At 44.3% G+C, this 115,343-nt stretch carries 83 protein-coding genes (2 of these 83 only partly in view); 34 read left to right on the forward strand and 49 right to left on the reverse strand.

Annotation, left to right across the window (positions count from 1 at the left end; translation table 11 throughout):
- The 3 genes from FDP09_RS19280 to FDP09_RS19290 form a co-directional block, all read right to left on the reverse strand.
- A protein-coding gene (locus FDP09_RS19280) for a DUF1080 domain-containing protein (protein WP_137404217.1) crosses the window boundary here: on the reverse strand, nucleotides 1-324 show its beginning. Its footprint begins 456 nt before the window's first position; 324 of the gene's 780 nt are visible here — the first part of the coding sequence; its start codon is at nucleotides 322-324; the stop codon falls past the left edge of the window.
- Between the two features lie 354 nt (nucleotides 325-678).
- Entirely contained in the window at nucleotides 679-1,446 is a 768-nt protein-coding gene (locus FDP09_RS19285) for an XRE family transcriptional regulator (RefSeq protein ID WP_137404218.1), read from the reverse strand.
- 11 nt (nucleotides 1,447-1,457) lie between these two features.
- Nucleotides 1,458-1,715 (reverse strand): hypothetical protein, encoded by a 258-nt coding sequence (locus tag FDP09_RS19290; RefSeq protein ID WP_137404219.1) that lies wholly within the window; start codon nucleotides 1,713-1,715, stop codon nucleotides 1,458-1,460.
- Between the two features lie 295 nt (nucleotides 1,716-2,010).
- Here FDP09_RS19290 and FDP09_RS19295 point away from each other — a divergent pair, with 295 nt between their 5' ends.
- Nucleotides 2,011-4,338 (forward strand): TonB-dependent receptor family protein, encoded by a 2,328-nt coding sequence (locus FDP09_RS19295; RefSeq protein WP_137404220.1) that lies wholly within the window; start codon nucleotides 2,011-2,013, stop codon nucleotides 4,336-4,338.
- A 698-nt stretch (nucleotides 4,339-5,036) separates the two neighbouring features.
- Here FDP09_RS19295 and FDP09_RS19300 read toward each other — a convergent pair.
- Nucleotides 5,037-5,222 carry a hypothetical protein gene (locus FDP09_RS19300; protein WP_137401110.1) on the reverse strand — a complete coding sequence of 62 codons (186 nt, stop codon included), beginning with the start codon at nucleotides 5,220-5,222 and terminating at the stop codon, nucleotides 5,037-5,039.
- Between the two features lie 342 nt (nucleotides 5,223-5,564).
- On the opposite strand from FDP09_RS19300, the gene FDP09_RS19305 reads away from it, so the two are divergent.
- Entirely contained in the window at nucleotides 5,565-5,852 is a 288-nt protein-coding gene (locus tag FDP09_RS19305; RefSeq protein WP_137404221.1) for a hypothetical protein, read from the forward strand.
- A 165-nt stretch (nucleotides 5,853-6,017) separates the two neighbouring features.
- Here FDP09_RS19305 and FDP09_RS19310 read toward each other — a convergent pair whose 3' ends face one another.
- The gene (locus FDP09_RS19310) at nucleotides 6,018-8,270 is read right to left on the reverse strand and encodes a Tex family protein (protein WP_137404222.1); all 2,253 of its coding nucleotides are present in this window, start codon (nucleotides 8,268-8,270) and stop codon (nucleotides 6,018-6,020) included.
- Nucleotides 8,271-8,459: 189 nt separating this feature from the next.
- On the opposite strand from FDP09_RS19310, the gene FDP09_RS19315 reads away from it, so the two are divergent.
- Nucleotides 8,460-9,065, forward strand: coding sequence for a TlpA family protein disulfide reductase (locus FDP09_RS19315; RefSeq protein ID WP_137404223.1), 606 nt, complete (start codon nucleotides 8,460-8,462; stop codon nucleotides 9,063-9,065).
- A gap of 340 nt (nucleotides 9,066-9,405) precedes the next feature.
- On the opposite strand, the gene FDP09_RS19320 is transcribed toward FDP09_RS19315, so the two are convergent.
- The 11 genes from FDP09_RS19320 to FDP09_RS19370 form a co-directional block, all read right to left on the reverse strand.
- The gene (locus FDP09_RS19320; RefSeq protein ID WP_137404224.1) at nucleotides 9,406-10,317 is read right to left on the reverse strand and encodes a serine hydrolase; all 912 of its coding nucleotides are present in this window, start codon (nucleotides 10,315-10,317) and stop codon (nucleotides 9,406-9,408) included.
- A gap of 54 nt (nucleotides 10,318-10,371) precedes the next feature.
- A complete protein-coding gene (locus FDP09_RS19325; RefSeq protein WP_187328713.1) occupies nucleotides 10,372-10,977 on the reverse strand; it encodes an RNA polymerase sigma factor in 606 nt (201 codons plus the stop codon).
- A 184-nt stretch (nucleotides 10,978-11,161) separates the two neighbouring features.
- Complete coding sequence (locus FDP09_RS19330) at nucleotides 11,162-13,825, reverse strand: alpha-L-rhamnosidase (protein WP_137404226.1); 2,664 nt, start codon at nucleotides 13,823-13,825, stop codon at nucleotides 11,162-11,164.
- 376 nt (nucleotides 13,826-14,201) lie between these two features.
- Entirely contained in the window at nucleotides 14,202-15,080 is an 879-nt protein-coding gene (locus FDP09_RS19335; protein ID WP_137404227.1) for an ROK family protein, read from the reverse strand.
- A gap of 6 nt (nucleotides 15,081-15,086) precedes the next feature.
- Nucleotides 15,087-17,252 (reverse strand): GH92 family glycosyl hydrolase, encoded by a 2,166-nt coding sequence (locus tag FDP09_RS19340; RefSeq protein ID WP_137404228.1) that lies wholly within the window; start codon nucleotides 17,250-17,252, stop codon nucleotides 15,087-15,089.
- Between the two features lie 167 nt (nucleotides 17,253-17,419).
- A complete protein-coding gene (locus FDP09_RS19345) occupies nucleotides 17,420-18,838 on the reverse strand; it encodes a glycoside hydrolase family 125 protein (protein WP_187328714.1) in 1,419 nt (472 codons plus the stop codon).
- Nucleotides 18,839-19,266: 428 nt separating this feature from the next.
- Nucleotides 19,267-20,424: a glycoside hydrolase family 76 protein gene (locus FDP09_RS19350; RefSeq protein WP_137404230.1), complete on the reverse strand. Its 1,158-nt coding sequence runs from the start codon at nucleotides 20,422-20,424 to the stop codon at nucleotides 19,267-19,269.
- Between the two features lie 190 nt (nucleotides 20,425-20,614).
- Nucleotides 20,615-21,742, reverse strand: coding sequence for a SusE domain-containing protein (locus FDP09_RS19355; protein ID WP_137404231.1), 1,128 nt, complete (start codon nucleotides 21,740-21,742; stop codon nucleotides 20,615-20,617).
- Nucleotides 21,743-21,773: 31 nt separating this feature from the next.
- Nucleotides 21,774-23,405, reverse strand: a complete 1,632-nt coding sequence (locus FDP09_RS19360) for a RagB/SusD family nutrient uptake outer membrane protein (protein WP_137404232.1) — start codon at nucleotides 23,403-23,405, stop codon at nucleotides 21,774-21,776.
- A gap of 12 nt (nucleotides 23,406-23,417) precedes the next feature.
- Nucleotides 23,418-26,789 (reverse strand): SusC/RagA family TonB-linked outer membrane protein, encoded by a 3,372-nt coding sequence (locus FDP09_RS19365; RefSeq protein ID WP_137404233.1) that lies wholly within the window; start codon nucleotides 26,787-26,789, stop codon nucleotides 23,418-23,420.
- 43 nt (nucleotides 26,790-26,832) lie between these two features.
- The gene (locus FDP09_RS19370; protein ID WP_137404234.1) at nucleotides 26,833-27,879 is read right to left on the reverse strand and encodes a FecR family protein; all 1,047 of its coding nucleotides are present in this window, start codon (nucleotides 27,877-27,879) and stop codon (nucleotides 26,833-26,835) included.
- A gap of 324 nt (nucleotides 27,880-28,203) precedes the next feature.
- Between FDP09_RS19370 and FDP09_RS19375 the strand changes: the two genes are divergently transcribed.
- From FDP09_RS19375 to FDP09_RS19390, 4 genes are read left to right on the forward strand one after another with little or no spacing between them, the layout of a single operon-like run.
- A complete protein-coding gene (locus tag FDP09_RS19375) occupies nucleotides 28,204-29,628 on the forward strand; it encodes a circularly permuted type 2 ATP-grasp protein (RefSeq protein WP_137404235.1) in 1,425 nt (474 codons plus the stop codon).
- Between the two features lie 17 nt (nucleotides 29,629-29,645).
- Complete coding sequence (locus FDP09_RS19380) at nucleotides 29,646-30,623, forward strand: alpha-E domain-containing protein (RefSeq protein ID WP_137404236.1); 978 nt, start codon at nucleotides 29,646-29,648, stop codon at nucleotides 30,621-30,623.
- Nucleotides 30,623-31,366 carry a peptidase gene (locus FDP09_RS19385; protein ID WP_137404237.1) on the forward strand — a complete coding sequence of 248 codons (744 nt, stop codon included), beginning with the start codon at nucleotides 30,623-30,625 and terminating at the stop codon, nucleotides 31,364-31,366. The genes FDP09_RS19380 and FDP09_RS19385 overlap by 1 nt, the downstream gene beginning before the upstream one ends.
- Nucleotides 31,356-32,219 carry a transglutaminase family protein gene (locus FDP09_RS19390; protein ID WP_137404238.1) on the forward strand — a complete coding sequence of 288 codons (864 nt, stop codon included), beginning with the start codon at nucleotides 31,356-31,358 and terminating at the stop codon, nucleotides 32,217-32,219. Before FDP09_RS19385 ends, FDP09_RS19390 begins: the two co-directional genes overlap by 11 nt.
- A 229-nt stretch (nucleotides 32,220-32,448) precedes the next feature.
- Here FDP09_RS19390 and FDP09_RS19395 read toward each other — a convergent pair whose 3' ends face one another.
- Nucleotides 32,449-33,132, reverse strand: coding sequence for an RNA polymerase sigma factor (locus FDP09_RS19395; protein ID WP_244940517.1), 684 nt, complete (start codon nucleotides 33,130-33,132; stop codon nucleotides 32,449-32,451).
- Nucleotides 33,133-33,435: 303 nt separating this feature from the next.
- Here FDP09_RS19395 and FDP09_RS19400 point away from each other — a divergent pair, with 303 nt between their 5' ends.
- The 5 genes from FDP09_RS19400 (at nucleotide 33,436) to FDP09_RS19420 (ending at nucleotide 41,678) form a co-directional block, all read left to right on the forward strand.
- Complete coding sequence (locus tag FDP09_RS19400) at nucleotides 33,436-33,975, forward strand: RNA polymerase sigma factor (RefSeq protein WP_187328715.1); 540 nt, start codon at nucleotides 33,436-33,438, stop codon at nucleotides 33,973-33,975.
- Nucleotides 33,976-34,249: 274 nt separating this feature from the next.
- Nucleotides 34,250-35,230, forward strand: a complete 981-nt coding sequence (locus tag FDP09_RS19405; protein ID WP_137404241.1) for a FecR family protein — start codon at nucleotides 34,250-34,252, stop codon at nucleotides 35,228-35,230.
- A 117-nt stretch (nucleotides 35,231-35,347) separates the two neighbouring features.
- Complete coding sequence (locus tag FDP09_RS19410) at nucleotides 35,348-38,875, forward strand: SusC/RagA family TonB-linked outer membrane protein (RefSeq protein WP_137404242.1); 3,528 nt, start codon at nucleotides 35,348-35,350, stop codon at nucleotides 38,873-38,875.
- A gap of 16 nt (nucleotides 38,876-38,891) precedes the next feature.
- Nucleotides 38,892-40,670 carry a RagB/SusD family nutrient uptake outer membrane protein gene (locus tag FDP09_RS19415; RefSeq protein ID WP_137404243.1) on the forward strand — a complete coding sequence of 593 codons (1,779 nt, stop codon included), beginning with the start codon at nucleotides 38,892-38,894 and terminating at the stop codon, nucleotides 40,668-40,670.
- A gap of 135 nt (nucleotides 40,671-40,805) precedes the next feature.
- Nucleotides 40,806-41,678: an endonuclease/exonuclease/phosphatase family protein gene (locus tag FDP09_RS19420; protein WP_187328716.1), complete on the forward strand. Its 873-nt coding sequence runs from the start codon at nucleotides 40,806-40,808 to the stop codon at nucleotides 41,676-41,678.
- Between the two features lie 158 nt (nucleotides 41,679-41,836).
- Here FDP09_RS19420 and FDP09_RS19425 read toward each other — a convergent pair whose 3' ends face one another.
- The 4 genes from FDP09_RS19425 to ygiD all read right to left on the reverse strand — a co-directional run bounded on the left by FDP09_RS19425 (nucleotide 41,837) and on the right by ygiD (nucleotide 44,997).
- Entirely contained in the window at nucleotides 41,837-42,109 is a 273-nt protein-coding gene (locus FDP09_RS19425; RefSeq protein ID WP_137404244.1) for a lipocalin-like domain-containing protein, read from the reverse strand.
- Between the two features lie 360 nt (nucleotides 42,110-42,469).
- Nucleotides 42,470-43,045, reverse strand: a complete 576-nt coding sequence (locus FDP09_RS19430) for a hypothetical protein (protein WP_137404245.1) — start codon at nucleotides 43,043-43,045, stop codon at nucleotides 42,470-42,472.
- A gap of 325 nt (nucleotides 43,046-43,370) precedes the next feature.
- Nucleotides 43,371-43,874: a DinB family protein gene (locus tag FDP09_RS19435; RefSeq protein WP_137404246.1), complete on the reverse strand. Its 504-nt coding sequence runs from the start codon at nucleotides 43,872-43,874 to the stop codon at nucleotides 43,371-43,373.
- A 280-nt stretch (nucleotides 43,875-44,154) separates the two neighbouring features.
- Complete coding sequence (ygiD, locus tag FDP09_RS19440; protein ID WP_137404247.1) at nucleotides 44,155-44,997, reverse strand: 4,5-DOPA-extradiol-dioxygenase; 843 nt, start codon at nucleotides 44,995-44,997, stop codon at nucleotides 44,155-44,157.
- 180 nt (nucleotides 44,998-45,177) lie between these two features.
- On the opposite strand from ygiD, the gene FDP09_RS19445 reads away from it, so the two are divergent.
- Nucleotides 45,178-45,870, forward strand: coding sequence for a 2'-5' RNA ligase family protein (locus tag FDP09_RS19445; protein ID WP_137404248.1), 693 nt, complete (start codon nucleotides 45,178-45,180; stop codon nucleotides 45,868-45,870).
- 141 nt (nucleotides 45,871-46,011) lie between these two features.
- Nucleotides 46,012-47,040, forward strand: coding sequence for an endonuclease/exonuclease/phosphatase family protein (locus FDP09_RS19450; protein ID WP_137404249.1), 1,029 nt, complete (start codon nucleotides 46,012-46,014; stop codon nucleotides 47,038-47,040).
- A 132-nt stretch (nucleotides 47,041-47,172) separates the two neighbouring features.
- On the opposite strand, the gene FDP09_RS19455 is transcribed toward FDP09_RS19450, so the two are convergent.
- The 7 genes from FDP09_RS19455 to FDP09_RS19485 all read right to left on the reverse strand — a co-directional run bounded on the left by FDP09_RS19455 (nucleotide 47,173) and on the right by FDP09_RS19485 (nucleotide 55,634).
- Nucleotides 47,173-47,961: a gluconate 5-dehydrogenase gene (locus tag FDP09_RS19455; RefSeq protein WP_137404250.1), complete on the reverse strand. Its 789-nt coding sequence runs from the start codon at nucleotides 47,959-47,961 to the stop codon at nucleotides 47,173-47,175.
- Nucleotides 47,962-48,156: 195 nt separating this feature from the next.
- Complete coding sequence (gene kduI / locus FDP09_RS19460) at nucleotides 48,157-48,996, reverse strand: 5-dehydro-4-deoxy-D-glucuronate isomerase (protein WP_137404251.1); 840 nt, start codon at nucleotides 48,994-48,996, stop codon at nucleotides 48,157-48,159.
- Between the two features lie 596 nt (nucleotides 48,997-49,592).
- On the reverse strand, nucleotides 49,593-50,801 hold the full coding sequence (locus tag FDP09_RS19465; RefSeq protein WP_229683510.1) for a DUF4861 domain-containing protein: 1,209 nt from the start codon (nucleotides 50,799-50,801) through the stop codon (nucleotides 49,593-49,595).
- Nucleotides 50,802-51,020: 219 nt separating this feature from the next.
- Nucleotides 51,021-52,028, reverse strand: a complete 1,008-nt coding sequence (locus tag FDP09_RS19470) for a TQO small subunit DoxD (protein ID WP_229683509.1) — start codon at nucleotides 52,026-52,028, stop codon at nucleotides 51,021-51,023.
- Between the two features lie 12 nt (nucleotides 52,029-52,040).
- Entirely contained in the window at nucleotides 52,041-52,460 is a 420-nt protein-coding gene (locus FDP09_RS19475) for a DsrE family protein (protein WP_137404254.1), read from the reverse strand.
- A gap of 197 nt (nucleotides 52,461-52,657) precedes the next feature.
- A complete protein-coding gene (locus FDP09_RS19480) occupies nucleotides 52,658-53,044 on the reverse strand; it encodes a hypothetical protein (protein WP_137404255.1) in 387 nt (128 codons plus the stop codon).
- A 1,321-nt stretch (nucleotides 53,045-54,365) separates the two neighbouring features.
- Nucleotides 54,366-55,634, reverse strand: a complete 1,269-nt coding sequence (locus FDP09_RS19485) for a chloride channel protein (RefSeq protein WP_112782727.1) — start codon at nucleotides 55,632-55,634, stop codon at nucleotides 54,366-54,368.
- A 199-nt stretch (nucleotides 55,635-55,833) separates the two neighbouring features.
- On the opposite strand from FDP09_RS19485, the gene FDP09_RS19490 reads away from it, so the two are divergent.
- The gene (locus FDP09_RS19490; RefSeq protein ID WP_137404256.1) at nucleotides 55,834-57,201 is read left to right on the forward strand and encodes a Gfo/Idh/MocA family protein; all 1,368 of its coding nucleotides are present in this window, start codon (nucleotides 55,834-55,836) and stop codon (nucleotides 57,199-57,201) included.
- 558 nt (nucleotides 57,202-57,759) lie between these two features.
- Here FDP09_RS19490 and FDP09_RS19495 read toward each other — a convergent pair.
- Nucleotides 57,760-59,130: a sulfatase family protein gene (locus FDP09_RS19495; RefSeq protein WP_137404257.1), complete on the reverse strand. Its 1,371-nt coding sequence runs from the start codon at nucleotides 59,128-59,130 to the stop codon at nucleotides 57,760-57,762.
- A 582-nt stretch (nucleotides 59,131-59,712) separates the two neighbouring features.
- On the opposite strand from FDP09_RS19495, the gene FDP09_RS19500 reads away from it, so the two are divergent.
- The 9 genes from FDP09_RS19500 (at nucleotide 59,713) to FDP09_RS19540 (ending at nucleotide 67,874) form a co-directional block, all read left to right on the forward strand.
- Complete coding sequence (locus tag FDP09_RS19500) at nucleotides 59,713-59,997, forward strand: hypothetical protein (RefSeq protein ID WP_137404258.1); 285 nt, start codon at nucleotides 59,713-59,715, stop codon at nucleotides 59,995-59,997.
- A 264-nt stretch (nucleotides 59,998-60,261) separates the two neighbouring features.
- Entirely contained in the window at nucleotides 60,262-61,611 is a 1,350-nt protein-coding gene (gene hemN / locus FDP09_RS19505; RefSeq protein WP_137404259.1) for an oxygen-independent coproporphyrinogen III oxidase, read from the forward strand.
- 216 nt (nucleotides 61,612-61,827) lie between these two features.
- Entirely contained in the window at nucleotides 61,828-62,220 is a 393-nt protein-coding gene (locus tag FDP09_RS19510; protein ID WP_137404260.1) for a hypothetical protein, read from the forward strand.
- 365 nt (nucleotides 62,221-62,585) lie between these two features.
- Nucleotides 62,586-63,686 carry a cytochrome-c peroxidase gene (locus FDP09_RS19515; protein WP_229683508.1) on the forward strand — a complete coding sequence of 367 codons (1,101 nt, stop codon included), beginning with the start codon at nucleotides 62,586-62,588 and terminating at the stop codon, nucleotides 63,684-63,686.
- A 9-nt stretch (nucleotides 63,687-63,695) separates the two neighbouring features.
- Nucleotides 63,696-64,436, forward strand: coding sequence for an MbnP family protein (locus tag FDP09_RS19520; protein WP_137404262.1), 741 nt, complete (start codon nucleotides 63,696-63,698; stop codon nucleotides 64,434-64,436).
- A gap of 14 nt (nucleotides 64,437-64,450) precedes the next feature.
- Nucleotides 64,451-65,512 (forward strand): cytochrome-c peroxidase, encoded by a 1,062-nt coding sequence (locus FDP09_RS19525; RefSeq protein ID WP_137404263.1) that lies wholly within the window; start codon nucleotides 64,451-64,453, stop codon nucleotides 65,510-65,512.
- A 10-nt stretch (nucleotides 65,513-65,522) separates the two neighbouring features.
- Nucleotides 65,523-66,614, forward strand: a complete 1,092-nt coding sequence (locus FDP09_RS19530; RefSeq protein ID WP_137404264.1) for a transporter family protein — start codon at nucleotides 65,523-65,525, stop codon at nucleotides 66,612-66,614.
- A 24-nt stretch (nucleotides 66,615-66,638) separates the two neighbouring features.
- Nucleotides 66,639-67,013 (forward strand): hypothetical protein, encoded by a 375-nt coding sequence (locus FDP09_RS19535; RefSeq protein ID WP_137404265.1) that lies wholly within the window; start codon nucleotides 66,639-66,641, stop codon nucleotides 67,011-67,013.
- Between the two features lie 60 nt (nucleotides 67,014-67,073).
- The gene (locus FDP09_RS19540; RefSeq protein WP_137404266.1) at nucleotides 67,074-67,874 is read left to right on the forward strand and encodes an MbnP family protein; all 801 of its coding nucleotides are present in this window, start codon (nucleotides 67,074-67,076) and stop codon (nucleotides 67,872-67,874) included.
- Nucleotides 67,875-67,966: 92 nt separating this feature from the next.
- On the opposite strand, the gene FDP09_RS19545 is transcribed toward FDP09_RS19540, so the two are convergent.
- Nucleotides 67,967-69,295, reverse strand: coding sequence for a hypothetical protein (locus tag FDP09_RS19545; protein ID WP_137404267.1), 1,329 nt, complete (start codon nucleotides 69,293-69,295; stop codon nucleotides 67,967-67,969).
- 271 nt (nucleotides 69,296-69,566) lie between these two features.
- On the opposite strand from FDP09_RS19545, the gene FDP09_RS19550 reads away from it, so the two are divergent.
- The 3 genes from FDP09_RS19550 to FDP09_RS19560 all read left to right on the forward strand — a co-directional run bounded on the left by FDP09_RS19550 (nucleotide 69,567) and on the right by FDP09_RS19560 (nucleotide 73,616).
- On the forward strand, nucleotides 69,567-71,933 hold the full coding sequence (locus FDP09_RS19550) for a TonB-dependent receptor (RefSeq protein WP_137404268.1): 2,367 nt from the start codon (nucleotides 69,567-69,569) through the stop codon (nucleotides 71,931-71,933).
- 62 nt (nucleotides 71,934-71,995) lie between these two features.
- Nucleotides 71,996-72,499 carry a thioredoxin family protein gene (locus FDP09_RS19555; RefSeq protein WP_137404269.1) on the forward strand — a complete coding sequence of 168 codons (504 nt, stop codon included), beginning with the start codon at nucleotides 71,996-71,998 and terminating at the stop codon, nucleotides 72,497-72,499.
- A gap of 94 nt (nucleotides 72,500-72,593) precedes the next feature.
- Nucleotides 72,594-73,616 (forward strand): pirin family protein, encoded by a 1,023-nt coding sequence (locus FDP09_RS19560; RefSeq protein WP_137404270.1) that lies wholly within the window; start codon nucleotides 72,594-72,596, stop codon nucleotides 73,614-73,616.
- A 69-nt stretch (nucleotides 73,617-73,685) separates the two neighbouring features.
- Here the strand turns inward: FDP09_RS19560 and FDP09_RS19565 are convergent, their stop codons facing one another.
- The 3 genes from FDP09_RS19565 to FDP09_RS19575 form a co-directional block, all read right to left on the reverse strand.
- Complete coding sequence (locus FDP09_RS19565; RefSeq protein ID WP_137404271.1) at nucleotides 73,686-74,810, reverse strand: glycerate kinase; 1,125 nt, start codon at nucleotides 74,808-74,810, stop codon at nucleotides 73,686-73,688.
- A 195-nt stretch (nucleotides 74,811-75,005) separates the two neighbouring features.
- Nucleotides 75,006-75,230 (reverse strand): DUF4143 domain-containing protein, encoded by a 225-nt coding sequence (locus FDP09_RS24315; protein ID WP_137405100.1) that lies wholly within the window; start codon nucleotides 75,228-75,230, stop codon nucleotides 75,006-75,008.
- 854 nt (nucleotides 75,231-76,084) lie between these two features.
- Entirely contained in the window at nucleotides 76,085-77,443 is a 1,359-nt protein-coding gene (locus FDP09_RS19575; RefSeq protein WP_137404272.1) for an alanine/glycine:cation symporter family protein, read from the reverse strand.
- Nucleotides 77,444-77,954: 511 nt separating this feature from the next.
- Here FDP09_RS19575 and proB point away from each other — a divergent pair.
- Together proB and FDP09_RS19585 are read left to right on the forward strand one after the other, a co-directional pair.
- Nucleotides 77,955-79,043: a glutamate 5-kinase gene (gene proB / locus FDP09_RS19580; RefSeq protein WP_137404273.1), complete on the forward strand. Its 1,089-nt coding sequence runs from the start codon at nucleotides 77,955-77,957 to the stop codon at nucleotides 79,041-79,043.
- A gap of 669 nt (nucleotides 79,044-79,712) precedes the next feature.
- Complete coding sequence (locus FDP09_RS19585) at nucleotides 79,713-80,633, forward strand: hypothetical protein (RefSeq protein WP_137404274.1); 921 nt, start codon at nucleotides 79,713-79,715, stop codon at nucleotides 80,631-80,633.
- 196 nt (nucleotides 80,634-80,829) lie between these two features.
- Here FDP09_RS19585 and FDP09_RS19590 read toward each other — a convergent pair whose 3' ends face one another.
- Nucleotides 80,830-85,314 carry an AAA family ATPase gene (locus FDP09_RS19590; RefSeq protein WP_137404275.1) on the reverse strand — a complete coding sequence of 1,495 codons (4,485 nt, stop codon included), beginning with the start codon at nucleotides 85,312-85,314 and terminating at the stop codon, nucleotides 80,830-80,832.
- 92 nt (nucleotides 85,315-85,406) lie between these two features.
- On the reverse strand, nucleotides 85,407-87,050 hold the full coding sequence (pgi, locus tag FDP09_RS19595) for a glucose-6-phosphate isomerase (RefSeq protein ID WP_137404276.1): 1,644 nt from the start codon (nucleotides 87,048-87,050) through the stop codon (nucleotides 85,407-85,409).
- A 270-nt stretch (nucleotides 87,051-87,320) separates the two neighbouring features.
- On the opposite strand from pgi, the gene FDP09_RS24220 reads away from it, so the two are divergent.
- Nucleotides 87,321-87,455 (forward strand): hypothetical protein, encoded by a 135-nt coding sequence (locus FDP09_RS24220; RefSeq protein ID WP_262710631.1) that lies wholly within the window; start codon nucleotides 87,321-87,323, stop codon nucleotides 87,453-87,455.
- A gap of 431 nt (nucleotides 87,456-87,886) precedes the next feature.
- Here FDP09_RS24220 and FDP09_RS19600 read toward each other — a convergent pair whose 3' ends face one another.
- The 7 genes from FDP09_RS19600 to FDP09_RS23865 all read right to left on the reverse strand — a co-directional run bounded on the left by FDP09_RS19600 (nucleotide 87,887) and on the right by FDP09_RS23865 (nucleotide 95,901).
- A complete protein-coding gene (locus tag FDP09_RS19600) occupies nucleotides 87,887-89,110 on the reverse strand; it encodes an O-antigen ligase family protein (RefSeq protein ID WP_187328717.1) in 1,224 nt (407 codons plus the stop codon).
- Nucleotides 89,111-89,720: 610 nt separating this feature from the next.
- A complete protein-coding gene (locus FDP09_RS19605; RefSeq protein WP_137404278.1) occupies nucleotides 89,721-90,263 on the reverse strand; it encodes a hypothetical protein in 543 nt (180 codons plus the stop codon).
- A gap of 84 nt (nucleotides 90,264-90,347) precedes the next feature.
- The gene (locus FDP09_RS19610; RefSeq protein ID WP_187328718.1) at nucleotides 90,348-91,562 is read right to left on the reverse strand and encodes a 6-bladed beta-propeller; all 1,215 of its coding nucleotides are present in this window, start codon (nucleotides 91,560-91,562) and stop codon (nucleotides 90,348-90,350) included.
- A 58-nt stretch (nucleotides 91,563-91,620) separates the two neighbouring features.
- Entirely contained in the window at nucleotides 91,621-92,835 is a 1,215-nt protein-coding gene (locus FDP09_RS19615; protein ID WP_137404280.1) for a 6-bladed beta-propeller, read from the reverse strand.
- A gap of 64 nt (nucleotides 92,836-92,899) precedes the next feature.
- Nucleotides 92,900-93,292 (reverse strand): hypothetical protein, encoded by a 393-nt coding sequence (locus FDP09_RS19620; protein ID WP_137404281.1) that lies wholly within the window; start codon nucleotides 93,290-93,292, stop codon nucleotides 92,900-92,902.
- A 263-nt stretch (nucleotides 93,293-93,555) separates the two neighbouring features.
- Nucleotides 93,556-95,508, reverse strand: coding sequence for a transglutaminase-like domain-containing protein (locus tag FDP09_RS19625; RefSeq protein WP_137404282.1), 1,953 nt, complete (start codon nucleotides 95,506-95,508; stop codon nucleotides 93,556-93,558).
- A gap of 222 nt (nucleotides 95,509-95,730) precedes the next feature.
- The gene (locus FDP09_RS23865) at nucleotides 95,731-95,901 is read right to left on the reverse strand and encodes a helix-turn-helix domain-containing protein (protein WP_187328719.1); all 171 of its coding nucleotides are present in this window, start codon (nucleotides 95,899-95,901) and stop codon (nucleotides 95,731-95,733) included.
- Nucleotides 95,902-97,636: 1,735 nt separating this feature from the next.
- Between FDP09_RS23865 and FDP09_RS19630 the strand changes: the two genes are divergently transcribed.
- Together FDP09_RS19630 and FDP09_RS19635 are read left to right on the forward strand one after the other, a co-directional pair.
- Nucleotides 97,637-97,918, forward strand: coding sequence for a hypothetical protein (locus FDP09_RS19630; RefSeq protein ID WP_137404283.1), 282 nt, complete (start codon nucleotides 97,637-97,639; stop codon nucleotides 97,916-97,918).
- 198 nt (nucleotides 97,919-98,116) lie between these two features.
- Nucleotides 98,117-100,981 (forward strand): TIM-barrel domain-containing protein, encoded by a 2,865-nt coding sequence (locus FDP09_RS19635; RefSeq protein ID WP_137404284.1) that lies wholly within the window; start codon nucleotides 98,117-98,119, stop codon nucleotides 100,979-100,981.
- A 106-nt stretch (nucleotides 100,982-101,087) separates the two neighbouring features.
- Here FDP09_RS19635 and acnA read toward each other — a convergent pair whose 3' ends face one another.
- Nucleotides 101,088-103,865, reverse strand: a complete 2,778-nt coding sequence (acnA, locus tag FDP09_RS19640; RefSeq protein WP_137404285.1) for an aconitate hydratase AcnA — start codon at nucleotides 103,863-103,865, stop codon at nucleotides 101,088-101,090.
- Nucleotides 103,866-104,026: 161 nt separating this feature from the next.
- Between acnA and FDP09_RS19645 the strand changes: the two genes are divergently transcribed.
- Nucleotides 104,027-105,073: an endonuclease/exonuclease/phosphatase family protein gene (locus tag FDP09_RS19645; RefSeq protein ID WP_137404286.1), complete on the forward strand. Its 1,047-nt coding sequence runs from the start codon at nucleotides 104,027-104,029 to the stop codon at nucleotides 105,071-105,073.
- A 127-nt stretch (nucleotides 105,074-105,200) separates the two neighbouring features.
- Here the strand turns inward: FDP09_RS19645 and FDP09_RS19650 are convergent, their stop codons facing one another.
- From FDP09_RS19650 to FDP09_RS19665, 4 genes are all read right to left on the reverse strand, one after another.
- A complete protein-coding gene (locus FDP09_RS19650; RefSeq protein WP_137404287.1) occupies nucleotides 105,201-106,211 on the reverse strand; it encodes an MlaD family protein in 1,011 nt (336 codons plus the stop codon).
- Nucleotides 106,211-106,960: an ABC transporter ATP-binding protein gene (locus FDP09_RS19655; RefSeq protein ID WP_137404288.1), complete on the reverse strand. Its 750-nt coding sequence runs from the start codon at nucleotides 106,958-106,960 to the stop codon at nucleotides 106,211-106,213. The genes FDP09_RS19650 and FDP09_RS19655 overlap by 1 nt, the downstream gene beginning before the upstream one ends.
- Before the next feature lie 3 nt (nucleotides 106,961-106,963).
- Nucleotides 106,964-107,761, reverse strand: coding sequence for an MlaE family ABC transporter permease (locus tag FDP09_RS19660; RefSeq protein WP_137404289.1), 798 nt, complete (start codon nucleotides 107,759-107,761; stop codon nucleotides 106,964-106,966).
- Nucleotides 107,762-107,830: 69 nt separating this feature from the next.
- On the reverse strand, nucleotides 107,831-109,006 hold the full coding sequence (locus tag FDP09_RS19665; protein ID WP_137404290.1) for a response regulator: 1,176 nt from the start codon (nucleotides 109,004-109,006) through the stop codon (nucleotides 107,831-107,833).
- A 722-nt stretch (nucleotides 109,007-109,728) separates the two neighbouring features.
- On the opposite strand from FDP09_RS19665, the gene FDP09_RS19670 reads away from it, so the two are divergent.
- Nucleotides 109,729-110,181 carry a YciI family protein gene (locus tag FDP09_RS19670; RefSeq protein WP_137404291.1) on the forward strand — a complete coding sequence of 151 codons (453 nt, stop codon included), beginning with the start codon at nucleotides 109,729-109,731 and terminating at the stop codon, nucleotides 110,179-110,181.
- A 663-nt stretch (nucleotides 110,182-110,844) separates the two neighbouring features.
- On the opposite strand, the gene FDP09_RS19675 is transcribed toward FDP09_RS19670, so the two are convergent.
- A complete protein-coding gene (locus FDP09_RS19675) occupies nucleotides 110,845-113,718 on the reverse strand; it encodes a PD-(D/E)XK nuclease family protein (protein ID WP_137404292.1) in 2,874 nt (957 codons plus the stop codon).
- A 283-nt stretch (nucleotides 113,719-114,001) separates the two neighbouring features.
- Nucleotides 114,002-115,343, reverse strand: partial view of a UvrD-helicase domain-containing protein gene (locus FDP09_RS19680; protein WP_137404293.1) — the final stretch only. The gene runs 1,889 nt beyond the window's last position; the window shows 1,342 of its 3,231 coding nt (coding positions 1,890-3,231); its start codon lies off the right edge, out of view; its stop codon occupies nucleotides 114,002-114,004.

The following is a 115,343-nucleotide window of genomic DNA, read 5'->3' on the forward strand; positions in this document are numbered from 1 at the left end:
AAACTCCTCTGTTCCATACACCACATCACCCCCGATATCTCCTCCTTTACCGAGCGCTATAAAATTGCCGTCCTCTATAATCCAGCCAGAAGGTAACTCTTCCGCATTATAACCTCTCCATCCCTCAGCACTCTCGCCATCAAAAAGCAGCTGCCAGCCTTCTGATTTTTCGTCTTGGGTAAGGGTATTGTCCTTAGCTTCAGCGCCTACATCAGAAGCCTTTACCTCGGATACCTCCTGCTCTACAGTGCTATCCTTTTTACTGCTATTGCAAGCGACCATTATGGCCGCCAGTGCAACGATGCTCAGTGTTGTCTTTTTCATTTAAACAGTTTTTATAATTTTATCGGTATTTATATTTTATTCCCACCATTAATATGCTGATTATACTTGCATTTACTATAGCGATACGCGTTCTCTAGAATTAATAGCAAAAGAACTTTATAGTTACATTTTACCGCCTTGCCGCTACTATCAGTTTTTGATTAGCATATTATTCAAAATCCAAGATCATAAATATAATATTTTTATATATATATCCACTCTTTCTTTATTTTTTTTGATAAATAACTATTTGAAAGGAATGGACCATACGACTAAAAATCACAAAGCGCTGGCAGGATTCATACTCAATCTAAAAATCATTCTTCTGAATAAAATAAAAAAAGTCCGACAAACTTAACCGGACTTTTTAATGCTATACTTCAATTCTGAAATCATTTCTGCCAGATCCTCCAAAGTGACAGCCTTGTTTTTATCCTTTGGATTGGGAAAGTCAGTACTGATAAATGCCTTGGCCTCCCATATTTCTTCTACCTCCTCTCCTGGAATCTCATAAGGCTTGTACATTTCATTGTCAGATACTAAAAACAATTTCCCGTTTTCATCCAGATAATTAAAGACCCTTTTATAAACAATACCCTCTGAAGCCGTAACCAAAATATAGGTCTTTCCACTTTTGATTTGGGATGGTTGCTCCACAAATGCACCAATGACCACTGTTCCCGGCACCAAAGGCAACATGCTATCACCGCTGACCTCAAAGGCACGATAAGTGGCGTTTTTTGCCAGGTTTGGCAAATGAAATTGGGGAAGCTGCTGCATATACTCCGGATCAGCATAACCATTAAGGTAACCTGCGGAGGCTTTTTGGGGGACCATGGTGATGTTTTCATTCTCCTCTTGATCCAGTGAAACGGTCAATATCTTAACATCACGCTTTTGAAGGGCCCTCCTGCCCTTATCCTCTATGTCATGGAAAAGCAGCTCATCGATGGAAACAGAAAGAATGTCGCCTATGGTTTTCAGTGTGGACAATTTAGGCTCTGACCTTCCATCTTCATAAGCTGAAATCATTGTCCTCTTAATACCCAATTGATCGGATAGATTTTCTTGGGTCATTTGCTTTTGCTTCCTTAAATATCGAAGATTTTTTCCAAGTAACATTATTAGTGAAATTAGGCACTATAAAGATAAAAATTATGATCGTCCCTCCACTGATTTTTAAATGAAAAACGATTTAAATCCATATTGGATCGCTCCAGCAATTCCATACGTTTCCGGATTTCAGCTATTACATCAGAGACAGCTCGATCACCATGCACCAATAAATATCCATATCGGGGATGAACCTCATCTTCCACGAAGAATTTTACTTGATGGTTTCCTGAAGCAAGGAGTTTACTTACAATTCTGATTTTGGGAGACTTTTCCATATGCTTTAACTATCTATCCATGTTTCATTTTACAAACACTAAGATAGAAATGTTTACAAAACAAACAAAAATTAGTTATCAAAAATAACTATTAAGAGACACAAATTGTCTCAAAAATCACAACACATTGCTTCAAGGTTAATGTCCATCATACTTTACCAAAAAGCCATTGTCCTAAATAACCTATCGCATGGGTACCGCAAATCAGCTCATTTATCCATTGATCTAAAACCTCCCTTAATCCTAAACCCTGCCACCCTAACTTTGGTTAAGAATAATAATAACCTATCAAACCATGAAACCATTTCGTTACATCATTACGTTGTTTTTATGCTTATCACCTTTGATAGCATCTGCCCAATTAACACTTTCCGGACAAATCGTGGACGGCGATAGCGACGAGCCATTGCTATTTGCCCAAGTGGCACTTTTTGAAGCGGGTGGTAATGAAACCATCACTTACACCCAATCTGATGAAAATGGAAATTTTAACTTGGGCACAGAAAGCGGCACCTATGATGTAAAGGTGTTTTTGATCGGTTATGAAAACAAGAAAATCGAAAGCTTGGAAGTGAATCAAGACCGCGACCTTGGGAAAATCACCTTGATCTCGGAAGGCAAGCAGCTAGAAGAAGTGGTCGTACAATCCAACACCATACCCATGCGCACAGATGTCGAAGGGCTGGTCATTACGCCAGAGCAAAACCTGGCCAATGTGGGCGGAACGTTATTGGACATTTTGCGAAACACCCCATCCATCAGTGTTTCGGATGACGGCTCCATTTCTCTGAGGGGCAGTTCGGGAACCAATATCCTGATCAATGGCCGAAATTCCTCCCTCACACAAAACCTTGACCAAATTCCTGCCAGTGCCATAGAGCAAATCAAAGTCGTCAATAACCCAAATGCTCGTTATGATGCTGAAGCGGAAGGTGGTGTCATCAATATTATCCTGAAAAGAGGCGAAGACATGGGCACTCATGGCGGTGCCGAACTCACCTACGGCACCCGTAGCCGTCTTAATACCGGCGCCAGGTTTAACCATACCACTACGAAGTACAATGTGTATGCTGGCTACAACTATAGGGACTGGAAAGGGGTGAGTGAACGATCCACCTTCCGAGAGGTTTACGAAGATAATGAGCTGCTCAACCAACAAGGAAATAATAGCGACAGGAGAAAAAACCATAACCTTAACTACGGTGCTGATTATTACTTTGGTAAAAACATCCTGAGCTATCAAGGGGTATATTTCACCGGGGAAGACTCGGAAAACAATTCCCTGTATTCCAAAATGACCGATAGTGAAACCGATGACCTATTGCTCCAGTACGTGAGGCAAAATAACGAATCTGAAACGGATGACGGATATGACAATGCCTTGATTTATGAGCGGACGTTTGATGATAAGAACCGGGAACTGAAAATCAGTGCAAACAACTCTTATCAGAATCAGTACAAAACCCAAAATATCAATATTTACCGAAATGCTTCAGAAGCTACACCGGAAAACCTCAATGGCCGCGAAAAGGCCTTGACGGATGAAAAACGATACACTTCTGTCATCCAAGCAGATTATATCCATCCTGTAAATGATAGGGTAAAACTGGAAATGGGTTTAAAATCAACCTTTAGAAAATTTGACAACGATTACAAATATTACCAGTTCTCAGAAAGTGAAAACGACTTTGTGGAAAACACCGACATCAGCAACCACTTCCTCTATAAAGATCAAATCCACGCAGCCTATTTCATTTATTCAAGATCGGGGGAAAAGTGGGACATTTCCCTTGGTACCAGGGCAGAGCAAACACACGTGGAAGGCTTACTCTACAATACCAATGAACTGAATGAACAGGACTATCTGAACCTATTTCCTAGTGTCCAGGCACTGTACAAACTGAATGAAGAAAACAGCCTGAAATTCACCTACAGCCGGAGGATCGACAGACCGACCGCCTGGAGGCTCAATCCTTTTCCTGATATCACCGATTCCCTCAGCGTAAGAAGGGGCAATCCCAACCTCCAACCCGAAATGATCAATTCATTGGAAGTGGGGCATATGATTAACATGGAAAAGGCCAGCTTGACCACCAACTTATTCTATAGACATGTCGATGGGGTGTTGGACTATATCACCTTGGTGGAAGACGGGATCTCCTACCAGCAGCCAGCAAACCTGAACACAGGCCAGGCGTATGGGCTGGAATTTATCGGGATGGCCGATCTGACCGATTGGTGGAACATAAACGGCAGTGTCTCTTTGTTCCAAAGTAAAGTGGATGGTTCCAATATCGGTGAAGAATTTGTCAGCAAGGGGTTCTCTTGGAATTCCAAAATCACCACTGATTTTACCCTGCCCTATGCCTTCACCTTGCAGCTGGTGGGCGATTATGAGTCTCCTGAGGTAGAGGCCCAAGGGCGTGATTTTGCCAGATACAGCATGGACGCCACGTTACTGAAAAAATTAATGGACAACAAACTGCAGCTATCGCTCAGTGTCCGAGATGTCTTTAACACCAGAAACTTCGGTGGCTACAACCAATCCAATGATTTCTACCAAGAATTCCGAGCTGAATGGGAAAGCAGAATTGCGCTGTTAAGTGCCAGATATAATTTTTAAACGGTTGTTAATCTTACATGAACCTTGTTTTTGAACCACATAGGGACATAGGTAACACAGGGTGCTTTTGCATCTAAGCCATAGATAATCCCTAAGGCATATTGTATCCATAGCGTAAATAAGTTATTTCAACCCGCTTTCAATGCCGTTTAGTTAGTATGTACTTGGAAATATTGGTTCTATTGTTTTTCTGCTAAATTCCTCGGTGGTTTTCATCTCTTTACCTTTGTCACTTTTTTGCTGCAGGTCAAAGTCGAGTAGGCCTGGGCCCTATGCCCAAGCCTCTCTCAGAACCGTACGTGACAGTCTCCCGTCATACGGCTCTTGACAATCAAATCTGATGTTCCAGATTTTGTTTCAAACAACTCCATCTTCCCTAATTTTAGGTTGTGTAACCATTTAAAACTGATTGCCTCAGTCCCTTCGCTCTTTCTCCGTTTCCAGAGCTTTCAACACTACTACGGACTGATCCGCCCCATCCCTATTAAAGGGGATGGTTCTCCTGTTCCATCCAACCGCCTGCTTCGAACTCCTGCCGCCTTAATGCCGCCTGCCAATAGGCCAACTCTCAGTCTGCGCTGCCTATTTTGTCCCGGAAGTCACTCTAGCCCCCGGTTTTGACAGGAAGTATTTTTCACGACACTTCATCGAACGGTTCACTTTCGTTCAGCTTTTCGAAACACATTCCTTCTGATCGCTCAGTACCACAGCCTTGAAAGCGCAGCACCATCAGGGGAATTTGACTGGTCTGCCTGATCCAGTCCCAGCCGTCGTGCCAAGGGTTGTAACGCCCTATTCGACATCAGTTGGATAGCATGTCCGGTTTCCCGAACTTCAGGACACACAAAGTGACCAAAAAACCCCGCCGCTACGCCACGGCGCACAGGTGTGCAGCTATTGGCCTAAAATTAAAACTCCCCTCATGCAGGCAAACTCCTCCTTTCTAAAGCCAAGCAGGCCTATCTAAAGCCAGGTAAACCTTCTTTAGCTGCCAACATTCTTTTTGGCTAGTATTTCGTCAAACAAGCCTGCCTTCTTGCCCACCCGCTTTTTAATTTCTTAATGCCCAATACCTGCAAGGCGGATCCGATTAATAAGTTTCTTGTGGATAAATTATCATCATTATTCCATGTAGTGGTATATTTTCTTAAGTAACCAAGTTGAGCCGGAACTATAAGCCCCCCCTGAGCCAAAAAAGATATCGCTTCCTTTTGACGGCCCTTGGTATGCCTGTTTTCCAGCCGATGGTGGAGGCCGTTAAGAAAGTGAGTTGGCTCGCGTCGTGGAACAGCGAGAACCACTCGCTTTTAGGCCGTAGCCATCGGTGGAAATTAAAATGGGTGACGGATCCACATCGCAGGGGAAATCCATGTCCCATTTTAAAGGGCAGACCACCGGCCTGGATTTTTTTCTTTCTTTTTTCATCAATCGAAAAAAGGAAAAGGATAAAATCCACCAAAATGGCCAAAACCATACAATTAAAGTCAAATAGAAAAGAAACTCCTAGCAGGTGAAAACAGGGAAATGGCCTTAACTAAACGGCATTAAATCCGGGTTCAACGCATTGGTATAAAATTTAGCTACGCAATTCTACGCAATAAAAAGCCGACTGAACTTCATCAGCCGGCTTTCTTCGATTTATAACAAGTCAAAGATCAGCTCCTTGTCCTTTCCTGCTATCACTTCCCAAACTTCCCTTTCAGCATGGCCAGCTTGGCGGCCAGATCTCCTTCGGGTTCTTTTTCTTTTCTTCTTTCACGCTTGGCTCCGCCGGATTTTCCCTTGCCCCGCTCGGCAAAGGGGTCTGACTTCATGCTCAGGCCGATACGCTTACGATTAAGATCCACCTCCATCACGGTGACTTCTACTTTTTGGTTGACGGTGACCACCTCGTTGGGATCGGAGATATAGCGGTCTGCCAAGTGGCTCAGGTGCACCAAACCATCTTGGTGTACCCCCACGTCCACAAAAGCACCAAAATTGGTGATATTGGTGATAATGCCAGGTAGCTTCATGCCAACCTTGAGGTCTTTCATCTCATTCACCCCTTCTTGGAAGCTGAACACCTCAAAGGTCTCACGTGGATCCCTTCCCGGCTTGGCCAGTTCCTCCATAATGTCCTGCAAAGTGGGCAAACCTACCGTTTCTGTCACGTAATTCTTCAGCACCACCTTAGACCGTAACTCTTCGCTCTTAATTAGTTCGGAAACATTCGACCCCAAATCAGTGGCCATTTTATGCACCAGCTCATAGCGTTCTGGGTGCACGGCACTTCTGTCCAGCGGATCGGGGGCATTTTGGATGCGAAGAAAACCCGCTGCCTGCTCATATGCCTTGTCTCCCAAACGGGGCACTTTGCGAATTTCTTCCCGGCTTTTGAAGGGACCATTTTCATTTCTGAAATTAACGATATTTTGTGCCAAGGCTGGCCCCAATCCAGACACATAGGTCAATAGCTGCTTGGAAGCAGTATTGACTTCCACGCCGACACCGTTTACACAACTCATCACGGTATCATCCAGGGAATTTTTGAGGGCTGACTGATCCACATCGTGCTGATACTGGCCGACACCGATGGATTTCGGGTCGATCTTCACCAACTCCGCCAAAGGATCCATCAGCCTCCGGCCAATGGAAACGGCTCCTCTGATCGTCAGGTCCAAATCAGGAAACTCCTCACGGGCTACATCCGAGGCCGAATAAATGGATGCTCCACTTTCATTCACCATCACGATCAAAACATTACTGGGCAATCCTATGGATTTAAAGAACTGCTCGGTCTCCCTGCTGGCGGTTCCGTTTCCGATGGCAATGGCTTCCACCTGATGCTTTTCCACCAAGTGCTTTACCAAGGCGGCGGATTCAGCAGTTTTTCGCTGTGGCTCATTCGGGTAAATGGCATCATAATGCAATACCTGCCCTTGGGGGCCAAGGCACGCAAGTTTACAGCCCGTTCTAAAACCAGGGTCAATGGCCATCACTGATTTTTCGCCCAAGGGAGCTCCCAGCAGCAATTGCCTCAGGTTTTCAGCAAATACTTTGATAGCATCTTCGTCAGCCTTTCTCTTGGTGTAAAGCCTTACTTCCGTTTCCATGGAAGGCTTCATCAAGCGCTTATAGCAATCCTTGATGGCCAATTTCACCTGCTCGGAGCTGGTATTCTGGGTCGTAAGGGTCATTTTTTCCATCAGTGCAAGCGCATCCAATTCCTCTGGACACGAGTCCAGCATCAGAAAAAGCTCCTTTTCCCCTCTCCGCATCGCCAGGACGCGATGTGATGGGGCTGTTTTGATGGGCTCGGACCATTCAAAATAATCTTTGTACTTGATCGCCTCTTCTTCCTTTCCGGGGATTACCTTGGAGACAAATTTTCCTTCTTCGATAAATAGGTCTCGCATTTTTTTCCTTAGCGCTGCATTTTCGTTGATCCACTCCGCGATGATATCACGCGCTCCCTGCAAGGCCTCTTCAATGCTGGATACTTCTTTTTCTTCATCGATAAAAGTCCTCGCTTCTTCTTCCAGGTCTATGGATGCCTGCTCAAAAATCGTGGTCGCCAGAGGCTCCAGTCCCTTTTCACGGGCAATCGTAGCCTTGGTCCGTCTTTTGGGCTTATAAGGTAGGTAAAGGTCCTCCAAAACGGCCATGGTTTCTGCCTCATTGATCTTCTCTTCCAGCGCTGGAGTTAATTTTTCCTGCTCTTTGATGGATTTTAATATGGCCTCTCTCCTCTTATCCAAATCCCGAAGCTGCTGTACCCTATCCCGAATAGCAGCTACCTGCACCTCGTCCAATGATCCTGTCACTTCTTTTCGATACCGGGAAATAAAGGGTACCGTGGCTCCCTCGTCCAACAACCCAATGGTGTCAGACACTTGTTTCTGCCTGATGTTTAGCTCTTCGGCTATTTTTAGATAATGATTGATATTCATAAACTTATATTACTTATGCCATCCTTAAAAGCTGCAATTTAAAGCTTCTCCAACAGTTTTTTGAGAGGATTTGGTTTTAATTATACTCATGCTTCAATAAAGGCTTGTAAATCAAAACGTAACTTTGCACCTTGCTTCCCGTTAAGCTATAACATCTCAATCATTGGTAATTTTTTTATTCACCCATAAATGAACTGGAAGAAAGAAATCAAAAGCTGGGGCATCATCGTCAGTGTGTTTGCTGTCATTTACTATCTGGGTTGGTACGCACCAATTGTAGGCAAAATCCAATCGATCATCCTCTCCACGGGATTGATCAAGCCAAATATGGAAAAACCCTATGAAGTAGGCAAGGACTTTGACTACAGCCTCAAATTCACCGATCTCGATGGCAATCTCATTGACATGCAGGACTTTAAAAACAAGACGGTTTTCATTAACCTTTGGGCCACGTGGTGTCCTCCTTGCCGGGCTGAAATGCCCCATATCGCTTCCCTATATGGAAAATTAAAAGATGAACAGGATATTGCATTCCTAATGGTAAGCTTGGACAAAGACATCGAAAAGCCCAAGGAGTATATAAAAGACCAAGACTTTGCTTTTCCAGTGGCCCACGCCGGCTATGGACTTAATGCTTCACTGAAACATTCCTCTATCCCTACTACCCTCGTCATCAGCCCTGAAGGAAAAATTCTTTTTAGACAAGAAGGTATGAGTAATTTTGACACCAAAGAATTTAGGGATTTTCTTACTGCAAAAAGGCCAATCATCGAATCTAACAATAAAATTGAATAAGCAAGATGGTGTTTTGCAGGACTTCAAATAGCTCAATGTCCCTTGTTAATCCTGCTGATTTATACGGTTTTAAAAAATCATTTCTTCATATAATCGTTTGAGTATAATTTTGATTTCAATCAATTTAGGATATCTTTGTTAACAACTTTTTATGATACATAAAAAACATTTTAAATATCATAAAAACCAAAACCACTACTAAAAGAATCAACAATAAGTCAGGGGGGACTTAAGGCTTAATCATCCAACTTAACAATTAACTTATCTGCTCTTAGTTTTAAATTGAACCTTTCTTGGACAGAAGGTCCAAATAGGCTTTCAGTCGGATATTTAAGCTAAGTCACCCCTCCTTATTTTTCACAAAGTCATATAGTATTTTACTTACATCGGACATCGCCCGAATCCCTTCCTCAGGATCGTTCAGGTTTTTTGACAATAGTATTAACACATATTTTTCGCCCGACGGCAATTGTACTATCCCAGAATCGTGCCGAACTCCCGTGATGGAACCTGTTTTATGGGCCACCACAACCTCTTCAGGAAGCTGTCCGGGGATAATTTCATTAAAATGTTGGGCTTTCAGCACCTCGAACATTGCCAGTGAAGCTTCTTCACTCACGGCATTTCTTGCCGCAATCGCTTCCATGATCAGCATCAGGTCATACGCTGTGGTGGTATTGCTTAGTCCCCTTTCGTATGCTTTTAGATCTTCCACACCCCTCAATACCTCTATATCCATGGCACCCAATGAGCGCATGGTCTCCGTAATCTTTTTGGCATCCAGCTTATCGATCAGTATATTGGTAGCAAGATTGCTGCTCATCGTGATCATTTCATAATTGAGCTCGCGATAGGTACTGTACTGGCCTATTCTGCTGTAGAGCCCTTCTTGACTATCTACTGAAAGGTCCATACGGTATGGACTTCCATCTACAATGCTCTTAAATTCATTGACGATTTTCACAGAATCGTCCAAAGAGACATTTCCCATAGCCACTTGGTTGTAAAGCGCTATCATTACTGGGGTCTTCATCGTACTTGCGGCATGAAACGTTTCCTTTTCGTTGATCAGAAGCGTCAGAGGATCTTCTCCCATTACCCTAAAAGCTACCGCAAAATCTCCCTCCACCTTATTTAGGCGTGTATTTATGGTCTCGCGAAGTTCACTGGCAGAACTTTCTTCAGAAGGGCGAGAATGGCAAGATACAGCTACCAACAGGAGTAATATCCCTATAAAAACATCCTTGTTCATGACTCGATAGAATTTGTGGCAAATGATAAAACCCTACCAAGATCAAGAATCCTACTAACTTATCAAACCAAGAATCATTAAAATAAGTCCAAATGAAACTTCTTGGGTTCTTTCTACCTGCTTCCTTAAGGATTTAGTGGCCCTGTATATCTGGTTTTCGACTGTCCTTACCGAAAGGTTTAGCTGAGAGGCAATTTCCTCTGCGGTCATGTGGTTGACCGTTTTCATCATAAAAACCTCCCGCTGTTTCACCGGTAAGGTATCGATAGCCTTGGTAGCAAATTCATGTAGGTCCTGATAGATCACCGTATCCTCGGTCACATTAGAAAAAATTTGGTTCATAGGGATCGCATAGTCCCGGTAAGCCGTAAAACGTGCCTGTTTCTGACATCGATTGACCACTAAGCTCCGGACAATCGAAAAAATATAGGCATTGATTGATAAATCTGATTTCAGATCGCTCCGCTTCTTCCAAAGATACAAAAACACATCTTGGATGATCTCCTCAGCGTCATGATGGGCCAATTCCATCTTTCTACTTACATGATAGATCTTCGAAGCATAGCGCTTGTAGAGGTGATAATAGGCCACTTCATCACCTTCCTTGATCTTATCCACTAGATCGGAGTCTGTAATTTCGAGGGTTATTGGGTCATTCATTCTCATCTCAAAAATTAATAAATAAACTAAATCGGTTTAGCTATTTACGCAATAAAAAAGGCTTTGTAGCCTTCTTTGTTTAAAAGAACATAAATGATTTCAAAAAAGCAAGTAACACCACCAATAATTTCTAATTGCAAATAGTACTCGAAATTTTATCCCATCCCTAATCAAAATCACTTACTTATCTTTTGATGATCCATTCGTGCTTTCCTGCGGATACCTTATACGCAACCTTTCCGTCAAGTGGAACATCCTTTATTGCTGGCACTTCTTTTCCGGTAATTTCAGTATTGGCAGGCAATATCAAGGTCGCCGTAGCATTCGCGGGAATTTTCACCTTGTAGTTGACCACTCCACTTTCTACTCTCTTCCATGAGGACACCATCTCGCCATAAGGCCCTTGGTGACTTGCTTCGAAATGTTCCAAATCCTCCACAAAGTGGGGTTCCAAAAGAACATTCTTAAATCCCGGATAGTCAGGATCAGGTTTGATCCCCCCAAGTGCCTTGTAAATCCACGCCCCCACTTCACCAAACATAATATGGTTCATGGAAATATCACGCTCCGAATCGATCTTCCAGTTTTCGTACAGGGTAGTCGCTCCATTGACTATCCACCATCCCCACGAAGGGTATGTTTCCTGCGCTGCTACCTTAAACGCGATATCAGGATAACCATTTTCACTTAATGCATTGAGAATAGCCTTGGTTCCGAGCAGCCCAACATCCAGGTGAAAACCATCTTTTTCTACCCTTTTGGCAAGGTTTTCGGCTACCTGGCCCCGCAGCTCATCGGGCACAATATCCCAATATAAGGCCACACTCAGTTCTGTCTGGAATCCACTTCCATAGCTACCCGTTTCCCTGTTCAGGTACTTCCTATTAATAGCATCACGTATCTTTTTGGCCAACAAGGCATACTTTTCAGCTGCTTCCTCATGGCCGAGCAAACTGGCTGTTTTGGCCAAAATCCTCGCATCGGTAAGGTAATAGGCAGATGAGGTATATTCCACTGGCGACTTGGACTTTACCGGCACCCAATCCCCAAGCCCCCAGGACGTCAACCCATCGGGACTGATTTTGGTAATATGGTCCACATATCGCTTCATGGCATCATAGTTCTCCTCCAATATGCGTGTATCTCCATAAAACAGGTAAACATTCCACGGAATCAAACAAATCGTACTCGTCCAATCAGGGCCATTCCCCCATTCATAGCCCCATCCGGAAGTCGGGATAATGGATGGCAGCACCCCATTTGGCTGCTGCTCGTCCCGGTGGTCATCCAGCCATTTTTCATAGACCTTAATCCCATCAAAGGAATATAATCCCGTCTCAATGGCTATGTGCGCATCCCCTGTCCACCCATTTTTTTCTCGCTGCGGACAGTCTGTAGGATACCCAAAAAGATTGGACAGGTAGGCGTTGTTCGTGGCCCACCAGATGCCGTCAAGGGTTTGGTTTGCCGAACTGATCTTGCCTACTTCCTCCACATCACTGTGCATAAAATAACCTGTCAGGCTCTCCTTGGTCAGGTCAATGGGACGATCAGCGGTGACTTCCACATATTGGAAACCTTTATAATTGAACCGTGCATGAAAGGATTCCTCTCCTGATCCTTTCAGGATATAAATGTCCGTCTGGAAAGGGTCACTGTCATCTGTAGGGCGATAATGAACATCAATATTGGACATATCCACTCGCCCATCCTCATCAAGCCGCTCGCCGTGTTTTAATCTCAAAACAGTTCCCTCTTCTCCCTTTACCTTGATCTCACTGACTCCTGAAATATTTCTGCCCAAGTCAAACACATACGTTGAATCGTTGATTTTTTCCACTGCCTTGGCAGGAATGGTCTTATTGTGGCGAATGGGAGGCATGACCTGTGCAGAAATTTCCTTCGCTGGCGCCGACCGATAAATGACGTCTTTCCAGTCTCGGTCATCAAAACCCGGCTTGTCCCAACCCGGCTGCTCCAATCGGGCATTATAGTGCTCGGCGGTATAAATGCTATTAAAGACTACAGGGCTCAGGGCAGTCTTCCAGCCCTTTTCCGTACGAATGGTTTCCTTGGTCCCGTCTTCATAGGTAATTTGTATGTCCATGCAGAAAGTGGGACGGTTTCGCCAAGGGGCGTTGTGAAAATTCCATACAGCCGTAGATTGGTGATTGTACCAGCCATTTCCCAACAGCACTCCAATGGCATTCTTTCCGTTATGGAGTGCTTCGGTCACATCGTGGGTCACATAGAGCACCCTACGGTCAAATCTCGTGTATGCTGGGTCAAGGCGGTGATCACCGATACGTTTGCCATTGATGCTCAATTCATAAAGCCCACCGACTGCGATATAGGCTCTTGCTTTCTTTACATGCTTGGAAGCAATGAATTCTCTTCGAAAATACGGGGCTGGCTTTACTTCTTTGCCTTGGCCATCCCCTATCCATGCTCCCTGCCAATTGGTCTCCCCCATCATTCCCGTTTCGAAAGTAGCCCTTTCAGAAGCCCCCAGTGAATTCCCTGCCTTATCCCACACTTCCACCGTCCAAAAATAAGTGGTAAATGGCTCCAACATTTCACCGTCATACTCCACTAACTGGCTTTCGCTTGGTACTTTTCCACTGTTCCATACCTCTTCGTTCCCCTCTTTGGTCACAACCACGCGGTAGGCACTTTGGGCTGCCCTTGGCCGGTCATCATCCATCTGCCAGGTCAATCGCGGATACGAAGTATCCAATCCCAACGGATCCACCAAGTATTCGGTTTTGAGTGACTTTTGTGAAAATGCAAGGCTAAAGGTCAGTAGCAACAAAAAAATGGTCAAGGCAGCTTTTGGCAATATCTTCATGGTTGATGGGTTGGAAAATTTGAATCTTGGAAAATTTCTCTGATTATACGCTTTATTGAGAGTAGATTTTATTTCTCACGGAACGCACAGAACCTCCAGAATGAAGCAAGGCTTTTCTTCGATTTCCATGTTTTCTGTGAGCACCTATTTAATTTCCCTGTCATTACTGGTATCATTGCAGATAATCATAAAATTTCTCTTCCTTATTTTACCGAGCAAGCCTGTTTGCGTCAGATAAACCCAAGACAGGAATCGGGAACAGCTTAAATTGAGTCAGAGACTCAATTCTTCACCGTGCTGGGGCAGAGACCCAGCACAACCACAAGTCTCAAGTCTCACTTCTCATATCTCGCTTCTCATATCTCAAGACTAAAACTCACGCTTCATACCAGCAACTCGCCGCTCCGATCAAGGCAGATTCCTCTCCCAAGATACTTTTTTTAATAGGAACCCCTGGTAGCGACCGGGATAATACCTGCTCTGTTTCTGGTAAAAACAATGCTGAGGAGTGCGCGATACTTCCTCCCAGCACGATGATCTCAGCATTTTCCTCGCTGGCAAATTTAACCAAGAACTTTCCTAAGTTTTGGCCAAATTCTTTAAAGATCGCCTGCACCCAACTTTCCTCCTTCATATCCACCAACTCCCTGACCCCGCTGAGTTCTTTTCCTGTTGCTTCTTGGTATTTTTTGGCAAACCATCGTGTCGAAAAGTACTCTTCGGCTATACTATCGCCATACTCTTCTCCCCAACGGGCCGCATCATGGGCTTCTGTGCCGTGGTAATAGGCCGTACCTGCCCCTGTGCCCAAAGTCATTCCAATGGCCCTTTTATATCCTTTTGCGATGCCGGCAAATACCTCGCCTTGCAAAAAACAGGCGGCATCATTCTTAAACCGCACTTGGGCATTGGATACCCCCAGCTTTTTGGCCAATAGGTCCTTTACATTTTTTCGGTATAGCGACTCATATTTATCCTGTGTGCTGTCTATAAAACTAATGCCCGCGTCATAGTCAAAGGGCCCCGGCATCGCAATACCAATTTGGACAGTGGACAAAACCTCATGTTGACAAAAAGGCTCAATGGCTCCTGCCCAAGCCTCTAAGATTTCAGTTAAACTGCCTTTGCTATCTACCGGATGGCGCTCCAGTCGCTTCTGGTCGATGGTACGGCTCACCAAGTCCACCACACCTACGGTAATGTGCGAACCTCCCACGTCCACCCCTAAAGCATATGATTTTTCCTTCTTACCCATGGCTCATTATTCAGTGGTCAATGTAATCGTTCCTCCTTTTTCCAACATGTCATGAGGAACAAAGTAATTATCTATTTTCTTTCCATCCACTTCTATCTCCTTTAATTTTCTTCTTCCTGAGGAGTTTTTAATCACCACTGATTTTCCTGAGGGCATTGTCCATTCCACTTCGTCAAAAACCGGCACAGTCACCAAATACTCTGGATCAGCAGGGCTGAGCGGATAAAGTCCCATTGCACTCCAAGTGTACCAAGAGGACATTTCCCCGGCATCATCCATACCGGAAAGCGCCAGTCCATGTTCACCAATGCCATAGTAATCGGCCAGTAACTTATCGATCACCGCTTGGGATTTTTCAGGCTTGTTGACAAAATAATACGAAAATGGTGCTTCATGGTCCGGCTGGTTGCCTTGGCAGTATTGCCCCATAAACCCACTTACATTTCGGGCAATGTACTCAGGATTCCAAGGTTTGGTAAAAAGTGTATCCAGTTTCTTTTCAAACTGCTCAGCACCACCATAAAGCTCCACTAATCCGGGCATGTCATGGGGCACATAAAAGGACAGTTGCCATGCATTGGCTTCTCGGTACATGTATTCATAATAAGGGTATTCTGGATTAAAAGGACTGATCCAATCCCCATTTACCAGCCTTCCACGCATGAAATTCACCGATGGGTCGAATACATTCCGGTAATTCTGGCCACGCTTGATCAGATCTTGGTAATGCTCCTCATCTCCCATGACCTTGGCAAACTGTGCAAGGGCATAATCATCGTAGGCAAATTCCAAGGTTTTCGAAACGCCAGCCTTGGCCTTGGTTTCTACATGGGGATTTTTCACATCAGGATCCGAAATAAAACCTTTCTCGATGTATTCTTCGATATATGGACGTGTACCGCCCGCTTTGTACGCATTGTTCAGCAAGTATTCATAGGCCTTTTCGACTTCAAAATCCGTAATTCCCCTGCGATACGCTCCCGTAATGAACGGTGCCGCATGATCACCGTGAAAAAATGTAGGGATAAAACCACTGTGACTACCTCTTTCCACCAATGACTGGATCACATCGGCGGTCACCTCCGGCCTCATAATGCTCAACAACACCACTTTGTTTCGGTAAGTGTCCCAGAGCGAAGGCAAGGTATAATAGCGAAACTCCTCCGTTCGGGTTTTTCCCCGCTCGTCCACAAACTGGCCATTCACATCACTTCTCAGTGCAGGCCACTGAAAAGAACGGTAGAGGGATGTGTAAAACAATGTTTTTTCCTTTTCACTTCCGCCTTTCACCTTGATATGCCCCAGAAGCTTGTCCCAGGTTTTCTCTGCAGCATGCCGAACCTCCTCAAAAGATCTATCGGCCACTTCTTCTTTTAAGTTGACCTTGGCATTGGCCTCACTGACATAGGAAAGCCCGATTTTAAGCAATACAGGATCATCATTTCCATTGGCCAAGGCTATTTTGGCATACCCCTCCTTACTGCCTTCCTGAATCACCTCCATGGTCTCCACATCTTGGCTCAGCTCCACATAGAAGTGTACCTTATCACGACCCACCCGCTGAAATCCCTCCAGCGTATTGGCAGTAGGATTGGTAATTTCCCAATCGGACACCCCATTATTGGCCTTGGCCAAATCAAATAGAATCGTGCGGTCATGGTTATCTTCAAAAGTATATTCGTGTACCCCCGCCCGCAATGTACTTGTCAATCTCACCCCCACCTTGTAATCCTCCAGGTAAACTTCATAGAAGCCCGGAGAAGCTGATTCTTTTTTATGGCTAAAAGTGGACTTGAAAGGTGCTTCTGCATCAGAGCTGATCGGCAAAACGGGGATGTTGCAGAGATTCCAGTGCCCCTTATTGGTATGGGTAAATCCGATGATCTCCGTATCCTCATATTCATAGCCAGCACCTGAACCAAACTGGGTGATCGGACTTAACTGCACCATGGCATTGGGAAGGGACGAACCCGGGTAGGTCAAGCCCGCCCACACCCTCCAGCCCTCTGGGGGAGTGTAGCCAATATGCGCTGGATCTGTCAAAGGTGCCGTACCAATAAAAGGATTGACATAGCGGGAAAATCCCGCTTCCTCTTTCGGAACAAGGGCACAGCCCATCAGCTGAAAAGCAAATATGATCAGGATACTACTAAAGCTCAAGGAACGGTTCATAGGTAAGGTTATTTTATAGGTTGATCGTAGTTTATTTCTATTGGAATGGATCTGGTCCTTAGACTTCCCTTGCTTAAAACAACTTAGGTATTTGACCCACTAAAATGCTCGCAGAGCAATGACAGGCCTTAGCCTCCTTAGGGCTCTGCGAAAACGTTGTATGTTCATCAGGCCAGCAAATGCGGCTTTTCCTTGTACAAGGTAAATATCAGTTCGCCAAACAGTGTATTGGCCCATGCAAACCAACTTCTGGTGAAATTATCTGGGTCATCCTTGTGGAATCCTTCATGCATAAATCCTGTCCCCGCATGGGTAGTTTTCAGCCAGTCCAAACACTGCTTGATTTCCGCATCATCGGTCGCTGTCATGGCCTGCAAGGTGATGCTCATGTGCCAGATATAGTCCATTCCCACGTGCGGGCCTCCGATTCCTTTGGCGGCTTTTCCTGAGAAGAAATAAGGATTATCCTCGCTCAGCACGAAATCCCTGGTGTTTTGGTAGATCGGATCGTCAATCTCCAAGCTACCCAAATAGCCCATGCTTAGCAATGACGGCACATTAGAGTCATCCATAAAAAGCTGGTTACCATAACCATCCACTTCAAAAGCATAGATTTTACCATAATCCAAATGCTCTGCCACCGCATATTGATGGAGCGCATCTTCCACCTCTTTGGCCAGGTCCTCGCACTCCTTGGCCGAAGAAATATCCTTTTTCACCTCCTTGTAAATCACTGCCAGCTGTCGCAAAGACTGCACAGCAAACAAATTGGAAGGTACCAGGAACGGAAAAATGGTCGCATCATCCGATGGTCTGAATGCAGAACAGATCAAGCCGACGGGTTTGACGGGATTACCATATCCGTCGCCAGAAAGCGTGTCCGTTGCCCTCGGGGTCGTTCTTTGGAAATGGTAGGGACCGTTATCTTCTTTTCGCTGTTGCTCTTTGAAGGTTTTTACGACCAGCTTCATGGCCTTTTCCCACCGGTCATCGAAAATGCTGGCATCACCAGTTTCCTTCCAGTACCCATTGGCCAAGCGGATTGCATAGCAAAGGGAATCGATCTCCCACTTCCGCTCGTGAAGCTCGGGCTTCATGTCGGTATGGTCACTCTCCCATTCACTTCCGGTTGGGCCATTATTAAAGGCATTGGCATAAGGATCGATGATAATGCATTCATTGTGGCGGTTGATCACCCCCTGAATAAGCTTTTTGAGCTTTTTGTCCTTATTCACCAAGGTCACATATGGCCACACCTGCGCGGAAGAATCACGCAACCACATGGCATGGATATCCCCAGTGATGACAAAGGTATCCGGCTCGCCATTTCCCTCGGAATATTCCACTGTCGTATCCAAGGTATTTGGAAAGCAGTTTTCGAATAGCCATGCCAATTCCTTGTCTTTGATGTTCTTCTTTATTTCATCAATGGTGTTTTCTACTGCCTTACTGGTGAAGTTTCGTTGGGCTTTTGGTGGACGGTTACTTTCCTTTACGGCAAGTCCGGCAGCCATGGACACTCCAGATCCCATGGCCAGTCCAAAAGAGGCCGCAGCACTGGTTTTGATAAAATCCCTTCTGATCATGATTTTAAGGTTATTTCACGCCTTTCTTCAAAAGGAAGAAGCTTAAATTTCAAGTTTATTAATTGAATTTTTGCGTAAATTAATCGATTTAGCGTTATCAAACAAGGTTTTTTACAAGAAGACATGGAAGAAGGGCTAGTTCGGTATTTGTTTGATCATGCTTTCTGGTTGATCAGCAAAATTGGGGACGCTTCACTCTTACCCCCATCCACAATGGTTCAATCATTGTTGGTTTCAAATCGGGACAGCTTTATTGAGTCAGAGATTCAAAGCTTGCCAGTGCTGAAGCAGAGCCCCAGCACAGCTCATGAAAATGCCCTCTAATTTCCTAAAGGGGGAATTTGTCAAATTTAATCCGGTAATTGCTAATTGTCTCAAGTCTCATTTCCCATGTCTCATGTCTCAAGACTCAAGACTAGCGGCTCCTCCTATTCCAACACTCCTTCTTCCTGCAGCAAAGCTGCCGCTTCCATTAACATCATACCGGACAATTGGGTAGAGAGGTCCACTTGGTCACCGGGTAATTGTCTCCAATTGGGGCCACAAAGCATATCTGGCCGACGAAGCCCATTGGCATAGAACGTTTCCGCATTGAATTTAAAGAAGCTGACCAAATCTCCACGAACACCATCAGACACTGCGGGCTCCTGAATCAGTTCCGTAAAGTAACGGACAAAGATCCCTTTGAACAGGCCACCGTCCCCTTGCCCTTCATTTTTGAGGATTCCCTCCGTGGACAATTCCGACCTGTTCATTGCGGACTCCGCTGTCTGAAGGGCATCTGTTAAATAGCCCGTTTCACCAGTGATTTGGAATAACCGCAGTCCTGCGCCTATCCAGGTTCCTGCATTATAGGTAAATATCCAATCCTTTTTTACGGTTGGCACCCCTTCAATCAGCTCGATATGGTCCCAAACCAGCCCGGTTTGGGGATCTACCAAATTGGACTTTTGCCAATCGTAAAGGTCTTTGGCCCAAGTAAGGTATGTTTCCTCTTGGGTGACATGGTACAGTCTCGTGGCCAAAACGATCGTGGGGCCATTGGACACGGCATTTTTTAGGTTTGGCGTGTCCTTTTTCCAGGTAATACCTCCACCAAACACCTCACTGTGACTTTCCAAAATGTCCTCCCAAAGAAATTCCGCTACTTCCAGGTATTCGGCATCATCTGTTTCGAGATAAGCACGAACGCAGGCATTGCCTAACCACAGCATATCATCATTAAATACATTCGAAAAGGTTCCTCCGTTTCTGTCCCTGATCCCGTGCAGCAACTTCTTCATTTTGTCCAAATAGGCACCATCTCCGGTCCGGGTATAAGCGTCCACGTACACATGGAGCGCATGGGCATTTGGCCAGTAGTTTCCATAGGATCCTCCCGGATTAAAATTAAAAACCCCATCTTGGGCAATATACAGGGAATATAGGCTATTCTGCATCGAATCAGCCGTGGCAGCATAATCATACTGCACCACTTCCACTTGGTCAAAATCCTTGCGTAGCGGCCCCAAATCATCCTCTATGCAGGCGGTAAATCCTCCACTTATTGCCAGTATCGATAAGACTACTTTATATGTTTTCATCATTTTGTTTTTCCTTTTTTGGTCAATTACTTTTTATACATTCCGTTTACCCGACATTACTTTTACAAACTGAATATCAGGCTCATTCAACAGCCAACGTCACTGCGACCGCAGCGGTAGCCAATCGCCCTCCATTCTTATCAAGGGACTGCTGCTGATCCCTTGCAGTGACGGGCTGCTGAGCACAGTTTCCTTATTCTACCGTTACGGAATGGGTGTAATTTGACACTTCTGCATTGAAAATTATTTGGATATCAGCAGCAGCATTGTCCACCTCTGTCGCGAATTTGAAGCAGTTGTTCCAGCGGTCATTGGTCACGGGCACCATGTACCAATAAGCCGGGCCAGTGGTTTCATTTGGCCGTTGGTTATCGCCATTGGTACTGCCAAACCATTCTTCCGTGGTATTGCCTTCGGCATCGGTGACCATAAAGCGAAACTTGTACCGCTCGTCCCTGCCCCAGCTTTCTTGTCTAAACTCGATGGGAAAGTCGTCTATCATCCAAGTGCCATTGGAGGCATAAGGCAGCGCCGTGAGAAATTCTCCATTCGGTGCAAACCACAGTTCCACATCCCCAATCTCATGTATTTCAGTGGTTCCATTGGAGAAATCCACACGGATACGGTACACGTTTTCTTCACCTGTATATTCTGTTTCTCCATCTGCACGTAATTTTTCGCCGTCGATGTAGTAAGTATCCGGTTCACCGGAATTTCTTTCGGCAAAGGAATAGGCACCAGCTTTCAAGGAAGTATAGGTCTCAAAGGTATTGGCACTGGTCTTTGTCATCAGGATGGCGTCGCCAAGATCCTCTCCAGCCTCTGTGGCAGAGCCGGTCAGGTACAATTCATCCGGAGCAGGAAATCCAGCAGGCCTTTCCACCTCAATGGTCCTGATATCCATGATCTCCTGGACATTGATCCCTTTTGAGGACTGTACCGACCATTGCAGTTTTCCTACTGCTTCGGGTTGGATTCCCGCCCTTTCGGCAATGCTGTTCAGCTCTGAGAATGGCAATGTCAGTCGCCGCTGCATTCCTCTGCCATCTGAAGGAATAATAAACAATGGATCGGAGAAATCTCCCCCCTCTTCATCAAACACCACATCGTAAAGCACTACCCCGTTATCCGCAGCCTTGGCAGCTTCCCACTCAAATATGGCCGAGCTCTGGGCACCGAGGTTCATAAAGGCATTGTTTTCCGGTGAATATAAGGATTGCACAGGGGTCACTTCCGTATGCATCTCAGTATCTTCCTGACAGCCCCAAAAGGCCACCAGCACCATCAGAAAGGAAAGGAGTTTATAGCTAATATTTTTCATTGTCGTATTGTTTTCAGGTTATTGTATAGGTTTATTCCCAGCCGGGATTTTGGGTCAGATTAGGGTTCAGGTTTCGTTCATCACGAGGGATGGGCCACAGGTAATGCTTGGAAGGATCAAAAGATCTTAGGTTTACCCGCAAGTAGCCATTGTCTTCGGATGGTGGACCAAATTGCGCTCCATGGGCCCAGCCATTGAGCACATCTTCTGCAATGCGCCACCTGCGGATATCAAACACCCGCAAGCCTTCCATGGCCAGCTCCACTCTACGCTCATTCCGGATCACTTCCCGCCAGCCTTCCTGGCCCAGATCAGCATCAAAATCCAATGCCACTGGCGCTTCAAATCCTGCCCTTTCACGAAGTGCTCTGACCGTCTCATTCCAAGTAGTCTGATCCATTTGGTTCAGTTCATTCTTGGCCTCTGCATACATCAGCAGCACATCGGCATAGCGAAAAAGCATCAGATTTAGCCCTGAGGCAAAATCCGTATTGCGCGAGGGATCAAAGTACTTCCTGGTATAATAACCCGTCGTCGTAGATGAAGATCCCGGTACATACTCATCCGCTGCTGATTCGTCCGGATCTGTTCCCGGCTGGATATAGATGGTATGGGTATCGCCATTGTCTTCCCATTCATAGAGGTGGTAAACGATGGTCGCAGTCAACCTCGGATCCCTATTATCATATGGATCACTTTCATCGTAACCAGCATTGGGATCTGTAATGGGCAATCCATTTTCCATCAAATAGCTGTCCACCAACTCTTGGGTAGGTGCCAGGGCATTTAGCCGAGCTCCTGCCGATAAAGGTGCCATGTCAAAGAATTCAGCCCAAGTGCGCAACTGCGGCACATACTGCAGGCTGAGGATGTCTTCTTGGCTGTACTGGTTTTCAGGCATAAACAAGCCTTCATAGGAAGGGAAAAGACCATAACTGCCATATTCATCACCCATAATCAATGGCTCGGTAGTGGCCACCACCTCTTGCCACTGGCCTTCATACAGGTGAACCCGCGCTTTGAGGGCCATGGCTGCACCGCTGGTGATGCGGCCCCGTTCTGCTTCTGGTAATTCCTGCTGGGTGGGCAGTACCTGGCTGGCTGCTTCCAATTCACTCAGGATAAATTCCAGCACTTGGCTTTTTGGTGTCCGGGAGATGGTCTGGGCTTCCTCGATAGAGATGTCATGGTCCAATAAAGGCACATCTCCAAACCAGGTCATCAACTGGAAATGCTGATATGCCCTGATAAAACGTGCTTCGCCTTTGATGCGCTCGCGTTCTGCTTCGTCCATATCCTCCACACGATCGATATTTTCCAAAATGATATTACAGGTCTTGATGGCACTGTAGTTATCATCCCACTGGGACTGTAGGCGTCCGAGGGAAGGATCATAGGTACCTGCAGCCAAGGACGCTGCCCCGGCATTGTCTCCACGGCCATTGTAGGCATTGTCGGAGGCTCCTTCATTGAAAAAGAAGCGATTACTGGTAAACATCTGCGAATATGCCGTATTCAGCATGCTTTCTGCTTTGGCCGCAGAGGTCCAATAAGTCAAATCCGTAAAGGTATTTTCCGGCGCCAAATCCAAGTCCTTGCACCCAGTCCATAGCAGTGTGCAGCACGCCGATAACATGATTGTATAGTTATTGAGTTTTTTCATCGTCTGAGCTCTTTAAAAGGTGATATCCAATCCAAAACCATAATACACCATCGTAGGATAAGCGCGGGCACTATTGGCACCACCACTTCTCATACTGTTGTCAAATTCCGATAATTCCGGATCTACAAAATCCACTTTGGAAAGGGTAAACAGGTTTTGACCAGAGAGATAAGCACGGCAATTTTGCATGCCCAGCTTTTCAGCAACTGACTTTGGCAAGGTGTAGCCTACCTGTACATTTTTGAGCCGTAAGTACGCCGCATCAAACAAATACATGTCCGACCCTCTTCGGAAGTTATTGGTATTTGACTGACTGCCGTTATCGGCCAACCTGGGATAGCGTGCATCAGGATTCTGGGGTGTCCAATAGTCCAGCTGATGCTCATACATGGTCATGCCGTAGTTGTAGTGAAAAGGCTCCACCATCTCTCCACGGATCATCATGGTCCTGCTCCCCACACCTTGGGCAAATACATTCAGGTCAAATCCTTTCACGCGAACATTATAAGTCAATCCAAACGTCATCCTAGGAAAAGGATTGCCAAACACATACTTATCATCGTCATTGATCACGCCATTTCCGTCCACGTCCACATAGCGGTTATCTCCAGGCTGGACATTGAGTCCCTCCGGTTTGGCACCGCTCTCTACTTCATCGATATTTTGGAAATATCCGTCCCTTTTAAGTCCCACATAGGAATTAAAAGGGTAGCCCTCTTTTAGCAAGACCTGAAGCTCTTCCAAACCGGTAAGTCTTTCTTCTCCCTGAAAGTCCAGCACTTTGTTCTTGGAATCGGCCAGATTAAAGGAGAAAGTATGTTCAAACAAGTCGCCTCTGTGACGATAGGTCGTGGTGATTTCCCAACCCTTGTTGCTTACTTTTCCATTGTTAAAGTCTGGCAACGAAGTACCAAACACTCCGGGCACAGCAGGTGGCACCAAAATATCAGAGGTCACTTTATCGAAGTAGTCCAAGCTTAAGGTCAGTGCCCCGTCCAAAAAGTCTAGATCAGCACCGATATTGAACGTGGCCGCCCGCTCCCATTGGATATTGGGATTGGCATAGTTAAAACCTGTACCACCGACCGCGGCATTATTAAAGCCATAGGCATTTTGAAAAGTGAAAAATGTGGTCTGGTATTGGTAATTTCCCACATTCTGGTTTCCTAGTACACCATAAGAAGACCTGATTTTCACCTCCCCAAAACGATCCCGATAATTGCTCATAAAGTCTTCCTCGGAAATTCGGTACCCTACTGATGCGGAGGGGAAAAATCCCCATCGGATGTCTTCGCGGAACTTGGAAGACCCGTCATAGCGGAAACTAAACTCTGCAAAATACTTCTTATCCAAATCATAGGAAACTCTACCAAACAGGGAATTCAGACTGTTTTCTGAGGAGCTTTGGTTGGAATTATAACTGTCCGGATTGATAATGGTCTCCGTGATAGGCGTGCCCAGCTCAGGATCTGTAAATCGTTTGTAGATCCCAACACCCCGATCCGTGTGGTTTTCATTGGATACTCCTATGAGGGCATTCACCTCGTGACGCTCGGAAAACAGCTTGTTATACTGTAGCATCAACTGGGAATTGAGGTCCAGTCCTTTTCTGTTTTCATCTGTGGTATTTCGGTCTCCTCCGTAAATCCCTCTTGGGTAAAAATCCACCTGCAAGGTCCTGGCATACATGTTATTGGAATACATATTAAATCCAAAGACTCCACGCACCTTCAGGTCGCTTGTCAACTTCAGTTCACCACTGATATTGCCAAAGACATTATCATCAATATGCTCTCTAAACCCACCTTTTTCCAGAATCCCCAAAGGATTGAATTGTTGTAAAATATCATTGGTCAGGTATCTTCCCAAGGAATCTTTTTGGTTATAATATAGCGGTACCCTATTGGCATCGGCCATCAATGTTCCGCTGGAAAAGCTGTGATCCTTAATCAGCCTTCTGGTATAGGCCAATCGTGAACTCATCTTGAACCTTCCAAATTCATTGGTCAGGTTCATCCGGAAATTATAGCGTGTATAGCCCTTTTGAGGACCTACAAAGTTGCTGCGCTGATCGGTATAGCCTGCCGACACGAGATAGGTAGAGTTTTCTCCACCTCCAGAGACCGAAAGGTTATGGTTTTGCTGCAGGGCATTTTTGAAAATCTCCTTTGCAAACCACTCCGTATCCCCATTTTCCTGTATTTGACGGATTTCTTCAGGGCTAAACACCGCTTCACTTCTCCCTGCATTGAAAGCAGATTCATTGCGCAGCATGGCATTTTGGTAGCCATGGACTGGCTGGGTAAAAAATTGCGGGGTATTGACGCCCACCAAGCCATTATAGGTTACTGTCGGACGGGAATTTTTCTTTCCTTGCTTGGTCGTGATCAGCACGACGCCATTATTGGCCCTGGATCCATAAATCGCTGCACTACCGGCATCTTTCAGCACAGAGACACTTTCGATGTCCGATGGATTAAGCAGGTTGATGTCACCCCCAATGACCCCGTCGATGACGATCAGGGGACTATTATCACCCAATGTACTGATCCCGCGGATATTCAGGTTGATCCCCGCTCCAGGTTCTGAGTTTCGCTGCTGCACGATCAAGTTGGCCGAAACTCCCTGCAAGGCTTGGCTCATGGTCGCCACAGGCCTTCCTTCCAGCTTTTCTTGGCCCACTTGGTCCACAGCCCCTACTACACTGAGTTTCTTCTGGGTACCATAGCCCACGACCACCACCTCTTCCAGCGAAGAGGTGCTCATGGCCAAGGTCACGTTAATGGTAGATTGCGAGCCCACGACCACCTTCTTGGATTCAAATCCAATATAAGAAAACACCAATGTGGCCCCTTCAGTAGCTTCAATGGAATAGTTACCATCCATGTCGGTCACTGTCCCTTTGCTAGGTTCTCCCTCGATAAGTACCGAAGCACCGGGAAGGGGTTCTCCCGAGTCGTCCAAGACCTTTCCAGTCACCTGAATCAATGCCAATGGTGAAGGACCTTCAGCTTTTTGGAGTTTGGATGAGGCTTTGCTCACATGGATAGTACTGTTGATCTGCTTGAACTTCAGGTGGGTTTTGGAAGAAATATCTTCCAAAACGGATAGTAAAGATTGCTCCTTTACTAAGACGCTCACCAAAGGGGTATTCCTCACTTGATCCAAATCAAAAGCGAACCTAAATTCCGTCTCTTTTTCGATCGCACGAAGTACCTCTTCCACCTGGGCATCCTCCATCGCAAGGCTGACGAAGACATTTTCCAGGTCTTTTTGCTGATTTCCGAAAGCTTGCTGCTGTGCCAATGTCCCTGTCATACAGAGCAAAAGGAACAAACATCTCATCAGCAGCTTCCTCCTGAAAACGAGTAGTTGTTGTTTCATTATTTTGGGATTATTTAGTTAAGGTTATTCGACACTATGTCGCTTATTTATTGTTGATCGTTATTTTTCCATTTTTTATTTCATAATCAAAATCCAATGAGTACTCCATGCCTTTGAGCACATTTTCCAAGCTTTCATTTCTAAACTCCCCACTATATTTTCCAGGAAAGCTCACCCCCTCAGCCATTACAAACTCGACATTGTACCACCTGGACAATCTGTCAAATACCTGCTTATAGGATTCCTTCCGAAACTTAAGGATGCGCTCTTTCCAGCCGATTAGCTGATCGTAATCGTACGCTCCTTTAGTAAGTGACAAATCTCTCAAATCAAAGAAGGTGGCTTCATCAGGAAATAAGGTGGCCGAAACTCCATTGTCCGTGGCGACGTTTACCTTTCCAGTCACTACCGCCACATGAAAGCCAGCATCCTCCGGATATGCCCCAATATCAAAGGAAGTTCCTAGAACGGTGGTTTTCATTTGGCCACTCTGTATTATAAAAGGCTTCTCGGGGTTCTTGACCACCTCAAAAAATGCTTGGCCCTCCAGCTCCACGGTGCGCTCATCTCCGAAGCTGGAGGGAAAGCGGATTTCACTGTCCGAATTGACCGTTACTTGAGAGCCATCTGGGAGCCGAAATACTTTCTTCATTCCCTTCGGAACTTTCCTCACCACCCAATCGGCGACCGGGATAGCCTCACTTGGCTGCGTTTTTCCTAGCTCAAAATAGCTTAACAGAAAAAAACCCATCACCACCACGGCCGCAGCCATAGGTAGCCACCATTTCATCACCCGGTTTGGATACCTGAAATGGCTGCTATCGATTTCCTTATACTGCTCTTGCTTGACGTGATATAGGAGCAGGTTGTCTTTGATCCTGCTGAAGTCCTCCTGGGGCATTTGGTGCTGCTCCTTCCAAGAAAGTGACTTGGCCAAATCCTTGGCCCTTACCAGCATCCCCTTCTTTTCAGGATACTTTTCCACCCAATTATGCCAATAGCTATCCAATTCCGAATTGGAACCGGATACCCACTTCATGAAAAGCGGATGCCTCAAAAAGTCTGTTTCATTTTTTGGGTCAAAGCTCATTGACAGGGATGTTTAGGTTTATTGCGCTTGATCTAATATAAAGGAGACCGCCAACCATAAAGTGACCCCATCAGGGTTCATTTATTTTTTACAAAAAAATAAAAATCCGTTTTCTTCAGTAAACGTTCGCCGCCACTTACCGATCAAGTACAAACCACAAGAATAAAGTAACAACCACCTAAAAACACCAAATAATTGTAATCCTTTCTGAAATAAGAACAGAATTCTTCAATTCCCCCATTACAAAAAACGAAACAAATTTTGCCGTTAATTAAATATTAGTTAAATTATAAATACATTTTTTACCAACTCAAACAAACATGTATGGATTTAAGCAATTACCAGTGCGCGGGGCTTTTTGATGAAATGTTTCAGGAAGACGGCACCTGTAGGGGCCACTATCATCCTTTCGAAAAACTCCTTAAAAGAACACACCCCAAAAAACTCAAGCAGCTTCAGTTTTCGGCCAACAAAAGCCAACTGGCGATGGGCATGACCTTCAATGTTTACCACAATGAAGAAGGGCTGGAAAAGATCCTCCACCTTGACATAATTCCCCGGATCATTCCCAATCCCGAATGGCTAAAACTAGAGGCGGGTCTAAAACAACGGGTCAATGCCCTCAACCATTTTATCCAGGACATTTACAATGAGCAGGAGATTCTCAATGACGGAGTAGTGCCAAGGGACCTGATCGAAAACAGTAAGGACTTCCTAAAGCCCTGTATCGGACTCACTCCTCCCAAGGGCATTTGGTGCCACATTACGGGTACAGACCTCATCCGGGACAAAAACGGTGAGTACTTTGTCCTAGAGGACAATCTACGGTGTCCTTCGGGAGTTTCTTATATGTTGGAAAGTCGTGAAATCATCAAAAAAGCCTTTCCCAATGTACTGAATAAAGCCGGTGTCATGCCCGTATCAAACTATCCCGCCAGACTGCTTAATATGCTGCAGAATCTTAGCGAAAAGGAAAAGCCTGTCGTAGGCGTCCTCACGCCAGGAATCTATAATTCAGCCTACTTCGAACATTCCTATTTGGCCTTGCAGATGGGGGTGGAACTGGTGACGGGTGAAGACCTGATCGTAAAGGACCATAAAGTCTATATGCAGACCACCAAGGGTTTTGAGCCCATCGATGTCATTTATAGACGGATCGATGATACCTTCTTGGATCCGACAGCCTTTAATCCCGATTCCCTCTTGGGAGTCTCCGGCATATTTGATGCCTACAAAGCCGGCACCATAGCGCTGGCCAATGCGCCTGGAACAGGTGTGGCCGATGACAAAGCGGTATATGCCTATGTCCCCGACATCATCAAATATTACCTTAACGAGGACCCCATCCTGAATAATGTACCAACGTACCTCTGTCGTAAACCCGACGAAAGGCAATACGTGCTGGACCACATCGATGAACTGGTCGTCAAAGAAACCAACGCCGCAGGTGGATACGGTATGCTGATAGGCCCTAAAGCCAGCGCTGAGGAACACGAAAAATTCAGGCAACTCATAACGGCCAATCCGACCAATTATATCGCCCAGCCGACACTTTCCCTGTCCACCGTCCCTACCTTGGTGGAAGACAATGTGGAATGCCGCCATGTGGACCTGCGCCCTTATGTTCTGTACGGCGAGGATATCGATGTCATCCCAGGTGCCCTCTCAAGGGTAGCCCTCAAAAAGGGCTCCCTAGTGGTCAACAGCTCTCAAGGCGGTGGCAGTAAAGATACGTGGGTGCTCTATTAATAAAATCTAAATTAGTTATGTTAAGTCGCGTTGCAAATTCTATTTATTGGCTGGGAAGGTACCTGGAACGGGCAGAAAACTACGCCCGGTTTATTGACGTCAATTTTAACCTGATGCTGGACCTTCCCCCTGGCCTCAAAGCCCAATGGGAACCTTTGGTACTGGCCACCGGAGACCTTGAACTCTACCAGCAGACCTACCATGATTTTGACAAACGGTCTGTGATTCACTTTATGGCTTTGGACAAGTCCAATCCAAACTCCATTCTTTCGGCCATCACCTACGCCCGTGAAAACGCCCGGATCGTCCGGGAAAACCTCAGCAAAGAAACGTGGGAAAAGATCAACGAACTCTTTCACCTGCTAAACAAGAGTACGGAAAGAACCATCTGGGGCAAAAAAGACCCAAGAAGCTTTTTTGAAAAAATCCGGTACAGCATCCTTCTGCTTTATGGATTGGCTGACGGTACCGTGGCCAGGACCGAAGCATGGTACTTCCGGTCTCTCGGGATGTACTTGGAAAGGGCTGACAAAACCAGCAGGATCCTTGATGTCAAATACCACATGCTCCTGCCCTCCCCTGAAGAAGTGGGAAGCCCATTGGATTTCCTCCATTGGACGGCCTTACTGAAATCTGTCTCTGCTTTCAATACCTACCGACGGCTCTATGGAAAAATCGAATCTAACGGCCTTTTGGAGTTCCTTGTCTTTAACAGACAATTTCCCCGGTCGATTTACTTCTGCCTGAAAGAAGCCGAAGATTGCCTGCACATGATCTCCGACAGCAGGACCAATGATTTTAACAATAATGCTGAAAAGGAAATCGGTGCGCTGCGATCAAAACTCGCTTTCAGTGACATCAACGACATCATCAAAACAGGCCTGCATGAATCAATTGATGAAATTCAACAAAAAATAAATATTATTTCATCAGAAATTGAGTTAAATTTCTTCCAGATTAGGCACGAACCCTTTACCCAAAACCAATCACAGTAATGACCTTTTGTTTAGGAATAAAGACCAAACACGGCATTGTCGGTTTATCCGATACCAGAATTACATCCGGCAATGAAACCACAACCTCCAAAAAGGTCTTTGTGGTCAACAAGAAGAAACATTCCTTTTTTGTGATGACCTCTGGACTCAGGTCGGTACGGGACAAAGCCATCACATACTTTACGGAGGTCATCCAAAAACAAGATGACCAGTTTGATAAACTCTACAAAACTGTCAATGAACTGGGAAACCAGATCAAACAGGTAGCCAAGGAAGACAAGAAAAACCTCGAAGAAGCAGGACTGGACTTTAACCTACATGCCATCATTGGAGGCCAGCTCCAAGATGACGAGGAACCCAAACTCTATCTCCTGTACCCCCAAGGCAACTGGATAGAAATCCGTAAGGGAACCCCATTTGTGATCATCGGAAACTCAGGATTTGGCAATCCTGTCCTCAGGAGATCGATCACTTATGATGAAACCCTGGATTTTGCGATAAAAAGTGCCTTTTTGGCCTTCGATGCCACTAGGATATCGGCCAATGACGTGGACTTCCCTATTGACACGGTAACGCTGTCAAACAATGCCTTCAAGATCATTGAGCACCGCTTTGAGCAGCAGGAACTGATCCACATTTCTGAATTCTGGAACAGCCGCTTGAAAAACGCCGTGTCTGCCCTTCCGGCCGACACCTTGCAACTGGCATTCCAAACGAATGAATCTCCGATCAATGAACGCTGAAAAACGACTCCAAATTCTCCACAGGACTTGTTATACCTATGATGGAATGGTAAAACTGAGCCCCCAAAAGATACTGCTCTCACCTTCAAACCGGAGATATTTTCAAGTCCACACGGTGCATACCAGTTTTACCCCCGCTCCACAAGGGATCAACCAACGCCTGGACATGGAAGGAAACCTGTTCCAACAAGTGTGGTTTGACAGACTCGTGGATCGGTTTGAGATAGAAACCAATATGGAAATCACCGTTTTTCCAGTGAACCCATTTGAATTTATTATTGACAAAACCTTCGAAAGCAGGAATGAAAAAGGAGAATTAACCTTTCACTATCCAGAAGAAAAAAGGTATTTTCTCTTGCCTTATTTGGATCACGATTCCTCCGAATCGATCAGTGACTTATCCAGTCAATTTAAGGAAGGCAGCAAAAATGCCGTGGATTTTATGGTAAACATTACCGCCCATATCCACGAACTCTGCGACCATATTATCCGAGAGGATCCCGGTATCTGGGCACCCGAAAAGACCCTTCATGAAAAGAGGGGATCCTGCCGGGATCTGGCCTGGTTACTCATCACCATCCTGAGAAGGGAAGGTATCGCCAGTAGGTTTGTGAGTGGCTATGCCTATAATCCTGATTTAGAAGAAAACCACGAGCTCCATGCCTGGGTTGAAGCCTACTGCCCGGGAGCCGGATGGATTGGGCTGGATCCAAGCTTAGGCTTGATGACGGATGCTGGCTATATCCCATTGGCGGCCAGTTATCTTCCACACCTGACCTTACCGGTAGATGGGACCTATGTCGGCAACTATTCTTCGACCCTTGAAAGCAATGTGGAGATCAAAGAAATTTGACTGTGAAAGGTACAGTCTTGCCTAACGGCTAGACCATATCCGGCAGGAAAATACAGATAAATTACCGAAAATTGCATACTTATGTTCTACCTGAGCAATTCAGATAAGGGCTAGGGGGATTTGAAATCCCGAACAGCAAATCAGTGCTGATTTAGCTCGGCGAGACAGGTGACGCAGGTCACTAAGATTTGCAATCCGTAAAACATTCTTCTCGGCTGAGATCCGGCCATTAACCCACCAGTACGAAAAGCATGCGAAGGATATCCTTGTGCTTTTCCAACATGCCATGTAGGCTGTCCAAGGTTCTGTATAGTAATTTTCTGGCGGATTTGACCTGGGAAAACTCCATGATATGGGCAATTTCTTTATACGACAGCCCTTCAAAAAAGTACAAGGACAGAATTTCACGCTGCCTTACGGGGAGCCGATTACAAGCCTCCTCCAGGATTTTACGTTGGTCCACGGTAAATTGGGTACCAATGGAATGGTAATCTGGATCTACATGTAGCCGAAACCCATGTGTTTTCTCAAAATCTTCATCCAATACCACCCGTTTGCGCTGCTTGATCAAGCGCAACAACCGTCGTCTAAAACTACTGAAAAGGTAATACTTTATGGATTGGGCCATTCCTAATTTGTGCTTGCTCCTAATGACCTGGTAAAACACATCTTGGACGGCATCATTGATGATTTCAGTGTCTTTGGTAAACTGTCTCCCATAATTAAAAAGCTTATGGGCATATTGCTCAAAAATCTTTGCCAGTGCAGAATCACTTCCCTGTAGAAATGCCACCCACAGGATAGACTCAGAAGATCTATCCTCCATCGCTCCACCTATTGGATGTTCGTTAGAAGCTGCAGAAGCGTTCTTGATTGGTTTTATGGATTCAGAAAGGGGCATTTTGGGCATCATTGGTCATTTGCGGTAACAGGACATCTTTTCCCTTATTTGCTTTACCACATTCACCAAATATACATGTTCTTTAATTAACAACAAAAAACTAAACCATTTTAGCAATATGCAAAACCAACTTTTTAGAATATATACATTCCAAGCTTTGGTGCTTCCATTTATAAATGAACAGCAAATCATAAGATTAATTAACCTTTTCTTAATTGAAAAAATGAATAACGAGTGCTACTTAGCTCTACTTTTGAAGTAAATACTTTCCCAATGGCAAACAGCAGGTCACGTGATACCGAACTTTTACGATTAATGGCATCACATAATGATCAAAGGGCTTTTAACACCATCTTTGATTATTATTGGGATGAACTATATCATTTGGCTATTGCGAAGACCAAGTGTCCCGATTTGGCGCAGGACTTGGCCCAAGAGGTTTTCATCAATCTTTGGAAATATAGAAAGACCATCAAAATTAAGGCTACATTCAGTGCTTATCTGGCAACCATGCTCAAGTACGGCTTTTTTAAACAGTTGGCAAAACAGGGGAAAGAAAGCGCAAATGGAGATTTTTTGGCAGAACCTTACCATGAAGAAAATGGCTTTTCGATCATGGAGTTTAACGAACTTTATGACAAAATAAGCGAAATCACTACCTCCCTACCTCCACGGTGCAAGGCAATCTTTGAAATGAACAGCTTCCAGCAAATGTCTGTGGAGGAAATAGCCACTAGCTTTAAGATCTCCACTTCTACTGTCCGCAACCAACTGGCAAGAGCCCGTGAGGTATTTAGGGAACAATTGGCCGAAGATGTCTCCATGATTGCCCTACTGACCATCTTTTTTCACTAGTGTCAAGTCCGCTTAAATGTCGGATAAGGCGGTAGTGGGTTTTGGACGAGATCAAGGCACAAAAAACGCTCCTAACCGTAGATAAGAAAGTCTTTTTGCAACGTAGAGATAGGCCAAAAGACGTACCGGATTACTCGTAGGTTTAGGGTTGACTTGACACCATACTTTGTTACCCAAACATTATGCACACTTAGATATCATTAATGATTTCATAACCATTTTCCTGTAGATGCCAAGGCCTTCTTTTGACTCATGTAAGTGAAAAGCAAAAATTATGACCGTTCACCAATACTGGAAAAAACTCATTGATAAACTCTTCAACAAAACCATTGATGCGGATGAACTGCAACAACTGAACCAATGGTATGATGAGAAGGAGCTTAATGCACCTTCCCTGACGGAAACAGAGCAAATAGAGCGAAAACAAAAGGCCTGGAAAAACATCCAGAAAAACACCTATATCAAGAAGCATGTCCCTTCACAGAAGAAGCGCTGGATCACCTGGTCTGGAGGCATAAAAATAGCCGCTAGCTTGTTTGTGGCTACGATCATCGGTTTACAGTATTGGATGCCGGATGAAGAGGTCATTCCCCCAGCCAAAACGATCACGATCAGTAATAAACTGGGACAAGTCAGTAGCTTCACCCTTCCTGACAGTTCTAAGGTTTGGCTAAGTACTGGCTCTAGCTTTTCTTATCCAGAGCGGTTTGATAGCATAAGGAATGTGGAACTGATCGGAGAAGCTTATTTCGAAGTCAAAAGAAATCCCGCCAAACCATTCGCTGTGCAGTCTGCGGGGCTCAAAACCACAGTACTGGGAACCTCTTTTAATATCAGCGCCTACCCAGACGAAAGCCCAAGTATTTCGGTACTCACCGGAAAAGTACAAGTAGTTGAAGACTTTCCGAATGGCCGAAAAATCAATTTGATCAAAAACCAGCAAACCCACTGGGAAAAGGAAAACGGCTTCACTCCGGCCTTACCTTTTAGCCCTGAAGCTGTTTTGAAATGGCAAAAAGGCATTTTGATTTTCGAAAATGCCTCCTTGGAAGAAGTAATCAATGAATTTTCCAAATGGTTCAATACTGACATTAAACTTACAGGTGCCAAGGACAGCACCTGTAAGTTTACAGGTGAATTTAAAAATACTTCCTTAAAAAACGCCCTGGAAATCATCCAGTATGCCTTAAAAATAAACTATACCCTCCATGAAAATGAAGTAATCATCACCGCACATAATTGCATACGGCAATAAAAAACCCGGTGGAATTGGCCCTTCCACCGGATCTAAAAGATCAATTTAGTTATCCCCCGTTGCTTCCATCTTCGACCATGTAGCAGCAAGGGTACAAACCTTTTATTCATCAAAATTATGAAAAAAAAACTACTTCGCATTGTTTTGAAGTCAACAGCGAACTTATTAATCATCGGTACGCTCATGTACTGCCTTAGCAATTTTGCTTTGGCCCATGAGACCAAGGCCCAGCACATGGGCGAAACGCAAATTGAGCTTTCCACCACCAAGATGGAGCTTAGGCAATTCTTCTCACAGGTAGAAGCCCAAAGCACCTTCAGGTTCCACTACAATGCCGTCTTGTCAGAGGTGAAAACCGTCGTATCACTAAATGGCTCGGCAGATCTTGAAACACTTCTTTATGAAGTTGCCAAACAAACTGACCTTAGTTTTAAGCAAGTCAATGAAGACATTGCAGTAAGAAAATTGAAGAAAACCAACCAAAACAAGGCAGTGGTCATCGACATCAACATATCTGGGACTGTCATCGATGCGGATACTGGAGAGCCCATTGTCGGTGCATCGGTATTTATAGAAGGTTCTGGCATTGGAATAGCCACTGACCTGGATGGTAACTGGACCTTGGATATACCGGAAGAGCTCATGGGAAAGACCATCACTGCCAGCTACTTGGGCTATCAGTCGGCCACTGCCACCATCGGCCAAAGACCGATCAATTTCAGCCTAAAGTCCAATGAGCTTGACGAAGTCGTGGTGGTAGGCTATGGCACCCAGAAAAAAATCAACCTTACAGGAGCAGTAGATAATGTAACAGGAGAGGTATTCGAAAACCGTCCTGTTCCCAATATTGCCCAAGGGCTACAGGGAGCAATCCCCAACTTGAACATCAATATCCAAGACGGAAAGCCTACCCAATCACCGTCCTTTAACATCCGTGGGACGACCTCCATCGGCCAGGGCGGCAACGCACTGGTATTGATCGATGGTGTAGAAGGCGACCCTTCCATGATCAATCCCTCGGATATAGAGAGTATTTCGGTGCTTAAGGATGCTTCGGCCTCCTCTATCTATGGAGCCAGAGGTGCTTTTGGTGTGATCTTGATCACCACCAAATCTCCCTCCAAGGACAAAATGTCTCTTTCTTACACCACCAACTGGTCCATCAAGTCCCCTACGGTGGTTCCTGACCTGGTGACCGACGGCTACACTTGGGCCAGCATGTTTAACGAAGCGTGGACAGCATGGAACGATTACTCCCAGACTCCCCAAAACGCCAATAAAACGCTCCCTTTTTCCCAAGATTATTTGGCAGAACTGAAGCGAAGATCGGAAGATCCAAGCTTACCGGATATCGAAGTCGGACCAAATGGTGAATACATTTACTACGGCAGCACGGACTATTATGGAGAATTGTACAAAAAGAGCCTCTTGGCCATGGAACACAACCTTTCCCTTTCTGGTAGCAACGGTAAAACGGGCTATTACATCACAGGAAGGTACTTTGACCAAGAGGGACTTTTCCGGTACAATTCCGATGATTTCAAAATGTACAATTTCAGGGCTAAAGGCTCTTTGGAAATGACAGATTGGCTAACCGTAGAAAACAATACGGAATATTCCTTCAGACAATACCACAATCCTCTCAATGTCGGCGAGGGTGGTAGCATCTGGCGGAATATCGCGGACGAAGGCCATCCCGTGGCCCCAATGTTAAACCCTGACGGCACACTTTCCTATTCGGCCGCCTATACCATTGGGGATTATTATTACGGGAAAAATGGCATTGATACCGAACGAAGCATCATCAAAAATATCACCAGCTTCAATTCCCAGTTCTTTGACAACACCTTCCGTGTTCGGGGAAACTTCACCTTCCAAGATATCCAAAACAATGAACAACGGATTCGTGTACCAGTACCTTACAGCAGAAGTGAAGGGGTCATCGAATATGTCGGAACCAATACCAACGATATCAGAAACCAACGAGCCGAAACGCGCTATATGGCCACCAATCTTTATGCTGAATACGAACCAAAACTGCAAGGACTGCATAGTGTCAAAGGCTTGGTAGGCTACAACTTCGAAACCTCGACTTACAGCAGCCTCACGGCACAAAGAAACGGCCTGATCTTCGAAGACGCACAGGATATCAACCTAGCTCTTGGGCAATCCATTACTACCAATGGTGGCTGGGACAGATGGGACATCCAAGGAGGGTTCTTCAGGGTAAATTATAATTATGCAGGCAAATACCTTCTGGAGGTAAATGGCCGCTATGACGGATCTTCCAAATTTCCCGAAGATCAGCGTTATGCCTTCTTCCCTTCCTTTTCAGCAGGCTGGAGGGTGTCCGATGAATCATTCTTCAACATATCCGAGACCGCCATTTCAGACTTGAAGATCCGTGGTTCCTATGGCTCACTTGGGAATGGCAACATCAATTCATATGCCTTCCAGGAACTGTTTTCTATTACCCAATCCGACAGGGTATTGAACGGCGTGAAGCCTCAATATACCAATCAGCCAGGAGTACTTCCAGATGGCTTGACCTGGGAAACCTCCACTACAGCAAACATTGGTATTGACTTAGGTATGCTGAGTAATCGACTGACTTTTACGGGTGATGCTTACATCCGAAATACTACGGACATGTTTACGGTGGGCAAATCCCTCCCAGCAGTATTCGGTACGGCGGTACCAAAAGGAAATTACGCCGATCTCCGAACAAAAGGCTGGGAATTTGTCCTCGCCTGGCGAGACCAAGTAAGTGTGGCTTCCAAGCCGCTAAACTATAGCGTAAAATTCTTTATGGCGGATTACAATTCTACCATTACCAAATATAATAATGAAAACAAACAGCTCACGGACTATTATGAAGGCATGAAAGTGGGCGAAATCTGGGGCTATGTGACAGAAGGACTTTTTGAATCCATGGAAGACATCAGTTCCCATGCGGATCAAAGCTATATCCAGTCATCCACCAGCAGAACCACTCTACCGGGAGATATAAAATTCCAAGACCTGAACAATGATGGGGTAATCAATAAAGGCCTAAACACCGTGGACAATCCAGGAGATCAAAAAATCATCGGTAATTCCACTCCGCGATATACGTATGGCTTTAACATCGACCTTAGCTATCAAAACTTTTTCCTCAACACCTTCTTCCAAGGTGTTGGTAAAAGAGACTGGTGGCCCGGTGGAGAGGCCGGATTGTTTTGGGGACAGTATAACCGTCCTTATAATGACGTGCCCAAATCCATGCTCGGAAACATCTGGTCAGAAGATAATCCTGATGCTTATTTCCCCAGATACCGCGGCTATACTTCCATTGGCAGTAACCGCTCATTATCATCGGTGCAAACCCGGTATTTGCAGAGCATCGCTTACTTAAGGATGAAAAACATCCAAATCGGATATAACCTCCCTAAGCATATCGCCTCTAAGTATAAAATGGGCGCCGCCAGGCTATATCTCTCAGGAGAGAATTTACTTACTTGGTCACCACTTTATAAGGTGACCAAAAACCTAGACGTGGAAAATACCGGACCGTCTGATCTTGTGCTTACTTCTGGTACTTCGGGTAATGGAAACAACTACCCGATCCTAAAGAGCGTAACCCTGGGACTATCTATTACCTTCTAAAAAACGACCTAAACCAATGAAAAATATACAAAAACTATTCGGATCCATTGCCCTCGTGGGATTCTTGGCTACCGGCTGTGCGGAACTGGATCAATATCCAGAGGCCACCACCTCCAAAAGCGCTGTTTTCAACAGTGAAAATGGGCTAAACCTCTATGCCAATTCCTTCTATAACGGCCTTCCTACGGCCAGGGATATTCACTCGGGCGATGAGATGGCCGATTATGCTGCCAGGACCCAAGTGCCTGATTTTATCAGACCAGGAAATTATAACCCCTCCCAAAGTAGTGGTTGGAACTGGGAAGCCCTTCGAAACATCAATTATTTTCTGGAAAATAATACCAGTGAAGAGGTAAGCCAAGAAACCAAAAATCACTTCAATGCCATTGCGAGGTTCTTTAGGGCCTTCTTCTACTACGAAAAAGTAAAGCGTTTTGGTGATGTTCCCTGGATCAGTTCCCCCATGAACGTGGACGATCCCGCCCTTTATAATGGACGTGATCCACGAACCTTAGTGATGGACTCTGTTTTGGCTGATTTGGACTACGCCATTGCGAATATTCGTGAAGGAGAAGATGAAAGTCGAAGTCTGATTACCAAAAATGTAGTGCTGGGCATTAAGTCTCGAATTTGCCTCTTTGAAGGTACTTTCAGAAAGTACCATGAAGATTACGAACTGACTGGCTCTGTTATAAAATGGCTTAGCGAAGCAGCTTCTGCTGCCAAGCAAGTAATGGATAATGGCGATTTTTCGCTTTACAAAGGTGATGGAGAAGATTTCTCCTATCGATCACTGTTTATCAGCGAAAAACCCGTGACGCAAGAAATCATGCTGGCCGTCGTAATCGACCCTTCCCTAAGTGTATTTCATGACGCCAACTGGTGGTGGACCAGTTCCACTTATGGCGCCAGGGTGAGCTTGACGAGAGATTTTATCCGTACCTATCTAAATGAAAATGGTACGCCATTTACGGAGCTTTCAGGACATGAAACCATGACCTTTATGGAAGAAACCCAAAACAGGGACAAAAGGCTACAACAAACCATTCGAATGGGCGATTACACCCGGACCAATGCCGGCACCGTCGTACCTGCCCCTCCAATATTTTCATACACCTACACGGGGTACCAACCGATCAAATGGACGTTGGACGATATGTATTTTGATGGTGGCAGCAGAAACACCAACAGTGTAAGTATTCTCCGGTATGCTGAAGTGTTGCTAAACTACGCAGAAGCAAGAGCGGAACTGGGCGAATTTACCGAAGCAGACTGGCTGCTTACCATCAGAGCACTTCGCGAAAGGGCTGGAATCACTGGAAATCTCGGCATGCCTACCATGATCGACCCATATCTGCAAGAAACCTATTTTCCTGATATCACGGATCCGGTGCTTTTGGAAATCAGACGGGAACGTGGCATCGAATTGGTCTTCGAAGGATTCCGCTTCTACGACATCGTCAGATGGGATAAGGGGGAATTGATGGAAATGCCTTGGAATGGCTTTTATGTACCAGCACTCGACACTCCCCTGGACCTCAATGAAGATGGGATTTTTGACGTAGCTTTCTACACCCAACTACCAGCCAACCAAGTGGACGGGGTAACCTATATCAACGTCAGCGAAAACATCGATTCGGGTATCAATCCCCAACAACTGGACGAAGGCAATAAGGGAGAGATCCACTGGCTAGACCACCAGCCTCGGGAATGGGAAGAAAAAAACTACCTCTATCCTATTCCTGAAAATGACCTCCTGATGAACCCTGCACTGGGACAAAATCCAGGCTGGTAATTCCAAAAATAACCAGTAAATTGGTCGCAGATAGACCTGGGGATGCGCCAGCCATGTTCCCCAAGGTCTTCTGCGCTCAATTAACCATTCACACTTCTTTTAACATTATCTTTAAAAAACTTAAAGCCTATTAAAGTGACCAAAAACCGATTCAAAACTTATCTGATAGCAGTCTTTGCACTGCTGGGAGCATTTATTTTATCACTTAGGGCCCAGGCACAAAGTGAAGAGCTCACCGTCGCTACATTTAACATCCGCTATGACAATCCTGGTGATGCTCCCAACAACTGGGACAACCGCAAGGAAGTAGTAGTAAACCTGATCCAATTCCATGGCTTCGAAATCTTTGGAATCCAAGAAGGGCTAAAACACCAAGTGGCATACCTCGACGAGCAACTGTCCAGCTTTGGTTATGTTGGCGTGGGTAGGGATGACGGGAAGGAAAAGGGAGAATACTCCGCCATCTTCTATAACAAGGAGAAATTTGCGGTGCTGGAAAGCAATACCTTTTGGCTTTCGACAGACACCACCAAGCCCAACAAAGGTTGGGATGCAGCCCTTCCAAGAATCTGCACCTGGGCAAAAATGGAAGATAAGGCCAGTGGTCAGCAGTTTTATTTCTTCAATACGCACTTTGACCATGTAGGTACAGAAGCGCGCCAAGAAAGTGGCAAGCTGATCCTCAGCAAGATCAAGGAAGCTGATCAAGCAGGCATCCCTGTCATGCTTACGGGGGATTTTAACGTGGACCAAGAAAACCCCGCTTACCTGCTTTTGGAAAATTCCGAAGAACTTAAGGACTGCTATGAAGCCGCAGACCTCCGCTACGCCAACAATGGCACCTTTAACAGCTTCGACAATAGCAAAAGCACGGACAGGCGCATCGACCACGTTTTTGTCAGCGAGTTCCTGAAAGTCAAAAAGTACGGCATTCTTACCGATACCTATCACAACCTTTATCCCTCCGACCATTTCCCAGTGATGGCAGTGATCGAATGGAATTATTAAAATGTATTTAGTAATTAGTACTTAGTATCAAGAAATAGTACAATAGGTCCGAGTCTGGAGACTCGGACCTAAACTTGTAAAATTTAATATCACCCCAGTCTGAGACTGGAAATAGTAATCGTCCAAGTATCCACTACGTTATAAAATTGGACGAGGGTTCATTCCACCTTTGCATATTCAAGAGTACCTTGTTTTTTATTGGAAATGACCCGCTTTTTATCATCCATATATTCGATCACAAAATTCACCTTCATCATCATCACTTTCACAGTGAGCTTTTGATCCTCGTCCGAAAGTTTCCAACTACCTTTTGTTTTTTTATTTCCTACGATGCTCACAAAATCGTTCTCTTCTTCAAAAATCTGATATACTTCATCGGTCTTAAACTTCGAATGGATGTTCTGCTCTTTTCCCTTTTTGGTCCATTTCACAAGCTTTCATTTGCCGATTAGCTGATCAGCACTTTGGGCTTGGACTTGAAAACTGCATACAAAAAAAAGCAGCATAATGGTGGTGAGTACTTTAGTCATGGTTCTGGTGTTATGGTTGATAAACAATACTATATAATCTAAAAATAAACCTATATATTTAAAAACCACCAAAATAGCCTCATTTCTTAAGTAAAAAATACGGATTTCACTTCTCAAACAAGCGGTCAAAATAATCATCCAATCTGGTGCAAGTCTGGAGACTTGCACCTAAACTGAAAAAAGTCTCCAGACTTTTACCCAGTCTAAAGACTGGCCAAAGTATGCGTCCAAGTCACCACTTCGTTAGAAACTCGGTCAATTTCATTTTATATGATATCCAAATCTAAGGGAAATAAACCCAATGGTATCTCCTGAATTTTCGGTATATCCAGCACTTTTATAAAACAAGTATTGGTAACCAATTCCGATTCCCGCCTCAAAATTAAACTGGCTTCCTACATTACGGCGAATGCCCCACATCGGTACCAATCCTATATCAGGAATCACATTCACCCCTGATCCAGCACCTACGGTAAACCAATCTGGATGATGAAATGCCTTTAGGGTTACAAAATTTGCACTGTTCATTGCTGTTCGCTTGAGCCGTCTCGCTCTTTTTCGGATATTATAATACCATCGAGGTTCCAGAGAGAGTTCAGGAAACAAAATGATACCCGATGTATTATACAAGTCATCTTGCCATATTCCTCCGTTTAGACCTACCTCCGTCCTTAGCGCGATGGTATTGGATAGCCTGGTTTCATTATACCCCCAAAAGCCCACCAAACCTGCCTGAACCCCATAAATTGATCGTTCGACACTTGCTGTCTGGGCTTGGAGTAATGCCGTAAACGGCAACAATAGTAGTAGAACAAGTAGTAGTCGCTTTGTTTTCATCTTTTTTAAAATTGATATGACCTCCAACATAAGGTCTTTCTACTAAAAAGAGGTAAACCCCTCCTACTCATCCCTACGCAACATGACAAAAATCACCCTTTCAATACTAGCTGGTTCAAGTCTTCAGACTTGAACCTAAACTGAAAAAAGTCTCCAGACTTTTTTCCCCAGTCTAAAGACTGGCCAAAGTATGCCTCCAAGTCACCACTTCGTTAAAGACTTGGACGATGGCAATAAAGAAAAAATCCACCAGTCGCTTTCTTCTATTAAAAGTGACTGGTGGATTTCCTTCTCCATCATCAATACTGACTACGCCATATTCAGACTATCTTTCCCAGAAGAATGGTGGCTCGATGCCCAAACTCCTCAGATAAACATATCCCTGACCACGGTGATGGATTTCATTGTCCACAAAATACAGCAAGGTGGCGTAATTGCTGTTTTCATATTGGCCAAAGGCTACCTCTACCTTCTGGAAGCGCTCAGAGGTGATGCTAGGCCATGTTTCGTCGATTACCTGCGTCACCTTGTCCCAAAGCTCCAAAAGGCCTTCTTTGGTCGTAGGCATGGACTTGGTATGGTCAAATTCCTCGACTTTTTCCCATTCCCCGGAGGCCAGTCCTTTCACCCCAGGCACAGCGATATCGATCATCTCCATGACCAACTGGGCAAATGGCCGCATCCCCCCAATAGAATAATCAAACAATTTGTCCTCAGGAAATAATTCAATAGTCCTTCTGGTCAAATTCCTGTGTCCTTGCCAATGTGCCAACATGGCTTCTGTGGAAATAAACAATTCTTGACTGGCTGCAACTGATTCGGTTTTCATAACGGTGTTTCTTTAAAAGGTTTAAAATTATATAGTATTACAAATAAAAAACCGAACAGTGACAGCCCTATGTCAGTAGGGTTTGGTAAAATTGAAATTTTTTTAAATTGGAAAATGATAATGCCGTAAAGGATTACAAATCGCATCTGTTTAGGATTTATGATCACTCCTGAGGAATATTTTTGACAAAGGAATATCGCTGCTCCTCTGGTTCACTTTTAAAAGTAAACCAGAGGCAGGAACCAATCAGCCCATCGCATGATTCTTCTACGAAACATCACTATTTATATTCTCCAAAAACTGCCGAAGTCATGGTCAAAGAACCTCCGACCACCTTGTCATTAAAGAATGTTGTCGGTTCAGCTTCACTTTTCAGCCCCAGTGTGTAAAGCAAAGGGAGGTAATGATCGGGAGTGGGAATGGCCAACCGCGCCGCCTTTCCAAACTTATGATAATCCATCAATGCCCGGTGATTGCCATTAATGATCAATTGCTTAAACTGTTCGTTCATCTCTATTGCCCAATCATAACCATACTCCGGCTCGCTTAGTTTGTCCCAGGCGACCATCCGGAGATTATGGACCATATTGCCGCTGCCAATGATCAATACGCCTTTTTGGCGAAGGTCATGAAGTTCCTTGGCCAATTCGTAGTGGTATTGGGGGGACTGTCCATAATCAATGCTCAATTGCAGCACGGGGATAGCCGCATCCGGATACATGTGCCGAACGACCGTCCAAGCACCATGATCCAAGCCCCATTCATGGTCTAATGCCACATTTACTGTAGAAACGCCTTCTTCAATTGCCTTTGCGAGATCCGGGTGTCCAGGAGCCGGATATTGTACCTCAAAGAGTTCTCTTGGAAACCCTCCAAAATCATGAATGGTCCTTGGAAAATCCATGGCCGTAATTCTCGTACCACGGCTCAACCAATGGGCAGAAATCACCAAAACGGCTGTTGGATGGGGAATTTCTTGTCCCAGCTTTTTCCAATAACCTGAAAATACGTTGTCTTCAATTCCATTCATGGGCGAGCCATGCCCCACAAACAGCACTGGCATCTGTACGCCCCCTTCTTTCAAACTACTTGTAAATCGTTTAAAATCTCCTAGGTTGTTCATCGATATTGTTGTTTTAGGCCCTTATTTCAGAGGGAAATCCATTAACCAATAGTATAACAGCATCCAATACTATAAAATTCATGTATATACATGTAACATCAACTTAATTGATTAAATTGGAGCTATTGGAAGCCTTTTATATGTTCATATTTAATCACCAAATCACAGTATCTGTTATCAATGAAGCTAAAATCGCATTACCAATCACTTTTTGACTCTTCTCGTCAACAATTAATCAATGGCAACTATGAAATTGATGAAAAAATAGATCATCCTTTTGATGACAGACGCGGCATCAGTTTACTGGCCCGACCAGACCATCACTGCAAAACCAAGATTGCTGCCTTCCTGGACGAACTTCGGCCACTTGATCCTTCCCAATATTACTATCCTCAATCCGATCTACATATCACGATCATGTCCATCATTTCCTGCTACTCGGGATTTCAACTTGGGCAGATAAGCCCTGAAGAATATAAACAAATAATCCTGCATAGTCTCCGTGGTATTCCCCCAATCATGATCCAAATTGAAGGAGTCACGCTCAGTCCTGCAGGCATATTGCTACAGGGATATCCAGATGGAGAAGCCCTTCAGCACTTGCGGGACCGATTACGCCAAAACTTCAAGGACTCCTTCCTTCAGCAGAGCCTTGACAAGCGCTACACCATCCAAACAGCCCACAGTACCATCATGCGCTATCGGCATCCTTTAAAAAACCTGGACAAGTTCCTCCAAGTAATTAACCACAATAGACATACTGATTTTGGTACATTTACCATAAGCGAACTGGAGTTGGTGTTTAATGACTGGTACCAACGCCAAGAAAACGTACAGATACTACACCGACTCCCACTCCTCGCAGCACACTGATCAACAACAACTTAACACAAAATACCCCAATTACGGTATTTTATCCAAGGTCAAAATATGGTAACTTGCCATCATCAATAAGTGAATAAAAAGAAACTACTACTCCTATTTTAGATTCGTTTTCATCAAACTCACTTAGCCATGCCCAATTTGCGAGCATTCAGTTTGGTTACGTTTAACCTCTATAATCTCAACCTCCCTGGGCATTCCATGTATCGGGACTATGATGGCTGGAGTGACGATCAGTATGAAAACAAGATTATCTGGACGTCCTACATGCTTCACCTGCTACAGCCGGACATTTTTGGCTTTCAGGAGCTATGGCATGAAGATGCTCTCAAAGATGCCTTTACCCGGGCAGGTCTTATGGATTCATATGATATTCTTTGTCCTTCGCACCATGATGGAAACAAGATTATCTGTGCAGGGGCTGTCAAAAAGGGCCTACTGGATGGAACCCCGGAATGGCTGGAAACCTTTCCGGAAAAATTCATCCTGGAAAGTGCCGGTGACGATCCCCAGACACCAGATATTGCTATCCAAATAGCGAGCTTCTCCAGGCCCGTGCTCCATTTTAAGGTAAAACTTCGTGAAGACCGCGATGCGGTATCGGTATTTGTAGCACATTTTAAATCCAAGGCTCCTACAGCCATTTACCGGGAAGGCTGGTACAGGGATGATTACGACTACTATAAAAAGCATTCCGAGACCCTCGGCTATACTCTATCCACTATCAGGAGATCTGCAGAAGCTGCTGCTCTACGCATGATCATCTTGGACAAGTTAAAACATACAGATTTGCCGGTAATTGTCATGGGTGACCTGAACAATTCCCAACTCAGCGATACCTTGAACATCATGACCGGTCAGCCACGCTACCTGCAAGGACGCTCTTCCGGAGGTGGTGATGCGGACCTTTATACGGTGGCGACATTACAGGAATACCGTAGTCTCAGGGATGTTTATTACACCCATATTTATCAAAATATCCGGGAATCCCTTGACCATATTTTGGTGTCACAGGAATTTTATGACAATTCCCGGAAAAGAATCTGGGCATTTGATGGCATGGAAATCTATAACGATCATTTGGCAGATGAGGATCATAAAGCTTCAGGCACCACCGATCACGGGATCGTAAAAGCCACTTTTAAGTTCGCTCCTGCTTAAAAATGAGGAAAAACTCTTCCTACGAGCATTCTCCTTGCTATAAAAACCCCTCAAGTCTCTCATCTTATATACTAAAAAAGCCCTCCCAGAAATATATCCAGGAAGGCTTTTCATCAGTTAATTTTCACATAATTACTCTTCGCCATGCGGCTTGCCGATAGTGGCCAAGATACCACCATCCACATAAACGATTTGTCCATTGACGAAGTTACTGGCCTGACTGGCCAAGAAGACCATCGTGCCCTGAAGGTCCTCTGGATCTCCCCATCTGCCGGCCGGTGTCCTGTTGATGATAAAATCATTGAACGGATGACCGTCCACACGGATCGGTGCAGTTTGCTCAGTGGCAAAATACCCTGGGCCGATGCCATTTACTTGGATATTGTATTTGGCCCATTCGGTGGCGAGGTTTCTGGTCAGCATTTTCAGCCCACCTTTGGCGGCAGCGTATCCAGATACTGTATTACGACCGAGCTCACTCATCATAGAGCAGATATTGATGATCTTGCCTCCACCTTTTTCTTTCATGCCTTTCGCTACACGCTTGGACATCAGGAAAGGAGAAACCAAGTCCATATTCACCACTTTGGCAAAGTCTGCCACTTCCATTTCTAGCGCAGGAGTACGCTGGATCATACCGGCATTGTTTACCAAAATATCGATGGTTCCGAATTTACTTTCTATTTCAGAAAGCTTCTCGTCCACTTCCTTTTCATTGGTTACATCGAACAGGTAACCATATGCTTCGATGCCGTCGGCTTTGTATTCTTCCAAAGCCTTGTCCATCTTGGCTGGGGTATGTCCATTTACGATCAGGGTAGCACCACTCTTGGCAAGAGCCTTGGCCATGGCCATCCCAAGGCCATGGGTGGCTCCTGTTACAAGGGCGACTTTTCCTGAAAGGTCAAATAATTCTTTCATGTTTGGTTTTTGGTTAATTAGTTATTCGGTTTGGGTGCTGTATGTTTGTATGTCCACAGTTTGATACATATTGTCCCACCTCTGTCTATGACAACGAAATGGGGAGCCAGGAGAATCCTGCTCCACATGGATTGTGGCGTCATTGGAACAAACTTGTCAAGCCTCAACAAAAGAGCTATTGCACACAGCCCTTCTTTACTTCATATCGGTAACAGCTACTTTGTCCATGTCGCCATAATCCAAGTTTTCTCCAGCCATTCCCCAGATAAAGGTATAATTGGATGTACCTGAACCTGCATGGATGGACCATGCTGGAGACAATACCGCTTCATGGTTTTTCATCCAGATGTGGCGTGTCTCGTGAGGCTGTCCCATATAGTGACAAACCGCCGCTGATTCGTCCAGATCAAAATAGAAATAGGCTTCCATTCGTCTGTCGTGCGTGTGGGCCGGCATGGTGTTCCAAACACTTCCTGGCTTGAGCTGGGTCATCCCCATCTGCAGCTGGCAGGATTTCACGACACTATTCACGATCAGCTTGTTGATCACTCTGTGATTGGACTCTTCCATAGAACCAAGCTCCACTTTTTCAGCATCTTCCAATCCTACTTTTTTGGTCGGGTAAGAGGTGTGCGCTGGTGCTGAATTAAAGTACAAAAATGCTTGTCCTTCTGTGGATGGATTAAAAATCACTTCTTTCACACCACGTCCTACATAAAGGGCTTCACGGGTGTTCACTTTATGATCGGTACCATCTACGGTAATCAGGGTCGGTGCCCCCACGTTGATCACACCTAGTTCGCGACGTTCCAAAAAATAGTCAGCTTTTAGCTGATCTACAGTTTCCAGTTCCAAAGATTTGTTTACTGGAGCAATCCCGCCAACAATATAGCGGTCAAACATAGAATAAACGCCTGTGATCTTATCGTCCTGAAAGATGTTTTCGATCAAAAAATGATCCCTTAACTTTTGGGTGTCATAGCCTTTGACATCATCAGGATGTGCTCCGTATCTGGTTACGATGTTCGTATGCATGTTAATTGTCTATTTATATAATTAGAAAATAATTTTTTCATTTTAAAACGATCTGTGCAATCGATTACCCAATTGCCCATTCCTCCTCTTTTCATTTTCCTATACCAACTTTCAGTATAACCCTAAAAAGGATAGAGAAACCAGCAATATTGCAATTTATACGCCGTATAGTGCCCTTCTAGCATCTCTGGAAAACAAAACTAACATATTTCACGAGAAATGAAACCCACACAGTATGGTGAGCAGGTGCCCTTTTCCCGAAATTAATGCCGTTTGATTTGACAATCTTGGTAGCACTACCATGAATATGCTTTAAAATCAACCGCTACGTTTTAGAAGAGATTGCTTCACTCCATTACGCTCCGTTCGCAAGAACGTTATCGACACGTTACTGGATGTACTTCCCTGATTAGTGTTGACCGGATTAATATTAGTTTTCATTATCAATTATTGCAATCACTAGTCATTTACTAAAATCCTATTGTGTTTCTCTTGGCTCCAAATAACCCCACCTAACCTCCCCGCCGTGGCGGGGAGGAATGTCTCACCCTTGGCTCTTTGTTCTTGGCTCTTTCCTCTCTTTTATATACTATCCATCACTTTATACTGACTTCCAGTGGTTTTTCCAGTCCTTTGGCAAATTGCTCCAAATAAGCATCCCATTCTGCGGCATTGGCAAATTGCCCGCTCTTCTTCCAGCCGAATCCAGCGTAATACGTAACCTTTCCTCCTGTAGGCTTTGCCATGACCAGTAACTGACTGCCGTCCCGGTAGTCCACACGATGATCCTTTGACTCGAGCACTCTGGCAGGATCGATGACAATGCCTAGGCCAAGCTCACTCTTGTCCATGGGCTCCCAGTAACGGTATATTCCTGCCTCATCGTTAATCGCCACTTCTCCTTCCTTATTGTGCAGCGTAATGCCGATGGTAACATTGGGAACGGCCGTCTCACTTTCCACAGTAGATTCAAAATGGCTCAAGTTACTGCCCAAATCCAAACTAATCCGTTTGGTCTCGGACACCATCTTACCGTTCGCCTCCCAAGGCGCATAGGTCAGTTCAAACATCGTCCTGATCGGCCCAACAGCGATGCGCTCGTAGCTCACAAAATTCCGGGAAGTATAAAGAGAATCATTTTCCCAAATACCAATTCCGCCTATTCCGCGACTGGAACCTACATGATATGGGTCATAGCCTTCTCCGGTATCAACATGGTAAGCACCTTTTTTCTCATCATTTTCCTTATACCATTTATCGATGATGGGATAGTCCACCCTTTTTAGCCAGCAGTCCATACCGCTGGAAAGGGTACCGTCAGGGAGATTTTGCTCTATCCTTCGCTGGGCATCGGGACCATACGTACGGAAAGCCACACGGTCATTTTCCCATGTATAATCATCCGTACGCTCTGGGACAAAGCGGGAAAAGGTCTGCTGTTCGGAAGTAGGCTGCTGCTCTCCCTCCTTTAATGGCCGAACAGTATAGCTTGCGCTTTCACCAGCACCCAAATCAACTTGAAACAACCATTGGTCCATGGTCTTGTCTCCGTCCAGATCCACCCACTGGTTCAGCAGGAGTCCGCCTTGGGCATCCGTAACCACGAGTTTTTTCGTCCCATATTCCTCTATTAACGGTTGTAAATCTGCAGCATTTATTTCCACAGTACTTGAAGTTTTGGCCACTTCAGCTGGGTTTTTCACTTCGATAGTTAACGAATCGGATGGGGTTTGGCAGCTGGCCAGCATCAAGGTCATTCCGCCGAATGCCACCGCTCCTTTTTTGACCAAATTACACTTGGACATAAGGTTAATGGTATTTTTCATGAAGATGAATAAGTCTTTATAATCCCAAAAAAACAGTTTATTCTACTAATGTAACGATGCCACGGTGGCATCTGCAAGCGAAGGCTAAAATATATGCTCCATTAGCAAAAATTAATGATTTCTCCCCTATTTCTCCCAATAAAATTGGCGGCACACGGTAGTGGCGCCGCCAATGGAGCTGAATAGGGTATCTGCCTCCTACTTTTTGACTTGGTATTCCCAGCTGGCTCCGCTGATGTCTGTTATTTTTAAGGTATAGGTACCGTCTGCTAGATTTTTTAATTCAGGAGCCATCAAATTTATAGTTGCCTTGGCTCCCAGTGGCACCACTAAGCTATGCTTACCCGGTTTTACTTTTGCGACATAATGATTCGCTATAGATGCTGGATCCATAGCAGCCAAGGCTTCATTGGAAAGCCCAAAAACCTCATTTCCAGCACTATCTTCTACTTCCATGCCTATGATCCAGGCACCGTAAACATCCACACCTTCCGTCCTGAAGACATCAAAAGCCAGCCCTTTGTCAGTTAGTTCTCCTGCAGAAATTTCCAATTTCGGCTTCACGGATTTATTGTGCAACGGCCCCCAAAGTCCTCCATGAAACACCTGATTGGTCATCAAGGTGATCGCCAAAATGAAGAGTGAACCTCCAAGGACCAACTTGGGGTAGATGGATGCCTTCACGGGCAATTCTCCAGAAGCTAACCAAGGAAACCATTTTTTCTTAGCGATAGCAAAATTTTGTTGTCGGAGATAATGGTCCACGGAATACTTCCCGCTGCCCGTCAAAAAGAGGACAAAACCGGTCGCTATTCCCAACACACCAATCTGCCATTCATCCAGACACGTAGTTCCGATCCATCCTGACCCCAACAAAATCCCCATGGCCAGACCAAAAACACCCACGCTCATCACCCGGGTAAAGGCTCCCAACATGATCATCAAGCCCACGATGCCTTCTACCACCGTAAAGATCACCATGGCCCACCAGAGCAAATCGGGGTTCTCTACCAAGTACTGTATAATGGGCTTGATACCAAGGGCATGGGGCAAGAAATGGTTGAATTTCTCACCGATATAGCCACTGATTTCGGGATCGAGCTTATCGGTCAAGATCGTCCGTCTGTAAAGGGCCGAAAAGTAAGTCCAGCCCACCACTAACCGCAAGGAAAGTGTCATTAGGCCTACATCATTTTTTATCTTCATGTTCATTGTTTCTTAAAGTGTTATGGAATAATATCCTTCTTTTTGTAGTTGCAATCCGTAGAGGATGCCGTTTTCGGTGACACTGATTCCAGGTGGTAATTCATCGGGATTCACGTCAAACTTCTGCAATGAAAAACCACAGGCCAATAAGGTCACCCGTTGTTCTTTGGCTGTTTTGAGCAATGGCTCCATGAGCGCTTTATCCAAGAGGTCTTTTACAGTATTCCCGCAAATAACCACTTGGAATTCACCAAATCTGTCTCCGTCCTCCTTCGCCAACGCCTCTGCAGCCAACAGAATCGGCTTAAGCTGTGCTACATTTCTGGTCAGTACATAATAGTTATACTTTTCCTTATTGCTATGAATTTGTGCACTTGCCTGGCCAGCCAGCAGTAGGGAGACCATGGCAAGCAATGCTATTTTAAGTTTCATTTTTTTATGGAGTTGTTTACAACCCTCGGCGCTTGACGCCAAAAGACTGTTTATCGAAAATTAATATCGCTAAAGCATACGATGGGTAAAAAAGCAAGCAGAGGTAGTGTGCTATTTTACAAAACTTACTAACCTAATTCACCTTCAGTTTAGCCTAAAGCACTTGTAAGGAAAGTGCTAATGCAAAAAAAGAATACCTACAGATAGATCTTAAAGTTCTGATACAAAATATAATAAGGAACCGTGACAGTGGTTCCCAGTTTATCATAAAAAAATATTGGCAGCAGATCCTGCTCATTCCATTCCAATTGGGTAAATGCAGCAATCAAGGCAAGTGCAGGGGCCAGTTCAGCTGTAAAATCCACCACTGCGTGAGCCGCCTTGGTATTGTCAATGGCATAACAGGAATCCGTGGCATGGACAGCCTTGCTCTTATTGAGCACTTGAGTCTGCGTGGCTCCCAAAGCCTCTTGAAGGGAGTTTCTGACGGAGCAAGGAGAGCACAGCAAAAGCACCGTTAGCACCAATACGGCTATTGGATGCCACTTTTGAACCTTGCGCTTATTTCCCGATCTTTTTACCATTTGTATTTACCAAACGACACTGGATAAAAAAAGTTTATTCCATTTCTCATTCTTAAACCCTTTCTATTCAGGGCAAACGCTTTTAGTGTTTTGAAAGGACACAATTTTCGTGTAGGCATAGCTATCATCCGTGCCGCTGGCACTCCTTCGGGAGGTTGAGGAGACCTTAAGCTCCTGCGGATGAATCCGCAGGTTACTAAATTTTTCGTGCCGCTGGGACTTTGCCCCGATTTGTACATTGGAAACCGCAGTAGCCTATCTTGCCGAATGGTGGGATAGGCTGAAAGAATGATGAGTTTATTTGGATCGTACAAGCCGACGCGGCTATCTTTAGCTCCGCATTTGAAATGCGAACTGCTGAGAAAGGCATTTGTAATGCCTCCTTGCAGTAAAGCCCCCAGAAATATGGCTTGGTCCCTGACTATTCTGCCTCATCCGCCTTTGGCGGAGGCTCAGTTGCTAACGCATATTCAGGATTCAATGCCATTTAGTTAAGGGTACTCCCTCCTTTTCATGTACCTAAGAGGTCTTTTTTTGATTGACTTTGGCTGGGGAAACCTGGTCACCTTGGTGGATTTTATCCTTTTCCTTTTTTCCATTGATGAAAAAAGAAAGAAAAAAATCTAGGCCGGTGGTATGCCTTTTAAAATGGAACATGGATTTACCCTGCGACGGGGATCTGTCACCCATTTTAATTTCCACCCGATGGCTACGGCCTAAAAGCGAGTGGGTCTCGCTGTTTCACGACGCGAGCCAACTCCCTTTCTTAACGGCCTCCACCACCGGCTGGAAAACAGGCATACCAAGGGCCGTCATAAGGAAGCGATACCTTTTTGGGACTTATTAACTGAATCCGCCTTGCAGGTATTGGGCGTTAAGAAATTAAAAGCGGGTAGGCAAGAAGGCAGGCTTGTTTGACGAAATGCTGGCCAAAAAAAATGTTGGCAGCTAAAAAGGAGGAGTTTGCCTGCATGAGGGAAGGTTTTAATTTTAGATCAATAGATGCACAGCGGCGGGGTTTTTTGGTTACTTTTTTGACCTGAGGTAAAAAAATAACAAGGTAACTAAGTGAAAGTCATGCTATAATTTGGCATACAAATTATAAGTTACCCACAGGAAATCATATAGAACCTCTTCTATTCCTAAGCACCGCTACAAAATTTCATCATCTAACTCATCAATATTTCAAACAATCACCTCTGCTAAAGACAATAAAACCAGTTGATTAACAGAAACTTCACCGTAACAATTTACAAGCCTAGTGTACGGATCGAGTAAATTTCATAAAGCTAAGCCACAACGTTATGAAAACTGCTCCTTCTTATTCCTTCACCATCTGTGAACCTATAAAAGGTATTTTGGGTGCCAAAAAGTATCCCGTCAAGCTTGCGAAAAATATAGGGATTATATGCCCAAACCCTGTCAAAGTAGCCAATAAAATAGTAGTGCTCATCGGAGTACGGGTCACACAGGCATTGACAGCAGCCATGCAGCTCACAATCGCCAAGGTCAAGTTTATCGTTGGAAATAATTGGTGAATAATTAGCCCCATAGTAGCTCCCACAAAAAACAGGGGAATGATAAATCCTCCACGCCACCCGGAGGTGACGGTTATGGAAATGGCGATAATCTTAAATATCAAAATCCCGAACAGTAATGTCAAAGAAAAATCGCTCGACAACAGTTCGTTTATTTCGTGATGGCCAAAGTACCGCGTAATCGGAAAATAAAATGCAATGATCCCTAATAACAGCCCTCCTATTGCTGTTTTGACATAAATAGCAATCGGTTTCTTCTCAAATAGGGTCTTAAAAAACTTGGTACAAAAAATAAATACCCAACCCAAAACGGCTCCAATGATCGCAAATAGCACCGCATATCCAAAATCAAAAATACCAGCATACTCATAAGCGGACAAATCCCATGTCGGCCCTAGCCCCAGGTGAACGATCAGGGCAAATACCAAATAGCTAAAGCAACTTGCCACAAATGCCGGAATAATGGCTTTGTAATATTCGACGGCATGTTTATGGTGGAGTATTTCAAGGGAAAACAAACTACCTCCCAGCGGAGCCCCAAATAATGCCGTAAACCCTGAAGCCATTCCTGCTATGCTCATCGACCTCAATTCTTCACCTTTCAACCGAAGCATTTTACCAAACCAAGTCCCCGTGGATCCAGTCACCTGTACTAGCGGAGCTTCTGGCCCAAGGCTTCCTCCAGATGCCACACATAATAAAGAGGAAAGCACCATGGAAGGATTGTTTTTGGGGTCGAGCTTGCCTTTATTAAACCGGATATTGTTCACGATAAGATGTATCTCTCCAGGATCCCCGATAAAATGAATGATCAAGCCAGCCAACAGACCACAAATAGTCATCAATGGAATAACCTGCCATCCCGTAAAAAAGGCAAGCTGGTGCATCAAAAATTCAAGGCCTATCCAATAAATGCCAGCGATTACGCCCCCTATCAAGCCCAGAAAAGCCCAAAGCAAAAATGTCCGACTAAAAACAAATGGATTAAACCGGACCGGTCTGTCCAAGATATCCAAATACCTTACTAGTTTTCGTTTTTGCTTTAATTTCATCTTGGCAGTCCTACTTCCTCTCTTTTCTAATATTACCAAAACCCAAAATTAAGAAAAAAGCCTCCCCCTGCTAAAAGGTGTTCCAAATTCTTACTTCAGCCATTTAAATTCAATGAATATCTGTGAAATTAATAGACTATCTATTATTTTCTGCCTTATTTACCATTTGACAATTCCAAAACCTATTAAAACCTAAACCATGATAACCAACAATGCCATTGGCCGCCGTCACTTTATTAAGAGTTCCGCAGCTTCCCTTACGCTCGCCTCTCTTGGTGCCTTTAATCTTAGCTTTGCTAGTAATGCTGATAAAACCTACCGCGTAGCACTGATCGGTACGGGATGGTACGGTAAAAGCGATCTTTTTAAACTGATCCAAGTAGCTCCTGTAGAAGTCATTGCGCTATGTGATGTGGACCGTATCCGGCTCAGGGAAGCCGGTGAGCTGGTCAGTCAGCGGCAACTTTCCGGCAGCACCCCGAAGCTCTACAGTGACTACCAAAAACTACTCGACGAAAACGAACTGGATATCGTCATGATCGGCTCACCGGATCACTGGCATGCCCTACAAGCCATCGCTGCCATCGAAGCAGGTGCCCACCTCTATCTTCAAAAGCCCATCAGTGTGGACGTGCTGGAAGGGGAAGCCATCCTCGCCGCCGCTCGTAAGCATCACCGCACTGTCCAAGTAGGTACCCAGCGAAAAAGTACCCCGCACCTGATCGAAGCCAAAAAAGAAATCGTGGACAAAGGCCTGCTCGGCAAAATCTCCCACGTGGAAATGTGCTGCTACTACCACATGCGCGCTAATGGCAATCCTCCCGTCCAACCTGTTCCTGATTTTTTGGACTATGAAAACTGGACCGGCCCCGCTCCGCTTCGTCCTTATGACAAACTTCCCCATGGCAGCTGGTGGCGGACGTTTATGGAATATGGAAATGGCATCATGGGAGACATGTGTGTGCACATGCTGGATACGGTACGGTGGATGCTTGACTTGGGCTGGCCACAAAAAATCACTTCCACCGGAGGTATTTATGTACAAAAAGACGGTAAGTCTAACATCGCTGACACGCAAACTGCCATCTTCGAATACCCTGAACTCAACTGTGTATGGCAGCACCGCACTTGGGGCAATCCTGATGATCCTGAGTACCCTTGGGCATTCATCCTTCACGGTGAAAAAGGCACCCTTAAAGCCAGCGTAAAACAGTATGACTTTGTCCCCCATGGTGATGGAGATCCCATTCATGGGGATGTGGTCTATGAAAAGGAGGAGTACCCGGAAGACCTTAAGGAAGAACGCATCGAATTACACGCTGCCCCGGCTACCAGAAATCACCTGAAGGATTTCCTCGAAGCAATAGAAAACAAAACCAGACCAGTGGCAGACATCGAAGAAGGCCACATTTCCTCTGCTTCCTGCATCCTTGCCAATCTCTCCATGGAACTGGGCAGAGCCGTTACTTATGATCCCGTCAAAAAAGTCATCACCGACGACCCAGAAGCCACCGCCCTCCTCAAACGAAGTTACAGAGATGGATGGGCGCATCCATGGAATGGGTAATATGGAGTCCGAATTTAACCCGGATCCTAGAAGGTGCAGGTGGTCTCCTGCACCTTCTAGGATCCTCCGCCAAACCCGGCTTAGGAAGAATGCGCAGTTGCTGACTACAAAGTCCATATAATTCTTTAGGTGTATCCACTACATTCCGCGTTATCAAACGTATTACTGTTTATGCTATAATTGGAAGCGTCCAGAAGAAGTGCCTGCGGCATGGATGATCGCTATACCTACACCACAATATGCAAATTACGTTTGCCCTGATAGGCCAACTGTAGAATATACAATCAGCGAAATCTTAATCATCTGCATCCCTAGCGTGCAATCAGCCCCCACCTTTTCTGCTTGATTCAAAATAACCTGAATCATCAAAAACAATAAAGGCGTCCGAAAACGCCTCTAAAATTGGTGCCCAATCTGGCAGTTCGCTAAAGCTGGTTTTGCCTGCATCGCCAGATCAGGACTTAATTCCTTATTTTTGTTTCATTTATGATTATTAAACGCAAGCGGCTTTATAATAGTCTATTTCACTGGTACAAATCACCTATATTTTCACCACGCTCATTCTTCTTCGATCAATTCCTCCATGATCGAAGGTGGCGAGTCAACGCTAGCCAAATGTTCCTCATAAATACGCACGAGTTCACTTACTTTCTCCGGGTACTTTTCATTCAGGTTATACTTTTCGGAAGGATCGTGCTCCAAGTGATATAACAGCGGAACTTCGTGCTTCTTTGCCGGCTCGGAACTGTAAGAAGGCTTGGTGGTAAAATGAGCCTTCCAAGGGCCTTTTCGCACAGCATGCAATTTATTAAGGTGATAATAATACACCACATCCCGAATTTCCTTCTTTTCGCCACTCAAAATAGGTAAAATATCCTCCCCGTCCAAAACTTTGTCATAAGGAACATCTGCCCCTGCCAAGGCCATGAATGTGGGATACAAGTCCATGGATGCCACCAAGGAAGTACTGACCATATTGGCTTGAATAGTACCAGGCCACCAAGCAATGGCTGGCACGCGCATCCCTCCCTCATAGGTAGATGCTTTTCCCTCAAATAGAAGTCCTGCGGATCCCCCTTTTTCTTTTTGGGTAAGCCAAGGGCCATTGTCGCTGGTAAAAATCACCAATGTGTTTTTATCCAGTCCAAGCTCTCTTAACGTTTCCAATAGCTTCCCAACACTCCAATCGAGTTCGGCCACCACATCTCCATAAATCCCTCGCTCACTCTTTCCCACAAAATCCTCGGAAGCATATAATGGCACATGGGGAAAATTATTTGGATAATAAAGAAAAAAAGGTCGGTCCTTGTTTTCCTCTATAAAGTTGATCGCTTCTTTGGTGTAGTTTTTGGTCAACTGGCTTTGATCAATATGCTCATCAATGACCTCTTCATTGCGATAAAGCGGTAAAGGAGGCATTTTATTGTTTCCTCTTGGCAGCATATCATTGGAGTAGGGAATTCCATAATAAAAGTCAAACCCATGGGTCAAGGGCAAATATTCCGGAAGGTGTCCAAGGTGCCATTTGCCAATAATACCGGTTTTGTATCCGACCTTTCTTAAGGCAGTAGCCATCGTTACTTCTGTATGGGGCAGTCCAAGGGAAGAGTCAGGAAACAGCACGCCCCGTCTCTCCCCTGCCATCCCATATCGAATCGGCAACCTACCGGTAAGCAGTGCCGCCCTACTTGGCGTACAGACATCTGCTCCCACATAAAACTGGGTGAAACGCATCCCTTCTTTGGCCATTTGATCTAAAAAGGGTGTTTTAATGGTGGGATGGCCATAACAACCAAGATCACCATAACCCAAGTCATCGGCAAAGATCAGGATAATATTGGGAGGCCTATCAGGGTTTTGGGCTATTAAAAATGTAAAACGTAAAAACAACCCCAAGCATAGCGCTACGCGCCAAAATAAAGTGACCATAGGTATTTTAAGTTTATGTAATATCTTTAAATATACAAAAACAATCTTATACAAACCCCTACTTAAACCATAGAACAGTATAACCGAATTACCTGCGTTTTAGCCGATCAATCCCCGTGTGAGATAGCTGTCAGCTGTAGCGATGGCACTCCTGCTGTTGGCATAAGACAATTTATTCCACCTCTTCCACTTCCCCAAAAAAAACAATGATCAGATGAAGCCAAGTTAACATACCATGCCCATCATAAACAGGAAAAGAATCACTCTGCTTATAACCTCAGCTCGATTATAAAACCGTCACTGGCAGCCTGTCCATAACACTGAAAAAAACACTAGTGTCAAGTCAACGCTTAAATGGCGGGTAAAGCAATATTTTGAGCTAGATCAAGGCAGAAAAAATGCCCCTAGCCGTAGCTAAGGAAGTCTTTTTGTAACACAGAGACCGGCCAAAAGACGCACTGAATTACACGTGGGTTTAGTATTGACCTGACACTAGTTTTTCTCTTCGATTAGTATCCATAGGAAAATAGAATTTCCCACCCGATTTTTTAACTTTGTTTTTCACCACCAAAAAACTCAACCGTGAACCTAGAAGAATTTAAAAACAGCCTGAGCCAAAACCATCCCCCAGCTGGCATCAACACCATGCTGGAATCCCTCTGGTACGACGGAAAAGGAAACTGGGACCGGGCACATGATCTGGTCAATGATTTGACAGACCAGGACGCTGCCTATGTCCATGCCTACCTTCACCGCAAGGAAGGTGATGAATGGAATGCATCCTATTGGTACCGCAATGCTGGAAAAAACAAACCTTCTTGCAGCTTAGACGAAGAATGGGAAAACATTGTCGAATACTTTCTTTGAAGATTATGTAAATCACTAAAGGCTACTTTGGGTATTTTGCAATAACATTTTGTTCTCATGATTGGAAAAAATCTCCAATCAACTTTTAAATTTCACCCCTGAAATAATCTATCAACTTTTACCTGAACTAATAACTTTTAGCAGGTTATAGTCATTATTTACTTTATTTCATCACACCCTGATTTTTATCAGTTTTATAACTGATCCTGGTCAACAGAACTAGGTATAGCATTCGATAATTTTGTCTTACCAATTAAACATCCTATGAAGATTCCTGCTGACCTGATCGAGAAATATGATGTAGCTGTACCAAGGTACACCAGCTACCCCACCGTTCCCCTATGGGAAAACGACATAGATGAGTCCTCCTGGAAAACTAATGTATTGAAAGCTTATCAGGAATTTGGATCCAAAGAGGGGATCAGCCTTTATATCCACCTTCCATATTGCGACAGCCTATGTACGTACTGTGGCTGCAACAAGCACATCACCAAAAATCACGACCATGAAATCCCATACCTGGAGGCCTTACGAAATGAATGGGACAAATACTTGGAACTGCTTCCTTCGCGACCAAATTTGGCTGCTATTCATTTGGGTGGTGGCACACCTACCTTTTTTTCGGCAGATAACCTCCGCTCCCTGATCACGTACATCCGCCAATCGTCGAATGTCCTTCCCAAAGCGGAATTCAGCTTCGAGGGACATCCGAACAACACTACCCTCGAACATTTATTGGCCCTAAAGGAAGTGGGGTTTGAGCGGGTAAGCTATGGCGTCCAAGACCTGGATCATAAGGTACAACAAGCGATCCATCGGATTCAGCCCTTTTCGAAGGTCCAAGAAGCTACTCACTATGCACAACTCGCAGGCTTCCGTCAAATCAACTATGACCTGATTTATGGTCTGCCCCATCAGACCACGCAAACGATCCTCCACACCATGGGGAGAGTCAATCGGTTAAGACCATCAAGGATTGCATTTTACAGTTACGCCCATGTGCCGTCCGTATTTCAAGCGCAAAAGAGCTTTGAGCAATATCTTCCAAAACAAGCCGAGAAGCGGAAGCTATATGAGACTGGAAAAGCGGCTCTTAAGTCCATGGGGTATGAAGAAATCGGTATGGATCACTTTGCCTTGCCCGGTGATGACCTGTTAAAAGCCAAACTAACAGGAAGGCTCCACCGAAACTTCATGGGATATACCAACTTCAGTTCCCATATGCTGATTGGACTGGGAAGCAGTGCGATCAGCGATGTGTACTACGCCTATGCCCAAAACACCAAGGATATTGATCTCTATAAAGAACAGGTCGGCCTTGGCCACTTTTCCCATTCTAAGGGGCATACCATGACGCAGGACGACATCAAAACCAGGAAAACAATCATGGACCTTATCTGTAATGGGACCACAGAAGATGCCAATGTTATTTGGCGAATGGAAAACCTCCAGCTGCTAAATGACCTTCAAAAAGATGGGCTGATCACTATCAGAAACAGTAATATCACGGTGACCCCGCTAGGAAGTGCCTTTGTACGAAATATCTGCTGCGCCTTTGACCATAGAATGAAAAACAAAAATGCTAGAACCTTTGTATTTAGTAAAGCCATTTAATGCTCTTTCAACAACTTGAAAAACTATTTTAAAGACTATAAATGAACTATTCCTCTACCAGCACTATTTTTTACTGGTACCCGGCTCGTTTGCAGGTGAGCCGGGTTTTTATTTTGTTGACGCGATTTCCTTGCTTGATCCATCACCTCCAAACACTGATAGGATTTTTACTTTACGCATCCTATTTTAAAGAAATATAGTTAACTTTGCAGCCAAATGATCAAGTCTTTATTCTACATATGGCTTTCGATGATAATAGTACTGAACAGTATGGTCTTTTCAGTCATCCAGATGGACTACGTCCTCAATAAGGAATATATCGCCGAAAACCTTTGTATCAATAGGGATAAACCAGAGATGAACTGTGACGGAAAGTGTTTCTTGGCAGAGAAGCTTCAAGAAGCCCAAGACCAAAAAGAGCAACAACCCGGCGGCATTGATTTTAGTCGGGACTTTGGTATTTACATTTTGCAAGATAACCATTTTGGATTTCAACAGACCCCAATCCCCCTTAATTTGCCAAAAGCTTTTTATCAAGGGGGAAAATATTTTAACACGACCACAGATATTTTTCACCCACCTAAGGACGCGTTTTCCCATATGGTATAATCCGCTATTGCTTGAGGAATCGTTAAGCGTATAAGCGTAACGACTGACTTTGATACCATTTTAGGTCACCACTTCTATGAGCTGTGGCCATGAGAGTATAATGCATTTTGCGGGTTCAATTGTTTTTTGGCTTTCTCTAAAGAAAAAGGAGTAGCGATCATCTTTGTATAGCCGTAAGCCATAAGCATATTTCTATTTATTATCCATTGTAAATGTCCCCAAATGGGCAATGTGATTGCTGTATTTCCACAGGAAATGGACACCGGCCTACCCAGTAATTTCGCAGTAGGGTTGCACTGATCATGCCTTCAGGGAACATTTACCTTGTATCCAATCTGACCATGCGATACCAAAACCCGTATTTTATGGGAACAGTACTCCTGTGCTTGCTGATGTGGGCCTGTAGTAGGGAAGCGCCCGATGAGCCCTCTACAACAAACCCAGTGATCACCTTGGAGCATCCAGAATACTTTCCTAATGATGTGGCCATGCCACCTGATAATCCATTGACTGAAAAAGGAGTGGAACTCGGCAGGATGTTGTTTTATGAAAAGCAACTTTCCATAGACGGTACAGTGGCCTGTTCCTCTTGCCACCAGCAGGAAAAGGCCTTTACGGATGGCAAAAAAATCAGTACTGGCGTCAATGACACGCCTGGGGATAAAAATGCCATGTCCCTGGCCAACCTCCACTGGACATCCCGCTTCTTCTGGGACGGCAGGGCCGCTACCTTGGAAGAACAGGCTGTCCAACCAATCGCAGATCACCGCGAAATGAACCTGCCACTGGATGAAGCAGTAGCACGCCTTCAGGCAGATAATCAGTACCCCGAGCGGTTTAAAGTAGCATTTGGAACGGAACAAATTACTGAAGAGCTGATCGGTAAAGCCATCGCACAATTCATGCGTACATTGGTTTCTGGGGATTCCAAGTTTGACAAGTGGATCAGGGGCGAGGTGGAATTTTCCGAACAAGAGCAACTTGGTATGGAGCTTTTCTTCACCCATCCAGAGCCTTCCCTGCAGATTCGTGGCGGCAACTGCGGTGACTGTCACCTTGGTTTTCTGACCTCTGGAGACAGAAACAATTTGACGGGATTTCACAACAATGGACTGGACAATGACCAAGACCTCAAAGATGGGCTTGCGGATGTGACCGGTAATGTCAGGGACAAAGGAAAATTCAAAGCCCCTACCCTCCGCAATATTGCGTTGACCGCTCCCTATATGCATGATGGGCGCTTCGAGACCCTGGAAGAAGTACTAGACCATTATGACCAGCACATCCAAATGAACAACACGCTGGACATCCTGATCCTCGAGGCGAGCAATGAGCCGATTATACCCGGTGAAGACATCAAGCTTTACCTTACTGATGGAGAAAAGGAAGCCATTCTCTCTTTCCTCCAGACCCTTACGGATGAAAAATTTATAACCAACCCGAAATTTTCGAATCCATTTAACTAAGCAATTGACATGAAAAAAATAGCAATTATATTATTGACCTTGTGGGCGTTTACGGCCTGCAACGACCAAGAAGAAACCCCTGCCTCTATAGCGGTAGATTTCAGCTTTTCGCACGTAATGGATGGCAATCCCCTGGAATTGGAAAGTACTACATTTACATTGCCTTCAGGAGAACAATTCATTCCACGGAAATTCAAATATTATATTTCCAATATCACCTTTAAGAACAACAGCCAAGGCACTAGCTACACGGTTTCGGACGGCTATTTCCTTATCGATGAAGCAGGCAAGAAAAATTTCAGTGTTGAAGTTCCCGCTGATGAATATGATCAATTGACCTTCTATGTGGGTGTCGATAAGGCACGTAACCACTCCACCGATCAAGTTGGTGACTTGGATCCCAGCAATGATATGGCCTGGAACTGGAATACTGGTTATAAGTTTCTGGTGCTGGAAGGAGAATGGGAATATGAGTCAAATGAACGTCAAGGATTGGTCGTACATATCGGCAACAATGACCCCGAAAGTGAACAAAACTTCAAGGCCATCAATATTGACCTGGAGTCAGCCGGTAAAACATTGGGTACCGAAGCGGTCGTTGACCTTGATTTCCAAGCCGAACTGAACGAACTGTTTTTGGATCCCCATGAACTTGTCCTCCACGAAATGGAAAATACCAGCATCATGGGCGGTGAATGGGCGATCAATATTGCCAATAATTATCAAGAAGGCTTCTTTACACTCCAGTAACAGGTTTCCCCAAGTTGAAAAAAGGAATTATATATCGGCTGCTCCTTCTTCTGTGCCCACACATATTGTTGATTGGCTGTCTTCCGGACGCTGGGGATATCCAAGGGCAATCACCGGAATACTTTAGCCCGGTGGTTTCGTCCAGTCTCCTTCAGGAAGATTTTCCCCAACCAGAGCGGAACCTCATGAGCAAACAAGGAGTACTGCTGGGAAAGACCTTGTTTTATGATCCTGCTTTGTCAGCTAATGGTAAAGTCGATTGTGCCAGCTGTCATTTGCCTCAATTGGCCTTCAGTGACGGTCTCGGCCTTAGTGATCAAGGAGTATCAGGAAAACCACTCCACAGGCACTCCCCTGCCCTTTTCAACATGGCTTGGCACAAAGGGCTGTTTTGGGACGGAGGATCGAATAACCTGGAATCACTGGTCTTTGGTCCACTCACCCATCCGGATGAAATGGCAGCTGACTTGGGTGAAATCATCCATTACTTACGTGGTGACGAGAAGTACCCAGACCTGTTTAAGGCAGCTTTTGAGACGGATACCATCACCAGTGCCTTCATCGGCCGGGCCTTGGCTCAATTTGTCCGAACGCTCATTTCCCAAGACAGTCGGTATGACCAGTGGAAACGGAATGAGGTCCTATTATATGATCAGGAAATCCAAGGATACCAGCTTTACCGGCAGCATTGTAGCAGCTGTCACGAAGAGGGCCTATTTACCGATCTCAAGTACCACAACAATGGACTGGATGCGACCTATCCCGATCCCCATGAGCTGGAAGGGCTACTGCTCGGCCGCTACCGGATCACCTTCGATGACCATGACTTAGGTGCTTATAAAACCCCTTCCCTGAGAAATATCTACCTGACGGCCCCTTACATGCATGACGGAAGGTTCGAAACGCTGGATGAGGTACTCGATCATTATGAAAAGGGTATCCAACATAATGGGAGTTTAGCGCCCCAACTGGAAAAAGGGATCAGTTTAACCAATCAGCAGCGAGAAGACCTATTGGCTTTCCTTGCTACCCTGACCGATTACACATTCATCAACAATAAAGCTTACCAAAAGTAGGCCCAAACCAATGAGAAAAAAGTTAATCATCTTATTCATAACACTAACATTCCCCCTACTGTCAAAGGAAGCAAAAGCCTGCGACAGCTGTAATTTCTTCGAATACAGCCTGCTGCAAAACAGAAGCTACATTGGCTTGTTTTACAGGCACCGACAGTTTGGTGGGTATGATCAATATGGCTACTCCTCCCCCAGTCCAGGTACCGCTGCAGTGCGTGATAACCTAACGGCTGGGTTTGAAAATGGATCTGCTGCCAAATATGCTCCAAATGCCCGCACATCCATCCTTCCTTCCATTGAACAGGACTATATCGTGATGCACGAGCCAGAGGGGACCGGGTTGTATGTCAATAAAACAGACCAAGACTGGGAAACCTATGAAACGGTAGAGCTTAGGGGAAATTTCACCTTAAAAAACAAGTGGAACTTTACTTTTCTCCTTCCCTATGAGTCCAATAGGGTTCATTACCAAAAAATGCTTGACCTGCCAAACCCTGTTCAGGATACCACGTTGAGCGTTCAAGGCTGGGGAGACCTGACCGTGGCAGCGGATTATATCCATTATATCTATAACCCCAAAGTCCGCCATACGTTCCGACCTGGCCTGGCCGTGGTCGCACCTACGGGCCAATCCCGCCGGATGGCTAATAATGGTGACAAGTTTGACCCAATCATCCAGCCGGGAACGGGATCCTGGAGCTATGTGGCTCGGCTAAACTACCAGTTGTTCTTTACCAAAACTGGTCTGAATGCCGGATTCAGCTACAAGCAATCCACCGAAGGCGCCCAAAACTACCAGTTTGGAAATAGCTTCAATGCCTCTGCGATTGGCTTTCATCAAGTATCCCTTAAGGGGGACTGGATGCTGGTTCCCAATGCCGGTGCCTACTATGAGCAGTCGGGAAAAGACACTTGGACAGGAGAAGAACAGCAACTGACCGGAGGAAAAGTGGCCTTCGCCCAAGCTGGATTGGATGTCAACAGGCAAGAGTGGACACTGAGCTTAATGTGGCAGACTCCCATGTACCAAGACCTGAAAGGTAATCAGATCCACCACCAAAACAGGATCAGTGTAGGCATTATCAAAGCCTTTAAACTCTAAATCAAGATATCCCCCGAAACTACCATGAACCTAAAGTTATTTTCTTTAGTGGTTTTGCTTTTGGTCAAGATCTTGGCCGCCCCCATCGTGTATATGGATTTTAAAATCCATCAAGAACGATTGGCAAAAGTGGCCTGTGTAGAACGGAATGCTCCCATTACCATCTGTAGGGCCAATTGCGTCTTGGTGAATAAACTTCAGCTAACAACTGACACACCAGAGGACGAAAAGAGCCTAAAAATAGAAAAACAACAAGAATTGCTCTTTATGTCAGCTCTACCGGTTTTTCTTTTTTGCGGTAATGCTCCTATTCCGAAAATATCAAGTAGTACAGGAAATCCCTGCATTGGTTTTGACCATAGGTTAAAAAAACCACCCAAAAGTCCTTTTTTATGTTAATCAATTCATATCAGGCTAATTACATCCTACATTATTTATTCAACATATAAAGACAGAAAAATGAAAAATACTATAAACATAATTACTGCATTACTTTTAACCATTGGGGGATTGGCTTCATGCACGAATGACACCGATGAAGCGCTAAAAGTAGAAAGCCAATCAACACTTTCCCTCCAGCTGGATCATACGTTTGGAAACGAAGCGTTCGAATTGGAGCAAGCTTTTACTGCGGAAAACGGTAGTACTATAATATTTAACGAATTACGCTACTGGATTTCAAATGTAGAACTAATACATGAAAACGGCACGAAATACCGAGTACCTGAATCGTATTACTTGGTTCAGCACATGAAAGAGCAGCTGGTACAGGACACATTTGTACTACCAGACTCTGTTCGCGAAACGATTATACTGAAAAATATCCCTGAAGGCAGCTATACGGGAATCAATTTTGCCGTGGGAATCGATCCCGAGTATAATGACGACCTTACCCGTACTGCGGGGGAATTGAACGCCCTTCAGAACATGGCCTACTCCTCATGGATGTGGTTTACTAGCTATATTTTCTCCAAAACCAAAGGGACGGTAGGTGAAGGAGAGGAAGCCATGGAATTTTCCTTTGAAACTGGTTCAAACGATTGCTTTAGAACAGTTTCACTTAACCTTAGTTCCCCTATTACGGTAAGTTCTGATGGCATAAACACCCTTTCGGTAAAAAATGATGTAAAGGTGCTATTTGCAGATATCGCATTTGACGATGAATTAATGTCTGGTTCCAAGTACGTGATCGGTGCCACTACCCCTGATCTCATGATGCGGCTTTCGAATAATTACCAAGCTGCTTTTTCCGTTGAATGATCCATTCTAAAATAGACAGCAATAAAAAAGGGGAAAGCCAGTAGCTTTCCCCTTTTCAACTTTTACATTAACCCTTATATAAATACTAATCATCACAAAGCGATCTGAAATTGCATCACGGCCATGCCTTTGCGTTCATCCGTGATATAATTCCCCTCAGCATTTGTCGCAAAAATAGGCCTGCTCTGATAACTCATTGATAGCTTCACCCGATTACCATCGATCAGCCAATTGATCCCCCCATCATACATGGCCATGGGATCATCCAGCAGGTCAAAACTGGAATATTGACTGCTGATGTAAGGCTGTAAGGTGCCTGCTTTTCCAAGCAAATCCCTTCTGAACAAATACCCAAACTGTGCATAAAAGGTGCTTCCAGTGCCTATGGTCGGAAAAGCACTTCCAGGCCCATTGAGCGTTCCTTCTGCATTCACGCCTGTGGCAGGATTCATGGCACCAATATTCCTGATGTAATTTTTCCCATAATCGCTATAGGTGTACGCAGCATAAGCTGTAATGGCGCTTCCTTTTCCGGCATCTAGCGGCCTGTCATAAAATGCATCAATAGCAAATATGGCCAGATTGGTCCTGACCGTATCGGTAGTATTTTCAGCATAATGCCACATGGCGTCCTTCTGGGCCATGAAGCCAAGCCCAATATTGAATATGTCTTTCGTTCCCAAATAAGAACCAGCTTGGTAAGGCGTGGTGTTGGATTCTTTGTCCAAAAACATGTATTTGAAATAACCATGGTACTGAGCATAGCCAATCTCTGAAGAAACCAAGGAGTTTTCATCAATTATCGGTCCCTGGACTGCGGACTGTTCGATGGACATCGGCTTGGAGACTGCAAACCGGTAATCCAACTGCCCCAGCTGCCCTTTGGCATAAACACTCAGTTTTCGCACAAACTGGTCATTGACATCATTGGTTGCCTGCTGGTAAAGTGGCGCATCCAATGAGAGAATAGTGCCAATAGAAGGGCTTGCATATCGTGACACCCCATTCCACCCGGTCAGTCCAGCGCCCAATGACAGCTTTTCTTCTGCCACTTTATATTCTCCAATAGCATCCAAGAAGAAAATACCTTGTTTTCGTGGTGAGCGGTAGGACAAATTATTTTGGCCAAATTGGGTATAAAAAAACACTTTGTCCGTCAATTGACCATATACCTGGATTCGGGTTCTTCTAAGACCGATGTCCATAATCTGATCATCTGGAGTGCCATAAACCTCCGAACCTGGATTGGCCAAAGTATAACGCAGCCAAATTTGATTGAGAAAGGTTCCTTTTACATAATGGCTTCCATCCTCATTAAGGTTAAATCGTAGTTCTTTTTTCTTTGGAGTAGCTGAAGTTTGTGCCTTGGCAGTCATGGAAAAGGTGATGAATAAGACGAAACAAACACTAAAATACTTCATGGTAAATAAAGAAAATTAAATTGGGATACTGTTAAGCCTATACCTACGGGAAAATTGCCTGTTCATCCATCATTTGCTTATTTTTTATGTAATAGGACAATTTACCGTATAAACGGTCATCACATTATAAAATATCTTTCTACCACCTACCTTTTCTAGTCTATATTAGAAAATGCATATATTTAGATTAATCTAATATTTTTTTTCTGCTTATATAATTTTTAATTTCGCTAATAGTAAATAATATTTTAGTATCCTTACAAATTCAACAATGAAACAGTTAATTACGAGCATATTAATCTTACACCTACTGACGGCCCACAGCCAAGCCCAAGACACTGGAGAAATTTCCGGTACCGTAACGGCTGTTGGACATTCCCCCGTTTATGCCACCCTTCAAATAATGGGTACCGACCTGGGTGCAGCCACTAAGGAAGATGGATCCTACGTCATCCAGCATGTCCCAGCGGGTAGTGCTACCATCAAAGTAAAACTCATGGGCTATCAAACGGCTCAAAAAACCGTCACCGTAGTCCAGGGACAAAGTACAAAAGTAGATTTTGAGCTAAAGGAAGATAACTTAAACCTCAATGAAGTAGTCATCAGTGCCACTCGATATGAATTGGACCGCAAGGAGGCACCGGTGGTGGTCAATGTCCTTAACCCCAAACTCTTCAATGCCACCCAATCAGTAGCCCTTTCCGAAGGCCTTAACTATCAACCCGGCGTACGAGTAGAGACCAACTGCCAAAACTGTGGCTTTACCCAAGTAAGACTGAACGGCCTTGAAGGAGCCTATTCCCAAATCCTGATCAATAGCAGATCGGTCTTCAGTGCGCTTAACAGCGTCTATGGACTAGACCAGATTCCTACCAATATCATCGAGCGTGTAGAGGTGGTCCGTGGCGGCGGGTCTGCACTCTACGGCTCCAATGCCATCGGGGGCACCATTAATATAATTACCAAAGAGCCTGTAGAAAATACGTGGCAAATCGGATCCAACTTCTCCCTCATCGATGGCACTACTCCTGACAATTCACTGAACTTCAACGGATCGCTCACCAGCGAAGACCTCCAATCGGGAGTAACCTTTCACGGCCTATACCGCCAGCGTGGCAGCTATGATGCAAATGGAGATGGCTTTACCGAAATCACCCGATTGGAAAACAATACCTTTGGAATGAAGACATTTTTAAAACCAAGTGAGCACAGCAAGATCAGTTTCGACTTCAGTGCCATCAAGGAATACCGAAGAGGTGGTGACAAACTGGACCTGCCCCCTCACTTTACTGACATTACCGAAGAGCTTACTCACAATACGCTGATAGGCGGATTGACTTATGAGCAGTTTAGCAAGGATGGCAGGAATAATTTTTCCGTCTATCTATCTGGCCAAAAGACCCAGCGTGACAGTTACTATGGAGGACTGGGAGGTGGCCGTACCGCGGCTGACAGTGTCTTGGCTGCAAATGCCTATGGCAAAACAAATGATCTATCGCTAGTGGCAGGAAGCCAATTCTCCAGAAATTTCAGCAACAATGATGTCATTATATTCGGTGCAGAATACCAATTGAGCGATGTAGAAGATGAAATCATCGGCTACCAACGGCTGATCGACCAATCTGTCAATACTATAGGTATTTATGGACAATACGAATGGCGACCAAATGAGCGCATGACCTTACTTGCCGGTGGGCGCTACGACCATACCGTGGTAGATGGTCATTATGGACTAGCGGACGTCACCCGGACTTCGGACATCTCCACAGGTGTATTTAGTCCAAGGACAAACCTGCTTTATGACCTTCGGCAAAACCTTCAGCTACGCCTAGGTTATGCGCGCGGTTTCAGGGCCCCGCAAGCCTTCAATGAAGACTTACATATCTCTTCAGTAGGTGGTGAGCCCACTTTTGTGATCCTGTCCGATGAGCTGAAGACAGAACTTTCCGATGCGTACACAGCTTCCCTGAACGTAACTGAAGCCATTGGCGATTGGCAGTTCAGTTTTTTGGCGGAGGGGTTTTATACCGTGCTCAAGCGGCCATTTACGACAGTCAGCACGGGGGCCACACTGCCTAATGGATCTATACTGGAAGAAGTCCGAAATGGATCCGGAGCAGAAGTCAGGGGTGGAAATTTCGAACTGAACCTTTCGCCTTCATCCCAACTGGCCATACAGGCAGGTGGTACCCTTCAGCGATCTACCTATAAGGATCCACAAGTACTGTTCGAACCCGAAGTAGCCAGTGAGGAAGAGCCAACCGTGACGACCGACCGGTTTCTCCGTGCCCCCAATGCCTACGGATATCTCTCTACCAATTGGTCATTGACAGAGCACTTAGGGCTGGACCTTACAGGAGCCTATACAGGAACTATGATGGTACCACATGTGATCAGTGAATCAGGTTTTATCGAACTAGTGGATACGCAGCAGTTTTTTGATGCCAACATCAAACTGGCCTATCATTTCGACCTTGCCAAAGGCTTCCACATGGAGCTTTCAGGGGGTGTCCAAAATGCATTCAACAGTTACCAAAATGATTTTGATACAGGGGCTTTACGGGATTCCAATTATATTTATGGGCCTGCGAGACCAAGAACGTTTTTCTTTGGTGTGAAAATTGGTGATTTCCATTGAGAATAGAAGGTTGAAATGATCGAAGGTTATAAGTATTGGTAAAACGATAGACTACCTAAATTATGAAATCAATATTGCTCCCACTCATGGTGATGACAGGCTTATTGACCTGTCATCACGTTATCGGACAGGAGAAAATCCGATGGCTGACTTTTGAGCAATTGGAGGACTCGCTGGAAAAATCTCCAAAGAAAGTATTTATCGATTTTTATACTGATTGGTGTACCTATTGCAAAAAGATGGACAAAATGGTTTTTACCAACCCTGAGGTGATCGCGCTGTTGAACCGTGAATACTATCCTGTCAGGATGAATGCCGAAACGCGGGACACCATTCACTTTGACGGCCTTACATTGGCAAACCACCAAGCTACGGACAAGCGTCCGGGAATTCACGATTTGGCGATGTTATTGGGCAGCAGAGATGAGAAGTTCATCCCTCCTGCCCTGATCCTCCTGGACAAACAATTCAAAGTAATCGATCGAAAGTTTGAATACATTCCCAGTAAAAAATTACTAAAGTGGCTACTAGCACCTCCCTCAAACACTGCTAAACCTAGCAACTGATTTTTTTTGAGGAAAAATGAAACTTTTCAGCCCTATTATATGTATATACATTAGATTCATTTACATATAATTTAAACCGTCTTAGGAGGACATTATGAAAGATACAGCAATCAAAAAAATCAGACAACTTGGCTTTCAATGGCAAACACAAGATCCCTTTTTGTTTTGCGCATACCACTTGGATGAATTTCCGGCGGGAAATGATGAGCTTGGGCCAACAGCGTCATTGGAAGGCCGGAATATCGGCCAGGATTTCACCATAAAAGATGGATGGAGAATGTACCATGGCAGTAAAGTTCCTGGCTTTCCCGCCCATCCCCATAAAGGTTTTGAGACCGTAACCTTGGTAGAACGCGGCTTTGCGGACCATTCGGATTCATTGGGGGCAGCAGGAAGATTTGGACAAGGTGATGTCCAATGGATGACAGCCGGTAAAGGTGTCATGCACAGCGAAATGTTCCCTTTGCTCAAAAAGGATGAAAAAAATCCATTACTCTTGTTTCAGCTTTGGCTGAACTTACCAAAAGCAAAGAAGAATGTACCCCCTCATTTTAAAATGCTTTGGGGCGAGACCATTCCAGTGCATACGGAGAAAGATGAGAATGGAAACCAGATCAGCATAAAAATTATCGCTGGACAATATGGTGACCAAAAAGCACCTTCCCCAAACCCTGATTCTTGGGCAGCAGATCCTGAAAACCATGTGGCCATATGGACCATAAAATTGGCACCAAATGCCAAGTGGACCTTGCCGTCCACTGCAAAGGACATCAATCGCTCCCTATTCTTCTACCAAGGAGAAAAACTGAACGTAGAAGGGTTTGAGGTACCGGAAGGACACTCCTTGGATCTATTTTCTGAGAAGGAAATAACCTTCGTCAATGGTGACCAACCAGCGGAGTTGCTTTTCCTCCAGGGCAAACCGATCGATGAACCGGTGGTGCAGCATGGACCGTTCGTCATGAACAGTACCCAAGAAATCCATCAGGCCATGACGGAATTCCAACAAACCCAGTTTGGAGGGTGGCCATGGCCAAACCATGAGCCTACGCATCCAAAAGAAAAAGGACGATTTGCCATCCATGCGGATGGACGCGAAGAAGTAAAAGACCAATAATAATCAACATTCCGGTGACTGGGATTCATCCTTAAAAAATTCAGGAGATCCCCTTCGCCGGAATGTCTTTTACTCCTTTTCTTTAAAAGCACCATTCCTGATAAATTTTTCCAAACTGGTTTTTAGGTACTTCTCAGCAAGATCACTTATGTTTTTTTGGCCAAGGTCCAATTCAGGCAAATTAATGACTTCATCAAAGCCACTCCTAATGCCTTCCTCTTCTCCTCCAGAAGTGATAAGAATGGTCCTTTTATGGTGTTTTCGAGCCAGTTGTAATAGCTCGTAGCTTCCCTTCCCTCCTGCTGACTGCCGGTCAAATCTCCCTTCTCCCGTAATCACCCAATCCGCCCAAGCTACCTTTTCACCCATCCCGACGCTTTGGAAGAAGTAGCGCGCTCCTTGTGTAATCTCCACTGGAAAAAAAGCACTGAGTCCTAGGGCAATCCCACCTGCTGCTCCAAAGCCCGGCTGATCTTCCAATCCACTGTTTCCTTTGGCTTTCATCAGATCAAAGACTCTCTCCGCCGCTTGCTCAAATGCCGATTGGTCTGTAGCTTTCAAGCCCTTTTGCGGGCCAAATACCGGAATGGCCCCTTCCTTTCCGAAAAAAGTATTGTCCACATCACACAAACAGGTAAACCGGATCCTATGCCTCACTGCTGGTCGCTGGATATAAGCAACTCTTGATAGAAAACCAGGGCTAAACATTGGGATTTCCCTTCCTTTTTCATCCAAAAACAAAAAACCCAAGGCCCTCAAAATTCCTGTCCCCATATCCACCGTAGCACTCCCTCCAAGTCCAAGGACAATATGATCGGCGCCTTTCCTAATGGCTTCTAAAATCAACAAACCTGTTCCATACGTACTGGTAAGCTTGGCATCCACTCCGTACCCTTTTACCCCATCCAAGCCACTCAATGTAGCTACATCGACAAAAGCCTTTTTTTGACTATAATTTAAATATATTAAACCCTGTTTAATATATCCTGATGCATTAAGCCCAACCACAGGCACCTCGCTTAATCCCAACTGATTACCAAGTAAAACGCAGGTCCCATCTCCCCCGTCAGCAATGGGGCACAGTTGAAATTCAGCTTGTTTAAAATGTGGGGCCAGCACTTCTTTGATCAGGGCTGTAGCGCGATCTGCTGGAATCGTTCCTTTAAATGCATTTGGGGCAATAAGGATTTTCATAGGTCGGATATTAGGTTATTCATAAACAATCAACCAGCTTAACTCAAACAGGTTTAAATTGATCTATTGCATCTTTAGTCCTTCATCAGAAATCTTTCAAAATTCCCTTGGTGGATTATTTGAAACGTACTTTCAGGATATGCTTTTAAGAAACAGTTCGATCGTTTCACCTTAGCATTAGGGTTCCACTTGAATTCATAAGCCTGTATTTTTCTCTCCTGATTCTTCAATAAAATTAATTTCCTTTTGGTCCTTGGTCCCCCAATACCAATGATTCACCCATCTTTCAGAATAGTGCAAAAATTTAATTCGTTCTGAAACTAAGAAATTTTTCCAAAGAGCTCCCACATCATTGCGTTTTTTTGGCTGGTTAAGGTTTGCGATGAGGCCATTTCGGATGCCATTATCATAAAAATAGATCTATTTTCTACTTTTGGGTGGAAATTAAAATGGGTGACGGATCCACGTCGCAGGGTAAATCCATGTTCCATTTTAAAAGGCATACCAACGGCCTAGATTTTTTTCTTTCTTTTTTCATCAATGGAAAAAAGGACTTTTAGGTATATGAAAAGAAGGAAATCCCCTTAACTAAACGGCATTGAAAGCGGGTTTAACCCGCTTTATGCATTAGGAATCGTTATGAGAGCTGAAAATACAAGAAAATCAGGCTGTTTGGAGATTGAATCATAGCATCGCTATGGTGAAATCGAAAACAGCAGCGAAGCGATTGATTTTGTCCGCCGCGGCGGATCAGGTTGCAATAGATAGGCTAATGCAAAATGCGGGTTTAAACATGATGTAGCCTGGTGGTCGAAACATTGGAAAAAAGCTGTTGGATGTCAAGTTCATCACCACTTATCCACAATCTTACCCTTGACCTTTAAATATACCCCGGAGCAAAGTGGTCTTTTCTACTTGTCTAGCCCGATTATTATTACCGCTTTTCCTTTATAGAGTTGTTTAAAATGGCTTTTTCAAGGATACGATGCACTGTCGTCCGATTAAATTTCATTACGCTGAAAACGTAGCTTTAAATGAAAACAGATAAGATTTACTTGATTTCGTAAAACTACCCGTTCTTAGAATGGAAAATAGGAAAGTCCCCTTTAGGGGATTTAGGAGCAGGTTTGGACGACTTTTTTCAATTCTAAAACCTTTACTCGGACGACAATAGATACGATGTAACGTTGAGGATTTTTCCATAACCTTAAATTATTGACTTTTTTGGATTTCATTCCGAAAAAACCGGATAAGCAATCTTCCCTCCGCAAGTATTATAACATCCCCTTTTCTTTCATCCTTCTAAAATAATCCTTGGTGGCTGCCCTTACTTTTGGAGAAAGATAAATGGCAGAAATCATGGTAGGAAAGGCCATCACGGCATACATGCCATCCACAAAACTCATCACCACCTTTAGCGAGACGACCGCCCCTGCAACAATGGTCAGCAAATAGAAATAGTTATAATAATCCGCCTTATCCGCGCCGAAAAGGTAATTAAAGCACTTGTGGCCATAGTAGCTGTAGGTAAACATAGTGGACAGCGCAAATACCAGTACAGCAGCCATTAAGAAATATTTGCCCACCACCGGAATCCCGCTTTGAAAAGCCGAGAGGGTCATCAGCACGCCATCCTTTTCGCCCGTTTCCCATACGCCAGTGACCATAATGGTCATCGCAGTCAAGGTACAAACTACAATGGTATCGATAAAAGGCCCCAGCATCGCAATCAAGCCTTCACGAACAGGCTCTTCGTTTTTGGAAGCTCCATGCACCATGGGCGCTGTACCGATCCCTGCTTCATTACTGAAGGCAGCTCTTCTGGCTCCCGTAATGATCACCGCCCCTATCGAACCGCCCAAAACGGCTTTTCCTGAGAAGGCATCGTCTAGGATATACCAAAAAGAAGGCAATATCTGATCACTAAACCGGAAAAGAATAATCAACACACTCAAGAAATAGAGGGTCACCATAAAAGGCACTAATTTGGAGGCTACCGAGGCAATACGCTTGATACCTCCCAAAATGACTGTGGCGACCAACAACATCATCGATATGCCCAAAATCCACCTCGTAGATACGCCATAGTCCAAACCAAATGGTTTCAGAAGTACAACACGGATAACATCGGTCAGTTGATTGGCCTGGAAGATGGCCAAAAGCCCCATGATTCCTGCAACACAGAAGATGATGGAGAGAAATCGCCATTTCTTGCCCATTCCCTCTTCGATCACGTACATGGGACCTCCTTGGATATGACCAGAGCTGTCCTTACCACGGTACATGATGGCCAGTGTACACGTAAAATACTTGGTCGCCATGCCGACAAATGCCGACACCCACATCCAGAATATCGCTCCTGGACCGCCTGTCCCGATGGCCAAGGCCACTCCACTGATATTGCCCAAGCCCACTGTTGCTGCAATGGCCGAAGTAAGGGCTTGAAAGGATGTTATATCCCCTTTGGCATTGGGATCATCGTATTTGCCACTTACCACTTTCATCGCATGGGCAAAGCCACTGAAAGGGATTATGCCAGAATATAAAAACAATAGGGTCCCTCCTCCCAAGAGCAGGTACAATAATGGCCATCCCCAAATCCAATTACTAAAATCAATGATCAGTTGCCCCATAGCTAACGTTATATTTTACCCAATTCAATCTTCAGTTTTTCCTAAAAGCAAAACTAAAAACTGAATATTACCACCATTTTCCTACTTATCCAAAAATGAATTTTATAATCTAACAGTTATTTTTGCTCATGGAAATCACGAAATACGCAGAATTCAAGGAAAAATTAATTAATAATTCTAATGATACTTTCTCTGTCGATTAAAAATGAAGGTGTTATATGATTTACTATGGGTAACTTTTATTTTGTTTGCCAAATTATAGCGTGACTATCACTTTGTTACTTTTTTGCTTCAGGTCAAAAAAGTAACCAAAAGTACTTTATTCGTACAGAATTCCAGTAACATTCCCCTCCTTAATCACCTGGTACATTCTGTGTACTCTGTGCATTCCGTGAGCACCATAAAAGTTCCTGTGTAATCCGCGGGAAATCCCCACAATAAACATCCGGTCAATCCGAGGGAAATATCCAGAAACCTTGCTATTTTTGGAGGTGCTTTACAAATTACACGTATGATCCACCGAAAGGCCAACACCATCGTCATCAAAATTGGCTCTAATGTACTTACCCAGGCCGATGGCACTCCTGACACCAACCGCATGAAAGCCTTGGTGCGCCAGATGGTTTATCTGCGCGAGCAAGGCCAAGAAATCATACTGATCACCTCGGGAGCTGTAGCTTATGGTCGTAAATCCACCGTTTTCGAAGAAAAGACCGATCCCATCATCCAAAAACAAATTTTTGCCGCAATAGGGCAAATTGAACTGATCGGATACTACAGGCAGCTTTTTCTGGAGCATAATGCACCGATCGCCCAGATCATGGTGACCAAAAGCGATTTCAGGGACAGAAAGCATTACCTGAACATGAAAAATTGCCTGGAAGGGCTACTCAAAAACAATATCATTCCGGTGATCAATGAAAATGACACCGTATCGGTTACGGAGCTAATGTTTACCGATAATGATGAATTAGCCGGATTGGTGGCCGCTATGCTGGATGCCAAAAATCTAATCATTCTCAGCAATGTAGCAGGAATCTTCAAAGGCCATCCAAATGATCCCGGTGCCGAACTGATCGAAAAAGTCGATGCAGATACCCCATCCATGGCCAACTTCATTTCAAGTTCCAGGAGTTCCTTTGGACGAGGTGGAATGCTCACCAAAATGAACATGGCCAAAAAATCCGCTGATCTGGGCATCGGTGTTACCATTGCCAATGGCAAGCGGGAGGATGTGCTCATTGATTACTTCCATAACAGGCTGCGCTGCACCTACTTCGAACCATCCAAAGCCAAACAAAGTCCAAAAAAGTGGATCGCTCACAGCGAGCACTACTCCACGGGGGAAGCCATTATCAACGCCGGGGCTGAAAACGCCCTGAGATCCGACAAAATCACCAGCTTGCTGCCCATCGGTGTTCTTAAAATCCATGGAAACTTTTCCAAAGGTGACATTATCCGCATCCTCTCAGAAGATGGACGGAAGATCGGTTTGGGCAAAGCGGCTTATGGTGCCAAGGTAGCAACCGAAAAACAGGGCTTGGCCAACCAAAAACCCCTTATCCACTATGATTACCTATACCTCCATCAGGAAGGATAGGTGTCTTAGCTGCATACAGCATCACACCAAGAGCTGATCGTACTTAAAAATCAGCATTTAATAAACTGCGGTACGGATAAACTATTGCTTATTCCATGTTTAAGTGTATTTTTGACTTTTGTGAAGCCATTTAACCCGTTTTATCAATGTCGTTTAGTTAAAGAGATTTTCCAATACGGATCGTCCATTGAGAAAATTATGGTTTTAATCCATGGCCTTTTTATAACATGTATAAAATGGATCCGCCTTGCAGGTATTGGGCGTTAAGAAATTAAAAAGCGGGCGGGCAAAAAGTCAGGCTTGTTTAACGAAATACTAGCCAAAAAGAATATTGGCACCTAGGAAAGGAGGAGTTTGCCTGCATGAGGAAAGGTTTTAATTTTAGGCCAATAGATGCACACCTGTGCGCCGTGGCGTAGCGGCGGGGTTTTTGGTTACTTTTTTGACATGAAGCAAAAAAGTAACAATGGTAAAGAGATGAAAACCATCTTGGAATTTAACAAGAATAATAATTAAACCAATATTTCCAGATACACGCTAACTAAACGACATTGCCCTGAATATGCATTAGGAATCGTAATAGATAGGCTAATGCAAAATGCGGGTTTAATGCACACGCATGTACAAGTGGGTAAAATTACCCATCCAATATTTTAAAAAACAATGACCATGAACACAGACCAGACATCCTTCTCCAGAGATGAAGAAAACCAAAACGTATGGCTGTCCAAAAAAAATGCCCACACCATTACGCTTACCGATCATGGCATCACGCCAACCATCCTCAACACCGAAGCGGAAGTAGGACAAGCCATGCTAAATGAGCTCTACGCCACTGCTGAAGCAAAAGAAGGCGAAATCAACATTGCCCTGCTTGGAGGAAGGGGCGCCCAAGAGCTGCACAGGCTATTGGGGAAATTGGCCGAAACCGGTGAAAAAGACGAACTGCTCGGCAGGTTGAACGTTTTTACCCAAGATGCCCTGGCACCGATGGGCATGGCCAATGGCTTTAGCTTTGTCCGGGATTTTGAGCGAATTTTGGGCGATGCATTTTTCCGCAAAATAAAGAGTTTTACCCCCATGCAGACCGATACGGAGGACTTGGAATCCGCCCTTGTGGATTATCTGAACAAGCTGGAAGCACTGGGCGGGCTTGACATCTTTTTTATCGGCCATGGACCCGAACAAAACCAAGCTTCCCACTTGGCCTATATCAAGCCATTTTCTGGTGCCAAGCCCCACCATATGGCCGGCTTGATCCCCATATCCAGCAGTATTTTAGAGCACCATATCAGCAAGTTCAAAGCTGGAGGAAGTGTGGTGAACGAACATGATGAAACGGAATGTCGCTCTGCCGAGTACATCCTTACCTTGGGACCGGCAGCGATTATCCAGGCAAAAAAGGTCGTTCAATCAGTAGTGGATGCTGATTCTGCCCCTGCCAAGGTCAAAACTTACGCGAAGGTGCTCAACAGCCCCATAAGTAATGACAGTGAAGAGGCACTGCAGCAGCTAAATGCCAACCCAGGCTTATGGATCAGGCTCAACCCAAACACAAAATCCTTTGTTCTGCCTAATTTGGGGGTATAATGCCAAGTGAACGCTGTTTCCAAGTGGCCAAATAATCAAATCAAAAACGCAAGAACATGTCACCTTCCCAACCCGAGTTTACTGCTCGGGTTGGGAAATCATAATATGTGACATAAGACAAAATCACCCCGCTGTCCCGTCAATTGCGCACTGCGGCGCCAAGTAAAATGGGAATTCCGACTTTCCTCCACCATAATCACTCCATCACCATTCCCACCCCAATTTTTTCCAATAAGTACGGATTATGATCGATCACCAGGAGATCATTTCCTTTGCTAAGGTCTTGAAGGATATCAAATAGCAGGTCAATATCCGCATAGTGTAAACCCGTACTGGGCTCATCCAAAACCAAAAGCTGTCCCTGTTTTCTTTGCTTTATCCAATTGAGCAAGAGCAACCGCTGCTTTTCTCCGGAGGAGAGGGATTTTACCGCTTGGTCCAAATTTAGGTGCCCCAATCCAATACTTTCCAATTTCTCGAGAAAGGATAACCGCGCTGGGGCCAACTGCTGATCGGCCAGCCAGCGATGTGATTCACCAATGGACAAGGCCAGCACTTCTGCAATATGGAGTCCTCCTACGCGGTATTTTAACAAAGATGCTTGGTACCGCTGACCATGACAAACCTCACACGTTTCGATATGATTGGCGGCCACATCCAGACTGGTAGATACTGTTCCTGTTCCCTTGCAGTTGGGACATTGGCTGGCTTTGTTTTTATAGGAAAAGTCCCTCGCCTTCAAGCCAGTTTTCGTTGCGAAAATTTTGGTAATGTCTTTTAGCAAATCCAAATAGGCCACCAATAAGGTACTGTTATAAGCTTGTAGCTTTTTCGGCTCAAAATACTGGGCTCCACTATAGGACTTTGGCCATGTAATACTGGCACAATTCACCGCATGTCCCTGTTCGATACTTGGAATCAAGATATCCTTTACCAAAGTAGTCTTTCCGATCCCCGATTTTCCTGTAATGGCCGTAATACCACCTACAGGCACATCAAATGCTTCCTTGACCAACGTATGCTTGGCCAGTTGCCGTAATGATATCGCCTCCTTCCCTGCTTCCAAGGCAATCGGCTTGGTAGGTTGCTTTAAAAATGGATGGCAATCCGGCTTTTTCAGAAATGCCTCAGGACTTCCATTAAAGGTAACATATCCCCCATGTTTTCCGGCTTTTGGGCCAATCTCCACCAAATTATCCGCTGCCATCATGATTTCCTTGTTGTGCTCGATCGCGATTACAGTATTTCCCTTGTCTGCCAACTCCTTCAGCAATTGCACAAGATCCGGAATATTCTCTGCTGATAAGCCAGCAGATGGCTCGTCCAACAGATAGGTAATTCCCTTTAGTGGACTATTGAGCTGCTTGATCAGGGCCACCCGCTGCTGTTCTCCCCCGCTTAAGGTCGTCGATTTTCGGTTGAGCTGAAGGTGATCGATATGTAGTTGGCTTGCCCGTTTAAGCGTATTGGCCAAATGTGCCCTGATGCTTTCGATCAGCTGTTGATCGACCTGTTCAGTAGTTTCCGACGAATTTAACCAGCGGTCAAGTGCATTGAAATCCATTGATTTCAGTGCATGGATGGACTTATTTCCAATCCGTACCTCCAGCCGTTCCGTTTTGAGTCCACTGCCGTGGCAATGGCTGCATTTGGCGTATGAAAGCAGCGATTTGAGTGGTTGGTGCTTGTTCTTCCGCGTCAAATAATACTCGTCCATCAGGTATTTGAATAGCCCTGCCCACTTCATCTTCACCTGCTGGGTGCCTTCACGGGTTTTGGTCTTAAACTTCCAGGTCGCTTCCCAGATTTTACCTTCCACTCCTTTGAAAATCACTTCTTTTTGAACAGAAGTCAAATCCCTGAATGGGGTATTTAGATCAAAACCGTACTCCTTGCCTACTTCCTCCAAAACGGCCATATACTGTCCACCTGCCTGGCCATAATAGGCCAATCCTTTGTTATGCGCTAAAAGCCCTTCAGCAATACTGAGGTTATCCTCCAAGACGATCTTATCCACATCAGGAATCAACTCCTGACCCATTCCATCACAGACCACGCATTTGCCCAATTCATGGTTACTGGAAAAGTGACTTGCCGACCACTCCAGCCCAGTATATTGGGCCTTTCTGGAAAATGCAAAACGCAGGGTTTTATCAAAATCCGTTTGTTGGGCAATGTCCGAACGCTCGGAAAAGTTCTTCTCCTTTCGGGTAATGCAAATACTCGGGGTAAGGCCTTCAATATTATCCACTTCCAACTGAAAATCAACGCCCACTCTCGATTGCTGATAGCTAGAAAATTGCTTGGTCATTTCCTGTAAGCCATAGCCATGCAAGGTATCAATGACCAAGGAAGATTTTCCCGATCCGGAAATCCCCGTGACCACTGAAAAATGCTCCTTGGGAAATTCCAGACTGATGTCTTTAAGGGCATGGGTACGAGCTCCCCTGATGACGATGACATCTTGGTCCTGTATCGCAGGCAGCTTCGCTTCGGACAACTGAGGCCGTAAGGCATTATCCACCAATACATCACATTCGGATTGGAAAAGGGAATGGTTTTCGAAACACACAATCCCTGCCGTTTGCTTTTTGAGCTGGTTCAGGGCATCCATCAGTTGCTGCACATTCTGCTGATGGAGTCCGATGCTCGGCTCCTCCAAAAGCAAAATGGCATTTTTGGAAGGCTTCGCAAAATGCTTCGTCAACTTGATTCGCTGTGCTTCACCGCCGGACAATGTATTGGAAGGCTGCCCCAGCTTAACGTATCCCAATCCCAGTTGGAGCATCAGTTCCAATATCTTCGCCAATTTCTTTTCTTCTGCGAAAAAATCCCTTGCTTCCTTGATGCTCAGGTTATAGATTTCGGCAATATTCTTCCGGTTCCAATGTATCTTTAGCACATCAGGCTTAAACCGCTTACCTTGACATACAGGACAAACTTGGTTGATATGGCCCATCACGCTCATGGAGAGCGTAATCACCCCCGCACCTTCACAGTTGGGACAGCGACCGGTTTTATTGTTAAAGGAAAAAGCACCTTTTGTCAATTTCAAGGCCTTAGCCTCAGGGGTTTTTGCCAGCAAATCCCGGATTTTATCGGCCAGCCCAGTATAGGTGGATGGATTGCTCCGCGGTGTTTTCCCAATCGGCTGATCCGTCACCGTAAGGGTATTCAGTTCATGTTCTTCTGCGTATGTTGAAATCCGCTCAAGTACCAAACTTGTTTTTCTACTGACCACGGTCAAGGTTTTGGCCGTAGGCTGAAAACTGGCCTCCGGTAGGTGATCCACTTGATCGCTCTGGCTACCATTATCTTGAATAGCAGTCAATGTTGGACTTTCAAGTCCTTCTGCCTGTAAAAATTCCTTGGTGGTACCGTTAAAAATGACTTCGCCTCCTTCTATTCCTGCTTTTGGCCCCAGTTCCACGATCCAATCTGCCGATTGAATAAAGTTCAAATCATGTTCCACCACCATCACGGTGTTTCCCCCCCGAATCAATCGATCAAAGATATGACGGAGGTGCAGCTGATAGGACGTCGGCAATCCGATTGAGGGCTCATCAAAAACATATAAGATCCCCTGTAGGTTACTATTGACCTGTTTGATCAGTTTGATACGTTGGGCATCACCCGAGGAGATGTCCATACTGGAGGTGCTCAACTGATAGTGCCCCATTCCCAAGCGGATAAGGTCTAGCAACTGGGTGCATAGCTTATCGACCAGTACCTTTTCTCCACCGGATAAGGTTACTACCTGAAGCCGGTCATACAGTGCCTGTAGAGAAAGGTCCATCCAATCATGGAAGTTTAGTTCCTTCCACCGATATTTCAGATGTTCGGCCTTTATCCGTGCCCCTTTGCAACTCGGGCATAGCTTAGCGCTCACGAAGCGAAGGATACTGACATTTCTGTCGAGCCTCAGGATGTCGGACATGATTGGAATTATTCCTCTGTAATAGCCCTCCTCTCTCGGTTTGGCCTTGAATCCCTCCCACCTAAGACGTGACTCCAAACTGTGTTTGCCGTAAAAGACTTTTATACGGTCGCTGCCGTACAGGATGACCTCTTGTTGCTCTTTGCTCAGCTCCTTCCAAGGCACATCTACCGAAAAGCCATGCGCCGCACATACTTTATTCAATTCCTCCACAGTCACTTGGGAATAGACAATATAGCCATTGGGCAAGGTGGTGGTGATGGCTCCTTCCCGCAAGGTTTTGTTTTCGTCCCCCACCAGTTTATCGATATCAATGTACTCTGCCTCACCAATGCCCCGGCATTTTTCACAAGCCCCTTTGGGGTGGTTAAACGAAAAAAGTGACTTGCTCATCGCTTCTTCCCCGGCATAGCGTGCAAATAATACGCGAAACAGTGGAGTCAATTCCGAAAGGGTTCCAAATGTAGCATTAATGGATTGGAAACGCTTGGACTGTTCGACCTTGATTACTGGGGGAAGTGCTACTATTTCGTCCACGGAAGCAGTAGGGATTGCTTGGGCATTCTGCTGATTATATGCAGGAAGTCCTTCCAGAAAATACCGATACCCTTCATTGGCTATCACCCCCATGGCCAAAGATGATTTTCCCGATCCAGAAAGTCCCGTCACGACAATCAGCTGGTGTTCGGGGATTTTCAATGATATATTTTTAAGGTTGTTTTCGTAGGCGTTGGTGATGAGCATGTAAAGTCAATTTTATGTTGGAACCATAAAGGTAAAAAAGTAAAAAGCCCGGCAATAAGCCGGGCCTTAAATCGTATTCAATTTAATCCTTCCTATCTCATCGTTTTGAAAGCATTGATCAGGCCATTGGTAGAGGCATCATGGGAAGTGACTTTTTCATCACCTTCCAACTCGGGAAGGATTTTCTTTGCCAGAACTTTCCCAAGCTCCACGCCCCATTGGTCAAAGCTGAAGATGTTCCAGATCACCCCCTGCACAAATATTTTATGCTCGTACATTGCCACAAGTGCTCCCAAGGTATAGGGATCCACTTTTTTGACCAAGATCGAATTCGTAGGACGGTTGCCCTCAAACACTTTATGTGGAGCCAATTTGGCAATTTCGGCTTCAGATTTTCCAGATTGGGCAAGTTCTTCCTTTACCTCCTCCAGTGACTTTCCGTTCATTAAGGCTTCTGTTTGCGCAAAGAAATTGGAAAGTAACTTTGGGTGGTGATCGCCTACAGGATTATGGGAAATAGCCGGGGCGATAAAGTCACAAGGAATCAAATGGGTTCCTTGGTGGATCAATTGGTAAAAGGCATGTTGGCCATTCGTACCGGGCTCACCCCAAATGATGGGACCGGTAGTATAGTCCACTTTCTCGCCGTTTCGTGATACATACTTTCCGTTGCTTTCCATATTGCCTTGCTGGAAATAAGCGGCAAATCGGTGCAAGTACTGGTCGTACGGCAATATCGCCTCAGATGCCGCCCCTAGGAAATTGGTATTCCAAATTCCGATCAAGGCCAGGATTACCGGGATATTAGACTCAAAGTCAGTCCCCCTAAAATGCTTGTCCACAGCGTGGGCACCTTCCAATAGCTTCTCAAAATTGTCAAAACCTATGGCACAGGCAATCGGCAGTCCAATAGCAGACCATAGGGAGTATCTTCCCCCTACCCAATCCCAGAAAGCAAACATATTGTCCGTATCAATTCCAAATGCAGAAACCGCCTCAGCATTGGTGGAAAGGGCCACAAAATGCTTGGCAACTGCTGCTTCGTCCTTGGCATGATCCAAGAACCAAGACCTGGCAGAATGGGCATTGGTCATGGTTTCCTGTGTCGTAAACGTCTTGGATGCGATGAAGAAAAGCGTGGTCTCCGGATCTACTTTCTTTAGGGTTTCGGCCATGTGCGTGCCATCCACATTGGAGACAAAATGGATATCCAAACTTTCTTTTTGATAAGGCTTCAATGCTTCTGTCACCATTACCGGACCGAGGTCGCTTCCTCCGATTCCGATATTTACCAGTGATTTGATAGGCTTTCCGCTAAAGCCTTTCCATTCGCCATTGTTGATTTTGTCCGCAAAGGTCTTCATCTGTGCCAATACAGCATTGACCTCTGGCATTACATCTTTACCATCTACCTCCACCGGGGTGTTGCTGCGGTTTCTTAAAGCGGTATGGAGGACTGCACGGTCTTCCGTTTGATTGATATGGGCTCCCGTAAACATCGCCTCGATGGCTGACTTCAGGTCAATCTCATTGGCCAATTCAAAAAGCGTGACCAACACTTCGTCATCTATCCTGTTTTTAGAGTAATCCACCAAAATATCCTCAAAATGGGTGGAGTATTTATCAAATCTACTGCTATCAGCAAAAAGTGATTGGATGGTTTGTGATTTTTTCTGGGCAGCCAGCTGGGAAAGCTTTTTCCAAGCTGCTGTTTGTGTTGGATTGGTATTTTTCATGTTTATTAGGTTGATTGGAAGGCCATCTATGACCAGCCCATGGTAAAATGAGTTTCCAATTATTGGTTTAAAAACTGTTCAGTGAACAAAAATAAGATTTATATTTTGGCCATAAAATTAATCGGCACGAGTTTCAGTTACTATCTTGTTAATTTTAGGAGTAAAAAGTATTCTTCCCAAAAGGCTCCACAACCATTAATGCGTAGCAAATTCTTTGTAGCCTAACAAAAGCTCAGCTATATTATTATAGTAAACATCCGTTTGTGAGTGATGTTAAATAACGTTTTGCTATACATTCTTTGCCACCTTTTGATTCTCACAGTGGGAGTCCAGGCCCAAGACCTTACCCTCCTCAATAAATATGGGGAAGAAATCCAAAATAAGAAGGAAGCCTACTACTACTAAAGACTATTTTCCAGTGATGAGCAAAAGGACGCCTATCATATATTGAGCAGGGAGTATAAATTGGCAGCAATGCATGTTGAAATCAAGGATAAAAGCAGCGAGGTTGTACTTCATCTTAAAACCATTTATAATTCACTTGGTAATAAAAAGAAGATTATAAAAAAAGATCTCAAAAAGCACATTGCTGAAATTCAAGTATTAAATGGAAGGTTTGTGAATGAACTTATTTAATGGGAATTAGAACTTAACCAGATTTTTTGGTTCTTATGGAACCAATTCTGACAATAAAAAGGCTAAAGGCAGCTTCTTTCTAAGGGCTGTGTCATAACAAAGATTTTTTGACGAATTATAAGCACATTCAGCATGTATTGTTTGATCAATAGACAGTAGTTCGTCCATTAGCAAACTTTTTGGCCATTTTTGGCCTGACTTCAATCAAGTAAAAGCCGCATTTCCTGCTTTATTTCCTCTACCGCTTGACTTGGGACTTTTGGTTCTTTTTCCAGTAGGTAAGTTGCAAGGACACTCATTTTTCTCTCTTCTCCCATTTTATGATACAGCTTGACCAGCAGATATTTGGAGTAAAATCGGTCTGGCAACATATCTGCTCCCAGTTGATAAGCTGCCTCTGCCTTAGCATACCTGCCCAAGGCCTGGTAACTATCTCCCAGAGCTGTCTGAATAATGGTATTGTTTAAATAATTCTCAGCCTCCTTTAATATTGTCACGGCTTTGGTATGGTCTCCGGCCACTGAAAGTGCCTTGCCATAATTGCATAAAAACGCCCCGTCATGTGCAAATATTGCCCATGCCTTCTCATACTGGCCCAAGGATGCTCTATACTCCCCTTTCTCATAACTTATCAATGCGTCTTGCCACTCCTTTGATGCTTGATAGAAACGGTATGTATGCAAAATAAGGCCAATGGTAAGCACCATAAAGGCACCACTAACTCCCCATTTTATGCGCTTAGAAAATTCAGGGATTGTACATAAAGTTTTACTATACCCAGCAAGGATGGCCAAGTAAACAACCCCACAAAGCTTGATCGGTAGGATATGTGAAGGATAGGAAAACATCCCAAAGACCAGCAGCGAGATCAACCCGGTCTTGGCGATCCAAATTTCTGGCTTTTCCCTGCTACCCTTAATACGAAAACTGACAAATAATAATGCCAAAACCAAAACGAACCCCACCATTCCCTGCTCCACCAAAAGCTGTATTCCCTCATTAAAGGCATATACCACATCGTCTGCCAGCGGAATAGATGGATCACCTGGGTTTTGTCTGAAATACGCTGCCTGAGCCTCCATATATCCCGCTCTAAAACGATCAAAGCCAATTCCAAAAAGCGGCTGCTCCTTTATCAATTGTCCAGAAACCTTCCAAATCAACAACCTACCGTCCGCAGAATCTTTCTTGAGAAAGTACAGTCCGGTCAAGACTCCTACACACACTACCCCAAGTACAAAAAGGAACAATACCCTTTTTAGGCCTTTGCCCAGCCAAGCTCGTACCTTCGCATACCATTCATAGCAAAAAGAAAACAGAAAAACCGAAGATACGATCACCGCCAACCAAGCTGCACGGGAATGCGTTACCGAAAGCACCAAGAGGATACCCAACATTGTAACCAGAGATAGGTACTTGATCACTGATCCCATTTTTTTAGTAAAATCGAGTTTGGTATGAGCTGGTACAGCTTCCTTTTTTGTCAGTAAATACCCCCCCAAGGCAACAGGAAAAACCACCGCTAGATAGCCGGAATACGGTCCAGGATTAAAGAAGCTGCCCGTAACTGGAAATCCCGAATGCAATGAAGGATATATCCCGTAAAGCTGTAACTCTCCGTAAATTACCTGAGCCAGACCTGAGAACGTAATTGCAAAAAACAATAAACCGAAAACATTCCTCAGAGCACACTGCCTTATCACTACAAAAACTATGACCAAAGCAGCCAAATCATACATTCTATACGAAAGTACCTGAACAGAACGAAAAAGCCAAGTAACCAAAAGAACATAAGCTATTATACCAATAAGCAACGTTTCCATATTCGTAACCTTCCTCCATCTCACTGCGCCTAAAACCAATATGCCACACGAAACAACACCCGACAATACTATAAACAATAAGGACTGACAGATACTCTCTAATATGGAATTGGTACCCAACTGAATAAATGGAAAAAGCATAAAAAATACTATCACAAAACTTTGCTGTATCCTTGTAAAAAACCGGTTCTTAGTCCATTGAGTGAGCATTTTATTGAGCTAAAACATCGCCAAATTTTCTTGCCATACCTTCTAAATAATGACGGGTTATGTCAGGAGTGCCTTTTTCAGGCAAAAAAACATTTGAAGTCCTCCCTTCTTGATCCAAGACCATAAAATAGGGAAACCCTAGGTTTTCTGCAGGTAAATTGAATCGGGGGACATTATATGCCCTGACACTTTCCAATTGATACATGTCCAGTTCTTTTCGGTAGATTTTATTGTTGCTAAAGTCACCCAATAAAACCAAATTTGAATTCCCCAACTTACTCTGCCATTCCTTAAGAACACTTAATGAGGCAGTGATACAACTCTCACAATGTGATTCCGAATACCGAAACACCAGTATGTGCTCTTGTCCCGGATCGAAAATGTCCACCAAAGGGATCATTCTGCCCTTAGAATCCTTAGCCCAAATGGAGTCCAATTGTTGGCCTCCATTAACGGCAGATACTTGAAGGCCTGACTTATATGATGCCAACAAACTTTCTTGATGCTCATTAAGCTGAACCAAAAATCCGTTGTACCGATCCATGCTAACAAACCGATATAACATAACGCCGTTTAGCCCCATCAGCAGAAGGAACAAAGCTATCCACAACATCCTTTCCTTCATTTCCTAAAAATCATTTAGCCTAAAGAATACCAGTACCGGATTGTCCTCTTTGGTCAGGTCACGTACCTTAGCCTTGTCCGTCTCGGACAGCATCTTACTTTTCGTATTAAAAGGAAAATCCTTTCTGGGAATATACCAAGAGATAAACTCTTCTTTGTAAGTGCTTTGGGGAGGAGCCATGCCCGGCATATCTTCAATCCTAAAGCCTCCTTTGGTCCCACCTACCAAGTTACCTGAGTTTTTATCTCGATAAACGATAGTCATACTGCCCCTGTACCAGTTTCTTAAACAAAACATTTGAAAACCACCCGCCTCCAAATATTCTCCTATAAAAAAGAAATAATCATCATCTCTTACTGTACGTTTAAACTCCTCATAAGTCCCTTTCAAATAGCGCCCAGGAAGTTTTTTACCCTGAAAGTCCAACAAGTATTTTGCGTGAAGCCGATTTGCCTTTGCATTATACTGGTATATGGTATCGTTAAACCTTTGGCTTACCATTATCTCCTTATTTTTGAAAATATAACGGTAGGCAATATATTTAATCGATTCATATTGACCTGGAAGTGCCACGTCATTGACTTTAAGCTTCTTGTCCGTAACCCAAAAGTTATACTGTTCAAAGCCCTTCATATGCTCATTTCCATCACCCGAGGTTGAAAACATCAAGTAGCCTTGTGGTATGCTCACGATATTGTAAAAGCCGAAGGGCAAACGCTCCTGCCGGATGAACTCACCATCTGGTTTATAAAAGGACAAAAACGAGTGTTCATAGGCGATCAACTGATCGTTTTCCTCATCAAAATCAATATCGTACAAGCGACTCAGCTCCCCAGGCCCTTGACCATTTGGAACCCTTCTGATAAACCTGCCCTCATTATCAAACACCACCAATCCGCCGCCCTTAAATCTATCATAAATATAAATGTGTGATTCGGTAGCTAAAACTTTGTATATGGGACCAATTAGGCTCTTTTCAGTAGTTTCAAGGGGTACAAGTCGAATGCTTTTTACTAACTTTTGAAAATCAAATACTTTATTTGACAATATGGGATTCAAGTCCACCCTGACCAAGGAGTCACTAACCGTATGCATTACCCTCGTCTCCCCTAAGTGAAGGGAAGACACCTGCTCTTCAGTATATCGGTCGATATTTTCCTTTTTCTCAGAACATCCAAATGCAAACAAGAAAATCACTGTATAAAAAATATTTTTCATGAAAAAATCTGTTTTATCACATGCTTCGGAGCACAATAATAGGCTAATATATTCTGGTCTAAAAATCATTTAGCCTAAAGAATACCAGTACCGGATTGTCCTCTTTGGTCAGGTCACGTACCTTAGCCTTGTCCGTCTCGGACAGCATCTTACTTTGCGTATTGAATGGAAAATCCTTATTAGGGATATACCAAGAAATCAATTCATTACCATAAGCACTTTTTGGAAAAATAATAGGAGGTAATTCTGAAATCTTAATATCCCCATGCGTTCCCCCGACCAAATTACCAGACTTTTTATTTCTATAAATTATAGGCCTTAGGTTATTATACCAATTCTCCAGGTAGATCACCTGAAACTCACCTATGTCCAGATATTCTCCAATAAAAAAGTAATAATCATTGTTTTTTAATGTACGTTTAAACTTCTCATAATTCCCTTCCAAATAACGCTGCGGAAGTTTTTTGTCCTGAAAATCTAGTAAGTATTTTGCTTGAAGCCGATTTGCCTCTGATTCATACTGGTAGATAGTATCGTTGAATTTTTGTGTAACCATTATTTTTTGATTTTTGTAAAGGTATCGATACCAACTATAATGAATATTATTATAAAAACTTGGTAATGCTACTGAAACGACCTTGAAATTTTTGTCTGTCACCCAAAAAGTAAAATCCTTAAGCTCTCCAAAATGTCCGTTGCCTTGATCTGGCAAAGTACTAATCAAATAGCCATTTGGTGTGGCCACAATATTGTAAAAGCCAAAGGGTAAACGCTCTTGCCGGATGAATTCACCATCTGGTTTATAAAAGGACAAAAAGGAATGTTCATAGGCGATCAACTGATCGTTTTCCTCATCAAAATCAATATCGTACAAGCGACTCAACTCACCAGGCCCTTGACCATTTGGGATTCTTTTAACAAATTTACCTTTCTGGTCAAAAATAACGATACCTCCTCCCTTATACCTATCATATACATAAATATTGGTTGCTGTAGGTAATACCTTATAAATCACATCTACCAAGCTCTCCTCAATAGTTTCCAAAGGTACCAGACGAACCTCCTTCACCAAGGATTGAAAATCGAAATTCTTTTTTCCATAAAATTGATTAAGATCTATCCGTATCAAAGAATCCTTTTCGGATACCAAAACCCTTGTTTTCTCCAGATGAAGAGAGGAAATTTGTTCATCAGAATATCGTTCATTGGTTTCTTTCTTTCGGGAGCAACCAAGAAGACCTATCAAAATAAAAATAATAAAACAGTACTTCATAATAGAATAATAAAATAAAGTTGGTTGGTTTCATCCAAGGAAAAATGAAACCAACCATTAATAATTAGCATCCAGCGCTAGTACAATTTTCATCTCCACTTACACATAAAATTTCTTCTCTACCTGGAGGATTTGTCACTGATGTATAATCTTCTGTACCAACACTCACGTTACCATATGAGAAACCTGAAAAAGTATATGTTGTATATTCTGTTGGACAAGTCCTTCCTTCCTCTCTTTCATCCTTATAAAACCCCTGTCCCTGAACAAAATTAGACCAGCCAGCATATTCTCCTTGAGCATACGCCTTATTACCTAATTCTTTAAGTGTCAATGAAGGCAACAGTTCATCCTCTTCAAAGTCAAGACTTACCACCACATTCAATACCAGCATCAGCCCGAATACTCCAGCAACTGCCCAACGCAGTCTTTTAGTGATTTTTTGATTGTTTTTCATAAAAGTGAAAATTTTAATGTTTATTATATTATCTATTTCCAAAATTAGTAAATCGTTCAGTAACAAAATGGTACATTTTAGGACATTTTAGCCCAAAACAGGACACGAACATGTTATTTACTAAATCTTTCTATTGATTTCCCTAGAAAATCATGTGAAATAAAAAAACATTATGAGGTCTCATTATTCCACAACTTTGGTCATTCTTTCAGTAAAATTGTCCTGGTTATTTCAGTTCTCCTGTTCAATAGATCGACCCTATTTTACCACCATAGCTGCTCTCCCATGGCATATGTAAATATTCTCTCTTCCTTCCCTTTAGTCAGGTTCCTTAGTATATACAATCCTTGGGAAGGTACCTGTTCATAATAAAGTTCCTGTTGGCTTGCCGTTATTTGCCCCATACTCACCCATTTTTCTTTCCAATAAAACAATTCATAAGTGTCTCCAACTTCTATAAAATTGGTATCACTTCTTGGACAGTATCTTACTTTTACAATTCGTTGGGGACTACCCAAATCCAATCCCACCCAAGGTTCCATTTTCCGAGGCCTCATAAAATAGGTCAATAAATCTCCATCAAAAGGGTATGAAAAAAAACGATTACCAGAGATATCACCATTTGGATCCCCTATTACTTTTCCTTCAAGTTTTACAGTGTCCCCAGTCTGTTCATCCATCCCATAAAATTCCAATTCAGACATATCACCGCGACCTCCTTCAGGTATCCACATCCTTACATATCGATAATGGCTTTTATCATCAACATATTTCGTTTCTATCTTCTCAGGAGTTTTATTGATGCTAAAAAAGGTGGTAGAATCAGAAAAGTTCCTTTTGTTTGCCCCTTGTATTCTGTTTCCAATTACGAATCCCATAATTCCCTTCATGTAAGAAGTCAAGGGATATTTTCTGGTGATTTTCATATCTTTTAAATCCTGAGTATTTGCTTCTAGGTCAACAATATTTCCCAGTGTGTCCAATAGGAACGGTTCGCTAATTTGCTCGTATAATCCATTATTATACCTCTGCAAAATATATACGATTCCTCCTCCCATATTTCGAAAAAAGACCTTTTTACCTTTCACCTCACCCCAATATTGAGGCACCCAATCCTGATTATTATAAGTGGCCAGAAAGACAGGTTGGTCTATATCGACCGAAGTTATCAACGGAATATCAACATCAAACGTCCGTACATAATCGTGGGTCACGTCAATTCTATAAAAATCCTGAAATTCCGGAGGCAACTTCTGCCATTTCTGCCAGCTAAGCCCTGGGGTTTGGTATATAAAAGTTTTCCTGAATACTTTTGCCACCTTCCTAAAGGATAAATCCAGTGCAAATCCCTTGTTTACGGCATCAAAAGGATAAAAAGTATCATCCTCAAGGAGCAAAACATTCCATTCATGCCCTGCATTTGATCCCGCCCATTGCGGCACAAAGTCCACTCCAACAGGGAGACCGTTTGCCCTCATGGCCATTGCTGTATAAAATACACTGTGTTTACAACTTCCTAAACGAACCCGCTCGAATTCGGAAGCAGTCATATCGAATGGATAGCTCCAAAACAATCCCATATGATGCATTTTGTAAGCGTTATGGTCATTGATTATTTTTGCCAATTTCATTCGATTAGGTTCGGTAATCGTATCCCTCAATGTCTGCCATTTATCCCATAAGGATATCCTCCAGTTTTCCGGAACTTCTGTTCCAATTCTGTAAGGAAGAACATAGTCGCAAAAATCCTCAAAGGAAAGGTTCTGGCACCATGGTAATGTCTCCCTTGCGATAAATGCCTGATCGATATGATCAATTACAAAATCAGCATCTAAATTATGCAGATCAAAAAAAACTTGAGTGTATTCAATACGGGGATTCCCCATGGCTTGCTTTAATGAATCCCAATATTTTCCCAAACTTTTTTTATAATCAAAGTTAACGTGTTTTCCGGCCTCCCATAGGTGCTGAATGGTATCAAAAAGAGGCTTATATTTCTCCTTTTCTTCTCCACCAAACCAGTACTTCCCTTCCATATTTCCGATAAGAAATTTCGCAGCTTTCAATTTCTCTTTGTCTTCGGCATCTTTATAATAATGGAGGATCTTTTCTAGTTCTTCCTTATTGTTCCCTGATTTTTCCAAAACCCTTTCGTAGGGTTCTGATTTACAAAATGAACAGAAAACCACTATTAATAAAATAAAAATCCTTTTCATAGGTTTATTCCGTTTGGTTTACAATGGACATTATAAATTCGTAGTGACTTGGCCGACAAAATAAACTCTCTGGGCAATTGAATAAGGCTTTTAGTAGCCATTGATCCAAAGATTATCCGATAGACCCAAAATGTTACCAACATGACTGAGGGACTTCTCATTGGCTAAATTGTTATTAATGAAACTCAGATATGGTTAAGCAGATAAAAACAATCTCGTGCACTACTTTTGATCATAAGGCTTTCCAAATAAAGTATAAATTTCCTCTTGATCTTTTATAGAAATCAAACCTTTTGATAATAACACCCCCTCTCTTTTTAGCCACCTACAAAAAGTTTTAGTCGATACACCAAATTCGTTTGCCATTTCTTGCCTTGTTTTAAATTTTTCCATGGTATTAGTTATTTTCAGTCGAAATAATGGTTCTTTACTTCCAACAAAAGAATCACATTCATGGGGATGTTGGCTATTTATTTTTTAATTCAAAAAGATATAAATACAAAATTAGGCATCAGAATATTTAAATAACAGACCAAAAGCTGACTAAATCATTAAAAAACAAACAATAAAATGGTAATTCACTCCCCTTTATACCTCTAAACAATTAAAGTGTTAACAACTCCTTTCTGAAGAGGAGGTCCACCATATGGCAAAATCAGTGTCGTTTATAATTATTACAATAATTAAACAGATGCCAACCAATAATCAAGCTGTTTCACGACCATTCCATACTCCTTCATAGGTGGTAACAAGTTAAAACCACCCTTACGATTTTCAGCATCATTTGCTTCAGGCATATTTCGCAAACCGTCCATAAACCTGCATATCTGCTTCTCAAGTTTTGCTTAACATTATCACCTTATTTAACCCGCTTTATGTATTAGGAATCGTTATGAGAGCTGAAACTACAAAAAATCAGGTTGTTTGGAGATTGAATCATCCGCCGCGGCGGATGGTGCAATCGAAAACAGCAGCGAAGCAACTGATTTTGTCCGCCGCGGCGGATCAGGTCGCAATAGATACGTTAGTGCATAATGCGGGTTCAATGCCGTTTAGTTAGTGTGTATCTGGAAAATATGGGTTCTATATTTTTCCCTTGGGCAGTTATTTTTCTAGCTAAATCCCTAGGTGGTTTTCATCCCTTTACCTTTGTTACTTTTTTGCTTCAGGGCAAAGTCGAGTAGGCCTGGGCCCTATGCCCAAGCCTCTCTCAGAACCGTACGTGACAGTCTCCCGTCATACGGCTCTTGACAATCAAATCTGATGTTCCAGATTTTGTTTCAAACAAGTCCATCTTCCCTAGTTTTTAGGTTGTGGAACTATTCAAAACCGATTGCCTCAGTCCCTTCGCTCTTTCTCCGTTTCCAGAGCTTTCAACACTACTACGGACTGATCCGCCCCATCCCTATCAAAGGGGATGGTTCTCCTGTTCCATCCAACCGCCTGTTTCGAACTCCTGCCGCCTTAATGCCGCCTGCCAATAGGCCAACTCTCAGTCTGCGCTGCCTATTTTGTCCCGGAAGTTACTCTAGCCCCCGGTTTTGACAGGAAGTATTTTTCACGACACTTCATCGAACGGTTCACTTTCGTTCAGCTTTTCGAAACGCATTCCTTCTGATCGCTCAGTACCACAGCCTTGAAAGCGCAGCACCATCAGGGGAATTTGACTGGTCTGCCTGATCCAGTCCCAGCCGTCGTGCCAAGGGTTGTAACGCCCTATTCGACATCAGTTGGATAGCATGTCCGGTTTCCCGAACTTCAGGACACACAAAGTAACCAAAACCTGTCCGCCGGTGGTGGAAACCCCGCCGCTACGCCACGGCGCACAGGTGTGCAGCTATTGGCCTAAAATTAAAACCTCCCCTCATGCAGGCAAACTCCTCCTTTTCTAGCAGCCAACATTCTTTTTGGGCAGCTTTTCGTCAAACAAGCCTGCCTTCTTGCCCGCCCGCTATTTAATTTCTTAACGCCCAATACCTGCAATGCGGATCCGATTAATAAGTTTCTTATGGATAAATTATCATCATTATTCCATGTAGTGGTATATTTTCTTAAGTAACCAAGTTGAGCCGGAACTATAAGCCCCCTGAGCCAAAAAAGGTATCGCTTCCTTATTCCGGCCCTTGGTATGCCTGTTTTCCAGCCGATGGTGGAGGCCGTTAAGAAAGGGAGTTGGCTCGCGTCGTGGAACAGCGACCCCCACTCACTTTTAGGCCGTAGCCATCGGGTAGAAATTAAAATGGGTGACGGATCCACGTCGCAGGGTAAATCCATGTCCCACTTTAAAAGGCATACCACCGGCCTGGATTTTTTTCTTTCTTTTTTCATCAATGGAAAAAAGGAAAAGGATAAAATCCACCAGGATGATCAGGTTTCCCCAGCCAAAGTCAATCAAAAAAAGGACTTTTAGGTATATGAAAAGAAGGAAATCCCCTTAACTAAACGGCATTGAATGCGGGTTTAACCTCCAAATCTTTCCAACCTTCAAACCATAGAACCTAATAGTTAACATTTCCCCCCTGCATTGTAAACATTTGGGTACGCTTGGATAAAAGACGGCTGCCTACCTTTACTGTACTAAAATAACCTATTGACGACTTAGGAAACCATGTACAGTACCAAATTGATTTATGCCCTGATCTTTTCGGCCATCCTTACGGCCTGCTCTTCCTCCTCTAGTAAGCCCATTCAAAATAAAAACGGTATCACCGTCTCCCTCCCTTCTGACGATACTTATGCAGCCAAGCAGGTGCGGCTGGAAGTTATCACCGACCGCATCATCAGGGTGAGCTCCTCTGCCCAGAACCCGATGCCCTCCACCAGCAGCCTTATGATCTCCGACCAACTTCCCAGTCCACCAACCTGGGAAAAGGTCGAAACCAAAGATTCTATTGGCGTAAAGACCGCTGAGGTACAGGCCTGGATTTCTACGTCCACTGGGGAAGTCACTTTTAAGGATGCCTCAGGAAAGCTCTTGCTCCAAGAAGCCAAAGATGGAAAGGCGTTTTCCCCTCCTGCTGACGGGTTGCAAGATGATCAGGTATATACCATTCAACAACGATTTAAAAGTCCTAGTGACGAAGCGCTGTATGGCCTTGGCCAGCAGCAAACCGGCCTGTTCAACTACAAAGGCTACCATGTGGACCTCACACAGTACAACAGCGTCGTGGCAGTACCCTTTCTGGTCTCCAGCCGCAACTATGGTATTCTTTGGGACAATTATTCCATTACCAAATTTGGTGATGCTCGGGATCCGCTGCCCCTTTCCGAGCTAAGGCTATACGATGCCACCGGAAAGGAAGGCTTTCTCACCGCCACCTATGCCAATGACCAAACCCGTCCGGATGAAGGCCTGATAGAGCAAGAAGGCCATATTGCATATACCTTTTTGGAAGATCTAAAAAAGATTCCAAAGAATTTTGACATGGCCAATGGTGTCGCCACATGGCAAGGAAAACTGCAGGCAAGAAAAAACGGTGAGCACCATTTTCACATGACCTATTCTGGATACATTAAGGTATGGGCTGATGGAAAACTTCTGGTGGATCGCTGGCGGGAAAGCTGGAATCCCGGGCCTTTGGTCTTCAACTTGACGCTGAATACGGAAAAAGCCACCGACTTTAAGATCGAATGGATCCCTGAATCCACGCAATCGTTCGTGAGCATGAAATTTCTCCCACCCGATCCTTACCGAACAAAGGAAACCTTTACGTTTCGGTCAGAAGCGGGCAAAACGCTGGATTATTATTTCGTGGCAGGTAAAAACATGGACGACCTCATCTCCGGCTATCGCCAGCTTACCGGTAAGGCCCAGGTGATGCCCAAATGGGCCATGGGATTTTGGCAAAGCCGGGAGCGGTACAAAACCCAAGAGGAACTGCTGAATACGGTCGCCGAATACCGAAAAAGGAACATTCCGCTGGACAATATCGTGCAGGATTGGTCCTATTGGCCAGAAGATGCTTGGGGAAGCCACGACTTTGATCCCGCCCGATTTCCCGATCCGACCGGCATGATCGACCAGGTACACGACCAACACCACGCCCATATCATGATCTCCGTCTGGCCAAAATTCTACGAAGGGATCGAACATTACAGGCAGTTTGATGAAAAAGGCTGGCTTTATAAACAAAATATCATCAACCGGCAGCGAGACTGGATTGGGGAAGGGTACATCAGCACCTTTTATGATGCCTATAATCCCGGAGCCAGGAAACTTTTCTGGAAGCAGATCAATGAAAAACTGTATAAAAAAGGCAATGATGCCTGGTGGCTGGATGCTACGGAACCGGATATACTCTCCAATGCCTCCATCAAACACCGCAAGTCACTGATGCATCCGACGGCACTGGGATCCGCTACCGAATATTTCAATGGCTATCCCTTGGTCAATGCAAAAGGGATCTATAACGGCCAGCGAGCAACCAATCCCCATAAACGCGTCTTCATCCTCACCAGATCAGCATTTCCCGGCATCCAACGATACGGAGCAGCCACATGGAGCGGTGATATTTCTGCCAGGTTTGATGAGTTGGAACAGCAGATCCCTGCTGGTCTGAATTTTTCACTATCAGGATTACCTTATTGGACCACTGATATTGGAGGCTTTTTTGTGGAAGACAAATACGACCGACCTGATCCTGAAGGCGAGGCCTTGGAAGAATGGAGAGAGCTAAATACCCGATGGTATCAGTATGGTACCTTCACTCCACTATACCGGGCCCACGGCCAGTATCCGTATCGAGAAGTATTTAATATTGCTCCTGAAGGACATCCCGCCTATGAATCCATTGTTTTCTACAATCGTCTCCGTTATCGGCTTATGCCTTATATTTATTCCCTCACGGGAAAAATACATCACGAAGATTACACCATCATGAGGCCTTTGGTCATGGACTTTGGCGAAGATACGGCCGTCAGGGAAATCGATGACCAGTTTATGTTTGGTCCTTCGATTTTGGTCAATCCCGTTTACCAGTACAAGGCTACCAGCAGGGATGTTTATTTCCCCAAAGGAGCTGGGTGGTTTGATCTCTTGACTGGAGACTACCAAGAAGGAGGAGTCCAGAAAAGTGTCTCCGCTCCTTACGGAAAAATCCCCCTATATGTGCCATCAGGCAGTATTCTACCGCTTGGCCCTGCCATCCAATACGCCGATGAAAAACCTGCAGAGGAGATTACCCTATTCGTGTACGGAGGCAAAAATGGAAGCTTTGAACTCTACGAAGATGAGGGGACCAATTACAATTATGAACAGGGGAAATTTTCAATCATCCCGATAACCTACAATGATGGTGACAAGACCCTGACCATTGGTGATCGTAAAGGGAATTTCCAGGGTATGTTGAAGACCAGGACTTTCAGGATCATTATGGTAGAAAAAGACCGTCCTGTGGCGTATGCCCCCGAGCTGACCACTAAACACATCATCAAATACACGGGAAAGGCAATAAAAACAATTATAGCAAATTAAACAGGGTTCAACGATATTGAATTTGAGTTAATTTTGGGTTTTATAATTTATAAAAAAGGGCTTCATGATGTCATGAAGCCCTTTTTACGATTTACAAGCCAGTATATCAATCCTGCTTAAGGAATTCTCTTAGTACATAATGGAGAATGCCACCGTTTTTATAATAGGCAATCTCCACTTCTGAATCCAATCGACAAACCACTTCAAAATTCACCACGGCCCCGCCATCCTTTTTGGCGGTAGCTTTTAGCTTTTTAAGCGGACTGAGTCCTTCGGAAATCCCCTCAATGGTAATTTCCTCTTTGCCATCAAGTCCCAAACTAGAAGCAGATTGACCTTCGGCAAACTGTAAAGGCAGCACTCCCATGCCCACCAAATTGGATCGGTGGATACGCTCATAACTTTCCGCTATGACCGCATGAATTCCCAGCAGGGTAGTTCCCTTGGCAGCCCAGTCACGCGAGGATCCGCTTCCGTATTCTTTACCGGCCAATACGACCAAAGGGATATTGTCCTGCTGGTATTTTTCGGAGGCTTCGAAGACCGTCATTTCTTCACCAGAAGGAATGTGCGTGGTGTACCCTCCTTCTCTGGACGCCAACTGGTTTTTGATCCGAACATTGGCAAAGGTCCCCCTGACCATTACTTCATCATTTCCCCTACGGGATCCATAGGAGTTGAAATCCTTTTTCTCCACACCCCTTCCCACGAGGTACTGCCCAGCGGGGGAGCTTTCTGCAAAGGCTCCTGCAGGGGAAATATGGTCTGTAGTGATCGAATCGCCAAGATTCAGCAGCACTCTTGCTCCTTGGATATTCTGCGGTTCAGGTACCTCGTTGCTGAGTCCTTGAAAGAATGGTGCTTCCTTGATGTAAGTGGACTTTTCAGACCAATTGTACACTTTGTCGCTTGGTGCTTCAAGATTTTTCCACTGCTCATTTCCTTCGAATATCTCTCCGTAGTTTTTGTCAAAGTCACCGGGACTGAGGACTTGCCCCATTACTTCAAAAATCTCATCATTGCTCGGCCATATATCCTTTAGGTAAACCGGCTCCAAGTTAGGATCAAAACCAAGTGGCTCTTGATTAAGGTCCACATCTACCCGGCCGGCCAAGGCATAGGCCACGACAAGCATCGGTGACATGAGATAGTTCATTTTCACCTGCGGGTGTACCCGCGCTTCAAAATTTCTGTTTCCAGACAATACAGAGGCCACGACCAGGTCATTCTCCTCTACTGCATGGGCAATATGCTTCGGCAGCGGACCGGAATTACCGATGCAGGACGTACAGCCATAGCCGACCACATGGAAGCGTAACGCCTCCAAATCATCCAAAAGACCGGATGCTTCCAAATAATCCGTGACTACTTTCGAACCAGGCGCCAAGGAAGTTTTGACCCAAGGTTTGACATCAAGTCCACGCTCCCTGGCTTTTTGGGCGACCAGCCCAGCGCCGATCATGACGCTTGGATTGGAGGTGTTGGTACAGGAGGTGATCGCGGCAATCACGATACTGCCATCGGATAGTGCAAATTCCTCATTATTGATCTTAACCTCTACCGTTTTTAGACCATTTTTCGTCTTGGTGGCTATTTCCACATCCTCGGGAAGGTCTCCTGGCTTGTCCACGGGCTGGCCTCCCCCCTCTCCAAACCATCGGCTCTTGTCCCGCTTATCGATAGGGATATATTCACGGCCATGCACTTCTTTCAACAGCTCTCCAAACTTGTCCTTAAAGTTTCTTACCAAGATTTTGTCCTGCGGCCGTTTAGGACCTGAAACAGTAGGCTCCACTGTGCCCAGATCAAGCTCTACCAGACTACTGTATTTGATCGATTCCTCATCCTCTCGCCAAAGCATGTTGGCCTTAGCATAATCTTCTACCAACTTGATCTGTTCTTTAGAACGGTTGGTTTTGCCCATATAGTCGAGTGTTCGGTCATCTATGGGAAAATAGGTCACCGTACAGCCAAATTCAGGAGACATATTGGAAATGGTCGCCCTGTCCGGAACGGTAAGCGTATCCAGTCCGGGACCAAATACCTCCACAAACTTTCCTACCACGCCATGCTTACGCAATAGCTCTGTAATGGTCAGCACCATATCGGTGGCGGTAGTTCCCAAAGGCAATTTGCCTGTTAGCTTCAACCCTACCACCTGTGGCATAATGAAGTAAATAGGCTGGCCCAGCAAGGCTGCTTCCGCTTCTATGCCTCCTACGCCCCAGCCGACTACTCCGATACCGTTTACCATAGGGGTATGGGAATCTGTACCGACAAGGGTATCAGGAAAAACATTGCCATCCCGTTCGATCACACCTTTGGCCAAATATTCCAGGTTCACTTGATGGCAAATTCCCATGCCAGGAGGTACCACCGAAAAATTATCAAAGGATTTTTGTGCCCATTTCAGAAACTCATAACGCTCTCCATTTCGTTCATACTCCACATCCACATTTTTCTTGTAAGAGTAGTTGGTGCCAAAATAATCCACTTGGACAGAGTGATCCACCACCAAGTCCACAGGGATCAATGGATTGATCTTTTGTGGATCTTTGCCTTTACGAACTGCCTCTGCCCGCAAGGATGCAATGTCCACCACAGCAGGCACTCCGGTGAAATCCTGCATCAGTACCCTTGCCGGCTTATAAGGAACATCCTTATCAGATGCCTCTGGTTTCCAATTTAAAAGCGTCTCGGTATGTTCTTTGGTGATGGCAAAGTCATCATAGTTCCGAAGCGCATTTTCCAGCAATATCCGAATCGAAAATGGAAGTTGATTGATCTTATGACCTTGTTCCTGCAATGACGCCAAACTCCAGTAGTTTAGCGATCCTTTTGCAGTATCAAGCTGCTTTTTGATATGATAAGGATCTAGTGACATATGTTTTTTATGGTTATAAATGGTAAAAATAGTTTCTACTTGATAACTGCTTAAAATGCAGTATGATTCCTTAATATAAGATTTTTTAAAGTAAATTGTAAGCTGAAACTAGGCATATACTGCCTAAGCTGATATTATTAAACTTATAAATCATCCGCATCATGAAAGCAGTGCTTTATGCATTTTCTGCTATCTTCATCCTCGCAACATTAATGCCACTGGTAAAAAAAGACTATTGGACTTTTCGGGTTTTTGATTATCCCCGCTTCCAGAAGTTATTGTTAATATTGGCAACATTAATATGCTGGACTTTTGTAGATTATGACCAATTATCGAAAGTCGATTTCGGAATCATTTTCTCCCTTTTCCTCCTGCTTATTTACCTCCTAAAGCAGATCATCCCATATTCACCCTTTCACACCAAAATGGTCAAACCTGCCAATTACAAAGACAAGGACGGCATCAAGGTGCTCGTGGCAAATGTCTATCAGTACAATGAAAATTATGACCGATGTCTTGAATTGATCGCTAAAGAAAAACCTCATCTATTCATGCTAGTAGAAACAGACCATAGGTGGGCAGAAGCCATTGCAGTGCTAAAAGAAAAATACCCCTATCATGTAGAGCTCCCCTTGGAAAATACCTATGGTATGCTACTCTATGCCAAGTATCCCCTGGAAAACACCCAAATCAACTACCTCATCAGTGAAGACATTCCCTCTATTTTCACTGATATGCAGGTCGATGGACAACCCATTAAACTATTTGCCATACACCCGACACCTCCTGTGCCGGGAGAAAACACCCATAGTACCGAAAGAGATGCTGAGATATTAATTGTGGGAAAAAAGGCCAAATCTGAAAAGAAACCCACTATTATCATGGGAGATCTAAATGATGTGGCTTGGAGTTACACTACTGAATTGTTTTTAAAGATCAGCGGTATGGGAGACCCCCGAATCGGACGCGGGATGTTCAATACCTTCCATGCCAAGTATCCCTTTCTTCGATGGCCTTTGGACCATATTTTTGTAAGCCACCAATTTCGCCTTAAAAAAATAAAGGTGCACCATTCCATTGGATCAGACCATTTCCCGATCAGTGTGAGATTAATGCTTGATAAAAACAACGACAATGAACAATTGGAAGCGGACGCTGAAGAAATAGTGGAAGCAAAAGAGAAAATCATCAGCGGAATAGAGTTTTAACGAATCCGCCTAAAAAATAACTCAACTGTAAAAACACCAACATCAATTGTAAAACACCATTTATTGGTAAAAAAAAAAGCGGCTGCTCGAAGGAACAGCCGCTGGATTAATAATGCGCTTTTTCTGTTTATTCACCGGACTTTTTCGCTTCCCTTTCTGCTTCCTTCTCCGCTTTGGCTTCTGCTTTCTCCTTGCGCTTATGCGCCTTCCTCATGATCCAGGCGTACTTAAGCGCTTCCAAGTTCTCGTTGAGAAGTTCAGTGGTTGTTTCCGTATTTTTCAGCGTTGTTTTGATATAATCGGCAAACTCCTCGTCGTTAAGCAGCATTCCCACAGCATTGTCTTTGGAATTCAGTTTTTCACTGGCATCCTTGAAATTGGTCGCCGCCTCAGTAGCTGTCATGCTTGTATTCTCCAATTCGGAAGCGGTTTTCTTCAAACTGGAATATACCGTAGTGTCATTGGACAATTCATAAAGTATGGTGCCTTCCCTGTCCAGACTGGCCGTAAAATCCCCTAAATCACGTGCTATTTGACTACTGCTGGCAGCTGTTCGCTCCAAGCTCACCAAAGTGTTCTTAAAATTAGTGGCCAACAAACTATCGGTCAGCACCGCACCGACAATCCCTTCCCCATTGGCTATTTTACCGGTGAGGACTTTAAGGTCATTGGTAATGGATACAAGGTTCTGGTTGTTTTCCTGCAGCGTCTCCATCATGTTATCCGTGTCCAGAGGCATTACTGCCTGTAACCGGTCTCCATCAGTGATCGCTGGTGCTTGGGTGGTGCCTCCATAAAGGACAATGATCTTGTTACCGATAAGACCATCAGAACTAATGGTGGCCTTAGAATCCTTCCGTATATAATCCTTGGAATCAGCATCCACGTTCATTTCTATTTCCACTTGCGAATCCCCATAAAATTTAATAGAGGTCACCGTACCTATCTTGACCCCTGAAAACCAGACATTATTTCCTGTCTGAAGTCCTTGGACATCGTCGAAAACAGCTTTTAGCTTGACACTTTTCACAAAAACCTTTTGCTGTGCCCCCAACGTCAAGATCCCCACTACCGCAATGATAATTCCTACTAGTACGAAAATCCCGACGATTACTGATTTTTTATTATCATTTCTCATTATGTAATGAAATTATAGTCATAAAATGATTTCACTCTTTGATCCTCTGGTGTTTTGAACACCTCTTCAAATTTTCCTTCGGCGCCAAATTGACCATCCAAAAGCACCGCGACCCTGTCCCCTGTATCCCGGGCACAGGTCAAATCATGTGTAATGATGATAGAAGATGTATTGTATCGCTCCCTCACCTCGTTGATCAGGTTATTGATGTCACTGCAGGTGATCGGATCCAGTCCAGCTGTGGGTTCATCATATAGCATGATTTCTGGCTTCAGGATAAGTGTCCTGGCAATCCCTATCCGTTTTCTTTGGCCACCAGAAAGCTCTGATGGCATTTGGTTTATCGTCTGCGAAAGTCCCACTGCCTCCAGCACTTCTTCCACCATCGTGTCCTTTTCACTTCGGCTAAGCCCCTTGACATTTCTCACAAGCGGAAATTCAAGGTTTTCCCGCACGGTCATACTATCATATAACGCACTTGCCTGAAAAGAAAAACCAATTTTTAACCTTAGGTCATTGAGTTCTTTCGCACCAAGGTTTGAAACTTCATGGCCAAGTACGTTCATCGTACCTTCGTCCTGGGTAAGTAGGCCCACCATAATCTTAATCAATACGGATTTGCCCGTACCGGATTTCCCGAGTACCACGACGTTCTCCCCCTTATAAAGATCCAAGTCCACTCCCATCAGTACATCTAACTCTCCGAAAGACTTCTTCAATCCCCTTACTTCTACTACTTTTTCTCTCATAGCTTAGGACATTCTGATAAAGTTCACAATCTGAAGTGCCAGCAATTCTTCAATAAAGATCAAGAACATCGCCAATACCACTGAGGCATTCGCTGCTTTCCCCACTCCTTCGGTACCTTTGGAAGAGTGGTATCCTTTATAGCATCCCACTATCCCGATAGTAAAGCCAAATACCAATGACTTGATAATGGACGAAAAGATATCCAAAAACGAAATGGCGTCGAATACCTGGACAAAGTAAGTCGAAAAACTAACACTTTCATTACTGTTTACCGAAAGAAATGCTCCCATCAATGCCACAAAATCCGTGTACATTACCAATACAGGGATCATGAAAGTGGTGGCCAATACCCGGGTGACTACCAAAAACTTAAATGGATTGGTAGCTGATACTTCCATGGCATCGATCTGCTCGGTCACTTTCATCGAGCCGATCTCCGCACCAATGCTCGATCCCACTTTGCCTGCTGCGATCAGCGCAGTCACCAAGGGACCCATCGCCCGCACAATGGCAATGGAAATCAGCGACGGCAACCAAGAAGTGGCGCCAAACTCTGACAAGGATGGGCGGGACTGATTGGTAAAAACGATCCCCACAATAAAGCCTGTTAGCGAAATGAGCGCCAAAGAATTATAGCCAATTTTATAGCATTGGCGAATTACCTCCTTAAACTCATACGGAGGCATCCAGACTTCCTTAAAGAAGCGCTTGATAAATGCGAAGGCATCGGCCAAACCTAACATCATCGAATCGATCTTAGGAGTGATCAAATGCTCTCTCTTATTGGATTTATTAGCCATAAGGTTTACTTGAATGTGCGAAACTAATAATTTTAGCCCGATTAGACTTATTTAAAAACGATAAATACATCACAAAATATCTTCTAGGGATTCTTTCCTTAAAGGTTTCACTAAAAAACCGCTGACCATGTCATATTGTTTACTCCTCTCCTCATCCCTTGGATCAATTGAGGAGGAAAGCATCCGAACCTCCACCTCTATTTCACGTTCGATCAGTTGATCCAAAAAATCCCAACCTTTCATTTCTGGCATATTGATATCAAGTAAAAGTAAATCCACTTTATGTTCATCAAGCCAAAATAATGCCTCAATTGGATTTGCGAAAAAATATAAATCCAATTCGGGATTGTTTTTCAGCAACAACCTCTTATTGATCAAATGCTGAACTTTGTCATCATCGACTATTAAAATGGATTTTGAACGATGATTTGTCATAGGTGTATTGAATTGGTTTTGTACCATCTCATCAGCGAGTATTTCATTCATTTTTTTTACTTCCTCGTCTAGTTCTTCCGAGGATTGTTTTAGCATTTCCACTACTTCCTTACTGGGATGGCCATCCTTTATAAAGTTTACCATCCCCAGCACATTAGAAAGTGGCCTCCTGAGGTTATGCGAATTCATAAAAGCAAATTTCCGAAGGCGGTCATTTTGCTCTTTTAGTGAATTGTTCAAGATCTCCTTCTCTATCATATTCTGATGAATGGTAGTATTATCTACTGCCGCTACCATGAGCTTTTCTTTCCGATTTCTCAGGAAGGGAACAAAGTACAAATCAACCATTCTTTTCTCCCCATTTCTGTCCTTTAATTCACACTTCTTAATCGACTGCTTTTGGGCAGCATAAACTTCCCCTAACCTGCTTTTGGAAATGCCCGAAAAAACATCAAATCCAATGGCACTTTTCCGCTGAATTTTATCCCCAAAAATGATGGCTGCCATTTCATTTGAATTGACGATTTTGCCGGACTGTTTATCCACCACCCACATGCTGATAGGAATGTTATCAAAGATCACTTCGTACCCCTCCCAAACTCTCCGATCCAACTTCATCGAACGCTCCACCAACAAGTATATCAACACCCCTGAAGCCCCAACAAATAGAATGGCCTTTACTACTTCAAACATGACCATTTTGGACAGGCCCAGGTCCTCCTGAAACTGATCAAGAAATAAGGAAGAAAAAGTCACCCAGCTTCCTCCTATAAGTATATAAATAAGTGCTATCCTGAGACTAGACTTCATGCGAACATTAGCTTGTAATCTAAGATATAAAAAATATCACCGCAAAACCCCATGAAAGCTTAATATCAAGGGTATATTTTGTTTTAGCCTAAACTAAATAAATCAAGACTGACTAAATTAGCCAAGGCTAAAAATAACTTAAATATCTATTTTTCAATAATTTAAAACCATTTAACTAAAGTTAATATTTACATATATAGACATTGCTTATCTAAAATTTAATTTGCCTTCATAATCATTAACACTGAACCTCCTGAGCATGTTAATTATGCTATTTTCATATCCCGTTTTATGATTTATTCCATCCCTCTGATGGCTATTACTTCCATTTTTTAGCGGGGTCCCTGCTTCTTTTCTACATAAAAACCCCCATAACAATCAGCTTCAATTCTCTCCTCTACCCCACCCAAACAAAGCGAGCCCTACCCTCGTATTTAGCCAAAATCCCCCTACCCATCTTCGGCTGTTTGATGGGGAAAAACAGTGGTATAAATTTCCTTTCTGGGAAGTTTATCCTTAACTTCAGTACCGTGAAAAAGGCTGAATTAATCCTTTCCAGAAAGCCCTGTATTCTGAAAAAATCCTGACTGGAAAATGACCTGTTTTTACGACCAAAAAATTCGTTTCTTTAGGCTTACGTTTCGGCTCTAAAAAAGCTCCAAAAACAGAAAAAACATAAGGCCATTTCATACTCAAAAACACACCCAAAAACTGATGTAAACATGAAGAAAACCTTCCCCTTCTTTATCCTTCTAATTGGTCTATTTACCCCTGCCTTTGGGCAAGATAAATACGATGAAGAACTGGCAAAAAAATACCAAGCTGACGATTATGGAATGCGTAAATATGTCATGGCATTTCTGAAAAGTGGTCCAGATGTGGAACACTATTCGGAGGAAGAAAGAGCTAAAATCCAGCAAGGCCATATGGAGCATATCGGAAAAATGGCCACGGAAAAGAAGCTGGTTTTGGCGGGTCCCTTCTTTGGTGAAGGAACCCTCCGGGGGATCTTTATCTTTGATGTGGCAGACATTAATGAAGCTGAAAAACTCACTGCTGAGGATCCTGCCGTGAAGGCTGGCGTGCTCAAGATGGAGCTGGTGGAATGGTACGGGTCTGCTGCCCTAATGGCCATCCCTGAAATCCATGAAAAGATACAGAAAATAGATTTCTAACATAGCGAGAAAGCGGATCAAGCAATATTTCTTGGGGGGTGAATTTTGACATGGTCTTATGAAAGAAAATTTCATATCATTAAAACGACGGGCTTCCTTCACCTGGAAATCGCTTTTACCCCATAAAGTTATTTAATTCAGGCAAAAAGCGTCAGACCGAGTGCTTGCCTGACCGACAGGCATGGAGTCGAGGTCCAACGTCTAGCCTTCGACTCCGCTCAGGCTGACATCTCTTTACTAACAGTTTAATAGCAATTTCCCTGGCCTCCTCCATCCGCTTGATTCGGTTTTTAGCACGAATTCATGGGGAATAGGGAGGGAATTCGACTAAAACCGAAAACATTGGATGGGCAATTTACCACGGGCTTTACCCATGGTTATGAACGTGTCGCCCCCCTGGGGCTAGCTTTCGAGCGTAATCTTTCAATGCTGGCCTAACATGTACTTGGTGCCTTTGTGACATTTTTATTTATCGGAGGTTTTTCCATTAAGAAAACTGTCGGCCCCAAACTTTTACGCTTGATACGGGAAAGCTTGACCAAAGTGGCATTGTCCCCCATGAACGAGCAAATGCTCTTTGGACGGAAATAGAAATTCTTTCATTAAGAAACTGACGGCTCACCTTTAGAAGCGCTACACTATTCTAACTTTCCGATCCCCCCTCTATCTGCCACAAATTTCCCTGTAGGGACAATATTCGCATTTCTTCAAGTCATCCGTCTGGTCAAAGGCAATGGCCTTATCAAATATTTCTGAGAGCATTGCTTTTAGGCTCGCTGTAAATTCTTGCTGATAATCCAAGTAGTTGTTCAGTTCTTCTCTCGGCCCTCTACCTTCTTTAAACTGTAGGTAAGGGTTAAAATCATCTTTGAAAACTTCCTTCAGGTTAAATATCGCCGGTTTGAGTGGAGCTTGGTTTTGGGGAAATTTGGCTTGGTACAGCAGGCCATAGATCAAGGTCTGCATGGCTGCTTTGTTTCTTTTGGAATCCTCACGATCAAATAGTGAAGAAATGGATGGAAAATCCTTGATATCCTGACCTGACTTATAGTCGATCAACCGCACTGCACCATTTTGTTTATCCACACGATCTATAATGCCCTTTAAAGCTACTGAATATTCCTCATTGTTTGCCTGGACTGGTATAGCAGTACGGTAGCTCAGATCTTTTTCAAGCGAAACCAGTTCAAAAGGTGCTCCCTTCTGATCCCATTTCAAGAGCTCTTCTATGTACTTCTGCATCACATCACGCACGATGGCCAGCTGGCCACTTAAGCGTGTATCAGCTTCCTCCTCAAGATGGTAGAATTCCCGGATTGCCTTTTCAATTGATGGCCCTATATATTTATTTAACTGGTCAAAATCCTCTTTTCGGACTACTCTTCGCTGCTTCCTTTCCATAAACCCCTTGTAAAGGTACTCTAAGCCATAGTGGGCCAGGTTACCAAACACCGAAGGACTCACCTCTTCCTCCACCTTATCCTTCTCGTTGATATTGGCCAAATAGCGAAAGTAGAACTTCAGCCGGCAGTCAAGCCAAATGCTCAAAGCCGACGGGGAAAATGCCGTCTCGGAAGTCCCATCCTCTATGACCAGGTATTTTCCCAACAACTGCATGATCTCGTCGGTTTTCGTGATGGTGATGGGTTCTCCTGGGTGGATATCCACCGGAACATACACCACTTCTTCGGCAATATCCATGTTCATCTCCATTGTCATCTGGCGTATATAACGGCTCATTTCACCTACTTTGCCCTGATCTGAAGCAGTGGAATAAATCATATGCACTTCCTCGGCACGATGGAGAAGCCGGTAAAACGTATAGGCGTAAATAGCGTCATTTTGCTCTTGAACAGGTAGCCCGAATGCCTTACGGATATTAAAGGGGATAAGTGAATTCAGGCCTCCTGAAGGTGGAAAACTACCCTCGTTCATATTGGCAATGATCACACGCTTAAAATCCAGGTTACGGGATTCCAGCACACCCATCACCTGTAACCCGGCTAGTGGCTCTCCTTCAAAAGGCAACCGCACTTCCCTAAAAACCTGCCTGAACAACCTGATAAAGAACTCCAGGTTTATGGAAATGGACTCCTGCTTTTGAAATATGTCCTTTAGTCGGGTCAGCTGCTTGTGACATTGGTAAAGGTAACTTCGCTGGAGTTGGTCACCTTCCAGCCGGTCTGCCAACATGAGCATAAGGGTTTCCAAATAGTTAAATAGCCCTGCCGTTTCCAGCTTTTGGAAAATCAACTCAAATAGTCCACCTCCGGACTGAAGCGTCGGCTGCGGAATATAAACTTGGTTTTTCCGTTGGATATTTTCCAACAGCTCTTCTACAAAATGCGCTCTCTCGCCCTTAAGATAGGTCGTAGAAAGCAACTCTTTTACCGCTTGGTGATAAAACGTCGTATTTCCCTCTTCTACCTTCACATAACGCTGAAGCTCTAAAACCGCTTCCAGAAATGCATATACCGGTGCATTCCGAACAGGGTACCCCATCGTGACATTCACCTTGTCCAAGTGGTCTGGGAGTTGGTTCATTACGGGAAACAGCAGTTGCTCATCAGGCAGGATGACCACCGTTTCCTCTAGAAGTTCGTCTTGGCCAATTCCCTCCAGCACTTTCCCTATTAAGTTTGCTTGGTTGATCTTTAATGGGGTTTGGTACACCTTGGTTTTTGAGCTGGCTTGCTGGATGTATTGTGGGACGGCCTTGGGAAAGGTAGGACCGAGCACTTTGTCTTTTTGATACTCCCGAAAGAAAAGCCCAGCCTCTTGCTGGTAATCTTCGAGATAAAAAGCATCCAAATCCCAATAGACCGAAGCCCCAAAGGCCGCTACAAAATGCTTGACCAATTTCTCCTCCGTTTTCGTGAAGGCATTAAACCCAACAAACGCATAATGCAACCCAGGACGCTCCAGTTGGGCTATATTCTCTGCCACTTCACGATAGAGCATGCCTGAGTAGGCATAACCCGAAACTTCGAGCTCCCGCTTAAACCGCTCATAAAGTGGCCCCAATAATTCCCAATAACGGATAAACTTATCCTTGTGGCCATTTTCACCCATCCTTCCTTCACGCTCAAATGATTTCCAGAATTGCTTTACCAATTCAATTTGGCTCTCACTCAAGTAACTCAAGTCCGTCTCTATTTCCTTGATTTCAGCGACCAACTTGTACAATTTGGTCGGATCCACCATAAATTGGTCAATGTCGTTAAAGTCCTTCAGGATCATTTCTCCCCAAAAGTAAAACCGATCAAAGGGCTCAGCATCCGCCTGCAATTCACGATAAACCCGGTAAAGTTCAAAAATCAACGTCAGCTGATCAGCCGGTTTGTTTTGTGCAAACTTGTAAAACAGCTCTTCCACGGTTATGACCGACGGCATCCACTGTGGTCGATCGATCAACTTGCCCAAATGCTGGATAAAAAACAATCCCGCCCTTCTATTGGGGAGTACCACGGCTATTTTGCTGAGGTCCTTATGTTTATTTAATAAATCAGATGCAGTATCTCTAAGAAAACTCTCCATTTATTGGTTACTGGTTACATGATTATTGATTATGAAACTGGATTTTACATAGGATTGATCCAATTTCCCTGACCACTAGTCACTGCTATTCCTTCTATCATTAAAGAAAATTCCCAAGCATTGACCCTCAGTCAATCGTTTTTGATTTTTATTATCAGAATAAACTCCCTGATTGCCCCCTTCGACATGCTCAGGGCAAAAACCAAGCACAACTAAGGGTGCCTGAACGAAGCCATAAGCCTCACCGGATACACACAAGCTTAGGTTTGACTTGACTCCAATGTCACACCTCAATGATCCTTCCTGTCTCGAGATAGCACAGAAACCCTTTGACCTGATAGTCTCCTAGTCCTGCTACCAGCTTCATGTACTCCCTCACCTGTCGTTGGTGCTTATCCAGCTCTTCACCGGTTTTAAAGTCTATCACTTCTGCCAGATTACCCTTGATGACAATCCTGTCCGGTCGCCTTTGCCGCCCTCCTGGCAGCAGCACTCCCTGTTCGGTCAGAATCCTTCCACTACCTTCAAACCAAGATCGAAATTGTTCTTTTCCAAATAGCTTCTTCAATTGGTCCCTGACGATTTCCTTCTCCTCACTGTCCAACCTTCCTTCAAAATAAAAGGACTGCAGCTGATCCATCGCCTCCTGCTGATTGGGTGACTTTTCCAGCAATTCATGAATCAATACCCCAAAGCTCCTCCTATGACGTTGCGCTAATCCTTCTTCGCTAAAGTCCACCGCATATTGCTTGACTTCCAGGAGTTCTCCCCACTTTCTATGGTTCCAGGTCAAAAGACCATCTTTTAATGGCTTCGTGTCTTGGGAGGTATCGGTTGATTCCGGCCATTCACCCCATTTAAAAACACTTGACTCTTGGTCAAAAAAACTCGATAAATCATGTTCCGCCGTTTTAAGCCCTCCCTGCTCCATTATTTCCAAGAGGTTTTTCTCAAGCGGATTGGACGAGGCCTTGCTCGAATTTTTTACAATTTTCTTCGGACTTAGGGTCCAAAGTACCTCCTCTGCCCTGGTAAGGGCCACATAGATCATGTTCAGGGTATCCAGGTAAGCCATGGTCACTTCTTCCAGGTGGATGGGCTTAAAGACCGAATTTGCCAATTCCTTCTTAAGGGTAAGCGGAATGATCGCTTCCACATCTTCCTCCATATCCCGGAAAGGAGACCAGATGATATTGTCCTTGGAAAAATCCACTATTCTCCACATCAGAAATGGCATCAAAACGACTTTGTATTGCAATCCTTTGGATTTGTGGATCGTTATGATAGGCATAGCATCATGCCCTTCGGGAATCTTCACTGTACGTTTATGGCTGTTCTCTTCCCACCAATGGAGAAATCCAGATAAGTCTGCGCGGTTATTGGCCACATAATCGTACACGGCTTCCTTGAAACCAGAAATATAGGCCAGCTCCGTCTGTAACTCATAAAATCCTAATAGTGCCACCAACTCTTCCAGCAATTCCATAAGGGGCAATTTGGCTATCCTGTCCGCTTCCGCTGCAAACGCTGCTATCTTCTCTGCCAACCAATCCGGCTTATCCCTCGTAGAAAAAACCTCATGGCTAATCGCTTGGCCATTCAGTGAGCTCCAGTAGAACCATAAG

It is taken from the genome of Echinicola rosea, assembly GCF_005281475.1.
GTDB lineage: Bacteria > Bacteroidota > Bacteroidia > Cytophagales > Cyclobacteriaceae > Echinicola > Echinicola rosea.

Coding starts and splice junctions, on each gene's coding strand:
- FDP09_RS19285 (WP_137404218.1), bottom strand. CDS start 1,446: ATGTTACTTGGAAAAAATCTTCGATATTTAAGGAAGCAAAAGCAAATG.
- FDP09_RS19290 (WP_137404219.1), bottom strand. CDS start 1,715: ATGGAAAAGTCTCCCAAAATCAGAATTGTAAGTAAACTCCTTGCTTCA.
- FDP09_RS19295 (WP_137404220.1), top strand. CDS start 2,011: ATGAAACCATTTCGTTACATCATTACGTTGTTTTTATGCTTATCACCT.
- FDP09_RS19305 (WP_137404221.1), top strand. CDS start 5,565: ATGCCTGTTTTCCAGCCGATGGTGGAGGCCGTTAAGAAAGTGAGTTGG.
- FDP09_RS19310 (WP_137404222.1), bottom strand. CDS start 8,270: ATGAATATCAATCATTATCTAAAAATAGCCGAAGAGCTAAACATCAGG.
- FDP09_RS19315 (WP_137404223.1), top strand. CDS start 8,460: ATGAACTGGAAGAAAGAAATCAAAAGCTGGGGCATCATCGTCAGTGTG.
- FDP09_RS19320 (WP_137404224.1), bottom strand. CDS start 10,317: ATGAACAAGGATGTTTTTATAGGGATATTACTCCTGTTGGTAGCTGTA.
- FDP09_RS19325 (WP_187328713.1), bottom strand. CDS start 10,977: ATGAATGACCCAATAACCCTCGAAATTACAGACTCCGATCTAGTGGAT.
- FDP09_RS19330 (WP_137404226.1), bottom strand. CDS start 13,825: ATGAAGATATTGCCAAAAGCTGCCTTGACCATTTTTTTGTTGCTACTG.
- FDP09_RS19335 (WP_137404227.1), bottom strand. CDS start 15,080: ATGGGTAAGAAGGAAAAATCATATGCTTTAGGGGTGGACGTGGGAGGT.
- FDP09_RS19340 (WP_137404228.1), bottom strand. CDS start 17,252: ATGAACCGTTCCTTGAGCTTTAGTAGTATCCTGATCATATTTGCTTTT.
- FDP09_RS19345 (WP_187328714.1), bottom strand. CDS start 18,838: ATGATCAGAAGGGATTTTATCAAAACCAGTGCTGCGGCCTCTTTTGGA.
- FDP09_RS19350 (WP_137404230.1), bottom strand. CDS start 20,424: ATGATGAAAACATATAAAGTAGTCTTATCGATACTGGCAATAAGTGGA.
- FDP09_RS19355 (WP_137404231.1), bottom strand. CDS start 21,742: ATGAAAAATATTAGCTATAAACTCCTTTCCTTTCTGATGGTGCTGGTG.
- FDP09_RS19360 (WP_137404232.1), bottom strand. CDS start 23,405: ATGAAAAAACTCAATAACTATACAATCATGTTATCGGCGTGCTGCACA.
- FDP09_RS19365 (WP_137404233.1), bottom strand. CDS start 26,789: ATGAAACAACAACTACTCGTTTTCAGGAGGAAGCTGCTGATGAGATGT.
- FDP09_RS19370 (WP_137404234.1), bottom strand. CDS start 27,879: ATGAGCTTTGACCCAAAAAATGAAACAGACTTTTTGAGGCATCCGCTT.
- FDP09_RS19375 (WP_137404235.1), top strand. CDS start 28,204: ATGGATTTAAGCAATTACCAGTGCGCGGGGCTTTTTGATGAAATGTTT.
- FDP09_RS19380 (WP_137404236.1), top strand. CDS start 29,646: ATGTTAAGTCGCGTTGCAAATTCTATTTATTGGCTGGGAAGGTACCTG.
- FDP09_RS19385 (WP_137404237.1), top strand. CDS start 30,623: ATGACCTTTTGTTTAGGAATAAAGACCAAACACGGCATTGTCGGTTTA.
- FDP09_RS19390 (WP_137404238.1), top strand. CDS start 31,356: ATGAACGCTGAAAAACGACTCCAAATTCTCCACAGGACTTGTTATACC.
- FDP09_RS19395 (WP_244940517.1), bottom strand. CDS start 33,132: ATGATGCCCAAAATGCCCCTTTCTGAATCCATAAAACCAATCAAGAAC.
- FDP09_RS19400 (WP_187328715.1), top strand. CDS start 33,436: ATGGCATCACATAATGATCAAAGGGCTTTTAACACCATCTTTGATTAT.
- FDP09_RS19405 (WP_137404241.1), top strand. CDS start 34,250: ATGACCGTTCACCAATACTGGAAAAAACTCATTGATAAACTCTTCAAC.
- FDP09_RS19410 (WP_137404242.1), top strand. CDS start 35,348: ATGAAAAAAAAACTACTTCGCATTGTTTTGAAGTCAACAGCGAACTTA.
- FDP09_RS19415 (WP_137404243.1), top strand. CDS start 38,892: ATGAAAAATATACAAAAACTATTCGGATCCATTGCCCTCGTGGGATTC.
- FDP09_RS19430 (WP_137404245.1), bottom strand. CDS start 43,045: ATGAAAACAAAGCGACTACTACTTGTTCTACTACTATTGTTGCCGTTT.
- FDP09_RS19435 (WP_137404246.1), bottom strand. CDS start 43,874: ATGAAAACCGAATCAGTTGCAGCCAGTCAAGAATTGTTTATTTCCACA.
- ygiD (WP_137404247.1), bottom strand. CDS start 44,997: ATGAACAACCTAGGAGATTTTAAACGATTTACAAGTAGTTTGAAAGAA.
- FDP09_RS19445 (WP_137404248.1), top strand. CDS start 45,178: ATGAAGCTAAAATCGCATTACCAATCACTTTTTGACTCTTCTCGTCAA.
- FDP09_RS19450 (WP_137404249.1), top strand. CDS start 46,012: ATGCCCAATTTGCGAGCATTCAGTTTGGTTACGTTTAACCTCTATAAT.
- FDP09_RS19455 (WP_137404250.1), bottom strand. CDS start 47,961: ATGAAAGAATTATTTGACCTTTCAGGAAAAGTCGCCCTTGTAACAGGA.
- kduI (WP_137404251.1), bottom strand. CDS start 48,996: ATGCATACGAACATCGTAACCAGATACGGAGCACATCCTGATGATGTC.
- FDP09_RS19465 (WP_229683510.1), bottom strand. CDS start 50,801: ATGTCCAAGTGTAATTTGGTCAAAAAAGGAGCGGTGGCATTCGGCGGA.
- FDP09_RS19470 (WP_229683509.1), bottom strand. CDS start 52,028: ATGAAGATAAAAAATGATGTAGGCCTAATGACACTTTCCTTGCGGTTA.
- FDP09_RS19475 (WP_137404254.1), bottom strand. CDS start 52,460: ATGAAACTTAAAATAGCATTGCTTGCCATGGTCTCCCTACTGCTGGCT.
- FDP09_RS19480 (WP_137404255.1), bottom strand. CDS start 53,044: ATGGTAAAAAGATCGGGAAATAAGCGCAAGGTTCAAAAGTGGCATCCA.
- FDP09_RS19485 (WP_112782727.1), bottom strand. CDS start 55,634: ATGAAATTAAAGCAAAAACGAAAACTAGTAAGGTATTTGGATATCTTG.
- FDP09_RS19490 (WP_137404256.1), top strand. CDS start 55,834: ATGATAACCAACAATGCCATTGGCCGCCGTCACTTTATTAAGAGTTCC.
- FDP09_RS19495 (WP_137404257.1), bottom strand. CDS start 59,130: ATGGTCACTTTATTTTGGCGCGTAGCGCTATGCTTGGGGTTGTTTTTA.
- hemN (WP_137404259.1), top strand. CDS start 60,262: ATGAAGATTCCTGCTGACCTGATCGAGAAATATGATGTAGCTGTACCA.
- FDP09_RS19510 (WP_137404260.1), top strand. CDS start 61,828: ATGATCAAGTCTTTATTCTACATATGGCTTTCGATGATAATAGTACTG.
- FDP09_RS19515 (WP_229683508.1), top strand. CDS start 62,586: ATGGGAACAGTACTCCTGTGCTTGCTGATGTGGGCCTGTAGTAGGGAA.
- FDP09_RS19520 (WP_137404262.1), top strand. CDS start 63,696: ATGAAAAAAATAGCAATTATATTATTGACCTTGTGGGCGTTTACGGCC.
- FDP09_RS19530 (WP_137404264.1), top strand. CDS start 65,523: ATGAGAAAAAAGTTAATCATCTTATTCATAACACTAACATTCCCCCTA.
- FDP09_RS19535 (WP_137404265.1), top strand. CDS start 66,639: ATGAACCTAAAGTTATTTTCTTTAGTGGTTTTGCTTTTGGTCAAGATC.
- FDP09_RS19540 (WP_137404266.1), top strand. CDS start 67,074: ATGAAAAATACTATAAACATAATTACTGCATTACTTTTAACCATTGGG.
- FDP09_RS19545 (WP_137404267.1), bottom strand. CDS start 69,295: ATGAAGTATTTTAGTGTTTGTTTCGTCTTATTCATCACCTTTTCCATG.
- FDP09_RS19550 (WP_137404268.1), top strand. CDS start 69,567: ATGAAACAGTTAATTACGAGCATATTAATCTTACACCTACTGACGGCC.
- FDP09_RS19555 (WP_137404269.1), top strand. CDS start 71,996: ATGAAATCAATATTGCTCCCACTCATGGTGATGACAGGCTTATTGACC.
- FDP09_RS19560 (WP_137404270.1), top strand. CDS start 72,594: ATGAAAGATACAGCAATCAAAAAAATCAGACAACTTGGCTTTCAATGG.
- FDP09_RS19565 (WP_137404271.1), bottom strand. CDS start 74,810: ATGAAAATCCTTATTGCCCCAAATGCATTTAAAGGAACGATTCCAGCA.
- FDP09_RS19575 (WP_137404272.1), bottom strand. CDS start 77,443: ATGGGGCAACTGATCATTGATTTTAGTAATTGGATTTGGGGATGGCCA.
- proB (WP_137404273.1), top strand. CDS start 77,955: ATGATCCACCGAAAGGCCAACACCATCGTCATCAAAATTGGCTCTAAT.
- FDP09_RS19585 (WP_137404274.1), top strand. CDS start 79,713: ATGAACACAGACCAGACATCCTTCTCCAGAGATGAAGAAAACCAAAAC.
- FDP09_RS19590 (WP_137404275.1), bottom strand. CDS start 85,314: ATGCTCATCACCAACGCCTACGAAAACAACCTTAAAAATATATCATTG.
- pgi (WP_137404276.1), bottom strand. CDS start 87,050: ATGAAAAATACCAATCCAACACAAACAGCAGCTTGGAAAAAGCTTTCC.
- FDP09_RS24220 (WP_262710631.1), top strand. CDS start 87,321: ATGTTAAATAACGTTTTGCTATACATTCTTTGCCACCTTTTGATTCTC.
- FDP09_RS19605 (WP_137404278.1), bottom strand. CDS start 90,263: ATGGATCGGTACAACGGATTTTTGGTTCAGCTTAATGAGCATCAAGAA.
- FDP09_RS19610 (WP_187328718.1), bottom strand. CDS start 91,562: ATGAAAAATATTTTTTATACAGTGATTTTCTTGTTTGCATTTGGATGT.
- FDP09_RS19615 (WP_137404280.1), bottom strand. CDS start 92,835: ATGAAGTACTGTTTTATTATTTTTATTTTGATAGGTCTTCTTGGTTGC.
- FDP09_RS19620 (WP_137404281.1), bottom strand. CDS start 93,292: ATGAAAAACAATCAAAAAATCACTAAAAGACTGCGTTGGGCAGTTGCT.
- FDP09_RS19625 (WP_137404282.1), bottom strand. CDS start 95,508: ATGAAAAGGATTTTTATTTTATTAATAGTGGTTTTCTGTTCATTTTGT.
- FDP09_RS23865 (WP_187328719.1), bottom strand. CDS start 95,901: ATGGAAAAATTTAAAACAAGGCAAGAAATGGCAAACGAATTTGGTGTA.
- FDP09_RS19630 (WP_137404283.1), top strand. CDS start 97,637: ATGCCTGTTTTCCAGCCGATGGTGGAGGCCGTTAAGAAAGGGAGTTGG.
- FDP09_RS19635 (WP_137404284.1), top strand. CDS start 98,117: ATGTACAGTACCAAATTGATTTATGCCCTGATCTTTTCGGCCATCCTT.
- acnA (WP_137404285.1), bottom strand. CDS start 103,865: ATGTCACTAGATCCTTATCATATCAAAAAGCAGCTTGATACTGCAAAA.
- FDP09_RS19645 (WP_137404286.1), top strand. CDS start 104,027: ATGAAAGCAGTGCTTTATGCATTTTCTGCTATCTTCATCCTCGCAACA.
- FDP09_RS19650 (WP_137404287.1), bottom strand. CDS start 106,211: ATGAGAAATGATAATAAAAAATCAGTAATCGTCGGGATTTTCGTACTA.
- FDP09_RS19655 (WP_137404288.1), bottom strand. CDS start 106,960: ATGAGAGAAAAAGTAGTAGAAGTAAGGGGATTGAAGAAGTCTTTCGGA.
- FDP09_RS19660 (WP_137404289.1), bottom strand. CDS start 107,761: ATGGCTAATAAATCCAATAAGAGAGAGCATTTGATCACTCCTAAGATC.
- FDP09_RS19665 (WP_137404290.1), bottom strand. CDS start 109,006: ATGAAGTCTAGTCTCAGGATAGCACTTATTTATATACTTATAGGAGGA.
- FDP09_RS19670 (WP_137404291.1), top strand. CDS start 109,729: ATGAAGAAAACCTTCCCCTTCTTTATCCTTCTAATTGGTCTATTTACC.
- FDP09_RS19675 (WP_137404292.1), bottom strand. CDS start 113,718: ATGGAGAGTTTTCTTAGAGATACTGCATCTGATTTATTAAATAAACAT.